The 114,337-nt window shown below is 60.1% G+C and carries 101 protein-coding genes, 1 tRNA gene and 3 pseudogenes (1 of these 105 cut by a window edge); 70 read left to right on the top strand and 35 right to left on the bottom strand.

What is annotated here, in order from left to right; translation table 11 throughout:
• The 5 genes from ACIOTN_RS13440 to ACIOTN_RS13460 form a co-directional block, all read left to right on the top strand.
• On the top strand, positions 1-318 hold a 318-nt coding region (locus tag ACIOTN_RS13440), incomplete at its 5' end, for a hypothetical protein (RefSeq protein ID WP_402735499.1).
• Complete coding sequence (locus ACIOTN_RS13445) at positions 305-1,114, top strand: SdrD B-like domain-containing protein (protein WP_402735500.1); 810 nt, start codon at positions 305-307, stop codon at positions 1,112-1,114. The genes ACIOTN_RS13440 and ACIOTN_RS13445, both read left to right, overlap by 14 nt.
• Before the next feature lie 180 nt (positions 1,115-1,294).
• Positions 1,295-3,622, top strand: a complete 2,328-nt coding sequence (locus tag ACIOTN_RS13450) for a helix-turn-helix transcriptional regulator (protein ID WP_133833059.1) — start codon at positions 1,295-1,297, stop codon at positions 3,620-3,622.
• Positions 3,623-3,894: 272 nt separating this feature from the next.
• Positions 3,895-4,158 carry a type II toxin-antitoxin system Phd/YefM family antitoxin gene (locus ACIOTN_RS13455; protein ID WP_105657093.1) on the top strand — a complete coding sequence of 88 codons (264 nt, stop codon included), beginning with the start codon at positions 3,895-3,897 and terminating at the stop codon, positions 4,156-4,158.
• Positions 4,155-4,403, top strand: a complete 249-nt coding sequence (locus ACIOTN_RS13460) for a type II toxin-antitoxin system RelE/ParE family toxin (protein WP_105657094.1) — start codon at positions 4,155-4,157, stop codon at positions 4,401-4,403. Before ACIOTN_RS13455 ends, ACIOTN_RS13460 begins: the two co-directional genes overlap by 4 nt.
• A gap of 285 nt (positions 4,404-4,688) precedes the next feature.
• Here ACIOTN_RS13460 and ACIOTN_RS13465 read toward each other — a convergent pair whose 3' ends face one another.
• Positions 4,689-5,993, bottom strand: coding sequence for a CocE/NonD family hydrolase (locus ACIOTN_RS13465; protein ID WP_402735501.1), 1,305 nt, complete (start codon positions 5,991-5,993; stop codon positions 4,689-4,691).
• On the opposite strand from ACIOTN_RS13465, the gene ACIOTN_RS13470 reads away from it, so the two are divergent.
• The gene (locus tag ACIOTN_RS13470; RefSeq protein WP_166650658.1) at positions 5,983-6,438 is read left to right on the top strand and encodes a hypothetical protein; all 456 of its coding nucleotides are present in this window, start codon (positions 5,983-5,985) and stop codon (positions 6,436-6,438) included. The two genes, ACIOTN_RS13465 and ACIOTN_RS13470, sit on opposite strands and share 11 nt — an antisense overlap.
• Before the next feature lie 390 nt (positions 6,439-6,828).
• On the opposite strand, the gene ACIOTN_RS13475 is transcribed toward ACIOTN_RS13470, so the two are convergent.
• Positions 6,829-8,619, bottom strand: a complete 1,791-nt coding sequence (locus tag ACIOTN_RS13475; RefSeq protein ID WP_105657291.1) for an ABC-F family ATP-binding cassette domain-containing protein — start codon at positions 8,617-8,619, stop codon at positions 6,829-6,831.
• Positions 8,620-8,816: 197 nt separating this feature from the next.
• Here ACIOTN_RS13475 and ACIOTN_RS13480 point away from each other — a divergent pair.
• The 3 genes from ACIOTN_RS13480 to ACIOTN_RS13490 all read left to right on the top strand — a co-directional run bounded on the left by ACIOTN_RS13480 (position 8,817) and on the right by ACIOTN_RS13490 (position 11,529).
• Positions 8,817-8,891: transfer RNA gene (locus ACIOTN_RS13480), tRNA-Gln, on the top strand.
• A gap of 133 nt (positions 8,892-9,024) precedes the next feature.
• A complete protein-coding gene (gene glmU / locus ACIOTN_RS13485; protein ID WP_402735502.1) occupies positions 9,025-10,476 on the top strand; it encodes a bifunctional UDP-N-acetylglucosamine diphosphorylase/glucosamine-1-phosphate N-acetyltransferase GlmU in 1,452 nt (483 codons plus the stop codon).
• A gap of 72 nt (positions 10,477-10,548) precedes the next feature.
• On the top strand, positions 10,549-11,529 hold the full coding sequence (locus ACIOTN_RS13490; RefSeq protein WP_105657098.1) for a ribose-phosphate diphosphokinase: 981 nt from the start codon (positions 10,549-10,551) through the stop codon (positions 11,527-11,529).
• A 136-nt stretch (positions 11,530-11,665) separates the two neighbouring features.
• Here ACIOTN_RS13490 and ACIOTN_RS13495 read toward each other — a convergent pair whose 3' ends face one another.
• Positions 11,666-12,367: an HpcH/HpaI aldolase/citrate lyase family protein gene (locus tag ACIOTN_RS13495; RefSeq protein ID WP_402735612.1), complete on the bottom strand. Its 702-nt coding sequence runs from the start codon at positions 12,365-12,367 to the stop codon at positions 11,666-11,668.
• A gap of 568 nt (positions 12,368-12,935) precedes the next feature.
• Here ACIOTN_RS13495 and ACIOTN_RS13500 point away from each other — a divergent pair.
• The 5 genes and pseudogenes from ACIOTN_RS13500 (at position 12,936) to sufU (ending at position 16,346) form a co-directional block, all read left to right on the top strand.
• Entirely contained in the window at positions 12,936-13,232 is a 297-nt protein-coding gene (locus tag ACIOTN_RS13500) for a hypothetical protein (RefSeq protein ID WP_146112922.1), read from the top strand.
• Between the two features lie 214 nt (positions 13,233-13,446).
• A pseudogene (locus ACIOTN_RS13505) lies at positions 13,447-13,719 on the top strand (50S ribosomal protein L25); the annotation flags it as partial.
• Between the two features lie 42 nt (positions 13,720-13,761).
• Positions 13,762-14,343: an aminoacyl-tRNA hydrolase gene (gene pth / locus ACIOTN_RS13510; protein ID WP_105657104.1), complete on the top strand. Its 582-nt coding sequence runs from the start codon at positions 13,762-13,764 to the stop codon at positions 14,341-14,343.
• Between the two features lie 257 nt (positions 14,344-14,600).
• The gene (locus ACIOTN_RS13515; protein ID WP_105657292.1) at positions 14,601-15,893 is read left to right on the top strand and encodes a SufS family cysteine desulfurase; all 1,293 of its coding nucleotides are present in this window, start codon (positions 14,601-14,603) and stop codon (positions 15,891-15,893) included.
• On the top strand, positions 15,894-16,346 hold the full coding sequence (sufU, locus tag ACIOTN_RS13520) for a Fe-S cluster assembly sulfur transfer protein SufU (RefSeq protein WP_105657105.1): 453 nt from the start codon (positions 15,894-15,896) through the stop codon (positions 16,344-16,346).
• Positions 16,347-16,426: 80 nt separating this feature from the next.
• Here the strand turns inward: sufU and nhaA are convergent, their stop codons facing one another.
• Positions 16,427-17,776 (bottom strand): Na+/H+ antiporter NhaA, encoded by a 1,350-nt coding sequence (gene nhaA / locus ACIOTN_RS13525; RefSeq protein ID WP_402735503.1) that lies wholly within the window; start codon positions 17,774-17,776, stop codon positions 16,427-16,429.
• A gap of 170 nt (positions 17,777-17,946) precedes the next feature.
• Entirely contained in the window at positions 17,947-18,441 is a 495-nt protein-coding gene (locus tag ACIOTN_RS13530) for a DUF2505 domain-containing protein (RefSeq protein WP_105657107.1), read from the bottom strand.
• 240 nt (positions 18,442-18,681) lie between these two features.
• On the opposite strand from ACIOTN_RS13530, the gene mfd reads away from it, so the two are divergent.
• Entirely contained in the window at positions 18,682-22,296 is a 3,615-nt protein-coding gene (mfd, locus tag ACIOTN_RS13535; protein ID WP_105657108.1) for a transcription-repair coupling factor, read from the top strand.
• 60 nt (positions 22,297-22,356) lie between these two features.
• Here the strand turns inward: mfd and ACIOTN_RS13540 are convergent, their stop codons facing one another.
• From ACIOTN_RS13540 to ACIOTN_RS13560, 5 genes are all read right to left on the bottom strand, one after another.
• Complete coding sequence (locus tag ACIOTN_RS13540; RefSeq protein ID WP_332498369.1) at positions 22,357-22,851, bottom strand: tetratricopeptide repeat protein; 495 nt, start codon at positions 22,849-22,851, stop codon at positions 22,357-22,359.
• A gap of 84 nt (positions 22,852-22,935) precedes the next feature.
• On the bottom strand, positions 22,936-23,193 hold the full coding sequence (locus ACIOTN_RS13545; RefSeq protein ID WP_105657110.1) for a hypothetical protein: 258 nt from the start codon (positions 23,191-23,193) through the stop codon (positions 22,936-22,938).
• A gap of 35 nt (positions 23,194-23,228) precedes the next feature.
• Entirely contained in the window at positions 23,229-23,915 is a 687-nt protein-coding gene (gene deoC, locus ACIOTN_RS13550; RefSeq protein WP_400290567.1) for a deoxyribose-phosphate aldolase, read from the bottom strand.
• A gap of 59 nt (positions 23,916-23,974) precedes the next feature.
• Positions 23,975-25,705 carry a phospho-sugar mutase gene (locus ACIOTN_RS13555; RefSeq protein ID WP_105661907.1) on the bottom strand — a complete coding sequence of 577 codons (1,731 nt, stop codon included), beginning with the start codon at positions 25,703-25,705 and terminating at the stop codon, positions 23,975-23,977.
• A 52-nt stretch (positions 25,706-25,757) separates the two neighbouring features.
• Positions 25,758-26,558, bottom strand: coding sequence for a purine-nucleoside phosphorylase (locus ACIOTN_RS13560; RefSeq protein ID WP_105657112.1), 801 nt, complete (start codon positions 26,556-26,558; stop codon positions 25,758-25,760).
• A 126-nt stretch (positions 26,559-26,684) separates the two neighbouring features.
• On the opposite strand from ACIOTN_RS13560, the gene ACIOTN_RS13565 reads away from it, so the two are divergent.
• The 4 genes from ACIOTN_RS13565 to ACIOTN_RS13580 all read left to right on the top strand — a co-directional run bounded on the left by ACIOTN_RS13565 (position 26,685) and on the right by ACIOTN_RS13580 (position 31,300).
• A complete protein-coding gene (locus tag ACIOTN_RS13565) occupies positions 26,685-28,094 on the top strand; it encodes an NAD(P)H-quinone dehydrogenase (protein ID WP_181148819.1) in 1,410 nt (469 codons plus the stop codon).
• Positions 28,095-28,429: 335 nt separating this feature from the next.
• Positions 28,430-29,818 (top strand): MFS transporter, encoded by a 1,389-nt coding sequence (locus tag ACIOTN_RS13570; RefSeq protein WP_105657113.1) that lies wholly within the window; start codon positions 28,430-28,432, stop codon positions 29,816-29,818.
• A 183-nt stretch (positions 29,819-30,001) separates the two neighbouring features.
• Positions 30,002-30,742 (top strand): SDR family oxidoreductase, encoded by a 741-nt coding sequence (locus ACIOTN_RS13575; protein ID WP_181149032.1) that lies wholly within the window; start codon positions 30,002-30,004, stop codon positions 30,740-30,742.
• Positions 30,743-30,844: 102 nt separating this feature from the next.
• Positions 30,845-31,300 (top strand): DUF6176 family protein, encoded by a 456-nt coding sequence (locus ACIOTN_RS13580; protein WP_286134141.1) that lies wholly within the window; start codon positions 30,845-30,847, stop codon positions 31,298-31,300.
• A 71-nt stretch (positions 31,301-31,371) separates the two neighbouring features.
• Here ACIOTN_RS13580 and ACIOTN_RS13585 read toward each other — a convergent pair whose 3' ends face one another.
• On the bottom strand, positions 31,372-33,153 hold the full coding sequence (locus tag ACIOTN_RS13585) for an acetyl/propionyl/methylcrotonyl-CoA carboxylase subunit alpha (RefSeq protein WP_402735613.1): 1,782 nt from the start codon (positions 33,151-33,153) through the stop codon (positions 31,372-31,374).
• A 303-nt stretch (positions 33,154-33,456) separates the two neighbouring features.
• Between ACIOTN_RS13585 and ACIOTN_RS13590 the strand changes: the two genes are divergently transcribed.
• Complete coding sequence (locus tag ACIOTN_RS13590) at positions 33,457-33,879, top strand: hypothetical protein (RefSeq protein ID WP_146112923.1); 423 nt, start codon at positions 33,457-33,459, stop codon at positions 33,877-33,879.
• A 54-nt stretch (positions 33,880-33,933) separates the two neighbouring features.
• On the opposite strand, the gene ACIOTN_RS13595 is transcribed toward ACIOTN_RS13590, so the two are convergent.
• On the bottom strand, positions 33,934-34,500 hold the full coding sequence (locus ACIOTN_RS13595) for a GNAT family N-acetyltransferase (protein ID WP_388024124.1): 567 nt from the start codon (positions 34,498-34,500) through the stop codon (positions 33,934-33,936).
• A gap of 85 nt (positions 34,501-34,585) precedes the next feature.
• Positions 34,586-35,104, bottom strand: a complete 519-nt coding sequence (locus ACIOTN_RS13600) for a CGNR zinc finger domain-containing protein (RefSeq protein ID WP_105661743.1) — start codon at positions 35,102-35,104, stop codon at positions 34,586-34,588.
• 25 nt (positions 35,105-35,129) lie between these two features.
• Here ACIOTN_RS13600 and ACIOTN_RS13605 point away from each other — a divergent pair, with 25 nt between their 5' ends.
• Positions 35,130-35,333, top strand: coding sequence for a hypothetical protein (locus tag ACIOTN_RS13605; RefSeq protein ID WP_146112924.1), 204 nt, complete (start codon positions 35,130-35,132; stop codon positions 35,331-35,333).
• 54 nt (positions 35,334-35,387) lie between these two features.
• Here ACIOTN_RS13605 and ACIOTN_RS13610 read toward each other — a convergent pair whose 3' ends face one another.
• The 5 genes from ACIOTN_RS13610 to ACIOTN_RS13630 all read right to left on the bottom strand — a co-directional run bounded on the left by ACIOTN_RS13610 (position 35,388) and on the right by ACIOTN_RS13630 (position 42,407).
• On the bottom strand, positions 35,388-36,029 hold the full coding sequence (locus tag ACIOTN_RS13610) for a nucleoside triphosphate pyrophosphatase (RefSeq protein ID WP_105661745.1): 642 nt from the start codon (positions 36,027-36,029) through the stop codon (positions 35,388-35,390).
• Positions 36,026-39,529: an MMPL family transporter gene (locus tag ACIOTN_RS13615; protein ID WP_402735504.1), complete on the bottom strand. Its 3,504-nt coding sequence runs from the start codon at positions 39,527-39,529 to the stop codon at positions 36,026-36,028. The genes ACIOTN_RS13610 and ACIOTN_RS13615 overlap by 4 nt, the downstream gene beginning before the upstream one ends.
• A 4-nt stretch (positions 39,530-39,533) precedes the next feature.
• Positions 39,534-40,316, bottom strand: a complete 783-nt coding sequence (locus ACIOTN_RS13620) for a TetR family transcriptional regulator (RefSeq protein ID WP_105661747.1) — start codon at positions 40,314-40,316, stop codon at positions 39,534-39,536.
• A gap of 3 nt (positions 40,317-40,319) precedes the next feature.
• The gene (locus ACIOTN_RS13625; protein ID WP_402735505.1) at positions 40,320-41,696 is read right to left on the bottom strand and encodes a dicarboxylate/amino acid:cation symporter; all 1,377 of its coding nucleotides are present in this window, start codon (positions 41,694-41,696) and stop codon (positions 40,320-40,322) included.
• Positions 41,697-41,942: 246 nt separating this feature from the next.
• Positions 41,943-42,407, bottom strand: a complete 465-nt coding sequence (locus ACIOTN_RS13630; protein WP_332727266.1) for a DUF2975 domain-containing protein — start codon at positions 42,405-42,407, stop codon at positions 41,943-41,945.
• A 189-nt stretch (positions 42,408-42,596) separates the two neighbouring features.
• On the opposite strand from ACIOTN_RS13630, the gene ACIOTN_RS13635 reads away from it, so the two are divergent.
• Positions 42,597-42,986, top strand: a complete 390-nt coding sequence (locus tag ACIOTN_RS13635) for a VOC family protein (RefSeq protein ID WP_105657125.1) — start codon at positions 42,597-42,599, stop codon at positions 42,984-42,986.
• Positions 42,987-43,039: 53 nt separating this feature from the next.
• Here the strand turns inward: ACIOTN_RS13635 and ACIOTN_RS13640 are convergent, their stop codons facing one another.
• Positions 43,040-44,707, bottom strand: coding sequence for a DUF885 domain-containing protein (locus ACIOTN_RS13640; protein ID WP_402735506.1), 1,668 nt, complete (start codon positions 44,705-44,707; stop codon positions 43,040-43,042).
• A gap of 350 nt (positions 44,708-45,057) precedes the next feature.
• On the opposite strand from ACIOTN_RS13640, the gene ACIOTN_RS13645 reads away from it, so the two are divergent.
• The 9 genes from ACIOTN_RS13645 to ACIOTN_RS13685 are packed head-to-tail and all read left to right on the top strand — an operon-like array spanning position 45,058 to position 61,963.
• Positions 45,058-51,252, top strand: coding sequence for an Ig-like domain-containing protein (locus tag ACIOTN_RS13645; RefSeq protein ID WP_402735507.1), 6,195 nt, complete (start codon positions 45,058-45,060; stop codon positions 51,250-51,252).
• 49 nt (positions 51,253-51,301) lie between these two features.
• Positions 51,302-52,312: an AAA family ATPase gene (locus tag ACIOTN_RS13650; RefSeq protein ID WP_402735508.1), complete on the top strand. Its 1,011-nt coding sequence runs from the start codon at positions 51,302-51,304 to the stop codon at positions 52,310-52,312.
• Complete coding sequence (locus tag ACIOTN_RS13655) at positions 52,312-53,631, top strand: DUF58 domain-containing protein (RefSeq protein WP_402735509.1); 1,320 nt, start codon at positions 52,312-52,314, stop codon at positions 53,629-53,631. The genes ACIOTN_RS13650 and ACIOTN_RS13655 overlap by 1 nt, the downstream gene beginning before the upstream one ends.
• Entirely contained in the window at positions 53,628-55,982 is a 2,355-nt protein-coding gene (locus ACIOTN_RS13660; protein ID WP_402735510.1) for a DUF4129 domain-containing transglutaminase family protein, read from the top strand. Before ACIOTN_RS13655 ends, ACIOTN_RS13660 begins: the two co-directional genes overlap by 4 nt.
• Positions 55,973-57,070 (top strand): RDD family protein, encoded by a 1,098-nt coding sequence (locus tag ACIOTN_RS13665; protein ID WP_402735511.1) that lies wholly within the window; start codon positions 55,973-55,975, stop codon positions 57,068-57,070. Before ACIOTN_RS13660 ends, ACIOTN_RS13665 begins: the two co-directional genes overlap by 10 nt.
• Entirely contained in the window at positions 57,067-57,891 is an 825-nt protein-coding gene (locus tag ACIOTN_RS13670; protein WP_105657132.1) for a PP2C family serine/threonine-protein phosphatase, read from the top strand. The genes ACIOTN_RS13665 and ACIOTN_RS13670 overlap by 4 nt, the downstream gene beginning before the upstream one ends.
• Positions 57,888-59,696 carry an FHA domain-containing protein gene (locus tag ACIOTN_RS13675; protein ID WP_105657133.1) on the top strand — a complete coding sequence of 603 codons (1,809 nt, stop codon included), beginning with the start codon at positions 57,888-57,890 and terminating at the stop codon, positions 59,694-59,696. The genes ACIOTN_RS13670 and ACIOTN_RS13675 overlap by 4 nt, the downstream gene beginning before the upstream one ends.
• Entirely contained in the window at positions 59,693-61,252 is a 1,560-nt protein-coding gene (locus ACIOTN_RS13680; protein WP_332503532.1) for a serine/threonine-protein kinase, read from the top strand. The genes ACIOTN_RS13675 and ACIOTN_RS13680 overlap by 4 nt, the downstream gene beginning before the upstream one ends.
• 9 nt (positions 61,253-61,261) lie before the next feature.
• Entirely contained in the window at positions 61,262-61,963 is a 702-nt protein-coding gene (locus ACIOTN_RS13685; protein ID WP_332503534.1) for a hypothetical protein, read from the top strand.
• Positions 61,964-62,042: 79 nt separating this feature from the next.
• Here the strand turns inward: ACIOTN_RS13685 and ACIOTN_RS13690 are convergent, their stop codons facing one another.
• Positions 62,043-62,261 carry an acyl-CoA carboxylase subunit epsilon gene (locus tag ACIOTN_RS13690; RefSeq protein ID WP_105657136.1) on the bottom strand — a complete coding sequence of 73 codons (219 nt, stop codon included), beginning with the start codon at positions 62,259-62,261 and terminating at the stop codon, positions 62,043-62,045.
• A gap of 52 nt (positions 62,262-62,313) precedes the next feature.
• The gene (locus ACIOTN_RS13695) at positions 62,314-63,924 is read right to left on the bottom strand and encodes an acyl-CoA carboxylase subunit beta (RefSeq protein WP_105657137.1); all 1,611 of its coding nucleotides are present in this window, start codon (positions 63,922-63,924) and stop codon (positions 62,314-62,316) included.
• A 195-nt stretch (positions 63,925-64,119) separates the two neighbouring features.
• Between ACIOTN_RS13695 and ACIOTN_RS13700 the strand changes: the two genes are divergently transcribed.
• From ACIOTN_RS13700 to ACIOTN_RS13730, 7 genes are all read left to right on the top strand, one after another.
• Entirely contained in the window at positions 64,120-64,977 is an 858-nt protein-coding gene (locus ACIOTN_RS13700) for an NAD(P)-dependent oxidoreductase (RefSeq protein ID WP_105657138.1), read from the top strand.
• 57 nt (positions 64,978-65,034) lie between these two features.
• A complete protein-coding gene (locus ACIOTN_RS13705) occupies positions 65,035-65,901 on the top strand; it encodes a biotin--[acetyl-CoA-carboxylase] ligase (RefSeq protein ID WP_105657139.1) in 867 nt (288 codons plus the stop codon).
• 86 nt (positions 65,902-65,987) lie between these two features.
• Positions 65,988-66,536 (top strand): hypothetical protein, encoded by a 549-nt coding sequence (locus ACIOTN_RS13710; protein ID WP_105657140.1) that lies wholly within the window; start codon positions 65,988-65,990, stop codon positions 66,534-66,536.
• The gene (locus tag ACIOTN_RS13715) at positions 66,533-67,744 is read left to right on the top strand and encodes an adenylate/guanylate cyclase domain-containing protein (protein WP_105657141.1); all 1,212 of its coding nucleotides are present in this window, start codon (positions 66,533-66,535) and stop codon (positions 67,742-67,744) included. The genes ACIOTN_RS13710 and ACIOTN_RS13715 overlap by 4 nt, the downstream gene beginning before the upstream one ends.
• A complete protein-coding gene (locus ACIOTN_RS13720) occupies positions 67,744-68,700 on the top strand; it encodes a PP2C family serine/threonine-protein phosphatase (RefSeq protein WP_105657142.1) in 957 nt (318 codons plus the stop codon). Before ACIOTN_RS13715 ends, ACIOTN_RS13720 begins: the two co-directional genes overlap by 1 nt.
• A 47-nt stretch (positions 68,701-68,747) precedes the next feature.
• A complete protein-coding gene (ligA, locus tag ACIOTN_RS13725; RefSeq protein WP_286134146.1) occupies positions 68,748-71,024 on the top strand; it encodes an NAD-dependent DNA ligase LigA in 2,277 nt (758 codons plus the stop codon).
• Positions 71,025-71,026: 2 nt separating this feature from the next.
• Positions 71,027-71,827 carry an inositol monophosphatase family protein gene (locus ACIOTN_RS13730; RefSeq protein ID WP_105657144.1) on the top strand — a complete coding sequence of 267 codons (801 nt, stop codon included), beginning with the start codon at positions 71,027-71,029 and terminating at the stop codon, positions 71,825-71,827.
• Here ACIOTN_RS13730 and ACIOTN_RS13735 read toward each other — a convergent pair.
• The gene (locus tag ACIOTN_RS13735) at positions 71,824-72,369 is read right to left on the bottom strand and encodes a hypothetical protein (RefSeq protein WP_332503373.1); all 546 of its coding nucleotides are present in this window, start codon (positions 72,367-72,369) and stop codon (positions 71,824-71,826) included. The genes ACIOTN_RS13730 and ACIOTN_RS13735 overlap by 4 nt on opposite strands.
• Positions 72,370-72,678: 309 nt before the next feature.
• Here ACIOTN_RS13735 and ACIOTN_RS13740 point away from each other — a divergent pair, with 309 nt between their 5' ends.
• Positions 72,679-72,810, top strand: a complete 132-nt coding sequence (locus ACIOTN_RS13740; protein ID WP_402735512.1) for a hypothetical protein — start codon at positions 72,679-72,681, stop codon at positions 72,808-72,810.
• 9 nt (positions 72,811-72,819) lie between these two features.
• Here ACIOTN_RS13740 and ACIOTN_RS13745 read toward each other — a convergent pair whose 3' ends face one another.
• From ACIOTN_RS13745 to ACIOTN_RS13755, 3 genes are all read right to left on the bottom strand, one after another.
• Positions 72,820-73,269: an SRPBCC family protein gene (locus ACIOTN_RS13745; RefSeq protein ID WP_133833022.1), complete on the bottom strand. Its 450-nt coding sequence runs from the start codon at positions 73,267-73,269 to the stop codon at positions 72,820-72,822.
• Between the two features lie 28 nt (positions 73,270-73,297).
• Entirely contained in the window at positions 73,298-74,104 is an 807-nt protein-coding gene (locus ACIOTN_RS13750) for a glucosamine-6-phosphate deaminase (protein WP_402735614.1), read from the bottom strand.
• A gap of 69 nt (positions 74,105-74,173) precedes the next feature.
• Entirely contained in the window at positions 74,174-75,304 is a 1,131-nt protein-coding gene (locus ACIOTN_RS13755) for an ROK family transcriptional regulator (protein ID WP_166650656.1), read from the bottom strand.
• A 192-nt stretch (positions 75,305-75,496) separates the two neighbouring features.
• On the opposite strand from ACIOTN_RS13755, the gene ACIOTN_RS13760 reads away from it, so the two are divergent.
• Complete coding sequence (locus ACIOTN_RS13760; protein WP_402735513.1) at positions 75,497-76,057, top strand: GNAT family N-acetyltransferase; 561 nt, start codon at positions 75,497-75,499, stop codon at positions 76,055-76,057.
• Positions 76,058-76,120: 63 nt separating this feature from the next.
• Positions 76,121-78,034, top strand: a complete 1,914-nt coding sequence (locus ACIOTN_RS13765) for a penicillin-binding transpeptidase domain-containing protein (RefSeq protein ID WP_402735514.1) — start codon at positions 76,121-76,123, stop codon at positions 78,032-78,034.
• 16 nt (positions 78,035-78,050) lie between these two features.
• Here ACIOTN_RS13765 and ACIOTN_RS13770 read toward each other — a convergent pair whose 3' ends face one another.
• A complete protein-coding gene (locus ACIOTN_RS13770; protein WP_402735515.1) occupies positions 78,051-78,650 on the bottom strand; it encodes a GNAT family N-acetyltransferase in 600 nt (199 codons plus the stop codon).
• An 85-nt stretch (positions 78,651-78,735) separates the two neighbouring features.
• Here ACIOTN_RS13770 and ACIOTN_RS13775 point away from each other — a divergent pair, with 85 nt between their 5' ends.
• The 6 genes from ACIOTN_RS13775 (at position 78,736) to ACIOTN_RS13800 (ending at position 84,409) form a co-directional block, all read left to right on the top strand.
• On the top strand, positions 78,736-79,287 hold the full coding sequence (locus tag ACIOTN_RS13775; protein WP_133833017.1) for a maltokinase N-terminal cap-like domain-containing protein: 552 nt from the start codon (positions 78,736-78,738) through the stop codon (positions 79,285-79,287).
• Between the two features lie 84 nt (positions 79,288-79,371).
• Complete coding sequence (gene gatC, locus ACIOTN_RS13780; RefSeq protein WP_038989805.1) at positions 79,372-79,668, top strand: Asp-tRNA(Asn)/Glu-tRNA(Gln) amidotransferase subunit GatC; 297 nt, start codon at positions 79,372-79,374, stop codon at positions 79,666-79,668.
• 5 nt (positions 79,669-79,673) lie between these two features.
• Entirely contained in the window at positions 79,674-81,212 is a 1,539-nt protein-coding gene (gene gatA / locus ACIOTN_RS13785; protein WP_402735516.1) for an Asp-tRNA(Asn)/Glu-tRNA(Gln) amidotransferase subunit GatA, read from the top strand.
• Between the two features lie 5 nt (positions 81,213-81,217).
• Positions 81,218-82,726, top strand: coding sequence for an Asp-tRNA(Asn)/Glu-tRNA(Gln) amidotransferase subunit GatB (gatB, locus tag ACIOTN_RS13790; protein WP_402735517.1), 1,509 nt, complete (start codon positions 81,218-81,220; stop codon positions 82,724-82,726).
• A 144-nt stretch (positions 82,727-82,870) separates the two neighbouring features.
• Complete coding sequence (locus ACIOTN_RS13795; RefSeq protein WP_402735518.1) at positions 82,871-83,803, top strand: hypothetical protein; 933 nt, start codon at positions 82,871-82,873, stop codon at positions 83,801-83,803.
• A gap of 63 nt (positions 83,804-83,866) precedes the next feature.
• Entirely contained in the window at positions 83,867-84,409 is a 543-nt protein-coding gene (locus ACIOTN_RS13800; RefSeq protein ID WP_402735519.1) for a GrpB family protein, read from the top strand.
• Here ACIOTN_RS13800 and ACIOTN_RS13805 read toward each other — a convergent pair.
• Entirely contained in the window at positions 84,363-85,310 is a 948-nt protein-coding gene (locus ACIOTN_RS13805) for a GlxA family transcriptional regulator (protein WP_402735520.1), read from the bottom strand. The two genes, ACIOTN_RS13800 and ACIOTN_RS13805, sit on opposite strands and share 47 nt — an antisense overlap.
• A gap of 70 nt (positions 85,311-85,380) precedes the next feature.
• Here ACIOTN_RS13805 and ACIOTN_RS13810 point away from each other — a divergent pair, with 70 nt between their 5' ends.
• From ACIOTN_RS13810 to ACIOTN_RS13820, 3 genes are all read left to right on the top strand, one after another.
• Entirely contained in the window at positions 85,381-85,956 is a 576-nt protein-coding gene (locus tag ACIOTN_RS13810) for a cysteine hydrolase family protein (RefSeq protein WP_402735521.1), read from the top strand.
• Between the two features lie 89 nt (positions 85,957-86,045).
• Complete coding sequence (locus ACIOTN_RS13815) at positions 86,046-86,585, top strand: GNAT family N-acetyltransferase (protein WP_402735522.1); 540 nt, start codon at positions 86,046-86,048, stop codon at positions 86,583-86,585.
• A gap of 122 nt (positions 86,586-86,707) precedes the next feature.
• On the top strand, positions 86,708-86,881 hold the full coding sequence (locus ACIOTN_RS13820) for a hypothetical protein (protein ID WP_402735523.1): 174 nt from the start codon (positions 86,708-86,710) through the stop codon (positions 86,879-86,881).
• 26 nt (positions 86,882-86,907) lie between these two features.
• Here ACIOTN_RS13820 and ACIOTN_RS13825 read toward each other — a convergent pair whose 3' ends face one another.
• A complete protein-coding gene (locus ACIOTN_RS13825; RefSeq protein WP_402735524.1) occupies positions 86,908-87,381 on the bottom strand; it encodes a DUF664 domain-containing protein in 474 nt (157 codons plus the stop codon).
• Positions 87,382-87,444: 63 nt separating this feature from the next.
• Here ACIOTN_RS13825 and ACIOTN_RS13830 point away from each other — a divergent pair, with 63 nt between their 5' ends.
• The 3 genes from ACIOTN_RS13830 (at position 87,445) to ACIOTN_RS13840 (ending at position 90,527) form a co-directional block, all read left to right on the top strand.
• Positions 87,445-88,368: an aminoglycoside phosphotransferase family protein gene (locus ACIOTN_RS13830; protein WP_402735525.1), complete on the top strand. Its 924-nt coding sequence runs from the start codon at positions 87,445-87,447 to the stop codon at positions 88,366-88,368.
• A 142-nt stretch (positions 88,369-88,510) separates the two neighbouring features.
• Positions 88,511-89,155, top strand: coding sequence for an isochorismatase family protein (locus ACIOTN_RS13835; protein WP_332727898.1), 645 nt, complete (start codon positions 88,511-88,513; stop codon positions 89,153-89,155).
• A 97-nt stretch (positions 89,156-89,252) separates the two neighbouring features.
• On the top strand, positions 89,253-90,527 hold the full coding sequence (locus ACIOTN_RS13840) for a low temperature requirement protein A (protein WP_332498413.1): 1,275 nt from the start codon (positions 89,253-89,255) through the stop codon (positions 90,525-90,527).
• A 26-nt stretch (positions 90,528-90,553) separates the two neighbouring features.
• On the opposite strand, the gene ACIOTN_RS13845 is transcribed toward ACIOTN_RS13840, so the two are convergent.
• On the bottom strand, positions 90,554-91,231 hold the full coding sequence (locus tag ACIOTN_RS13845; RefSeq protein ID WP_332503595.1) for an HAD family phosphatase: 678 nt from the start codon (positions 91,229-91,231) through the stop codon (positions 90,554-90,556).
• Between the two features lie 31 nt (positions 91,232-91,262).
• Positions 91,263-91,709: a MarR family transcriptional regulator gene (locus tag ACIOTN_RS13850; RefSeq protein ID WP_332503593.1), complete on the bottom strand. Its 447-nt coding sequence runs from the start codon at positions 91,707-91,709 to the stop codon at positions 91,263-91,265.
• A 114-nt stretch (positions 91,710-91,823) separates the two neighbouring features.
• Here ACIOTN_RS13850 and ACIOTN_RS13855 point away from each other — a divergent pair, with 114 nt between their 5' ends.
• Together ACIOTN_RS13855 and ACIOTN_RS13860 are read left to right on the top strand one after the other, a co-directional pair.
• On the top strand, positions 91,824-93,005 hold the full coding sequence (locus ACIOTN_RS13855) for an MFS transporter (RefSeq protein ID WP_402735526.1): 1,182 nt from the start codon (positions 91,824-91,826) through the stop codon (positions 93,003-93,005).
• Positions 93,006-93,049: 44 nt separating this feature from the next.
• Positions 93,050-93,880, top strand: coding sequence for an aldo/keto reductase (locus ACIOTN_RS13860; RefSeq protein WP_402735527.1), 831 nt, complete (start codon positions 93,050-93,052; stop codon positions 93,878-93,880).
• Positions 93,881-94,320: 440 nt separating this feature from the next.
• Here ACIOTN_RS13860 and ACIOTN_RS13865 read toward each other — a convergent pair whose 3' ends face one another.
• Positions 94,321-94,686: a hypothetical protein gene (locus ACIOTN_RS13865; protein ID WP_402696430.1), complete on the bottom strand. Its 366-nt coding sequence runs from the start codon at positions 94,684-94,686 to the stop codon at positions 94,321-94,323.
• Between the two features lie 788 nt (positions 94,687-95,474).
• On the bottom strand, positions 95,475-95,771 hold the full coding sequence (locus ACIOTN_RS13870; protein ID WP_402696428.1) for a hypothetical protein: 297 nt from the start codon (positions 95,769-95,771) through the stop codon (positions 95,475-95,477).
• A gap of 689 nt (positions 95,772-96,460) precedes the next feature.
• Between ACIOTN_RS13870 and ACIOTN_RS13875 the strand changes: the two genes are divergently transcribed.
• A complete protein-coding gene (locus ACIOTN_RS13875) occupies positions 96,461-96,877 on the top strand; it encodes a hypothetical protein (protein ID WP_402696426.1) in 417 nt (138 codons plus the stop codon).
• Between the two features lie 728 nt (positions 96,878-97,605).
• Here the strand turns inward: ACIOTN_RS13875 and ACIOTN_RS13880 are convergent.
• Complete coding sequence (locus tag ACIOTN_RS13880) at positions 97,606-98,670, bottom strand: hypothetical protein (protein ID WP_402735528.1); 1,065 nt, start codon at positions 98,668-98,670, stop codon at positions 97,606-97,608.
• 301 nt (positions 98,671-98,971) lie between these two features.
• On the opposite strand from ACIOTN_RS13880, the gene ACIOTN_RS13885 reads away from it, so the two are divergent.
• The 6 genes and pseudogenes from ACIOTN_RS13885 (at position 98,972) to ACIOTN_RS13910 (ending at position 103,085) form a co-directional block, all read left to right on the top strand.
• The gene (locus ACIOTN_RS13885; RefSeq protein ID WP_402735529.1) at positions 98,972-99,193 is read left to right on the top strand and encodes a hypothetical protein; all 222 of its coding nucleotides are present in this window, start codon (positions 98,972-98,974) and stop codon (positions 99,191-99,193) included.
• Between the two features lie 600 nt (positions 99,194-99,793).
• Positions 99,794-100,621: pseudogene (locus ACIOTN_RS13890) on the top strand (ABC transporter substrate-binding protein); the annotation flags it as partial.
• Positions 100,622-100,683: 62 nt separating this feature from the next.
• Positions 100,684-100,749: pseudogene (locus ACIOTN_RS13895) on the top strand (hypothetical protein); the annotation flags it as partial.
• Positions 100,750-100,842: 93 nt separating this feature from the next.
• Entirely contained in the window at positions 100,843-101,121 is a 279-nt protein-coding gene (locus ACIOTN_RS13900) for a hypothetical protein (RefSeq protein ID WP_402696668.1), read from the top strand.
• 72 nt (positions 101,122-101,193) lie between these two features.
• Positions 101,194-102,126 (top strand): carbohydrate ABC transporter permease, encoded by a 933-nt coding sequence (locus ACIOTN_RS13905; protein WP_402735530.1) that lies wholly within the window; start codon positions 101,194-101,196, stop codon positions 102,124-102,126.
• A complete protein-coding gene (locus tag ACIOTN_RS13910; protein WP_402735531.1) occupies positions 102,123-103,085 on the top strand; it encodes a carbohydrate ABC transporter permease in 963 nt (320 codons plus the stop codon). The genes ACIOTN_RS13905 and ACIOTN_RS13910 overlap by 4 nt, the downstream gene beginning before the upstream one ends.
• A 154-nt stretch (positions 103,086-103,239) precedes the next feature.
• Here the strand turns inward: ACIOTN_RS13910 and ACIOTN_RS13915 are convergent, their stop codons facing one another.
• On the bottom strand, positions 103,240-104,151 hold the full coding sequence (locus ACIOTN_RS13915; RefSeq protein WP_402696416.1) for a LysR family transcriptional regulator: 912 nt from the start codon (positions 104,149-104,151) through the stop codon (positions 103,240-103,242).
• Positions 104,152-104,286: 135 nt separating this feature from the next.
• Here ACIOTN_RS13915 and tdh point away from each other — a divergent pair, with 135 nt between their 5' ends.
• The 7 genes from tdh to hutI all read left to right on the top strand — a co-directional run bounded on the left by tdh (position 104,287) and on the right by hutI (position 112,626).
• Positions 104,287-105,339 (top strand): L-threonine 3-dehydrogenase, encoded by a 1,053-nt coding sequence (gene tdh, locus ACIOTN_RS13920; protein WP_105657175.1) that lies wholly within the window; start codon positions 104,287-104,289, stop codon positions 105,337-105,339.
• Between the two features lie 31 nt (positions 105,340-105,370).
• Complete coding sequence (locus ACIOTN_RS13925; RefSeq protein WP_402735532.1) at positions 105,371-106,570, top strand: glycine C-acetyltransferase; 1,200 nt, start codon at positions 105,371-105,373, stop codon at positions 106,568-106,570.
• 70 nt (positions 106,571-106,640) lie between these two features.
• Positions 106,641-107,657, top strand: a complete 1,017-nt coding sequence (locus ACIOTN_RS13930) for a LacI family DNA-binding transcriptional regulator (protein WP_388024054.1) — start codon at positions 106,641-106,643, stop codon at positions 107,655-107,657.
• 134 nt (positions 107,658-107,791) lie between these two features.
• A complete protein-coding gene (locus ACIOTN_RS13935) occupies positions 107,792-109,150 on the top strand; it encodes an ABC transporter substrate-binding protein (protein ID WP_105661765.1) in 1,359 nt (452 codons plus the stop codon).
• 68 nt (positions 109,151-109,218) lie between these two features.
• Entirely contained in the window at positions 109,219-110,358 is a 1,140-nt protein-coding gene (locus ACIOTN_RS13940; protein ID WP_402696413.1) for a carbohydrate ABC transporter permease, read from the top strand.
• Positions 110,355-111,302 (top strand): carbohydrate ABC transporter permease, encoded by a 948-nt coding sequence (locus ACIOTN_RS13945; protein ID WP_332498752.1) that lies wholly within the window; start codon positions 110,355-110,357, stop codon positions 111,300-111,302. Before ACIOTN_RS13940 ends, ACIOTN_RS13945 begins: the two co-directional genes overlap by 4 nt.
• Before the next feature lie 136 nt (positions 111,303-111,438).
• A complete protein-coding gene (hutI, locus tag ACIOTN_RS13950; RefSeq protein ID WP_402696411.1) occupies positions 111,439-112,626 on the top strand; it encodes an imidazolonepropionase in 1,188 nt (395 codons plus the stop codon).
• Positions 112,627-113,125: 499 nt separating this feature from the next.
• Here hutI and ACIOTN_RS13955 read toward each other — a convergent pair whose 3' ends face one another.
• On the bottom strand, positions 113,126-113,794 hold the full coding sequence (locus ACIOTN_RS13955) for a class I SAM-dependent methyltransferase (RefSeq protein WP_402735533.1): 669 nt from the start codon (positions 113,792-113,794) through the stop codon (positions 113,126-113,128).
• Positions 113,795-113,925: 131 nt separating this feature from the next.
• Between ACIOTN_RS13955 and tpx the strand changes: the two genes are divergently transcribed.
• Positions 113,926-114,337, top strand: partial view of a thiol peroxidase gene (gene tpx / locus ACIOTN_RS13960; protein ID WP_105657183.1) — the 5' portion only. The gene runs 86 nt beyond the window's last position; only the first 412 of its 498 coding nucleotides appear in the window; its start codon is at positions 113,926-113,928; the stop codon falls past the right edge of the window.

The raw sequence follows: 114,337 nt of genomic DNA on the forward strand, positions 1-114,337 counted from the left end.
ACCTACGACTCCGACGGAACCTACGACTCCGACGGAACCGACGGAACCTACGACTCCGACGGAACCTACGACTCCGACGGAACCTACGACTCCGACGGAACCGACGGAACCTACGACTCCGACGGAACCGACGGAACCTACGACTCCGACGGAACCTACGACTCCGACGGAACCGACGGAACCTACGACTCCGACGGAACCGACGGAACCTACGACTCCGACGGAACCTACGACTCCGACGGAACCGACGGAACCTACGACTCCGACGGAACCGACGGAACCTACGACTCCGACGGAACCTATCGTGGAGCCGACTGAGCCGACTGAGGAACCTTCGGTTTCCTTGGGCGATTATGTATGGGTCGATAAGAACCGCGACGGAATTCAGGATAAGGACGAAGACCCAATTGAGGGTGTCGTGCTGAAACTGATCGGCCCGGACGGCAAGGAAGTTGTTGATGTCAACGGGAACCCAGTCGGTCCGGTAACCACTGACGAGAATGGCTACTACAACTTCAAGGATCTTCCGGTCTTGAAGGATGGAGAGTCTTACACGGTGGTCATTGATCGGGAGGAATCCGCTGATGCTTTGGATGGCTACCTGCCAACCAAGGAAAATGGTACCGACCGGGATAAGGACTCTTCGACTTGGGAAGCTAAGTCTGAAGGTCTGACCGAAGATGGGGATCACGACGGGACTCTCGACTTCGGCTTCTATCTAGACGAAGATCCTGAACCGACTCCGACGGATCCAACTGAGCCGAGCCCGACGGATCCAACTGAGCCGAGCCCGACGGATCCAACTGAGCCGAGCCCGACGGATCCAACTGAGCCGAGCCCGACGGATCCAACCGAGGAACCTGCAGAAGATTCAACCGAGTCGCCAGAGAAGAGCAAGGATCCTTCACAGGATCCAACCTCTGCTGAGAAGTCTGATCAGCCTTCAGGCTCGGACTCTGTGGATGGTTCCGAGGAACCGCAGCAGACGCAGAAGCCAAAAGACGATGGACTGGCTAGCACCGGTTTCACTGCCTTGTGGCTACTGGCGCTTGGTTTGGTCTTGACGGCGGCTGGTTTAGTTTTGGCTCGACGCACTCGCGGACGTCACAGCTAGTCAGCTCTTGAAGTAATACAAAAAGCAATGCCCGGATTTCCCATTTAGGAGATCCGGGCATTGCCCTATTCCTAGCAATATTTCTCGACCGTGTGAGCTAAAGTCCGGCGGTGCCCCTGTGTCAAAAAACTACCCGGAACTCCTTCCGAAAGATCCCAAGTCAAAAGATATAATTTGGGCATGGACCCCCAAACGCAGTCAAGGCCTCCCGCTGAAGAACTTGTTGCCGAGATTTTATGGGACCGGATAGCCCCAAGCCTCGATCCGGAGATACGCTTGTTGTTGATCTATGCGCCGCAAGAATCGAATCGGCACCGGGTGGCTCTACGATGGCTCGATGGCCAAGGCGAGCTGATCAACGTGGGTATTCCGCCCGAGGAGATCTTCGATAAAATTGCCGAACAGCAGATGCGTGCACCCAACACACGCATAGCGGTCATTCTTCCTGCTGATTTTCCCGCCGCCAAGATGCTGCGCCATTTCAATGCTCACGTTGTTGATTTCAAGGATCTTTTCTTAACCGCTTCAGATATATCCACGTTGACCGGAGAAGATTTCCCTGATGCAGAAAGATTATGGCAACTGACCGGTGGTTGGCCTGGTTGTGTGCGTAGTCTCTTGGCGGATTCCTCTAATCAAAATGCTGCAGTCAATGCGCTGCGTCGTGCAGCCTTGCCATGGATTGATGCTCTTGATCCTGAAGGCATATTGAGGGAGTGCGCGTTCCTTCCTGAACTTACTGAAGATCTCATGGTAGCTTTCTATGGCGATCGTTATCCAAACCCTCCAAGTATCTCGGCCCTTAGCCGCGCGGCCATGGCACAACGCTCCCTGTCCGGGGACTGGGCTATGCCCCAATTGCTTCGGCAGGTGATTATTGACGACTTGGAGTGGCGGGAGCCCCAGCGTGCACAGTGGCTCCACGAGCACGCCATCGAATCCATGCATGCGGCTGGAAGAACCGGCGAGGCCGTACGTTCAGCACTAGGCAGACATTCGTGGCGGGCTCTTTCCACCGTCCTCGTCGATGGGTGGGTGGACCTTTTTACCACTGAGCCACGTCTCCTATTCGAGGCAGGCACCCGGTTGCCTCGATGGGCTACTCGACGATCGCAAATCTATGGTCCTGCGATGAAGATCGCTGCCGCGGCCGTTAAAGACCGGATGGTTATTCCTTTTCCGACAACGGAGCCTGACTATTTGACGGATCAGACTGCCCAATTGCTACGCGAGCACACCATCGAGCTCTATAGGCAACCGAAATCTGAGGCTATCTTCGCGGGCTTGGTTGAGTTGGGAATACTGAGGTTCCACGGCCACTACGGTTCCGAAGGGGCAGATGCCGCACGCCGTCTACGTCGTGCGGTCCGGCAGGCAACAGCTGCTGGCAATGTCAGACCATCGTTGGCAGCCATGGCTGAATTACATGCCGGAATGTCGATGGATATCGCCAACGAACGCCCTGCGGCGGCAGCCGCTTACGAATCTGCGTGGTCCTTGGCCGAGGTTACGGAAAACCATTTTATTGCCGCGGATGCAGCATCCAAATTGTCGCTGGTTCATGCTCAGGAAGGCAACACCCGTGCTGCTCGTCGCTGGCTCGTAAGCTTCCGCCATCATCATTCCAAGGTTCGTTGGGGTTCGGCAATGGTCGGTCGAGCTGCAGAACTTGCCGAAGCATTCGTGGCTTTCGCCGAGTTGGATATCGGAAAATTGGGTTCAGTACTTGGTCAACTGCCAGATGAGCCTGATAACGATGAGTTTTGGGCGGTGCACGCGCTGCTACTTGCCATCCATGCGGCATCGACTGATCGAGCAGAGGCAGCGCACCGGATTCTGGGGGCACTTGTGCTCTCCCGCCCCTATGCAGCCAATTCACCCATGGCCGGTAGAGCCTTGCATCATGCCGCAGCATTTCTGGGTGTTGAGGGTGGTTTCAATGCGTTGAACCATCAAGGCGCGTCCACAATACCCGCTTCTTCACCTGAACTCATTGCAACCCGTGCGCTGTATCGACTGTATCGGGGGGACCGCAACGGGGCTCTTGCTGTTCTGGCGGCAACGCCGAGCTTAGTGACTGGAGCCCGGCACGATAATCTGATCCGAAATACGCGGCTAGCAGCACGTTACATTGGGGTGCTGCCGGAAGGCGTCCTGGAGGACATTGCAAAACGACATGCATTGGATGGTGAGCTGATTGATTTGGCCCCGTTTTGGATGAGCGGGAGCATGTTGGAATTGGAAGAGTTGCTGCAACTTACTTCCGATCAGCTGGGCAGATTGAAGATTTTTATGCCACCCACCAGTGTCGAAGTCAGGCCTGTTTTGACTGATCGTGAACTCAGTGTGCTCGCAGGCCTGCGTGCGGACCGTTCACGCGGTCAGATCGCAGATGAGCTTTTTGTCTCGCCTAATACTGTTAAATCCCAGATTAGTTCTCTATACCGCAAGTTGGATGTGAATTCAAAAGCAGAAGCACTAAAAATTGCCACACGTTGGGGGTACTAATCAGCGCCTGGTAAGCCCCAAGAGATATCCAATGAGCCTAGATGTATCAATACTCGTGGGAAGAGTGCTTTACGGATAGGCGGTTTATGGAACTGGGTTTAACTACGAAATGACTTGGAAAATCTGTTGATTTTTCAACTGTCGAAAATATCGTCAAGGGAAGTTGATTGATGTGTCGTAAACGACGATTTTGACACGCACCGCCGATGCTTTAGTTTTCAATTGAAACTGTCCATTATGTATATTGTGTACACAAATGATATCGTAGAAGAATGAACTCCATCACCTCCTCTGTCACGATTCGCGCACTTCGCGATGGTCTTGCTGATGCTGTTAGCCGTGCTAGCTATGGGCATGAGCGTGTGCAGATTACGAAGAATGGAAAGCCTGCTGCGGTCCTCATTGGACCTGAAGATTTTGAGCTTTTGGAGCAACTGGAGATGTTCCGGGATGTCGCCGATTATCGAGCCGCCAAGCTGGTCGATGATGGCGAGCGCATTAGCCTCAGCGAACTGCGCGCTGAGCTCGACGCGTGACCTCTTGCCGCGTCGAATTTACCACTTCGGCTGCTAAAGAACTGAAGAAGCTAGACCCTGGTATACGGCGTCGCGTTTTGTTAGGTATTGCTCATCTGGAGAGGGATCCTCGTCCTAGCGGGTGTAAGAAACTAGTAGGTGAAACTAACGCGTGGCGGATTCGTATTGGTGACTACCGGGTACTTTATGAAGCGATGGACGAGGTTCTTGTCGTCACGGTCGCCCGAGTGGCGCATCGTCGCTAGGTTTATAGGTAGTCGTCGCCTGAATTGTCAGCTAGCCGCGTCTGGGGCTCCGTTATCAATGATTTCTAGTCGTTGAGCGATTCATTCGCTTTGGCCTTATTTAGGCGGATCGCGCATGGTTCATGCAGGCATTGCGAGATATCAATGCCGTTGCTCGACCTTCGCCCGCTGCGGGGTGAATGATCCTGAGACTTTCAGCTGTGTGTAATCACTCCACATAACCGGCGTACGAACACAATTCCCCGTGGCGCGCTCAGCGCCACGGGGCAGTTGCCAGTATTCAGCTCAGGTCGTCGCGTGCCCTGAAACCGACATCAGCGCCCGTGCCGTCAAGCCCATGGTCAGGCGCCACTTGAGGGAACCAGGCCAAGGGTTCTTGATCCATTCCCCCTGTGCTTCGACTGAAACGATGGGCAGATTCACCTTGGAACCGGTTACGCCGGACAAGATGTCGTTGTGCGAGACGACCATGTCATCTTCGGTGCACGTATTCAGGTCGATGAAGCTGCCTGGGTTGCGTTCGTAGGTGGGGAACTTGCCGCCCGAGATGGCAATTTCAATCCTTTCTCCGGGTTGGACTTGGACCGAGGTCGGGCGCATCTCGATGGTGTAGGTGACTTCTTCGCCTGGCACCACGGCCTCGGGCTTGTCCCGGCCATTCCGGTACCGTGCGCGGGTGATGCCTTCGCTGTAAAGCCGCGAGGTTCCATATGCTGAAACGACATTCAGCTCAACCAGCCAGTCGACGTCTGTGGAGGAGGTTCGAGCTTTGAGCTCGACGCTTGGCCATCCGGTAATCTCGACCGGGACAGTAAGCACGTCCGATTGGTAGACCAGGACCCCAGGGTGGTCGTGATGTGCTCCGACATCGGGCAGGCCACCAACGACGGACTTGGCATCGTATGGGTTGCGCGGATCGTAGTCGAATGAGCGTTCACCTTCTGGGCCTGGATCTACGCTGAGCCTGTTGTCGGCGCGAAGGTAGTGGGAGGTGACCTTGGTTCCAGCGATGGGCCACTGTTGCTCAGCGCGCCACTTGTTGGCACCCAAAACGTAGATGTACGCCGATGGGCTCGACTCATCTCGCTTGCTGTCTCGATTGCGCGATGCGATCCAATCGAACACGATCTGGTTGGTATCCACCGTGCTGCCAGGAAGTTTGACGCCAGACAATTTTTCGCTGACGAAGTTTCCGTGCTGCCACGGGCCGACGACCAGGAGCTGATCGGTCGATGCCATCTCGCTGGCCAGCTCGAACTGCCGCACCGTATTGCGGGTAAAGAGGTCGAACCAACCGCCAATGTGGGCGATTGGAACTTCGATGCGTGCCGCTTCCTCGCGCTCGACGCAGCTCTCGGAAAAGAACTGCGGATCATCTCGGTGGTTCAGGCGGTCTTCCAGCAACGTCGGGAAATGACGGAAGAATGGGAAATCGGACATTGGAAGCCTACGGTATTTTGCCGCTGGATTTGCATTCAAGGCGTCGAGTTCGTCCTTGATCGCAGCACGCTCCGGCTCGGGCTTGGTCGCGATCATGGCTGGCCCGACGATTGGGTTGGTGGCCCATCCCAAGACGTCCTTGATCGACATCACTCCATTTTGGAAAGTGCGGGTGGTGTATTCATTGTTTGCAGTATATTTTTTTCCAGTCGAAACGTCAGCGCACGATCTTTGGCCCGACGTCTTCGTCTCTATTTCGTCGGTGGTAGCTTCTCTTGCTCGGCCACTGGCCGTCATTTTTCTACTTATGAAGTTCCGCACTGGATTAGAAAGTCTCTTGGAAGCGATAAAAGACCGTTTGCCCAGCATGGAAAGCCTGAAAAGTCCTTGGCTTGAGGCTTCGTGGAGCACCGCTGCAGTCAAAGTCCTGTCCGAAGGAATCAAGAGTTTAGGTCAAGAGCAGACTGTTGGCTCTGAGCCATCGGACGAGCTCTCATCGCAACTCGCGAAGGTGAAACCATCGGCCGGGGTTATTAACGCATTTCTCGAGGTTGAGCGGCAAGTCGGAAAGTATCTTAAGGCTGTTGGTTCCTAGCCCTCACGTGCTGGATCGTCCATCACCGCCTTTCGAAGAGATTCCTCCGCCCCCAGTAATCTGAAAAAATGCTGTGACCGAACTAGCTTCGCTTCGAAATGCCGCCGCTCATGGGGTGGGAGATATAAGCCTTGAATCAGCTCTGGAATACATCCGTGTGGCGTCGCAAGTAGCTGGAGAGCTGGATTCCCTCACCAATGAATCGTCGACGGGACTGTCGCAGGGACCCTTCTAAAGGCGCACGGCAGTGATATTTTAGGAACCGTACACAGCCAGTAACGTGGCAAGCCAGTACCAAATAAACTAACAGTAGCGTCGCCTTAACTCGTCTGCGTGTGTCTCAACAATGACCGTTTCCGGATCCTCCAGCTCAGTCACAGTACGCAGACGCTATCCGAGCAGCTCGGACAGTTCCAGCCACCGTTCTTCCAATTCGTCGATCTGCGCTTGATACTCGTTGATCTCAGCGGTGAACTTGCCCAGCCCTTCATAGTCGCTCTGGTCATGATCGGCCATCTTGGCGTGGACCTTGGCGATCTTTTCCTCTAGCTGGCCGACCTTGCGTTCATTGGCATTCAGTTCCTTCTGCGCGGCACGCAGCTCTGCGCCCGAAGGGCCAGCAGGCTTGGCGGCAGTTTCGGAAGAAGCCTGCGAAGGATTGGACCCGCCAGTGGAACCTTCGGCAGCTCGCAGCAACAGGTACTCGTCCACGCCGCCGGGCACGTGGCGGAAGTTGCCGTTCAGGATCGCGTACTGCTGGTCGGTGACGCGTTCGAGCAGGTAGCGGTCGTGGGAGACCACGATCAAGGTGCCGGGCCAGGAATCCAGCAGGTCTTCCAGGGCCGCCAGCATGTCGGTATCGACATCATTGGTGGGCTCATCGAGGATCATCACGTTGGGCTCATCCATCAGGATCATCAGCAGCTGCAAGCGGCGGCGCTGGCCGCCGGAGAGTTCAGCAACCTTGGTCGACAGGTGTGCCGAGGAGAAGCCCAGGCGCTCCAGCAGCTGGGCCGGGGTCAGGTCCTTGCCATCCACATTGAACGTGGTGCGGTAGCGGGCGAGGATTTCGCGGACCTTGTCCTGGCCGATCTGCTCCAGTTCGCGGAACTGCTGGTCCAGCACGGCCAGCTTCACGGTCTGGCCGCGCTTGATCTTGCCGCCAGTTGGCTCCACGGTCCCGGCGATCAGGCCCAGCAAGGTGGATTTGCCGGCACCGTTGGCACCGAGCAGGCCGGTGCGTTCGCCCGGGCCGATGCGCCAGGTGAAGGGCTTGAGTACTTGCTTGGCGCCGAAGGAGACCTCCGTGTCCAGCAGGTCGATGACGTCCTTGCCCAGCCGGCTGGTGGCCATCTTCTGCAACTCCAGCGGGTTGCGTGCCGGCGGGACATCGGCGATCAGCTGGTTGGCTGCCTCAATGCGGAACTTCGGCTTGGAGGTACGGGCCGGGGCGCCGCGGCGCAGCCAGGCCAGTTCCTTCTTCATCATGTTCTGGCGCTTGTTTTCGGTGACCGCGGCGATGCGGTCGCGTTCCACGCGCTGCAGCACGTAGGCGGCGTAACCGCCCTCGAAGGGCTCGACCAGGCGGTCGTGCACTTCCCAGGTGGTGGTGCAGACCGCGTCGAGGAACCAGCGGTCGTGGGTGACGACCATCAGGCCGCCGGCGTTCTTGGACCAGCGGTTATTGATGTGCTCGGCGAGCCAGGAGATGCCTTCGACATCCAGGTGGTTGGTCGGTTCGTCCAGGATGACGACGTCCCAGTCCTGCACCAGCAGCGCGGCCAGAGCCACGCGGCGGCGCTGGCCGCCGGAGAGGGTGCTGACCTTCGCTTCCCAGTCCAGGTCGGCGACCAGCCCGGAGATGATGTCGCGGATGCGCGCTTCGCCGGCCCACTCGTGGTCGTCCATCTCGCCCACCACGCAGAAGTGCACGGTCGCTTCGGGATCCAGGGTGTCTGACTGGTCCAGCACGCCCACGCGCAGGCCGTTGCGCTTGGTAACACGCCCGGAGTTGGGCTCGATCCTGTCGGAGAGCATGCCGAGCAGCGAGGACTTGCCTTCGCCGTTGCGACCCACCAGGCCGATGCGGTCGCCATCGGAAATGCCGATGGTTACCGAGTCGAAAACGACATGGGTGGGATATTCCAGATGTAGGGCTTCGCCCCCGAGTAAATGAGCCACAATTTCCATTTTACGTTCCGGGAGCAAATCGAGGCCCTGGCAGGACCATCTGAGCGTGTGCCGTGCCAGAGGACTTGGGCAGTTTAAAGCAGAGAATAAAAGTGAGTTTAGCTACGGTGTTTTGCGATTTCGCACATTGGGCTGATCATGGCAGAATAATTAGCGTGCTTGTCGGGCATGACCTGCGCAAGCCATTTTCCGCCCTGGTGTAATGGCAACACGCCAGCCTTTGGAGCTGTGCATTCTAGGTTCGAATCCTAGGGGCGGAACCAATGATGAAGCGTCACGCAAGTGGCGCTTTTATTTTTTAAACAGTTTCAGCGCACCCCGAAGCTCGCGATAGACTTGCTTTGAGGTTTTACTTCTCTGCCCAAAACCTTGAATCCAATTTGCAGGAGAATGCACTTGAGTGATCAGGTCAACGCACCAGTAGCTGTCATCGTCCTAGCCGCCGGCGCTGGCACTCGCATGAAATCGGCGAAGCCGAAGATCATGCATGAAATCGCAGGTCGGTCCATGATTGGCCACGCACTCTACGCGGCTTCCGCGTTGGAGCCGCAGAACCTGGTAGCGGTGGTCCGCCACCAGCGTGATCTGGTCGCAGAGCACATTCTGGGACAGTTCCCTTCCATCACCATTGCCGACCAGGATGAAATCCCGGGTACCGGCCGCGCCGTGCAGTTGGGCTTGGAAGCCGTGGACCCATCGCTTGAAGGCACCGTTGTGGTGACCTATGGCGATGTGCCGTTGCTCACCAGCGAGGTGCTCCAGGAACTGGTTGCTACGCACGAGTCGAACCGCAACTCCGTGACCGTGCTGACCACCGAATTGGATGACCCTAACGGCTACGGCCGCATCCTGCGCGATGAACAGGGCGAGGTTGCAGGAATCCGCGAGCAGAAGGACGCTTCGGCAGAAGAACTGCTGATCAAGGAAATCAACTCCGGCATCTACGCTTTCGATGCCCAGATCCTGCGTTCGGCGCTGACCGAGGTCACCACCGAAAATGCGCAGGGCGAAATGTACCTGACCGATGTGCTCGCCATCGCCCGCGGCCGCGGTGGCCGCGTCGCCTCCTCGCAGATCGCTGACCGCTGGCAGATCGAGGGCGCCAACGACCGCGTCCAGGTTTCCAATCTGGCCCGCATCTACAACGAGCGCAAGACCGAATTCTGGATGCGCCAGGGCGTGACCATCGTTGATCCGGCGACCACGTGGATCGACGCTGACGTCATGATCGGCCAGGACGCCACCCTCAAGCCAGGCACCCAGCTGCACGGCGAGACCATCATCGGCGCCAATGCCACCGTTGGCCCGGACAGCACCCTGACCAACGTGGTTGTTGGCCAGCGCGCTACCGTGAAGCGCACCGACGCCACCGACTCGCGCATCGCTGATGGCGCCTCGGTTGGCCCGTTCGCCTACCTGCGTCCCGGCACCGACCTCGGTGCGGATGGCAAGATCGGCGCCTTCTACGAAACCAAGAACGTCACGATTGGCCGTGGCTCCAAGCTCTCGCACCTCGGCTACGCCGGAGATGCTGAAATCGGTGAATTCACCAATATCGGCTGCGGCAACATCACCGCAAACTACGATGGCGAAAAGAAGCACCGCACCAAGATCGGTTCGCATGTGCGCACCAGCTCCAACACCGTATTCGTTGCCCCGGTTGAAATCGGGGACGGCGCCTACACCGGAGCCGGAGCCATCGTCCGCAAGAACGTCCCGGCCGGTGCCTTGGCACTGTCTGTGGCACCGCAGCGCAACTCCGAGGGGTGGACGCTGGAAAAGCGCCCAGGCACCTCCTCGGCTGACGCAGCGTTCAAGTCCTCGCTGAACTCTTCGGCTTCCGAGTAATTCAGCTACAGACTTCATTTCCTCGACAACAACCTCATACGTGATAGCGAAGCGAGCGAGAAAGCAAACCCCATGAGTGAAATCAGCCATAACGTCGACAAGAAGCTGGTGCTGGCCACCGGTCGTGCGCACCCTGAGCTGGCTGCAGAAGTAGCCAAGGAACTCGACACCGAACTGCTGCCGTTGAACGCCTACGACTTCGCCAATGGCGAGATCTACGTGCGTTCGGATGAGTCGGTTCGCGGCAAGGACGTTTTCCTGCTGCAGTCCTACCCAGCACCAACGAACAACTGGCTGATGGAACAGCTGATCATGATTGACTCGATGAAGCGTGCTTCGGCCCGCCGCATCACTGTCGTGGCGCCGTTCTACCCTTACGCGCGCCAGGACAAGAAGGGCCGCGGCCGCGAGCCGATCTCGGCCCGCCTGGTTGCCGACCTGTTCAAGACCGCCGGTGCTGACCGCGTGATTTCCTGCGATCTGCACACCGCACAGATCCAGGGCTTCTTCGACGGTCCGGTGGACCACCTGTTCGGCTTCCCGCTGCTGGCTGACTACATCAAGTCCAAGGTCGATGTAAATGAAGTCACCGTGGTTTCCCCTGACACCGGCCGCGTGCGCGTTGCCGAGCAGTGGGCAGATCGACTGGGCGGCACCCCGCTGGCCTTCGTCCACAAGTCCCGCGATCTGACGGTGCCTAACCAGGCCGAGTCCAAGACCGTGGTTGGCCAGGTGGAGGGCCGCATCGCGATCCTGATCGACGACATGATCGACACCGGCGGAACCATCGCAGGCGCTGTGCGCGTGCTGAAGGAAGCCGGCGCCAAGGACGTCATCATCGCGGCTACCCACGCGGTCTTCTCGGATCCGGCCGCCCAGCGTTTGGCTGATTGCGGTGCCCGCGAGGTTGTTGTCACCAACACCCTGCCAATCCCTGAAGAGAAGCGTTTCGAGAACCTCACCGTGCTCTCGATTGCCCCGACGATCGCCCGCGCGATCTCGGAAGTATTCCACGACGGTTCGGTCACGAACCTGTTTGACGGCCGCGCCTAGCAGCCCTCGTTTCGCAAAGCCTCTGGCCGGCACCTTAGGGTGCCGGCCAGAGGCGGTTAACCGATCATTGACAGTGCCCGTAAGAGGAACGCTGAGCGGGTCAGGGGAATCGGAATCCTGCCCGTCAACGGCAGAATCAGCCATCGAGGGCTAGTGCGGCACCTGCCTTAAGGAGTCCCATATCCGTATCGGTGGCCACCCAGTCGTAGCCGAGTCCTTCGAAGGCGCTGGCCCTGACCGACGAGCCTGCGAAAGCACCTACTTCAATATGGTGGTCATGGCACGCTTTTGCTATGTATCCAAGCGGAGAGTCCTTGGCGGCGAGCAACGAATCCACGTCCGTTCCAAGGCTCATTGCCAAGTCGACCGGGCCCACGAATATGGAGTCGATGCCCGGTGTGCCAAGGATTGCGTCCAGGTTTTCCAGTCCTTCGGCGGATTCGATCATCAACGACAGGTGAATTCGAGAGTTCGCTTCTTGGGGGTTAAGCACGGGTGCCCCGAACAGCGCACTCATCGGTCCCCAGCTTCTCCCGCCCTGCGGAGCGTACCTTGCCGCGTGGGCTACGTCTTGGGCTTCTTCGGCCGTATTGACCATGGGAACCATGATGTGGGTGGCACCGGCATCGAGGGCAAACCCAATATCTGCGTAGCTTCCGCTGCGAACCCGCACGGCGATGTTTCCACCTGGTGCCTCAGCAAGAGCGGAAATTATTTGGGGTTCACTCCACAGGCCATGCTGCATGTCCAACCCGTGCCAACCGAAACCCATCCTTGAGGTCGTTGCCAGAATTGCCGGTGAATCAAGAAAATGCCACAGCCCACGACCTGAATACATTGCCAAGTTGTCCTCCTAGAATACTGCCAACGAACAGCAGGCAGTCCATAGAAAATTTACAGCTATTCCGTGGGCAAGACGATTCAGTATGTGTTTTGTGCTTCATCCTTTCGTCATGTACGTTGGGCATTTTCAAGAATCCTGCATTGAGTTGAAGTTCAAAGATGTATCGCAGGGAAGTGTTCCGTAAGCCGGTCGTCATACGGGATATACGTGTTCTTGACTCGGCTAATTTTTGAAACACCGAGTTTTCAAACACTTCGGATTCCCATATACCCCGCCCGAGAAAATGCCCGGTGAAGGTGCCTTATACAGACACGGAAAACTATTATTTATGGTGGATCAAGGACCAAGAGGGGCAGCATGGAACTTGGCATACGCCAGGTCGCTGTGGGAGGGCTGGAACGCGCTGAGCTACTGCAACGCATGGTCCAAACAGGGGTTCAGCTTAACGACTACGCCAAAATGCTGTTAGCCCACCGGATTTTCGATGAGGTTGTGTCGGCCCCAAAAGGTGACCGTGGTAAGTCGTAATCTGCGACAGCTTGGTCTGGAGGTCGGAGCAACGTTGACTCAGGTCCTTGAACGCGCAGTCAGCGTCGGATTGAAGTTGTGCCCCGCCATGACCGGCCCGTATATGCGACTGGATTTCCTAGACCAAGCGTCTTCCAACAATTCAGTGCTCAGTGATGGGAAGAAGCCGGCTGATTCGTTGACCGTCGCTTCCGCGGCACCCGGCGATCAGGAATTCCCGCGCGGATTCTATCTGCGGATGGTGGATGGAGTGCCGTGGCTGCGCGGTTATCGCTGCGATGACGCCCACGGCTTTACGCTGGACGATACTTTTATTTTCCAAAGCCGTTGAGCGGAATCCAGGAATAGTGGCGTTCGCTACAGGTTTTCCCGTTGGCGATGGCAGCTGGTAGAATTGTTGACTGTGCCCAGGCGAGGGAAACACCAGCAATGGTGGGACCGTTATCGACAAGGCCGGAAAAGCTCTTTCATCTCCTAGATGTTGGATGCTTCCCGAGTCCACGCAAGGGCCTTAACGAAGCATTCATTTCCTAAGGAGAATTATCATGGCATCTGTCAACCTTGACGCCGTTGTACGTAGCGATTTCGGCAAGGGCGCTGCCCGCCAGGCTCGCCGCGATGGCCAGATCCCAGCAGTTGTCTACGGTGCAGGCTCCGAGCCACAGCACGTACTGCTTCCAGGCCGCGAAACCACCCTGGCCGTTCGCGACCGCGGTGTTGAGCTGGTTCTGAACATCGAAGGCAAGACCGTGAAGACCACCATCAAGGACATCCAGATCCACGCGCTGAACCGCACCGTTGATCACATGGACCTGATCATCGCTGCCTAATTACAGCGACCTAGGTTTTAGCTGAGCATCATGAGTGATGGAACTTGGCTCGTAGCCGGACTCGGGAACCCCGGGTCCGGCTACGCTGGCAATAGACACAATATCGGGCAGATGGTGCTCGATGAACTGGCTCATCGAGTCGGCTCGAAATTCAAGACCCACTCCTCGCGTTCCCAGGTTGTCGAAGGACGCATGGGGGTTGGCGGTCCACGCATCGTGCTGGCCAAGCCCATGGTTTTCATGAATCTTTCGGGCGGGCCGGTAGCTAACGCGGCGAAGTTCTTCGGCATCGATGCCGCCCGGCTGATTGTCGTGCACGACGAGATTGACATTCCCTTCGATACCATCAAGCTCAAGCGCGGTGGCGGTGAAGGCGGGCATAACGGCCTGCGGGATATCTCAAAGGCCATGGGCTCCAAGGACTACCTGCGCGTGCGCGCAGGCGTTGGGCGCCCTCCGGGCCGCATGGATACTGCCAAATGGGTTTTGCAGGACTTCTCCAAGACCGAAAAGGCCGATCTTCCGTTTCTGATCGACAATTGCGCTGACGCAGTGGAATTGCTGATGAACTCGGGATTGGAAGCTGCCCAGGCAAAATTCCATATCAGCTGACCGCTGATCCCTATGGGGCGCGGTGAAGCCAAGCGGGGACCGCTGGGGACTTGAACGGTCCGCAGCGGTCCTCGACTTCATTAAATTAGGAAAGCTATGGACCGAGGCGTTCCTTACTAAGGCCTAACTTAGATGTGCTTCGAGGCCCGGAGTGGAATAATTACCCAATGTACCCCTTGCCTAATAGGCCTGTGACGATTCTTTGCCACGGCCTGTCCGGCATCCATGACAATTATTCGGAGGACCACGTGCACACGATGACCGGTCAGCCAGAAGCCCTTGAGGCGTTGACAGCTGGAGAAGTTGAGCGCATCAAGGCCGACTTTGAAATTCTGGAGCACCAAGTCAACGGCGTTGACGTTGTGTACCTGGACTCCGGCGCCACCAGCCAGAAGCCGCGTTGCGTCTATGAAGCCGAGCAGCACTACTACGAGAACGCCAACGCAGCAGTACACCGCGGTGCGCATTCCTTGGCAGTTGAAGCTACCGAGATCTATGAGGAAGCACGCGAGAAGGTCGCCAAGTTCATCGGTGCACGCACCAACGAACTGGTGTGGACTGCCAATGCCACCGAAGCGCTGAACCTGATCAGCTACTCGATGTCCAATGCCTCCTTGGGGCGCGGGGGAGAGGCCGCGGCCCGATTCCGCTTGGGCCCGGGCGATGAAATCCTCACCACCGAACTTGAACACCACGCGAACCTGATCCCGTGGCAGGAACTGGCTTTCCGCACCGGTGCTACGCTGCGCTATGTGCCCGTCACCGAAGATGGTGCACTGCGCTACGAATTGCTTGATGAGCTGGTTACCGAGAAAACCAAGCTCGTTGCCTTCACCCACGTTTCGAATGTGCTGGGTACCATCACCGATACCCAGAAGTTCGTTGACGCTGCCCGCAAGGTCGGGGCCCTGACCGTGCTGGACGGATGCCAGTCCGTGCCGCACCTGCCGGTCGACGTGAAAGCCCTGGACGTTGACTTCATGGCCTTCTCCGGCCACAAGATGCTCGGCCCAACCGGAATCGGCGCACTCTACGGCCGTGAAGAACTGCTCAACGCAATGCCACCGTTCCTCACGGGTGGATCGATGATCACCGTGGTGGACATGGAGCACGCAGAATACATGCCATCGCCGCAGCGTTTCGAGGCCGGAACCCAGCGCATCGCCCAGACCCACGGCTTGGCTACCGCAGTCAGCTACCTGGATGAAATCGGCATGGGCCGTATCGCGGCCTGGGAAGAGCACCTCGGAGCAATGCTCTATGAGGGCATCTCGAAAATCGAAGGCGTGCGCGTCTTCGGTCCGGCCGACGCGCAGCGTATCGGTACTGTCCCGTTTGAAGTGATCGGGGTGCACCCGCATGATGTCGGCCAATACCTCGACTCGCGCGGCATTGCGGTACGCGTGGGCCACCACTGTGCGCAGCCGCTGCACCGCGCCCTGGGCGTGAATTCCACGACCCGCGCCAGCACCTATCTGTACAACACGGAAGAAGACATCAAGGCCCTGCTTGAGGCCTTGAGCTCCGTGCGCGAATACTTTGGAGTTTAAATGAACGAATTGGATCAGCTATACCAACAGGTCATCTTGGACCACTCGAAGCGCCGCATCGGTTCGCCGCTGGTTGAGACCACCGAAGGATTGCTGCACGGCGAGTCCCACCAGCACAACCCGATCTGCGGCGACCAGATCCGTGTCCGCGTAGAGCTTGATGACCAGGAGCATTTCACGTCGATGAGCTGGGAAGGCGATGGGTGCTCCATCTCCATGGCCTCTGCCTCGGTGCTGGCCGAGATGCTGCCTGAGCTGACCAAGGAAGAATTTCTTGGGAAGAGGGACTATTTCCGCGAGATGATGCGCTCCAAGGGAAACTTCCAGCCGGATGAAGAGGTGCTGGAAGACGCCGCTGCCTTCGTCGGCGTCTCGAAGTTCCCCGCACGCGTCAAGTGCGCAATGCTCGCTTGGGTAGCCGCTGAGGTCGCCATGCACGAGGCCCGCAAATAGTAGCAAAACCAAATAGCTCGGGCGCCGGCTTCCACATGTGGAAGCCGGCGCCCGAGCTATTTCTTCAGGATTCCAGAAGGCTACTTTCCTTCGTCGTCCTGCTGGTACACATCAGGGATGCCATCCTTATCGGCATCGCGGGTCTCGCGCGCGTGGATGACCTTGTATCGGCGGTTACGGGGAATCAGCCACAGGGCACCGAGGATCGCGGCAACGAATGAACCAGCCAGGATTGCTACCTTGGCATGCTCATAGTGCGCCGACTCCAACCCGAAGGACAATTCGGAGACCAGCAGGGATACGGTGAAACCGATACCTGCCAGCAACGTGACACCCAGCAGGTCGCCCCAGCGGGCATCCTTGTCCAGCGAGGCCTTGGTGAACCGGGTCAGCACCCAGGTCGAGCCCATAATGCCGATCGGCTTGCCGAGCACCAGACCCAGCACGATGCCCCAGAACACCGGATCGGTGAGCAGGCCGCCGCTGCCATTGTCAGGGGAAATCACGGTCACGCCGGCGGCGAAGAAGGCGAAGATGGGAATGCATATGCCGGAGGACAGCGGGCGGAAACGGTGCTCGAATCGTTCAGCCAGGCCGATGCCGTCACGGCCATCGGTGCGCTTGACCGGGACACAGAAGCCCAAGACCACACCGGCGATGGTGGCGTGGATGCCGGAGCCGAAGACGAAGATCCAGGTAATGACACCCAGCGGCAGCAGGATTGCCCACGCGGCCCACGCACGCTTGGCGAAGAACTTGCCAAGGAAACGGGCAAGGACCGTGAAGAGAATGATGGGGATCAGCGACAGGCCCAGGTAGGACAGCTTCAGGTCATCGGTGAATACGACGGCGATAATGACAATAGCGATCAGGTCATCGACTACAGCCAGAGTCAGCAGGAAGATGCGCAGCGCTGCGGGAAGCGCCGAACCAATCACCGCGAGCACAGCCACGGCGAACGCAATGTCTGTTGCGGTTGGAATGGCCCAGCCACGCAACAACTCACCGCCACCGGACATGGAAGCGATAGCGACAAAGATCAATGCCGGCACCAGCACGCCGCCAAAAGCGGCCGCTACCGGTACGGCTGCCGTTTTCGCATTGCGCAGATCGCCAATGACGAATTCTTTTTTCAGCTCCAAGCCGGTCAGGAAGAAGAACACCGCCAGCAGAGCATCGGCAGCCCAGTGGCCGATGGACAGATTCAGATCCACACCGAAAAGGGTAGGTCCGAAGTGGAAGTCACGCAGTGCGAAGTAGGACTCGCGCAGCGGGGTGTTAGCCCAGATCAATGCCAGCAAAGCGCCGGCGATGAGTACCATGCCGCCGACGGTTTCCTTGCGCAGGATGTCGCCGATACGGATAGATTCTTTATAGCTGGGGCGCGAAAACAGGTTCTTGCTGGAACCCGAAGACGGAGTTTGGGTCATGCTTTTAACTCGCTTACTTCGTTAAATGAATATTTCTCGCCGACCAGACTTCCCGGCACACCTGTCACCAACCCTAGCGCGAACAGTGCTTCAGAGCACAAATCCCCGGACGCTTTGCGAGAAATCGCACGTCCGGGGACTGAATGTGAAACGTAACTATTCGGAGTGGCTTATTTCGAAAGCCAGGCATTGACCTGAGCAGCCTGCAAATTCAGTGCCTTGCCCAGGTAAGGCTCCGCAGCCGAAGCCAACTTGCCGCCGATGAATGGAATCGACGAGGAAACCTTGGCGTCGATGGAGAATTCGGAAGTTTCGCCCTGGGCCTTGAGCTGTTCGGTGCCGCTGACGGTCACCGGAACACCGGCAACGGAGATCTTTACCGTAGCCGAGCGGTTGCCGGCAGCATCTGGTGCTGTCCACTGGTCTACCTGGGTGATCTCGATGGTCGCGCCAACGAACTTGCGGGCGATATCCGGAACGCGATCGGTGGGGACCGAACGAACGGTGGTCACGGTGAAGGCGCCTGCGGTATCGCCGTTCACGGAGAAATCGGTCAAGGAACCGTTGGCGACCTTGGTCAGGTGCTCGGCAAAGCCACGATCGCTAAGCGTAGCGATGACCTGGTCTGCAGGGTGGGCGATCTGAGTGCTTGCGTTCAATGCCATGAAAGCTAATCCCAATCTGGAAATCTAAGTGGCCGGGCAACGAAATCGCAGGCCCGGCAACGGACAGTATTAACACTATCTGCAAAGCCGCATTGGGTAGGCTAGGACTGCACCCAAAACAGCATATTGACGTTTCCGGCCGTGGAAAAACATTTACGGTCGGCGTTCGTGGTGTCGTTTCGACGTAATACAGTATGAATGCACCCGGCCAAGCGTCTGCATGAGAGGACCCGAACCCCCATGAGCCTAAGCGGACTTCATGATTTCCTGCGCGAGGAACCTTCCTTCAGGCGTATTGGGCAACGCGCAGCTCATGACTACCCGACGCGCAGCGAAGAGCTGGAAATCGCGGCCCCGCAGGGCATGCGACCGATCCTCTCGGCGCATATCAGCCAGGCGCTGCGTGAAAGCAAGCATTCGGGGGTGACGCTCATCGTCACCGCGACCGGCCGTGAAGCCGAAGAAGTCTCCAGCTCACTGGGTGCCTACCTCCCGGCAGGCCAGATCGCCGAGTTCCCTTCTTGGGAAACCTTGCCCCATGAGCGCTTGTCGCCGCGAAGCGATACCGTGGGACGCCGCCTGGAAGTGCTGCGCCGGCTGCACGACCGGGATGAGAGCCTAAACATCATCATTGCTCCAATTCGTGCCGTGCTGCAGCCGTTGGTCGCCGGCCTTGGCGAATTGCGCCCGGTCATCCTGGAACTGGATGCCGAGCCGGGCTTCGATAAAGTCATCAAGGACTTGGCTGCTGCGGCTTATGCCCGAGTGGACATGGTGACGCACCGCGGCGAGTTTGCGGTGCGTGGTGGCATCATCGATGTTTTCCCGCCGACATTGGACCATCCGGTCCGCATTGATTTCTTCGGGGACCAGATCGACTCGATGCGATTCTTCGCCATCGCAGATCAGCGGTCCACTGATGATCCCGGTCCCACCCGGATCATTGCCACGCCCTGCCGTGAAATGCTCATCACCCCGCAGGTGATGAGCCGGGCAGCGAATCTGAAGAACCATTTCCCGGCGGCCCAGGAAATGCTCACCAAGATTGCCGGCGGCATCGCTGTTGAAGGCATGGAATCCTTGGCTCCGCTGCTGGTGGACAAGATGGTTCCGCTGCTGTCCTTGTTGCCGGAATCGTCCATTGCGCTGGTGATGGAGCCAGAGCGCGTGCGCGCCCGCGCGCATGACCTGAACGCCACCAATGCCGAATTCCTGGCTGCCGCGTGGGCTTCGGCTTCGGATGGAGCCAGCGCTCCGTTGGATCTGACCACCGCGGATTCCGAGCGAAAGCTGGCTACCGGTGATTTTGCCTCGCTGGCAGAAACCGTAGAACACGCACAAGCCGCCAAGGTTTCCTGGTGGGCTATTACCTCCCTGGGCGCCGATGACGAGCTGGATTTGGGCGCGGCCACCATCCGTGTCCCGGCCCGTGAACCGCACGGCTACCAGGGCGACATCGAGGCGATGATGGAATTCATCGCCGGACGCGTCAAGGACCAATGGCGTTTCGTCGTGGCTACCGAGGGTCCCGGCCCGGCAGCCCGCCTCTCGGAGCTTTTCGCCGAGTTCAAGATCCCGGCACACAGGGTGGATGACCTGTCCGCGGAACCCACCGCTGGACTGATCGAGATCACCCAGGCCACCGCCGGCCGCGGGTTTGTCTTCGAGGAACTGAAGCTGGGACTGCTCACCGAAGCAGACTTGCTGGGCCGCTCCAGCGCGTACCCGAACCGCAAGGGCCGCAAGCTGACGGTCAAGCGCAAGCGCAATGCCGTTGATCCGCTGAGCCTGCAGGCCGGGGACTACATCGTCCACGAACAGCACGGCATCGGCAAGTTCGTCGAGCTGGTGGCCCGCAAGGTCAATGGCTCGGGCAAGGATGCCAAGCGCGAGTACCTGGTGGCGGAGTACGCCTCTTCCAAGCGCGGAGCCCCGGGGGACCGTCTGTTCGTCCCGATGGACCAGCTGCATATGGTCACCCGGTATGTCGGCGGCGAAGCGCCGACCTTGTCCAAAATGGGCGGTTCGGACTGGGCCAGCACCAAGTCCAAGGCGCGCAAGGCCGTCAAGGAAATTGCTGGCGACCTGATTAAGCTCTACTCGGCACGCATGGCCAGCCGTGGCCACGCCTTCGCATCAGACACCCCGTGGCAGAACGAGCTGGAGGAAGCCTTCGCGTTCATCGAGACTCCGGATCAGCTCACCGCCATCAACGAGGTGAAATCCGATATGGAGAAGGAAATCCCGATGGACCGGTTGATTTCCGGTGACGTGGGCTTTGGCAAAACCGAAATCGCGGTTCGCGCCGCCTTCAAGGCCGTCCAGGACTCCAAGCAGGTTGCCGTGCTGGTTCCTACCACCCTGCTGGCTTCCCAGCACCACCAGACCTTCACCGAACGCTATTCGGGCTTCCCAGTCCGCGTGAAGACCCTCTCGCGTTTCCAGAGCGCCAAGGAATCGAAGGAAATCCTGGCCGGCCTCAAGGACGGCAGCGTGGACATTGTCATCGGCACCCACCGCCTGCTCTCCAAGAACGTGGAGTTCAAGAACCTGGGCCTGGTCATCATTGACGAGGAACAGCGCTTCGGAGTGGAGCACAAGGAAGAGCTCAAGAAGATGCGCACCAACGTGGATGTGCTGGCGATGAGCGCCACCCCGATCCCGCGTACCTTGGAGATGTCGCTGACCGGCATCCGCGAAACCTCCACCTTGGCGACCCCGCCCGAAGAACGCCATCCGGTGCTGACCTACGTGGGTCCACGCAGCGACAAGCAGATTTCCGCGGCCATCAAGCGTGAGCTGATGCGCGATGGCCAGGTGTTCTTCGTGCACAACCGGGTCAGCTCCATTGAGCGGGTAGCTGCCGAATTGCGCGAGCTGGCCCCCGAAGCGCGCGTGGAGGTAGCGCACGGCAAGATGAGCGAATCCCGGCTGGAGCGGATCATCCAGGACTTCTGGGAGAAGAAATTCGACGTGCTGGTCTCCACCACCATCATCGAAACCGGCCTGGATATTTCCAATGCGAACACGCTGATTGTGGACCGCGCGAACAACTACGGCCTGTCCCAGCTGCACCAGCTGCGCGGGCGCGTAGGGCGCGGCCGTGAGCGTGCCTACGCCTACTTCCTGTGGGATGTAGAGAAACCGCTGGGGGAGGTCGCCCTGGAGCGCCTGAAAGCCGTTGCCGCGCACAACGAGCTTGGCTCCGGCTACCAGCTGGCCATGAAGGACCTGGAACTGCGTGGAGCCGGTAATCTGCTGGGTGGCGAGCAGTCCGGGCATATCGCCGGTGTGGGCTTCGACTTGTACCTGCGCCTGGTAGGCGAGGCCGTGGCCGATTACAAGGGCGAAGGCGAGGAAGAAGCCGCCGAGATGAAGATTGACCTGCCGGTCAATGCCCACCTGCCACACGACTATGTACCTGGTGAACGACTGCGTTTGGAAGCCTATCGCAACATTGCCCAGGCCGAGACCGACGAGGCGCTGGGTGAAGTCCGCGATGAGCTGGTGGATCGCTATGGCAAGCTTCCAACTCCGGTGGAGAACCTCATGCGCGTGGCGGCCCTGCGTATTCGCGCGCGTGCTGCGGGGCTGCACGATATCCAGCAGGTCGGCAACCACATCAAGCTGGCTCCGGCCAGAATTGAAGACCTGCCAGCTTCGCGCCAGGTGCGCTTGGAACGCCTGTACCCGGGGGCTGCGAACAAGCCGGCGCTGAATTCGATCTTCATCCCGAAGCCCAAGACCTCGCCCATTGGCGGACGGGACTTGGCCGACGGGGAGATCCTGGAGTGGGCGGAGAAGCTGCTCTACGCTATTTTCGAGCCAACACCTGCACCGGCAGCAAAGGACTGATTCGGTTGAACTCGCGGGCCAGTAGGATGCCTTTTCCGGCAGGCTGCTGGCCGGCGTTTGCTACCGCTGGCCCGAGGCAGCAGGCGAGGCCAGTTCTCCGGCGTAGCCCTTGATCGCCCGGGCGTAGAGCGAGGCATGGCGCGCTAATGCGCTGACCGCCAGCTGGACCGCTTCGGTGGATTGCCCGGCATCGTGCAGGGCCAGAACCAGGAAGGCCTGGGCGTCGGTAAAGATCGGTGAATCGGCAGTGATCTGCTGCAACAGTTCGATGGACTGGGTGTACTGCCCGAGATTGCGCAGCGTGCTGGCTAGCTGGAGCAGCGCTTCATCGTGCCTTGGCGCTTCCAGCCCAGCTTCCAGTGCCGCCCGGTAGGGGCCGACCGCTTGTTCTTCTTCCCCTAGGTAGTCGTGCAGGGACGCGACCTCGAAGAGCACCCGCGGATCCTGCGGAACCTTGCCCTGCACCAGGAGTGCCAGTTCGGTGCGCAACTGTTCAGGGCGTTTGCCATTGGCTGAGTTCCAGAACTCTTCGATGCGCTGATCCCATGATTCCATGGGGCCAGTCTAAGCGAGGCAAGGCAGCTTAAACGCAAGAGAGGGAAACCCGGACACGGGTTTCCCTCTCTTGAAAAGTTCTAATTAATTCTGGTGGGCGTTAGCTGCCGCAACCAGATCCTCAGCCTTTTCCGCGCGACCCATCAGGTGCATCGGGATAGCGAAAGCCAAGAACATCAGAGCGAAGCTGACCAGGGTCGGCCACCAAGCAACCTCAAGGGTCCAGTAGCCCAAGGTGTAGACGCCAGCCGAGAACATCACGAAGAAGATCACGAGGTTGACGATATTGCCGACAAGGCGGCCTTCACCGGAATGGGCAGTGTTCTTGCCGTTCGAGTACACTTTTTCTCCTTGGGAAAACGGATTGGTGCGATTTCCTAGTAGCTGGAACCGCTTTGCTCTCCCTCTAGGATAGCAACTCCTGAGCTAGAACCTAGCCGGGTCGCACCGGCCGCAATCATGGCCCGCGCGGTTTCAACACTGCGAACGCCGCCCGAGGCCTTGACACCCATTTCCGGGCCGACGGTCTTGCGCATCAGCTCGACGTCTTCGACGGTCGCGCCGCCGGTGGAGAAACCGGTGGAAGTCTTGACGAAATCAGCGCCAGCGGCCTTTGCGGCCTCGCAGGCCAGGACCTTGGCTTCCTCGGTGAGCAAGCAGGTTTCGATGATGACCTTCAAGATGGCTCCACCTTCATGCGCGGCCTGCGCAATGGCGAAGATCTCGTTGACCAAGGCATCCCGATCGCCACGCAGGGCGGCAGCAACGTCGATCACCATGTCGATTTCGTTGGCACCGTCTGCAACTGCGTGCTTGGTTTCGAATACCTTGGTATCGGTGGCCGAGGCACCCAGCGGGAAACCGATGACCGAGCAGGTCAGTACGTCCGAGCCTTCCAGCTCGCGCGAAACGGTGGAAACCCACAACGGGTTGACGCAGACCGACTTGAAGCCGTACTTCTTGGCTTCGTCGCAGATCTGCACAACTTGTTCGCGGGAAGCATTCTGAGCCAACAGGGTGTGATCGATGTAGCTTGCGATCTCGCGGGCGCTTAGTTCAGTCATCATTTCCTCTAACAATAAAGATTTCAATCATTTCAAATGAAGGTCTCGAAGGGGTAAGCCTAGTTGGCATTCAGGTAAGCTGCCAATTCATCCTTGATTGCCAAGACCTGCGCGGTAGCGCGTTTGCGGGCTTCAGGGACCTCGGCCAGATCATCGACCGGCTCAATAGTTTCCAAGTAGCACTTGAGTTTCGGTTCCGTTCCCGAGGGCCGAACGATCACTCGGGCACCGGAAAATGTATGCAAGACCATGGCGTTGGTCGCAGGGAGCTTCTCGGTGCCCCTGGACAGGTCGGTCACCTCGGAAACCTCGGAGCCGCCCAGCGAGGCCGGAGCGTTCTTGCGGATCCTTTCCATGAGCACCGGGATCTGCGCCAAGTCGGTGAAGCGCAGGGACAGCTGGTCGGTGACGTGCACGCCATGCTTGGCGGCCAGTTCATCCAGGCGGTCCGGGATGGAGCTGCCCGAGGCCTTCAACTGCGCAGCCAGATCGGCCAGGACGATCCCGGCAGAAATCCCGTCTTTGTCGCGCACCAGTTCCGGGGCTACGCAATAGCCCAGGGCTTCTTCGTAGCCGTAGCCCAGGTCCTCAACGCGTGAGATCCACTTGAATCCGGTCAAGGTTTCTTCGTGCTCGCGTCCGGCGTCCTTGGCGATGGCTGCCAGCATGCGCGAAGACACGATGGAATTGGCCAATTTCTTGCCCTCTGGCAAGGTCTTGGAGACCTGGTCCCCGAGCAGCCAACCTACCTCATCGCCGCGCAGCATCCGCCAGCTGCCGCCGTCGAGGATGGCTGCCGCGCAACGGTCGGCATCGGGGTCATTGGCAATGACCAGATCAGCACCGACCGTGCGGGCCAGTTCCAGCGACAGGTCGATGGCCCCTGGCTCCTCGGGGTTAGGGAACTTCACGGTAGGGAAGAGCGGATCGGGGTGTTCCTGCTCAACGACCATGTGCACGTCGTCGAAACCAGCGTTCAGCAGGGCTTGGCGCATGGTGTGGCCACCCACGCCGTGCATTGCCGAAACCACAATTCGCAGATTCTTGCGCACCAGGCCCTGCGGCTGGTTAGCTTCGATGATCGGGTGGATGGAAGCGAGATAGGCTGCCTCGATATCGCCTTCTTCGCCTGGGGCCGGGAGCACTTCCCAACCGGACTGTGCCAGCGGGATCTGCGCCACTGGCTGGTCATGGTCAATCAAGGAAGCGATCTGCGCATCGATGGGGGAGACGATCTGAGCCCCGCGGCCCGGCGCATCGGTGATCCTGCCGCCCACGTATACCTTGTAGCCGTTGTCCCGCGGAGGGTTGTGGCTGGCCGTGACCATGACGCCGGCTTCCGCGCTGAATTCACGAACGGCCCAAGCCAGCACCGGGGTCGGCAAGGCCGAGGGCATCAGCAGCACCTCAAAACCGGCAGCGGCGAAGACGGCTGCTGAATCCTTGGCGAAGGCATCCGAGTTGAAACGGGCATCGAATCCGATGACGACCTTCGGGACATATCCGCCGTTGGCCTTTTCGCCCAGGAAACGGGCGATGCCCGCAGCGGTGCGCAGGACTACCACACGGTTCATGCGCATCGGGCCGGCGCCCAATTCGGCACGCAGGCCTGCGGTGCCGAATTCCAGGACGCCGCTGAAGCGGTCGGCGATGTCCTCGAAGGCCAGCGCGTCGCCGTCGGTGACGCGCTGGATCAGTAATTGCAGTTCTTCCTGCGTTTGCGGATCGGGATCCTGGGCTGCCCATTGGCCCGCCGCATCAAGCAACTGGATTTTCTGCGTGTGATTCACTGATTTCCCTTCGAAGGACACTGACTGCTTCTTTGCGCCGATAATGCGAGGCTTAGAGCTTCGCGATGATCTGTGCCAGCAACTTGGAGATGCGCGGACCGGCGGCCTGGCCGGCCTCGATGACTTCCTCGTGGCTCAGCGGCACCGGGCTGATGCCGGCGGCCAGGTTGGTCACCAGGGAAATACCGAAGATCTCCATGCCTGCATGGCGGGCGGCTATTGCTTCCAATGCGGTGGACATGCCGACCAGATCAGCACCGATCACCTTGGCGTACTGGACTTCGGCCGGGGTTTCGTAGTGCGGTCCGGTGAACTGCGCGTACACGCCCTGATCCAGGGTCGGATCAACTGCGAGGGCAATCTCGCGCAGGCGCGAGGAGTACAGGTCGGTCAGGTCAACGAAGGTCGCGCCCTCCAAAGGGGAGGCGGCAGTCAAGTTGATGTGGTCCGAGATCATTACCGGGGTGCCTGGGGTCCAGTTCGGATTCAGGCCGCCGCAACCGTTGGTGAGCACCAGCTGCTCGCAGCCGGCAGCTGCCGCGGTGCGGATGGGGTGGACTACCGCGCGCACGCCGCGCCCTTCGTAGTAATGGGTGCGGGCACCCAGAACCAGGACCCGCTTTCCAGTGGACGTCAGGATCGAGGAGATACTGCCCTTGTGCCCGGGTACGGCCGGGGCATGGAAGCCTGGAATGGAGGCGGCATCCAGGGTGTGGGTGGTTTCGCCGATGAGTTCGGCGGCCTGGCCCCAACCGGAGCCCAGGACCACCGCGATGTCGTGTTTTTCGACGCCGGTCTGTTCGGCGATTGCCTGGGCAGCTTGTGCCGCCAGGACCTGTGGGTCATTTTGCATATCAGTCACGGGAAATACGCTACCGGTAGCGGGGCGCTTTGTCAGGTGAAACTAGTGCTTCAGATTCAAAATCACGTTCCGGGATCGTGCTTCGATGTGCGCAATCACCGTGCATGGTGAACAATAGTGAATGTGAGCGCAGATCGTAGGAATGAAGCAACCCGTTTAGTTATTCTCGGCGGAGGACCTGGCGGCTACGAAGCTGCCATGGGTGCAGCCCAGCTGGGCGCCAATGTCACCGTCGTGGAGCGTGCAGGCATGGGCGGTTCAGCGGTGCTGACCGACGTCGTGCCCTCCAAGACCCTGATCGCTACGGCGGACGCAGTGCGCCGGGTGAAGCACGCAGAGACCTTTGGAGTCCACGTTGACGGCCTCGACTCGGCCGTCACCGACTTCTCGGTGGTGAACCACCGCCTGCTGGATCTTGCCAAGGAGCAGTCCTCGGATATCCGCACCACCCTCGAACGCGCTGGCGTGCGCATCGTGATCGGCGAGGGCCGCTTGCTGGACGACCACACGGTTGCCGTATCGCACCCGGATGGTTCCGAGCAGGAAATCGAAGCGGACGCCATGCTGATTGCCGTGGGAGCCCACCCGCGCGAACTGCCTACCGCCAAGCCTGATGGCGAGCGAATCTTCAACTGGACCCAGATCTACAACATGAACGAGGTGCCTGAACACCTGATCGTTGTAGGCTCCGGCGTTACCGGTGCAGAATTCGCTTCGGCGTACAACTTGCTCGGTGCCAAGGTCACGCTGGTTTCCTCGCGCGACCGCGTGCTGCCCGGCGAGGATGCAGACGCAGCTGGCGTGCTGGAAGATGCTTTCAAGGACAACGGCGTTAACGTTGTTTCCCAGGCTCGCGCCGAGGGCGTGGAGCGCCAGGGCGACAGGGTGCTGGTCACCTTGGCGGACGGTCGCGTGCTCGAAGGCAGCCACTGCCTGGTTGCAGTGGGCGGCATCCCCAATACCGCCAACATGGGTCTGGAAGAAGCCGGTGTGCAGCTGACCGACTCGGGCCACATCAAGGTCGATGGCGTTTCGCGCACTACCGCAACCAACATCTACGCTACCGGCGACTGCACGGGCGTCTTCGCCCTGGCTTCGGTAGCAGCCATGCAGGGCCGCATTGCCGTGGCCCACCTGCTCGGCGACTCGGTAAAGCCATTGAACCTGGATCTAGTGGCATCCAACGTCTTCACCTCCCCGGAAATCGCTACCGTGGGTGTGACCCAGCGTGCGGTTGCCGAGGGCAAGTACCAGGCCAACATCATCAAGGTTGACCTGAACACCAACGCTCGTGCCAAGATGATGAACGTGGACCAGGGCTTCGTGAAGATCGTTTCCCGCAAGGGCTCGGGCACTGTTATCGGCGGTGTTGTGGTTGCTCCGCGTGCCAGTGAATTGATCTTCTCGCTGGCACTGGCGGTCCAGAACAGCCTTCATGTTGATGACGTGGCTGAAACCTTCACCGTTTACCCGTCATTGTCCGGTTCGCTGGCCGAAGCGGCACGTCGCCTGCACCGTCATCGGTAGGTTCTGAAGAACTTTTCCAGGGCGGCATTTCCCTTGCATTCAGGGAGATGCCGTCCTTTTGCCATTAATGCCGTAATACAAGCTCTTGTGACGCCATTCACTTTGCCGACCGACTCTGATATAAGTGTAAAAACCGTCTTCTCAGGTCACGTCTCAATATGTGGAAGCGCATATTCCTGCTAGTAGGCCCGTGGATTGCCGTTTGCTGTTCATTTTCATTTCATCTGGTGTCCAAATGCTGGACATCAATATCCGAATACTGGTCACCGAGGTTTACGATTATGGCAACGTAAATGAACATCTGACTCGTACTTTCACTCTAAGGAGCAGCCTCCATGTCGCAGGCTAACCAAGCAGTGGCGCCGAAGGAAAACACCCGCGGTCGCGTGCTGTTTGCCAGCATGATTGGCACCACTGTCGAATTCTTCGACTTCTACGCCTACGCCACCGCGTCGGTTCTCGTTTTCCCGGCGTTGTTCTTCCCTAACGCCTCCACCATCAACGCGATCCTTTCATCGTTCGCGATCTTCGGCGTGGCTTTCGTGGCTCGTCCACTGGGTTCGATCATCTTCGGCCACTACGGCGACAAGCTCGGCCGCAAGGGCACCCTGGTGGCGTCACTGCTGCTGATGGGCATTGCCACCTTCCTAATCGGCTTCCTGCCGCCGGCCGCGGGCAACTGGACCGTTTTGGCTCCGACCGCACTGGTGCTGCTGCGCTTCGCACAGGGCCTGGCGCTGGGCGGCGAATGGTCCGGCGCTGCGCTGCTGGCCACCGAGAATGCGCCGAAGAACAAGCGCGCCATCTACGGCACGTTCCCCCAGCTGGGCGCACCCATCGGCTTCATCATCGCGAACCTGATGTTCGTGGCCCTGCAGACCTTCTGCACTGCAGAGCAGTTCATGGCATGGGGCTGGCGCGTTCCGTTCTACTTCTCGGCAGTCATGGTGATCATCGGCCTGTGGGTACGCCTGAAGCTGGTTGAATCCGCGTCCTTCAAGAAGGTCCTGGACCAGAAGAAGGTAGTGAAGTCGCCGTTTGCGGTGACCATGAAGAAGCACTGGCGCCCAACCCTGGCCGGTACCTTCATCATGCTGGCAACCTATGTGCTGTTCTACCTGATGACCTCCTTCACCCTGACCTACGGCACCCAGCCAGCTACCGTCGAGCAGGCGACTGCTGCAGCTGAAGCCAAGGGCAAGACCTTTGACGCCGCAGGCTTCGTTCCGGGCTTGGGCATTGAACGCCCGACCTTCTTGACAATGCTGATCATCGGTGTCGTCTTCTTCGGTATCTTCACCGTGGTTTCCGGCCCGTTGGCTGAGAAGTTCGGCCGCCGCAAGTTCCTGATCTGGGTTACCGCGGGCATCTTCGTCTTCGGACTGTCGTGGACCCTGTTCTTCGGTCCAGGCCAGGGCGCTGCCATGGCCGGGCTGATCATCGGGTTCACCCTGATGGGTCTGACTTTCGGCCCAATGGCTGCGTATCTGCCTGAGTTGTTCCCGTCCAATGTCCGCTACACCGGCTCGGCTGTTGCCTACAACATGTCCTCGGTGATCGGTGCGGCTCCTGCTTCCTTCGTGGCTGTAGCCCTGTGGAAGGCCGGTGCGGGCAACACCACCGGCGTTGGCCTGTACTTGGCACTTGGCGCGGTACTGACCTTGGTCGCGCTGTTCATGACGCGCGATACCTCTGACATGGACATGGAAGAGTGGGTCGAGTAGTTCGACAGTCTTGCCGAGGGAACGGCTCGGCGAATCATCAAGCCATGATGATTCGCCGGGCCGTTTCCCGTTTCCGTGCAGCCTGGATGAATACGAGCTGAAAAGGGCCATCAACCCCTGACAACTTGATGCGCGGCATGGAAGCATGGGACGCGGAATATCCAATACCGAAGGGGAATGCTCATGCGTATTGCAGTTGCGGGAGGCACCGGCGCTATCGGCACGCTGGTGGTCGAAAAACTCAAGAGTGCTGGCCACGAACCAGTGGTGCTCGCACGGTCCGTGGGATGCGACCTGGTGAACCGCAACGCGGTAAAGCAGTGGCTGGTTGACTGCCAATCGGTCATCGATGTTTCCGGAGTTTCCACCACCAGCTCTGCTGCATCCATGCGGTATTTCACCCACTCGACGGCCAACCTCGTCAGTGTGGGGCGCGAGTCCGGGGTGCAGAACCACGTGGCGCTCTCGATCATCGGAGCGGCCGAAGTGGATTCCAGCTATTACGCGGGCAAAGCCGTGCAAGAGCGGATGCTGCACATGCTTCCCGGTGGCTATACGCTGCTGCGCTCGACCCAGTTCCACGAATTCATTGGCCAGAATATCAAGCGTCTGGGCGCGGGTCCGGTGCAGATGGCGCCGAAAATGCGGATGCAGCCCATCGCGGGCATCGAAGTGGCTGCAGCACTAGTGGATCTTGCCGAGGGGTCGGCGCAGGGCGTGGTGCAAGACCTTGCTGGGCCGCAAGAAGAATACGCTCCCGACCTGTTTGCCAAGTACCTGCAGGCCCAAGGCAGGTCTCCAAAGATGGTTGAAGTGCCTGTTCCTGGCCCCATGGGCAAGGCCATGCGTGATGGGGGACTGCTGCCAGGCGGTTCCGCCCGGTTGGGCCACGAAACCTTCGATGCCTGGCTAGCGCGGCAGTAGCCCGAACCAGCCTCCTTATTCAGTATCCATTGGCTGGCGTGCGGGAACTTCCAGCATCCGAATAGCCGTGACAAAACAAGTGGATTCTGGAAGCATCACGTCATGGACGAAAAAGAACCGCATGTTCCCTACAATCCCACGCCTCGGGACTTTCCCGGCTTTGCGATGCCAGCTTCAGTGCCGCAAGGCATGCGTCTGGAGCTGAGCCGTTCAAGGATCAAGGATGGGCAGGATGAGAACTTTGGCGCCTGGATCGACATGCTCAATGCGCGCTACGAGGAATGCGAAGCATCCTTATCGGCACAACGGGCAGCGCTGGAAGCAACATTCAGGCATGTGGAAGCCGATGGTTCAATATGGATCTACCACCTGAGCCTGGTAGGCGAGAACGGCGGCGGGCTCGATACGCAGCAGGATATCGATGCGGCGCACGAAGCAGCTAGCCGCCAGGCGAAAATGCCTGGCTGGGAAGAACTTGAACCGAAGTTCCTGCTCATGCCCGATCACCTGAAGGCATCCATGGCGCACTGGGCAGAACATGGACAGGTGCCAGAGTAGAAGATTCCAGTTGCAGAACGACGCAGGGCCTGGACATATCTGTCCAGGCCCTGCGTCGTTGCAAACGAGTGCTACTTGGCTTCTTCGATCGAAGCGATGACCGCGCCCGAGGACAGGGTCTCGCCCGGGGCAACTTCCAAGCCGCTGACCACGCCATCACGGTGCGCAGTAATCGGCTGCTCCATCTTCATCGCTTCAAGCACGACAATCAGATCGCCCTGGGCCACGGCCTCGCCATTCTCAACGGCAACCTTCACGATGGTGCCCTGCATCGGCGAACGCAGTTCTGCGCTGTTCGCGCCAGCGGAGCTGGCTGCCTTGCGGCCCGGCTTGCGCTTCTTCTTGCCTGCGGCCTTCTCGGCACCGTTGGAGGATACCGAGCCCAGCGACGAAGGAAGGGTGACTTCCAGGCGTTTGCCGCCCACCTCAACGGTCACGCTGGTGCGCTCGTCCTCGGCTGCGTCCTCGCCGTCCATTGGCATCGGGTGGGGCTCGATGGCGGTATCGAATTCGGTTTCGATCCAGCGGGTGTGGACCTTGAATGGCCCCTGGGTCGGAACGAACGATGGATCGCTCATCACTGCGCGGTGGAATGGCAGTACGGTAGCCATGCCCTCGATCTGGAATTCTTCCAGCGCACGGCGGGCACGAGCCGCAGCCACTTCACGGGTGCTGCCGGTGACGATCAGCTTGGAGATCATCGAGTCGAAGTTCCCTGAAACGCTTTCGCCCTGCTCGATGCCCGAGTCAACGCGAACGCCGGGCCCCGATGGCAGGTTCATCTTGGAGATGGTGCCTGGGGTCGGCATGAAGTTGCGGCCGGCATCTTCGCCGTTGATGCGGAACTCGAAGGAGTGGCCGCGGATCTCCGGGTCGGTGTAGCCCAGTTCTTCGCCGCGGGCGATGCGGAACTGCTCGCGAACCAAGTCCAGGCCGGTGACTTCCTCGGAGACCGGGTGCTCAACCTGCAGACGGGTATTAACCTCGAGGAAGGAAATGACGCCATCCTGGCCTACCAGGAATTCGCAGGTGCCCGCGCCGTTGTACTTTGCTTCGCGCAAGATGGCCTTGGAAGCTTCGTACAGCCGGGTGGTCTGCTCTTCGCTCAGGAACGGGGCCGGCGCTTCTTCAACCAGCTTCTGGTTGCGGCGCTGCAGCGAGCAGTCGCGGGTGGAGACGACAACCACGTTGCCGTGGATATCGGCCAAGCACTGGGTCTCCACGTGGCGCGGTGCGTCCAGGAAGCGTTCGATGAAGCATTCGCCGCGGCCGAAAGCCGCGACAGCTTCACGCACTGCCGAGTCGTACATCTCGCCGATTTCTTCGCGGTTGCGGACCACCTTGATGCCGCGTCCGCCGCCACCGTAGGCAGCCTTGATGGCCAGTGGAAGTCCGTGCTCGTCGGCGAAGGCGTATACCTCGTCGGCCGAGGCCACCGGATCCTTGGTGCCGGGAACCAGCGGAGCGCCCACCTTTTCAGCAATGTGGCGGGCCTTGACCTTGTCGCCGAGCTGGTCGATGGACTCTGGCGAAGGGCCAATCCAGGTCAAGCCCGCGTCAATAACAGCCTGGGCGAACTCGGCGTTCTCCGAGAGGAAGCCATAGCCCGGGTGGATCGCGTCGGCGCCGGAGCGTTCAGCTGCGTCCAGGATCTTCTCAATGCGAAGGTACGATTCAGCGGCGGTGGTACCGCCCAGCGCGTAGGCTTCATCAGCCAGACGCACATGCAGAGCATCGCGATCCGAGTCGGCATAGACCGCAACGGACTCGATTCCTTCATCGCGTGCGGCACGGATAATACGCACTGCAATCTCGCCGCGGTTGGCGATAAGCACCTTCGTCAATGGATTCATCATGAACCTTGTCTTTTAAAAATAGGGTTTCTCAGCTACGAGCCTATCGTTTTTGTGGGAACTATATGTAGTTATCGCCTAGAACGAGGGTGTTAGGGCGAATTTTTTGGAGGAATCCTACAAAGGAGCTTCGTGCTGGCTCTTCGCGGAACCTGCCCCGCGAGGCTTGCAGACCCTGTCGCCCGCGAGGCCTGGAAAGGGGCGCGGCTCTCCGCTGGTGCGCTGGCAGCGCTGGCATCTGCCCTAGTCTTCGCGCACCCGGCGAACTAGGCTATCGCCAAGATGGAAAACAAGGAGGCAGTCGTGGGAAATCAAGGCAAGGCGCTCTGTGCGCTGCTGGCTGCTGGAACGCTCGCCTTGGCCGGTTGCTCCAGTGGGAGCGGCATCCCGGCGCTTGACCGCGATCCGGCTGGAACCGACCAGTGGCCGGGGGATAGGAGCCAGTTGGAGAACCTTGGCATGCAATCCGTGCGTTTTCTGGTCACGCACGGCAACGCCGACTACTTCGCCACCGCATCGGCAGATGCGCAAACGGCTTGCCTGTTCAAATTCGCCCAAGGAGAGGCCTCGGCAGCTGGCGGATGCGGCGGGGCCGGGGACGCGGATGCCATCGTCGAAGTGAGCGCCCCTGGAACGAGGATGATGCTGGTCCGGGCCGGAGCCGACTTCTCGGACTTGGAAGAGGCGGGCTGGACCAGGATCCACGAGAACATTCTAGTGTTCTAGCTGGCCGGGAGCCAAGGGATTCCTGAAGGGCCGCTTGACGCCTGCAGGATTGGGCTATCCAAGGTTGGCGCCCATGGTGTACACCACAGGTCCCTCTGCTATCGCGGTGCGATGCAATACCTCGAAACCGTGCCGCTCGTATAGGCGGACGTTTCTCTCGTTGGATGTTTCCAGCGACACCTCGGGATAGTCCGACGCGGCAATATGGTTCAGGCACCGGCTGATGAGTGCCGAACCAAGACCCCGTCCAACGCTGGATCCAGCAACCCCAAGCGTGGCAAAGTCCCACGCGTTCTCAGGCCGCTGTGGCAGGTCGGCTCCGTAGGTGATCTCCAAGCGATCGCCCATCAGCTGCGAAATCTCTTCCTGCATGCCCAAGCCAGGCTCTGGACAACTTGGTGGCAGGAGCGCAGCGACACCGTCGAGGTCCTCGCTGACCAGGACGACTCCATGCTCCAGAGCGTGGGAAAGGTAGACGGCTTGAAGGCGTTCCAAGCGCTCCAGGTAGCGATCGGCTGGAATGCTCCACCGTGTCCAGGGGTAGAACGCAAACGCCTCGGCCAAAGTAGAGGACGCACTGGGAATATCCGCGCGGCGCGCGGAACGGATAGCTGAAGTCACATCCATATCCTAGCCAAGCCAACCCGGCCTCCCGCCGTGCGCCGCCACGCCATGGTTCCGGCCTGGCATGAATCAGCCCCGGCAGCTACGCCTGCCGTTCGCGGTGCCGCCTGACGGCCGCGCGATTGGCGCAACGCACCGAGCAGAAACGCTGGCGCCCGTTGCGTGTCACGTCCACAACCACGTGGCCGCAGGGTGCGGCCTCGCAGCGCCGCAGCCGGTGCATGCCCCTGGTGGTCAGGTGCAATGCCGTGCCCACGCAGAAGACCGAGCGCAGCACCTGGGGCATGCTTTGGCCGTCATCGCGATAGTGCAGGTGCCAACCCTCCCCATCGTGGTCCACCAGGCGCGGATAGGCCGAAGCTCGAGCCGCCTGCAAATTCAGCAGCAGCGCCCGCTCGGGATCGGACGGCGCGTCAACGATGTCCAGCCAGTCATCCACTACCGCGCGCGTTTGGGCATAGTCCGAGGCGAGCCGCGGAAAAGGCATGGTCATGCCGCTCTGCCGGGTGCGTTGTTCGATGCCGTCGCGGTCCGATGGCCAGTCATTGGCCAGCGACGCAGCGAGGAGCACCGCATATTCTCCGTAAGGGTTGAGTTGCATAAGAGCATTACATCATGCTGGAGCCATGACTATTGCACAGCACAGCCAAGCCGTTGATTCCCGGCAGGAAACCGATGTCCATGAGCACTGCTGGGAGATCGGATCCAGGCATCGGACTTCCGCCGGGATTGTTGAATACTTCCATTGCCGCCGCTGCCGGCGCCACATCATGCTCCAGCGCGGGTTCGGGCACGAACAGATGCTGCTGAGCAGGGAACTGCAGGCATGAAAAAGGTGCCTTCCGCTGTGGGGCGGAAGACACCATTTGCCGGCCGGAACCGGATTATTTCCAGAGATCCACGATGCTGATCCCGGCTTGGGCCAGCAGGCCGCGCAGCACGAAGACATCCAATCCGACGACGTTCTGGAAGTTGCCTTCGATGGACTCGATGAAGGCTGCAGCCAGCCCGTCAATGGTGAATGCCCCGGCGCAGGGCAGCGGTTCCCCGCTGGCGACGTAGGCCTCGATCTCGGCATCATCCACGGTGGAGAAATGCACCACGGTGGAAGATACCTGGCCGCGAGCCTGTTCCGGATTGGCGGGATCAATCAGCCAATGGCCCGAGTGCAGGATTCCGGTAGAACCGCTCAGCTGCAGCCATCGTTCGCGGGCTACCTCTTTGGTGTGCGGCTTGCCGTAGGCCACGCCATCAAGTTCGAAGACCGAATCGCAGCCCAGCACCACGGTGCCTGCCGGATGATCTGCCTGGGTCACGTTCTCGGCCTTGGCACGAGCCAGCAGCAATGCGGTCTGCGCTGGACTCTGCTCGCCGTTGCGGGCCACGGCAGCTGCCAGCACCGCATCTTCATCCACCTCGGAAACCTGGGTGGTGAATTTGATGCCCGCATCGGCCAGGACCTTCTTGCGTCCCCACGAAGCCGAAGCCAGCAGCAACCGGGGTCCTGTCTTCATCTGTTCGCTCATACGGCGGCGTTCTCCTTGGCCTGGTCCTGGCTGGAATTATCAGCGGAAGTGCTTTCCCCGGAATCCAGCATATCGTTGAGTTTCGATCCTTCGACATCAACATCCGGCAGGATCTTGTCCAGCCATTTAGGCAGGTACCAGGCCTTGTCGCCCAGCAGGTGCATCACTGCCGGAATGAAGGTCATGCGGATGATGAACGCATCGAAGAGCACACCGAAAGCCAGCGCGAAACCGAGCGGGCGGATCATTGCCAGGTGCGAGAACACGAAGCCGGCGAAGACCGAGATCATGATCAGCGCAGCGGCGGTGACGACCGGTGCTGCCATCGAGAAGCCGGAACGGACCGCGTCCTTGGCCGGCTCGCCGTGAGCGTAGCGTTCACGCATCGCCGAGACCAGGAAGACCTGGTAGTCCATGGCCAGCCCGAACAGGATGCCGGTGAGCAGGATCGGCAGGAAGCTGAGCAGCGGACCGGGAACGTTCACATCGAAGAGGCCGGAGAACCAGCCGAACTGGTAAACCATGACGCTGGCGCCGAAGGCCGCGGCCAGCGAGAGCAGGAAGCCACCGGTGGCCAGCAATGGAACCACGACCGAACGGAAGACCAGCAGCAGCAGGATCAGCGACAGGCCAACCACGATGCTCAGGTACGGTACCAGGGCGGCGGTGACCTTTTCGGAGACGTCAATCTGCGCGGCAACCTGGCCGGTCACGGCAATGTCAGCACCCGTGGCCTCGGAGAACTCCGAGTAGTCCGCACGCAGCTGGTGCACCAGCGCTTCGGTGGCTTCCGAGGAAGGGCCATCGGTAGGGATCACCTGAATGGCTGCCAAGGTACGGTCTTCGGTCATGGTGACTGGAATTGCGGCCACCACGCCGTTGTATTCGCGCAGTTTCTCGGCCACATCGAGGCTAGTTTCCTCAGCTTCGCGCTCGCTGAGCCCTGCAGGCAGATCAGCTAAGACCAGCAGCGGGCCGTTGTAGCCGGAACCGAACTTGTCGCTGGTTTGCTCGTAGGCCTGGAAGGCCTGCGAATCGGCAGGTTCTGCACTGCCATCAGGCAAAGCGGTTCGCATCTGCGTGGCCGGCAGGGCGATGGCACCCAGGACGACTATCACCAGCAGGGTCACCGGAACAGCGATCTTGGTGACCATGCGCACCCAGCGAATGGAGAATGATTCCTTGATCTGGGGATTCTCGGCATCCGCAGCTGCCTTCTTGCGGGCCCGCTTGGAAACCAGTTTGGTGCCGGCCAGGGACAGCAGTGCTGGCAGCAAAGTGATGTTCAGCAGCACCGAGCAGAACACGGTGAACGCGGCCGACAGGCCCAAGACGGTCAGGAACGGAAGCCCTGGAACAGCCAGTGCGGCCAGTGCGATGATCACGGTCAGACCGGCGAAGACCACCGCGTTGCCGCTGGTTCCGACGGCGCGTGCAATCGACTCTCCGACCTCCATGCCGGACAGCAGCTGCGAACGGTGGCGGTGGATGATGAACAGCGCATAGTCGATGCCCACCGCAAGGCCCAGCATGAGAGCCAGGGCAGGGGTAATCGAGGCCATGTCAATCAGCGAGGAGAACGCCATCGTAGTGCCCACGCCAGCGCCCACACCGAGGATCGCCAGCAACAGCGGCAGGCCGGCGGCGACCAAGGTGCCGAGCATGGCAATCAGGACAATGGCAGCGATGACCACACCAATGATTTCCGAGGCTCCGAAGACCTGGGACATGTCCTGCATGATCTCCTTGGAGAACAGCACCTCCACGCCGTTAGCCTGTGGACCTGCGGCGATAGCCTTGATCTGCTCGCGGTCATCGGGAGTCAAAGCGTCGGTCTGGACCTTGAAGGTCACCTGCGAAACTGCAGTACTGCCGTCTTCGGAAACGAAACGCATATCGGAGCTTGCGCCCACCTGGCGCGAAGCGAATTCCAGTTCAGCGCGGCCGGATTCCAGATCCTTCAGGCCTTGCTCTATGTCCTTCTCGCCCTGCTCAAGCTCGGCGGTCTTTTCCTTGATAGTTTTTTCGCCGTCTTCAAGCTGGTTCTTGGCTTCTGTCAGCTCGGCCTTGCCTGCAAGGAACTGGGCCTTCTTGGCATCGAATTCACGTTGCCCGGCCTCCAGCTTGGCCCTGCCGGCATCGAGCTCGGCCTGGCCTTCGCTCAGCTTCACCTTGTTGCTGGCGATCTCAGTTTTCGCTGCATCCAGCTGCGCCTTGGCGTCGTCCAGCTGGGTTTTGGCGGCGCTAAGCTGGCTGCGGTTCGCGTCCAGTTCCTGATGGCCGGCCTTGGCCTGGGCCTGTCCAGCGTCGAGTTCCTTGCGGGCAGCGTCAAGCTGCTGCAAGCCGGCTTCGGCCTTGGCGATCTGCTCCAGTGCCTCGGTGGCCTGCTGCTTGCCGGCGGTCGCTTGGGCGATAGCTTTCTCGGCTTCGGGTTTCGCGGCTTTCGCCGCAGCCAAGGCGCCTTCGCTGTCCGCTAGTTGCTTAGTGTACGCATCAATGTCGTCTTGGTTTCCGGCCGCCTCTGCCTCCGCCAAGAGCTGCTTGGTACTCTCGATCTGGGCCGGTAGTTCCTCGATGCCCTTTTCAGCCTCGGCCAGTCCTGCCTGTGCGGCGGCCAGGCCATCTTCAGCTGACTTCAGACCCGTGGTGGCTTCTTCCTTGCCGGCCGACAGAGTTGCGTCGAATTCTTCGCGGGAAGAGTCGCCCAGCAGCTGGTCCATGCCAGCCTGGTACTCCTTCTCGCCCGCGGCGAGCTTGGCATCAGCGGCATCGAGCTTCTGCTCGCCAGCGTCGAACTTTGCGCGGCCAGCGTTGTATTCGGCCGTTCCGTCCTTGTACTGGGCTAATCCGGCGTTGTACTTCGCTTCGCCAGCTTCCAGCTGGGCACGACCCGAAGTCAGCTCGCGCTGGCCGGCTTCCAGCTGCGCGCGGCTATCGGCGAGCTGCTTTTCAGCGGCGGCAATTTGCGGCTCGGCAGCCTGGATTTCCTTCTGGCCGTCAAAGTACTGTGCCCAGCCATCGGTGAGTTCCTCGCGGCCTTCCTTGAGCTGCACCTTGCCATCGGCAATCTGCACCTTGGCATCGTCAAGCTTTTCCTGGCCGTCAACGAGTTCCTGCTGCGCTTTCTCCAGCTCTGGCTGCGCCTTATCGAGCTGTTCCTGCAGTTGGAAGGGGCTCATGGCTTCGACTACCTGGGACTGCATGGCCAGCTGTTCCAGGGACTCGGCGACGGCCTGCTTCTGGGTTTCGTTCAGCGGCCGGTTCGAGCTTTCACGGAACACAATCGAGCCAGAGCCGCCGGCGAGATCCGGGAGCTCTTCCTTCATTCGGTCGAGGGTGCGCTGGGTTTCAGTTCCGGGCAGGGTGAAGGTATTCGATAGCTGGCCCATGAACAAGCTGGCGCACAGGCCGATGAAGATGAAGGCCGCCAGCCACATTGAAATGACGCGGTAGCGGTGCAGGTGTGCCCATCGAGCGAGGCGGTAGAGGAGGGAAGCCATGAGCTTAGATGTCCTTCAAGGTGCTAGTGCTGGTCAGCGGCAAGGCGGTAAAACCCTGGTCAAGGGTTTTCATGGCCTGGGTAATCAAGGAATGGAAGACGGAGATGAGCTCGGGGGAAATATCCAGACCGTGAGTTTCGGTAGCTGGCAGACGCTCGATCCACTCATCAAATGCTGCTTGGCCTGCGCCGAGCAGAGCATGGGTAAAGACTCTGATGGAAAAACTGTCGGCCTGCGGATAACGGCGGGCGACTTTTTCGATGACTTCCGTGGTGGCTGTCCGCCATTCGTTCATCGTGGCGGGGAAGCCGCAGTTGGCTTCTTCCGTTCGCAAGAATGCACCAAACTGGGCCACTTGCCCGAGCATCTGCGACACGTCATCAGACTTGAGCGATTCGATGATCGCTTCGACCAGAGGCATGGAGTCGGTTAGGTCGCTAATGGAATCCACCATGGTTCCCAGAACCTGGTGCAGGGGATAGGAGAAGACCGCATCTACTGATGGAAAATAGTTGAAGAGTGTACGGCGCGAAACACCGGCCGCTTCAGCGATCTGCGTAGCGGTAAGCGCCGTGGCAGAGCCTTTGCGAAGCAGGTCCGCGACGGCTTCAACGATGGCTTGTTTCGTTGCTCGTTTGTTTAGTTCGCGGCGGGTGCCGGTACTCGGGGAAGTCACATAACTTACACTACGTGCAAAGTTGCACCCTGTGCAAAGTGAATCCGTGTGACCTTTAACCGGAAATCGGCGCACGAGCAATAGTGCTCGTGCGCCGATTTCCTTCAGCAATGCCTACTTGGTTGCAGTTGCCTCAGCATCTGCCGCTGAGATGCTTTCATCAGCGAAGGGGTTGCCATTGCGTGGTGCGTTGTACATGTCAATGTCCAAGATGCCCTCGCGCTTGGCGACGATGGTTGGAATCAGTGCTTGGCCGGCGACATTTACCGCGGTGCGGCCCATATCAATGATCGGGTCAACGGCCATCAGCAGGCCAACGCCTGCCAGCGGCAGGCCCAGGGTGGAAAGGGTCAGCGTCAGCATGACGATGGCGCCGGTAGTGCCTGCGGTTGCTGCCGAGCCCAATACGGAAACCAGCGCAATCAAGAAGTAATCGGTGAGGGACAGCTCAATACCGAAGAACTGGGCAACGAAGATTGCTGCGATCGCCGGATAGATGGCAGCGCAGCCGTCCATCTTGGTAGTCGCGCCCAGTGGCACTGCGAAGGAAGCGTAGCCCGAAGGCACCCCGAGGTTGCGTTCGGTCACGCGCTGGGTCAATGGCAGGGTGCCAATCGAAGAGCGTGAAACGAAGGCCAGCTGCACTGCAGGCCATACACCCGAGAAGTACTGCTTGATTGACAGGCCATGTGCGCGGACCAGTACCGGGTAGAGCGCGAATAGCACCAGTGCCAAGCCGACGTAGATCGCAACGGTGAACTTGCCCAGTGCGCCAATAGTGTCCCAGCCATAGGTGGCAACAGCGTTGCCGATCAGGCCAACCGTGCCGATCGGCGCGATGCGGATGATCCACCAGAGGACCTTCTGGATGATCGCCAGGATAGAGGCCGAGAACGCGAGGAATGGTTCGGCCGCCTTGCCAACCTTGAGGGCAGCGACGCCCACGGCGATGGCAATGACCAGTATCTGCAGGACGTTGAAGCTGATCGAGGTGGAAGCGGTTGCTTCATCAACCAGCTTGGTGCTCGCGCCCAGACCCAGGAAGTTGGCTGGGACCAGGCCAGTGAGGAAGCCGAGCCAGTCGCCGGTCTTGCCATCGTATTCATCTGGCATGCCCTGGCCGGTATTCGCTCCGGGGCGGAAAACGGTGCCAAGAACCATGCCGATGATTACCGAGATCAAGGCAGTGATGGCAAACCAGAGCAGGGTCTGCCACGCAAGGCGTGCCGCATTGGTGACCTTGGCCAAATTGGCAATTGAGGCGACAACCGCAAAGAAGATCAGTGGGATCACTGCAGTGCGCAGCAACGCAACGTAGCTGGAACCAATGATCGACAGGGCTTCACCCAGCCCGTTGGGTTCCTCGGCGGTGCTGCCGGTGTACTTGGCTAGGAGACCCAGTAGAAGACCAGCAATCAGCGCCGCAATGATCTGCGGGCCGAAATTGGTCATCCAGCGTGGAAGCTTAGATGAAGGTGCGGTAGTAGACATGCGTTCAAGATTAGGGCGCTTTTCTTCGTCGGCGGCAGTTTATGTTACGCAACATGACGGTATTTCGCCGTTTGTGCTTTATTGCACTGAAAAGCGGTGTCTAGGGTCACTGGACCGGCGAAATGACGCACGATTTGTGCGAAGACTTCGGTGCGAGGACACAGATCTTCACATGGGAATTTTTGGCTCTGTGCCATTGTTGCTGGACTAATCGCCGCGACTGTGCTTCAAGAAGCATCGCTCACTTCACGCAGTTTGCTTTCGTATCCTGGACGCGAGCATGCCGCGAAATGCGACCAGCAAGCAAGTGGCAGTTCCTCCCAGTGCCGCCCCGCCGGCAACGGCAAGGACGACACCGGGACCGCCGGCGCCGATAAACCCCAAGAGGTGAATTCCCAGCCCCAGGACCAGCAGGGTTGCTGTAGCGGCGGCGCAAATGGCAATGCTGAACCAATGCAGTGAGCTGGCCTGGCAGAAGGTTCGGCGCCGAAGCTTCAATATGAGGATCCAAAAACAAATCAGGGCAATCTGCAGGAAAACAAGCCCGGCCGTCACTGCGCACCGGTACGGGGTCGCCAGATGGGCCACTTCGGGATGAATGTAGGTGGTCTCTTCGATGAACATCGGCAAAATCAGCACTTGGCCAAGGAGCGCCCCGAGGAAGATTGCGATGAGTGCGATTCGGGCGGGTAAAATAGCGAAACCGGTCATCTAATGATTGTCGACTATTATCTATCGTTAATCAATAGCTTGTTATCGTTTTTCCCTGGAATATAAAGCTGGGCTCTTCAGTGCTGCTTCCGTGATCTTGACCTGTCGGAACCATATGGAAAGGTAGAAGCCAGCAAGGCGTGGGGAATCCGTGGTTGCTGCATGGGCCGGAACTGAAAGAAGGAAATAGTGCGGGTTTATATCACTAGTGTGTGCGTGGATGATCAGGCGAAAGCTAAAGCGTTCTATACCGAGGTGCTGGGCTTCAAGGTCAAGCACGATATACCTGTGGGCGAATACAGCTGGCTGACCCTTGTTGCAGCGGACCAGGAGCAAGGTCCTGAAGTGCTTCTGGAGCCTTCAGCACACCCTGCCGTTGGGCCGTACCGTTCAGCACTGAAAGCAGACGGCATCCCGGCAACTTCCTTTGCCGTTGATGATGTCCAGGTGGAATTCGAGCGTCTTAGCTCACTGGGCGTGAAGTTCACGCAAGAACCGACGGATGCCGGACCCGTCGTGGTTGCGACCTTTGATGACACGTGTGGCAATCTTATCCAGATTTCCAGCTACAAGGGATAAAACGAATGGCGGTCCTGCCAATAAGCAGAACCGCCAAGCCGATTTCCTGGAGGCTACTTCACCAGGGCGCGCTTCAAGGTATCCAGGCCAACTGAACCGAGCTTCAATGCCGCGGTATGGAATTCCTTGAGCGAGAAGTCCTCGCCCTCGGCGGCCGCGAGATCGTCGCGGATCTGCTCCCAGAGCCGTTGGCCGATCTTGTAGGACGGAGCCTGGCCTGGCCATCCCAAATAGCGGTTGTACTCGAAGTCCAGCTGACCCGTGGACATGTCCAGATTCTTCTCCAGGAACTCATAGCCGTTTTCGGCGTTCCAGGTGCCGGTGCCCCACTGTGCAGGAACTTCCAAGCGCAGGTGAACTCCTATATCAAAGACCACTCGCGCGGCTCGAATGCGTTGCGCATCGAGCATGCCCATGTAATCGCCCGGGTCATCGAGGTAGCCCAGCTGGTGCATGAGGCGTTCGGAGTACAGCGCCCAGCCTTCGCCCTGTCCGGAAACCCAGCACATCAATCGGCGCCAGCTGTTGAGCGTGGAGGCCTGCATTTGGGCTGTACCGATCTGCAGGTGATGGCCGGGAACGCCCTCGTGATAGACGGTGGTGAGCTCGGCCCACGTGGTGAATTCATCTTCTCCAGGCGGAACCGACCACCACATCCGTCCCGGGCGGCTGAAGTCTTCTGACGGGCCGGTGTAGTACACGCCGCCATCCTGGGTCGGAGCGATCATGCATTCGATGCGGTCCATTGGCGCCGGGATGTCAAAGTGCTTGCCCGACAAGTCCGCCATGGCCTGGTCAGCCTTGCCCTGCATCCACTCCCGCAAGGCGTCGGTGCCTGAGAGCTTGCGCGCCGGATCCTCGTTGAGGATCTTCTTGGCTTCCTCGATCGTGGAGCCCGGCTTGATCTGCTGGGCGACGCGCCGCTGCTCGGCGATGATGGCATCGAGTTCGCCGACGCCCCAGGCATAGGTCTCTTCCAAATCCACTGCGGCGCCCAGGAAGCGGCGGGACATCAGCGAGTAGTACTCTCGGCCCACCGCGTCTTCGGCCGGTGCCTGTGCCAGGAGTTCATCTTGCAAGTACGCGGTGAGTTTGCGGTAGGCCTTCTTCGCGGCTTCGGCTCCGGCTTCCAGCTGTGCTTGCAAAGCGGTATCCACTGCGGTGCCGGAGGTGGCCAACTGGTCGAAGAATCCGCCATCCTTGGCGTAATCGGTGGTTTGCGTGATCACTATGGACACTTGGCGCTGCGCCGCAACCAGATCATTTGAAGCGGAATCACGCAAAGATGCGATGTAGCCGTCAATCGCAGCCGGAATGTTGGACATTCGCTGGGCGATGAAAGCGTAGTCCTCGGAGGACTCCTGCGGCATCAAATCGATGATTGAGCGGATTTCCTGTGCCGCGCTGGCGATATTGTTCAGCTCGGTGCGCCCGGTGAACAGGATTTCCAGTTCGAGGCTCAATCGCTCGGTCATCGCGTCAAGCGAGACTTCGTCAATTGCGTCGACCGCAGTGGCGTTGGCCAATGCGCCCAAAGTCTCCCGCAGCAAACTGATCTGCTGGGTGGTGCCAGCAGGGGAGTAGTCGCCATAGGTGGTCTCGTAGCCTGGCAAGCCAAGGGAAACTCCCCATTCCGGGGTCAGTTCAAGGGACTTGGCGAAGAAGGCTTCGGCGATCTGGTCGATTGCCGAAGGCTCGCGGTGCGGTGCAGAGGATGTCATGTAACTAACAGTAGTTGATATGAAAGATTTGTTGAAGACTTTTGCGCAGGTTCGTTCTGAACTGCTTCCGCGGTCGTCTAGCAGGTGCTTCCAGGCGCGGGTTATGCCGCTGGACCTGCCGAAAAGGAATCAAAGGGCATCTGCGGTCGCATAGGCGGTTCCCGCTGATGGAGATGAAGCACGCGAATTGTATTGCGTTGATGAATCGCCCAGTCAGTGCCCATGGGGAGAACTCTCCATGGCGGAGGTTTTGTCAGTTCGTTAGAATTGGAGGGCGTTGAGTCTGGCTATGGGGAATAGGCCGGATTCTGGCGCACATTCGTACCAGCAAACCAAGGACTGACCTCTAGATGGCCAAAGCCGCTTCGACCGGATGGACTGGACTGCTTAAAAGCACCGGGTTCAAGGTGACTGCGATCCCAGTCGTGGCGGCCCTTGCCGTCACCGGCGCCATTATCTATCCGGGCTTCGAAACTGCTGACGTGGAACTCAACGACGGTGGTGTCTGGGTAGTCAATCAGTCCGAAGGCAAGATCGGGCATGTCAACTACCAGTCGCGCACCATCGACGGTGGCGTTGCCACCCCGCTGGCCAACTATGACCTGGTGCAGCATGAAGAAAGCGTGCTGGTACGCAACCTGGAACAGGCCTCGCTGACCACTATTGACCCCGCGATGGTGCAATTTGCTGGCGATAACAACCTGCCAGCCAACTCATCCTTCTCCTTCGGTGCGTCCGTTGTCGCCGTCACCGACGCGGAACACGGAACTGTCCAGGCCAGCAACCTCGAACAGATTGCCGATTTCAAGGGCGAAGGCGCCGAACCGCTGATCGAGTCCAAGGGCGAAGTCGCCGCCGTGGTTGGCGCCGACGACACCATCTGGGCCGCAGACCTCGGCGCAGGAACCCTTTCCAGCTTCACCCTGGACGACGACGGGAAAGCCGAACTCGCCCAGGAATTCGAAATTCCGGAACTGGCCGAGATGAAGGAGCCGCAGCTTTCGGCCGTCGGCAAGATCGGCGTGGTCTTCGATGAAGCCACCGGCGAACTGGTCACCTCGGAGGGCAACTCCGCAATTCTCGAGAATCCTGCCAACGCCCGGATCCAGTCTCCGGGCCCGGAAGCCGAGAACATTGCTGTGGCCCTGGACCAGTCGCTGGCAACGGTGAGCCTGTCCGGCAAAGCCACCAACTATGAGCAGCTGGAAACCGCTGGCACCCCTATCCAGCCGGTGCGCGTGGGAACGTGCACCTACGCGGCCTGGCAGACCAGTGGCGAGTATCTGCGCTTCTGCGATGACCCGGCACATAACCAGAGCACCACAATTCCGGAAATGCCAGAAGGCGCTGAACTGGCGTTCCGCGTCAACCGGGACGTGGTCGTGCTCAACGACGTGCATTCGGGGCAAGTCTGGTTGGCCAATGAAGGCATGGAAATCGTCAGCAACTGGAGTGATCTGGAACCGCCTGCTGGCAAGGGCGAAGCCAAGGAAGAAGAAACCAAGGAAATCACCGACGCCATCGAGCTGCCTAACCGCACCGAGGAAAACAAGAAACCGATCGCCGAGGACGACAGCTATTCGGTACGCCCCGGCCGCACCACCTTGCTGCCGGTGCTCTATAACGACGTGGATCCGGACGGCGATTTGCTGACCGCGAACCTGGAAGGCGCTGCGCCCTCGGTAGGTGCCGTGCAGCCGGTCCATGACGGCACCGGATTCCAGATTGTGGTTCCCGAAGATGCCAGGGGCGGCGCAAGTTTTTCCTACACCACCAAAGATGGCCGCGGGGGACAGGACACCGCGACCGTCAAGCTGAACGTGGTGGACGATGAAACCAATAAGGCTCCGGAACAAAAGCGCACCACCGTGCTGCGCGTGCAGCAGGGCGAGTCAGTCAGCCACAACGTGCTCGCTGACTGGACCGACGCGGAAGGCGATGACCTCCGCTTGCTCGGTGGAACTTCCGATGGCGATGATGTGATCCGCGTCCAGCCCGATGGCACCTTGACGTTCCAGGATGACGGAAAGAAGCTGGGGCAAAAGGAATTGGCCATCCAGGTTTCCGACGGGCAGGAGGGCACCAAGGGCCGGGTCCTGATCGAGGTCTTGGCCGACGCCACCGTCAAACCGGTGACCGCAACCGATCATGTGGTGGCCAATATCAATGAATCCGCCAGTTTCTCCCCGCTGGAAAATGACACTGATCCCAGCGGGGACGGTCTGCGGCTGGCCGGCGTGGATGATGTTCCCGGGTTGGAAATCAAAACCAACGCACAGACCGGAACCGTGACCGCACGTGCCGAACGTGCCGGAACCTACTACGTTGAATACATGGCCACCAACGGCCCGGCCAGCGCTCCGGGCCTGGCCCGCATCGATATCAAGAAGCCGGAAGAAAATGCCGAGGATCCGATCGCGGTACGCGATGTCGCCTTGCTGCCTGCCGGCCAGGATGTACTGGTCAACGTGCTGGGCAACGACACCGACCCGGCCGGTGGCGTACTGGTGGTAACCGGCGTGCAGACCGCCAGCGACAAGCCGTTCTCCACCTCCGTAGAACGCAATACCTTTGTCCGCATCACCGACGTGCGCGGCCTCACCGACCCGACCACCATTAGCTACACCGTGTCCAATGGCTCTCGTGAAGCGACCGGTTCCATCCGCGTGATTCCGATTCCGGCACCACCACGCATGGATCCGCCGCAGGCCAACCCGGACACCGTCACCGTCCGCGAGAACGACGTGGCCACCGTCAAGGTTCTGGAAAACGACATCCACCCGAACGGCGGAGAGCTGCTCTTGCGTCCCGAGCTGGAAGAAGCTGATGATCTGGGAGAAGGGTCCCTGATCTCGGTTGCCGACGAAACGATTCGATTCCGCGCCGGCGACTTTGGCGGCAAGGCCAAGCAGGTTTCCGCGGTCTACACCGTGGCAGGACCTGATGGCCAGGAAACCAGCGCCAGCGTCACCTTCAACGTCCTGCCCGAGGCAGAAGCCAATGACCTGGAAAAGAACACCCCGCCGAACCCGGAACCAGTCACCGGGCGGGTCTTCGCCGGCTCCAGCACCAACGTGCTGATCCCGATTGACGCTATCGACCCCGATGGCGACTCGGTCTCCCTCGTGCAATTCGGCGATTCCCCGCGCATGGGCACCGCGAAGATCCGCGGGGCCTCCGTCGACTACACGGCTAACCCCGATGCCTCGGGCACCGATGAATTCAGCTACGTGGTGGAAGACCGTTTGGGTGCCCGCGCCACCGGCACGATCAAGATCGGCGTGGCACCGCTTGCCGAATCGAATAATTCCCCGGTTGCCGTCAACGACTTCTTGACCGTGCGCCCCAACCGCCCGGTGGCGGTGGACGTGATGGACAACGACACCGACCCGGATGGCGACCCGATCGCCTTGATGAGCGAAGTCTCCACCGAAGCCAGCACGGAGGTGGAAGTCATTGACGGCCGCGTCACCCTGACCTCGCCCCCGGAAGACGGCAACGTTTCGGTGCGCTACATGATTTCCGACGGCCGCGGCGGCACCGCGGCGGGCACGCTGAGCATCAAGTCCGATCCAGAGGCCCAGCTGCTGGCGCCCATTGCCCGCGATGACCGGGTTTCCTTGGAAGAAGTCATCGGCGATGAACAAGTGACCGTAGATATCTTGCGCAATGACGAGGACCCGGATGGCAGCTCCAGCGAATTGGAGATCAGCTTGCCGGATAACCCGTCTACTGCCCAAGTCACCGAAGATGGCCTGGTCGTCACCGCCACCGAGGACGCGCAGATCATTGCCTACACCCTGACCGACCCCGACGAACTGGCTTCTACTGCCTTCGTCCATGTGCCAGGCACCGCCGGAGCACGGCCAATCCTGCGCAGCGGGCTGAATCTGCAGGTCGAGGCGGGACAGGTCCTGCCACTGAACCTGGATGACCTGGTCCTCGTCCGCGAGGGACGCACCCCGCGCTTGACCACCGAAGAGTCGGTGGCCTCGATGCCGCAAAACGACGGCGAGCTGGTCAAGTCCGCCACCGAGCTTTCCTTCCGTGCACCGGTCGATTTCGACGGCTCGGCTACCGTCAGCTTCGAAGTCACCGACGGCACCGGCCCCGACGATGAAATGGGCCTGAAGTCCAAGCTGACCCTGCCAATCAATGTCACCCCGGCTCCGCGCCAGAACGATTCCGAGGAACGCCAGAACCAGAACGAGGAAGGCCAACCGGAGGAAGAAGAGCCAGAGGAAGAGGAAGAAGAGCAGCCGCAGGAGGAGAACTTCGCTCCGACCCTGCAGGCCAATGCCTTGGCCGTGGGCCAGGGCGAGGAGCCAGCCTTCCTGGACCTGCGCATGGCCGCCAACGATGCCAATGAAGACGACGTTCCGAAGTTGAAGTTCGCCATCTCTTCGGTGGATATCCAAGGTGTCCAGGCCGAACTGGTCGAAGAGCATAACCTGAAGGTCAGCGCCGGAGCTTCGACCCCGAAGGGCACCACCGGTACCGTCACCGTCACGGTCAGCGACGGTGTGAACCCGCCGGTTCCGGCCGCCATGAACATCACCGTGACCGGCTCGGTCCGCGAGCTGCCGGTAGCTGTGGCCGATAACGTGGCCGATGCGGCCCAGGGCAAGACCGAAGTGGTCGATGTGCTGGCCAACGACCACAACCCGTACGCGGATGAAGGCCCGCTGCGCCTGATCAACGCCCGCGCCCTGGAAGACACCGGGGAAGTGGAAACGAGCGGCGACAAGGTATCCATCACCCCGAAGGACAACTTCGTGGGCACCATGCGGGTGGAATACACCATTGGCGATGTCACCGAAGACGTGGCACGCAACGTCATCGGTACCGTGACGCTGAACGTCAAGGGCGCCCCGGAAGCCCCGGGCCTGCCACGCGTCCAGTCCACCGGGGATGAGAAGGCTGTACTGCAGTGGGATCCACCGGCCAACAACGGCTCGCAGATCACCCACTACACCGTGACCGGCGGCGGGCACACCCAGCGGTGCGCCACCACCACCTGCACCATCACCCCGCTGGCCAACGACACCGTATACAACTTCACGGTGACCGCCGCCAACGAGATCGGCCAGTCCCCGGCCTCGGCGCCGTCAGCCGATGCCCGACCGGACGTGGAACCCGAACAGCCTGCCGCCCCGACCGGCACCGACGGCGACCAGCAGGCGGCCTTCAAGTGGACTGCCCCCGCCAGCCGGGGTTCGGCCATCCAGAGCTACACCTTGGAGATCTCCCCGGCACCGGCCAACGGCGTCACCCAGGTCACCGGCATTACCGGCACTTCCTATACCTGGAAGGGCCTGAAGAACGGCACCGATTACCAGGTCCGCGTGCGTGCGGTGAACAAGGCGTCCAAGCCATCGGCCTTCAGCGCCTACTCGGCAGCCGTGACCCCGGCTGGCAAGCCGTTCAAGCCGTCCGCCCCCACCGCGGCCCGCAAGGAATCCGCGGTGGATGGCGGCGTGGTCAACGTCGCCTGGAACGCACCGGGCACCAATGGCGCACCGATCACCGGCTATGCCCTGCGCGTCTACAAGTCCGGAACCCTGGAGAAGACCATTGGCTCCATTGCGGCCAACCAGACCAGCCAGTCGGTCACCGGCCTGAGCACCTCGGGTTCCTACACCTTCACCATCGCGGCAACCAACCGCAAGGGCAGCTCGGAACAGAGCTCGAATTCGGTGGCGGTGACCCCGTACGGGCGTCCAAAGGCCGTGTCCAGCGTGAGCGCCAAGGCCACCGGCGCCAATCGCATGGTGCAACTGGGCTTCCAGGCTCCTGCGGCCAACGGCTCGAAGATCACCGGATACCAGTACTCCGCCGATGGCGGAGGGTGGCAGTCCTTCGGCGGCCCCGGCTCGGTGATCGACACCGGTTCCAACGGCACCGCGCATACCTGGCGCGTGCGTGCCTTGAATGCTGCCGGCCCGGGAGACCCCAGCCCGGCCAGCAACCAGACCAGCGCCTACGGTCCGCTGCGCGATAACGCGAAGATTTCCTCGTCGCATGGCGATAACTGGATTTCCTTCAGTTGGAATACAGCCGCCGGCGAATCCAACGGACGCAAGGTCACCCAGACGGTAGCCATTGACGGGTCTAACACGGCTAACGACGGTACGGAGAAGGTCAGCAACCTGGGCTACTCCACCAGCCGCACCCTTAAGATCGTGGCCACGGATACCGAAGGCCAGAGCAAGTCCTGGTCCAAAACGGATCAGACCAATCCTAAGCCGGCCCGTTCGGTGAAGCTGTCCGAAGGACCGTTGTACAACGGCTACGCGAACTCCACCTGCCCGCCGAACTGCTACAAGTACCACGTGGAGCTCTACGACTTCGACCCGGGCACCCACACCTACCTGGCGCAGTGCTACCACTCCAAGGGAATGTTCTCGGATAATTACGTGACCTTCAACGTCGACGGCAATGGCCGGGCCTCCAAGGACTTGCCATGCGTGATCGAATCGGGATATGCCCAGCCGTACTTCGCGAAAATCGACGGCACGGAATCCGACCGGGTTAATTTCAGATAAGCGCGGCATCGGCCGAGCATCAAGACGTACAGAAAGAACAAACACTGCCATGACCATGAGCACCGAGCAGGCCAACTGGTTCTGCGATACCTTCGCCAAATTGGTGTCCAATGTCGGACTGTCCGTGCTGGGCAAGGACCAGGCCATCAAGCTGGTGCTAACTGCCATGCTCACCGAAGGGCACGTGCTGCTCGAAGACGCACCGGGCACCGGCAAGACCATGCTGGCCCGCTCGCTGGCCGCCACGGTGCGGGGCAGCAACTCGCGCATCCAATTCACCCCGGACCTGTTGCCCTCGGACGTCACCGGCATCACCATCTACGACCAGCGCAGCGGGCAGTTCGACTTCCACCATGGACCGATCTTCGCCAACCTCGTGCTGGCCGATGAGATCAACCGCGCGTCTCCAAAGACCCAGTCGGCGTTGCTGGAAGTCATGGAAGAAGGGCGGGTCACCGTCGATGGCACCACCTACCCGCAGGCTCGCCCGTTCATGGTGATTGCCACCCAGAACCCGATCGAGCAGGCCGGTACCTACCGGCTGCCCGAAGCCCAGCTGGACCGTTTCCTGATCAAGACCTCCATCGGGTATCCGGACCGGGAAGCCACCGTGGCGCTGCTTTCGGGCAGCACCCAGCGTGACCGCTCGACCGCGCTGAGCGCCATCATCACTACCGAAGCAGTGGTGGAAATGGCCGAGCTGGCAACCACCGTGCATGTGGACACCGCCGTGCTGGAGTACGTCGCGGCGCTGTGCGAAGCGACCCGCGAAGTTCCGGAAACCCGTTTGGGAGTTTCGGTCCGCGGAGCCCTGGCGATGGTGCGCGCGGCCAAGGTGTGGGCTGCCAGCCAGGGACGGAACTACGTGCTGCCGGATGACATCAAGGAATTGGCGCCCTATATCTTCACCCATCGCCTGGTGCTGGACCCGGAAGCGGAATTCACCGGCACCACCTCCGCCCAGGTCATCACCTCGGTGCTGCGCAAGGTCCCGGCCCCAACCCGTCGTGGCAATGAAGACTCCGCTCTGGCCGCCGGCAAGGACCAGGACGATCATTAATGAGCAGACGAGCTAAGCGTTCTGCACGGAGCACCAGGCTGAATCGCAGGGCCGAAATGTCGCTGACCATGGCCAGCGAAGCAATGCAGGTGCTGCGCGAATACCTGCGCCCTGCAACATCGCGGGTCAAGGAATTCAGCACCCGTTTCCTCGCACCGGTCACCACGGTCATCTCGCCGCTGGGCTTCGTGCTGCTGGGTACAGCGATTCTCCTGTGGATCCTGGGCGCCAGTTTCGGCTGGCAGGAGGCCCTGCTCGGCGCCTTCATGGCCACCTTGCTGCTGCTGGCTTCCGTGGGATTCATCCTGGGCCGCAATGATTTCAGCGTGGACCTGGACCTGCACCGCACCCGTGTCGCTGTGGGGGACCGCGCCGTTGGCGCCCTGCAGGTGGCCAACCAGGCCTCGCGCAGCGCAGCGCCGGTGATGATGGAACTTCCGGTAGGCCATGGTGCCGCCCAGTTCCGGATCCCGCGCCTGGAGCCGCAAGGAACGCACGAAGACCTGTTCACCATCCCGACCCAGCGCCGCCAGGTGCTGGAGGTGGGGCCGGTCCGCTCGGTCCGCCAGGACCCCTTCGCCATTCTGCGCCGGCAGGTGAAATGGACCGACCGCTACGAGCTGTTCATCCATCCGCGCACCACCGCGCTCGATGGCTCCTCTGCTGGTTTCATCCGCGACCTCGAAGGCATGCCCACTTCGGATCTCTCGAACTCCGATGTGTCCTTCCACGCCCTGCGCGAATACCAGGCAGGAGACGACCGCCGCCATATCCACTGGAAGTCAACGGCGCGTACCGGTGAATTGATGGTCCGCCAGTTCGAAGAGACCCGGCGTTCGCACCTGGCACTGAGCCTGAGCACCAATCTGGACGAGTACTGCGAGGCGCACGCAGAGGAAGATTTCGAACTGGCTATTTCGGTCGCTGCCTCCATCGGGCAGCAGGCAGTGGCGGAACAGCGCAAGCTGGCCATCGTGACCCAGCAAGGTCCGGTGCGCACCGACAGCGGCCGCATGATGATGGACTCGCTGACCCGCATCGAAGCAGCCGCTGGCCAGCGCGAGAACCTGGTGCAGGTGGTTCGCCACACCGCCGATATCGTGCCCGGAGCGTCGGTGCTTTTCTTCCTCACCGGCACCAGGACCAGTGCAAAGTCGCTGCGTGAAGCCTGGATGCATGTGCCTGCCGGAGTGCGCGCCATCGCTATCAGGTGCGAGACCGGCATGGAGCCGACGCGCTCGAACATTGGCGAGCTGACGGTACTGAGCCTGGGCAAGCTGGAAGAACTCGGCTTGATGCTGCGAAAGGCCGTGGCATGAAACAGTCTTTGCCCCTCTGGCGCTTCGGCGTTGACGCGATCTGTCTGGGATTGGCCCTGGTCCTTGGTGCTCTGGGTCTCCTGGACGCCTACGGCGCGAGCTTGAACTTCATCCTGGCTGCCGTCGGCGGAATTGTTGCCGGTCTTGCATTGGCCTGGGCCAATGTGCACTTCAAGCTGGGCACTTGGCGGACCATGGCCCTGTTCGCACTGCTGTACCTCGTGCTGGGCACGCCGTTGGCCACTCCACGCGAGGCTGCCTTCGGAATCTTGCCCACCGGGCAATCCCTGCGCACCTTACTGACCGGCCTGGTCTTCAGCTGGAAAGACATGCTCACCGTGGCGCCACCGGTAGGCTCCTACGGCGGCGTACTGATCGTGGCCTTCCTTTCCGCGCTGCTCACTGCACTGCTGGCCGGATTGGCGGCTTGGCATTTGCGCTCGCCGTATTGGACTTTGCTGCCGCTGCTGGCGATGTTCGTGCTGGGTATTGTTTTCGGCACCCGCGACGTGCCGATGCCGATCGCCCGTGGCGTCGCCTTGATTGCGGTATTGGTCGGTTGGCTTGCCTGGCGGCGCTTCATGGACACGCGCATTTCCGGCGGATTCAGCTCGCTGAACCACGAGCAGCTTGACTCCCATGGCGGCCAGCAGATGTTGCTGCGCCGCATCATTGCCGGAGCCCTGGTGCTGGCCGGAGCCGGCGTAGCGACCGCCGCGGCCACTCCGCTGCTGGCCCCCGAAACCCCGCGCCAGGTGTGGCGCGATGCGTTGGAACCGCCTGTGGATCTCTACGATTATCCAAGCCCGCTGACGAGTTTCCGCAAGTATGTGAAGACAATGGCTGACGACACCCTGCTGACCGTCAAGGGCTTGCCAAAGGACGAGCGCATCCGCTTGGCCGCATTGGATTCCTACAACGGCATGGTCATCAACGTGGATCCTTCCGCTGGTGGCAGTTTTGCCCCCGTGGGTGATGCCAGCGATATTCGTTCTGCCCAGACGCTGGAAGGCCGCGAAGCGGCTGAACTTGAAATCTCGATCCAGGACTATGAAGGGGTGTGGGTTCCTTCCGGAGGCAAGCTCATGGGCTTGGATCTGGCCGGCGGTCGTGAAGATGAACTGGCCCGTTCCCTGTTCTACAGCGATACCTCTGAAAGCGCGCTGAGCTCCATTGGCCTGGAGAAGGGCGATGCCTACACGGCTAAGGTGCTCTTCCCCGCCAAGCCGAGCGATGACCAGCTCAATGAACTGGATTTGGCGCAGTTCCGCATGCCAGAGCTGGCCAATGTGCCAGCCACGGCGGGAGCCAAGGCCGCCGAATTCACCGGTACGGCACGCGGCGACCTGCAGCGCGTGCGGAGCATTGAAGCCATGCTTTCCGGAACCGGATTCTTCTCCAACGGCACCGAGGGCCAGGTTCCCTCGCTCTCCGGGCACGGAGCGGGACGTATCACCAGCCTGCTCGATGCCGAGCAGATGATCGGCGATGACGAGCAGTATGCTGTCGCGATGGCGCTGATGGCCCGCGAGCAAGGGATCCCTGCGCGCGTAGTCATGGGTTTCTACCCGGAGGAATACGCGCCGGGGAAGGCCGTTGAAATCAAGGGGTCCGATGTTCATGCCTGGGTGGAGATCGCTTTCGAGGAAATAGGCTGGGTTGCTTTCAACCCGACGCCGAATGAAGACGAGCAGCCCACTCCTCCGGAACAGGAACCCAAGGCTGTGCCGCAGCCGCAGGTGCTGCAACCGCCACCACCGGCGCAGGAAGAAGCGGATTTGCCTCCGCAAACTGCACCGGAGCCGCAGGAAGTCGAAGAGGAACCGAAAACCTTCTGGGAACGCTGGGGCCAGGTCATCATTGTCGCCGGCATTTCGCTGGGTTCGGTGCTGCTTGTGCTCTCGCCGCTGCTGCTGGTTGCCTTGCTGAAGCTGCGCCGCAGGCAGAAGCGTTCTCAAACCGGCAGCGCCGGTGACCGCGTGAGCGGTGGCTGGCAGGAATTGCTCAGCCATGCCACTGACCACCGAATCGCGACTGCCAGCGGTGCGACCCGGCGGGAAAGTGCCGGCGTGCTGGCCGACGGTTTCCCGGCGCTGTCCAGCCCGGTGCAGTCGCTGGCGCAGCGTGCGGATGCGGCGAACTTCGCGCATGAAGAACCGACCGAAGAGCAAGTGCGGAAGTACTGGGAGGATGTCATTGCGCAGACCCAGAAGATGCAAGAGCCGCTGGGCTTCTTCGGCAAGATGCGGGTGAAATACTCTCCACGCTCTCTGATACACGAGTTGGCGGCTAAAACGGTCACCACGGCACGAACATTGCAACGGAAAAACAGGAGCAAGCCATGGCGGTAAAAATGGACCTGGTAGATGCCCGAACTGCGCAGCGGCTGCTTTCGTGGCTCGTCGACTTCCTGCCAGTACTGGTCCTCTCGGCTATTTTCCTGCCGATGATCGGATCCAGGATGGTGAACTCGCTGGATGCGCCGCAGATCATGGGCGAGATCGCCGGAACGTACATCCTGTACGGCGTCCTGGCTCTGGCCTACACGGTGTTCTTGTGGTGGTGGGAAGCTGCTGCAGGCAAGAGTCTTGGCAATGTGCTCCTCGGGTTACGCACCGCTACTGTGTCAGGCGAGCGCCCGGGCTGGGGTAAAACCATTATTCGCCGTTTGCTGATAGCCGTCGCGGGTATCGTTCCGATCCTGGGACCGGTGCTGATGGTGATCTCCAACCAATTCGACGCGAACGGCAAGAAGCAGGGATGGCACGATAAGGCGGCCGGGACGCTGGTACTGGATATCAAGGCTGGACGGGATCCGCTGACTACCGGTGGTACCGGGGGACCGGGGTCTTTCGCGCCTGAGCAGCAGTATGCTCCGGGCCGTCGCTTCGTGGGCGAACCAGAAGAAGAGCCCGGCAAGTCCTCGGGAGTCATCGATTCGGTGCCAGGCGCCGTGCGCGCCAATGCGCCTGAGGCGCAGAAAGCAGCTCGTCCCCGTCCTGCCTCGCAGCCTAAGCCGGAGGCGAAGATCGTTGAATTCCCTTCGTCCAAGTCCGGTGGTGACCCGGATGCAGATCTCGGTCACACGCAGATTCGTTCGCAATCGCCTGATGCCTTGCATCTGCTCTTTGACGATAGCCGGTGCCTTGACCTTGCTGGCAGCATCTTGATCGGACGCAACCCTTCCTACGCAGAGGGCGATGCAGGTGTTCACCTGGTCGCGGTGGATGATCCGGAACGCACCGTCTCCAAAACGCATCTGCTGATCGAGCCGGGCGTAGGCAGTGTCTGGGTTACGGACCGGGATTCGGGCAACGGTTCTTCCATTGTCGATGAAGACGGAAATGTGCGCGAACTTGTCCCGGGCAAGCCGGAGCAGGCAATGATTGGCCATACGGTGTACTTCGGTGACCGCTACTTCCAGGTGGAACGTCCGTGACAGATACTAGCCCGGCAGCCAGCCTCAGATTCAGCCACGGCCAGGCAACGGACCGTGGACTGCGCCGCGCCTTGAACGAGGACAGCTTGCTGGCCTCGGAACGGTTGCTGGCCATTGCCGATGGCATGGGCGGACATGAAGCCGGTGAAATAGCTAGCGCCCTGTGCCTCAAGATCCTGGGTGCGGGATTCCAAGACGCCGGCACCAATCTCGATCCGGAAACCCTGGACGCGCTGCTGCTTGAAGCTGACCGCAGCATTGTGGAGGCAGGCTCCGGCCGAGCCGGAACCACACTCACTGGGGCCGTGCTGATTGATGCAAGGACCTCCAGCGGGCAGGAAGAACAACCCGAACTGCTGGTGTTCAATGTGGGCGACTCGCGCACCTACCTGTGGGCCCAAGGATTGCTGCAACAGGTCAGCATCGATCACTCCGAAGTGCAGGAGCTGATGGATATCGGCCAGCTGGACGCCGCGCAAGCGGCCACCCATCCGCGCCGGCACGTCATCACCCGCGCATTGGGGATCAACGCCAACAGCCAACCCGATTACTGGCTGGTGCCACTAGCAGGGCACGAACGCATTCTGGTCTGCTCAGATGGGCTGAGCAGCGAAGTCGGCGACGCCGCAATCCAGGAGATCCTCACGCGTTTCCCGGATCCGCAGCAGGCGTCCGAGGAACTGGTCCAAGCGGCCATCGACGCCGGAGGACGCGATAATATCAGCGTGATCGTCGCCGACGTGCAGTATGGGCACCCCGATGATGTTGGCATTACAATCCCACGCATATCGACCACGAGCCACCAAGAGGAGAAATCATGAACGGCCTGAGTTACATTCCCGGAGACTGGTACGCCCTGGTGAATAACCAGCACATCGTCCTGCTTCCTGCCAGCGCCAGCGCCGAACAGGTCAACGTTTTGTGGTCCAACCTCGTTGGGAAGACGACGGTGGAAGCACTGCTCTCAGAGCTGTTGCCGCTTTACCAGATGAACATTGCCGAGCTGCCGAACTTCGCTTTGGTTTCCCGGGACAGGGCACCGCATCTGGTCTTGCGGGGAGCCCCAGAATTTACCGCACGGACAGCTGCCGGTGACGAGCTGGTCAGCGGTGCCGGCATTGCGACCTGGACCGAACGCAAACTTGGCGAGTCGAAGTCATGGACTTTGAGCACCGGTTCGGCGAATCCTGAAGCTGCGTTCGCGCTGCCAATTAGCGAAGGCATTGTTCGAGTATCAAGCCTTGAGTGGGGCACCGAAGGGGACGCCGCTGCTGGTGCGCCCGCCGGTGCCGCATCCAAATCACCTGCCACCCCTTCTGCTCCGGCCAAAGCAGCTCCAAGCGTGATGGCGCCTGCCGCCGCTGCGGCCAAGCCTGCTGCGGCTCCGGCAAAGGCGCCAGCGCCAACTGCGGCTAAGCCTGCTGCTGCGCCCGCGCAGGCAAAGGCCCCCGCAGCAACGGCGGCTAAGCCTGCGGCGGCCCCCGCTGTTGCCAAGCCGGCGGCTGCTCCGGCAAAAGCTCCAGCGGCAGCGAAAGAACCAGTGCCAGCTGCGGCTAAGCCTGCGGCGGCGCCCGCGCAGGCAAAGACCCCCGCAGCAACCGCGGCCAAGCCTGCGGCGGTGCCCGCGCAGGCAAAGGCCCCAGCGGCAGCGAAAGAACCAGCGCCAACTGCCGCCAAGCCGGCATCCGACCCGGGCGCCGCCGCGCCGTCCAAAGAAGCAGGAGATCCCAAGGGCCCCGCAGCTGTGTTGGCACGAGCAGCCAAGGCAGCCGACGCGGCCAAGGTATCTGCACAGGGTGCCGGGGATGAGCAGACAGATGGCACGGCAACGAGTTATGCGCTGCCGCCGACCGAAGTCTCGGAAGAAACTCAGGATCCAGCACAATACGAGCAGGAAGCCTACTCGGAGGAACTATCGCTGGGCGGACAGCTGCTGGGCGCCAGAGGTGCAGCAGAGACCGTCTACGATACCGGCCAGGGCGATGATCTGGACACGATTATCAAACCGCGCCCGGGAAGTCCTGCCTCTTCGGCGCGGCCGGTTGAACCAGCCGACGACGAGCACACGATCATCCGCGGCTCCAGTGTTCCGAAATCCAGCGCCGCTTCAGGTTTGGACGCCAAGGACGGCACCGAAAATTCGGTGTCGCTGAATGAATTCATCTTGGCCCGCTCTTGCTCCAAGCGGCATCCCAACCCTCCAACTGCCTCGACCTGCCGGGAATGCGGCGAGCGCCTCACCGGCCAAGCGCAGCAAGTTCGCAAACCGGCCATGGGGCGCATGATTGTCAGCGATCACGGTGGCGCCCGCGAATACGCCCATGAACTGAACCGCTCGGTGATCCTGGGGCGCCAGCCAAGCGCAGCAGCCATCAAATCCGACACCGAACCCCGCCTGCTGAAGGTGGAAAGCCCAAGCGGTGACATCTCCCGCTCGCACCTGCATGTGCGAGTGGAAGGATGGCATGTGCAGCTGGTTGACCTGGGTGCGACTAATGGCACCGTGCTCCTGCGCGAAGGGCAGCGGCCACGGCGCCTGTCCCGGCACCAGGAGATCATGCTGATCAACGGCGATGTTGCTGATCTGGGCGATGGCGTGAGCATACGCTTCGAGGATCTGCCGTGAGCCTGCGGCGCGCGCCAGCTCCGGCACCGCAGATCCCGGGATTCACCTACGTCAAGCCGCTGGGCACGGGCGGATTTTCCGATGTCTACCTGTACGAGCAGCACCGGCCCAACCGCAAGGTGGCGGTGAAGGTGCTGCTGGCGGATGTCAGCGATGAGGAAGCCCGCCAGCGATTCGAGGCGGAAGCCAACTTGATGGCCCAGCTGTCCACCCATCCGTATATTGTCACGATCTACCAAGCGGAGATCACCGAAGACGGACGTTCCTATTTGGCCATGGAGTATTGTTCCCGGCCTTCTTTGGACGTCCGATACCGTCGTGGCGTCCTGAGCATTGATGAAACGCTGTCCCTGGCGATCCAGTTGTGTTCAGCGGTGCATACTGCGCATCTTGCTGGCATTGTGCATCGCGATATCAAGCCGGGAAACGTGCTGACCACCGACTACAACAGGCCGGCGCTGACCGACTTCGGCATCTCGGGAACTATCGGTTCACACACCGCTGGGCTTTCGGTGCCATGGTCCGCACCGGAAGCCTTCGGCGATGGCATGCCTCCGGGTGTGCGCATGGATGTGTACTCGCTCGGTGCCACGATCTATACGATCTTGGCCGGGCATTCGCCATTCGTCCGTCCTGGACAGGATAATTCGCAGGCAGTACTCATTGAGCGGATTTGCAATACGCCGTTGGTGCCGTTGGAACGGCTTGATGTTCCTGAATCATTGAGCCAGGCGCTGGCGGTAGCCATGGCGAAGAACCCGGCGTCGCGATTCGGCTCGGCTGCCGAACTGGCCCGCTCGATGCAACGAATCCAGATCGAGCTGGGCTTCTCGGTCACGCCCTTTGAAGTACTTGAAGAACCTGCAGAAGCGGTTGACGAAGATCACGGCGAGAGCACTCGCGTTCGCAATGTTACTTCGATTAGCGATGCGCAGCGTCCGCTGCCTGCCCCACCGATGATTTCCTCCGTTCCCGGGCAACGGCTGCGGCAGGCAGGACCGTCAGTTCCAATACCGCGGCTGGAAATGCCGAAGGATTCCATTTCGGCTCCGGGCCAGCAGAGCGCAGCTCCAGGCGAATCAGGAACGCCGGTGGACGCGCCGGCAGAACCGAAGCCGCGCCAGGGCCTGCCGAAGGTCTTCATCGCAGTGGGCCTTGTGCTATTTCTCCTGGTTGGCGGCGCTGTCATTGCCAACATGTACTTGCCGGACCAAAATGCTGCACAGCGTTCTGGCCCCCCTATTACAGCGACGGACGGGCCCAAGGATGCATTGGTTGGCGGCACTGTGCCGAAGGTGGATAATTTTGCGTACTCCACGGTCGGAGAAACTGTAACTTTCCGTTGGTCCAACCCAGAACCGAATAAGGCAGACCATTACCGGTGGGCTCCAATTACCGCCACGGAAACGGGAGAATACAAGCAGACGATGTCCCCAAGCGCCACTACCGAGATCGGGAAAGGCGGACAAACCTGTATCGAGGTCAAGCTCGTGCGCGATGATGGACGTATCTCGGATGGAGCACGGTTCTGCACCGCCGCAGGTTCAGGAAAGTAGGCAAGAGAGATGAGTGAAGTAACTATCGAGTACTGCGGACAGTACTATCCTGTCCACGACGCCAAGCCCTTCACCATCGGCCGAGAAGGCGATCTGGCCATCGACGACAATCCCTACTTGCACCGGCACTTCTTGACGATTACCAAGCAAAGCGGGCTGTGGTGGCTTAATAACGTCGGTAGCCGGCTGACCGCGACGATTGCTGACCGTACCGGCGGACTGCAGGCCTGGCTCTCGCCGGAATCGAGCCTGCCCCTGGTGCTGAACCGGGTGGGCGTGGTTTTCACCGCCGGTCCCACCACCTACGAGCTATCGATTCATGTTGCGCAGCCGGCATTCCGGCAGGCCTACATGGACTACGACGCTTCGGGCGAGACCACCATTGGCCCGGTGCTGCTGACCAGTGCCCAGCGGGCCTTGGTCGTTGTCCTGGCTGAGCCGATGCTGCGCCGTGAAGGCACTGGCTTGAGTTCAATTCCCACAAGTGCCGCTGCCGCCGCCCGGCTGGGGTGGGGAATTACGAAGTTCAATCGCAAACTCGATAACGTCTGCGACAAATTGGACAAGGCCGGCGTGGCCGGGCTGCGCGGGGGGCCTGGAAAATTGGCCACCAACCGCAGGGCGCGACTGGTGGAACACGCTGTGAGTTCGCATCTGGTGACTCGTGCAGACCTAGCCATCTTGGACTTCGAAGTTCCCGACGAAGACTAGGATGCCAGCGGCGCTGCACAGAGCAATGGCCCGGAAAATTCCGCTAGGGAACGTTCCGGGCCATCGCTTTCAGCAGGCCTTAGCGCCGGCCAATAGTCCAGCCCAAACGCGGGGCCAGCGCCCGGCGCCTGCGGATCCGGGCTACACGCTTCTTGGGCTCTGCGGCTTCTGGTGCAGGAGCCGGAGTATTGCCCATGGCAGCGAGCAACGCGGTAACTACCGCCACTTCCTCGTCACTGGGGTTTCCCTTGGTGACGCGGATCTGCGGGGCAACAGGCAACGCAGCGTTCTGTTCCATGGGAGTGCTCCTTATTGGTTTTAGCTGGTACTAGGCGGGCAGGCACTGCTGCTTACAGCGGGATGTTGCCGTGCTTCTTCGGAGGCAGGCTAACGTGCTTCTCGCGCAGCGCGCGCAGGCCGCGAACCAGCTGGAAGCGGGTCTCGCTCGGGGCGATGACCGCATCCACGTAGCCCAGCTCCGCCGCCTGATAGGGGTTGAGCAGTTCGGCCTCGTAGTCGTCGATAATCTGCTTGCGGCGGGCCTCGACGTCTCCGCCTTCGGCTTCCACTGCGGCCAGATCGCGGCGGTAGAGGATGTTCACTGCGCCCTGGGCACCCATCACGCCGATTTGCGCGGTAGGCCAAGCCAGGTTCAGGTCCGCGCCCAGCTTCTTCGAACCCATCACGATGTACGCTCCGCCGTAGGCCTTGCGGGTGATCACGGTCAGCTTCGGCACCGTGGCCTCGGCGTAGGCGTAGAGCAGCTTCGCACCGCGGCGGATGATGCCCTGGAATTCCTGGTCCTTGCCCGGCAGGAAGCCTGGCACGTCCACGAAGGTGAGGATCGGGATGTTGAAGGCGTCGCAGTTGCGCACGAAGCGGGCAGCTTTTTCCGAGGCGGCGATATCCAAGGTGCCAGCGAACTGCATTGGCTGGTTGGCGACGATGCCCACGGTGCGCCCTTCGATGCGGGCGTAGCCAATCATCACGTTCGGTGCGTACAGCGACTGCATTTCAAAGAAATGCTCGTCGTCGACAACCGACTCGATGACCGTGCGCATGTCATAAGGCTGGTTGGCGGAGTCCGGGATGAGCGTATCGAGCTCCAGGTCCTCGGCAGTGATATCCAGCTCTTCATCGAATTCGGCAATCAGCGGATCCGAGAGGTTGGACGACGGGAGGAAATCGAGCAGTTCCTTGCAGAACTCCACGGCGTCTTCTTCATCGGACGCAAGATAGGTGGCGGTACCGGTATTGGCGTTGTGCTGGCGGGCGCCGCCCAGGGTTTCCATGTCGATTTCCTCGCCGGTAACCGTCTTGATGACGTCCGGACCGGTGATGAACATGTGGCTGGTCTTGTCGACCATGATCACGTAGTCGGTCAGTGCAGGGGAGTACGCTGCACCACCGGCCGATGGGCCCATGATCAGCGAGATCTGCGGGACAACGCCCGAGGCATGGACATTGTTGCGGAAGATGTCGGCGAACATGGCCAGGGAAGCGACGCCTTCTTGGATGCGGGCACCTCCGCCATCCAGGATGCCGACAACTGGGCAGCCGTTGCGCAGCGCAAATTCCTGGACCTTGACGATTTTCTCGCCATTGACCTGGGACAGGGAGCCGCCGTAGACGGTGAAGTCCTGGGAGTAGACAGCCACCAGGCGGCCATCGACGGTGCCGTAGCCGGAGACCAGCCCATCGCCTAATGGCTTCTTCTTCTCCATGCCGAAGGCGGTGGAGCGGTGGACTGCGAGGGCGTCGAACTCAACGAAGGAATCCTCGTCCATGAGCATTTCAATGCGTTCGCGGGCAGTGTGCTTGCCGCGGGAGTGCTGCTTTTCAATCGCTGCTTCGCCACTTGGCGCTTTAGAGAGCTTCTGGCGGCGGCGGAACTCAGCAAGCTTTCCGGCGGTGGTGGACAGGTCGATTGACTCGGCTGCCTCGGTTCTGCCCTGCGTCATGCCTTCGACTCCCTCGAGTTGTCTTCAATGTGTAGGAATGGCACAAGAAAAATGCCAACTAAGCCAGTCTAGCTGGGCAAACAGCTCATTTGTTTGTAGGAATCTTACAAAATGGCCCGATATCTGGTGCGTGGCACGCCAGAATAAGTTACTGAACAGTAGCTTAGTGGGGGATCATCGCGTAATCTATATCACATGACTAGTGAATCGCGCACTCTTATCGCACCTGTTCCCGGGAACCTGGAAAACCGCACCATCCTGATGAGCGGCGGTAGCCGCGGCATCGGCCTGGCTATCGCCCTGGCCGCAGCCAGGCTGGGGGCCAACGTGGTCCTGCTGTCCAAGACCGATACGCCGCATCCGGCACTGGAAGGGACCATCCATACCGCCGTTGCGCAAATCGAAGAAGCAGGTGGCAAGGGCCTGGCCGTAGTTGGCGATGTCCGCGTGGACGCCGATGTGCAGCGCGCGGTGGAAGAGGCGGTTGCAAAGTTCGGCGGCATCGACATTGTGGTCAACAACGCCTCGGCCATCAACCTGGCCAAGACCGATCAGCTTGATATGAAGCGCTACGACCTGATGCAGGACATCAACGTCCGCGGCACTTTCCTGCTCTCAAAGTCCGCGCTCCCGTACCTGCGCGCCTCCGAGCATGCCCATGTACTCACCCTCTCCCCGCCATTGAACCTGGAACCGAAGTGGGCTGGACGGCATTTGGCCTACACCATGGCCAAATACGGCATGTCGCTGACCACCCTTGGCCTGGCCGAAGAGCTGAAGGACGATGGCGTCGGCGTGAACTCGCTCTGGCCCGAAACCCTGATCGATACCGCAGCCATCCGGAACCTGCCAGGCGGACAGGAAATGGTTCAGGGAGCGCGCGACGCTTCGGTCGTGGCAGATGCCGCCATGGCCATTCTTGCCAGCCCGCCGGCCGGAGTCAGCGGAAACTTCTTCACGGATGGACAGGTGCTGACGCTGGCTGGGGAGACGGACCTGGAGAAGTACACCTTGAACCCCGAAGTCCCGCTGGTTGAAGACATCTTCCTCTAGGCAGATGACGAGGCAGGACTAAGCGTAATCATCGGCCGGTGCCATAGGGTTGGAGGTATGGAAAACCCGCATGGCACCGACCGCGCAATTCTCGATTCCCGGCTCTTCACCGAGCTCACCGCCCAGCTGGAATTGGGGCTGGTTAATATCAAGCCAACCTCCGGTTCAACCAATACCGAGTTGGCGCAACTGGCTGGCAATGGGGATGCCGGCCACCTCAGCGTGTACTTCACGGAGCACCAGCAGGCAGGCAAAGGGCGTTTGGGCCGTGAATGGGTAACTCCGGCAGGATCCTCCCTGACCGTCAGTGTCTTGGCGGTGCCGGGTCCCAGCTTCCCTGCCGAATCCCTGTCTTGGTACACCATGCTTGCGGCCTTGGCCTGGAGCCGAGCCGCCGAGAATATCGGCGGCGTTCCCTTGGGCATCAAATGGCCCAACGATTTGTTGGCCGGAGAGCAGAAAGTCTGCGGCATACTGGCGCAAATGGTTCCAACTGGCAACGGCTACGGGGTAGTGGTTGGCACCGGAATCAACGTGAACCAGAACCGGGACGAGCTTCCGGTGCCCACCGCGACGTCCCTGCGTTTGGCTGGCGCCCAGAACTTGGACCGCACCGAACTGCTGGCTGAGTACCTGAAGCAATTCGCAGCACTGGATCAGGGTTTCCGCCGGGTCGGCGGCTTTGCGCAGATGCCGTTGCCGGGAAATAATGGAAAATCTTTGCGCCAGCTCGTCAGCGACAAGCTGGCCACACTGGGACATGAAGTGCGTGTGGAATTCCCCGATGGATCCACGCTAGTTGGCAACGCGGTCGAGTTGGGCGCAGACGGCTCACTGGTTCTGGAATATGGAACCGGGCAGCGGAAGCACGTGATGGCAGGGGACGTGCACCACGTACGGCGCGCCGACGGAAAGTATGCCTAACCAGACTTGGGTCTTGGCCCGGGACTATTATTGGAGATGATGACCGAAACACGGAGTCGAGAACAGGAGGGGCGAGGAACAACACGATGAAGTTGCCGCTGCATGAAAGGGAACGAGTGATTATCAAAACTCGTGAACATTCGCGAGTGCTGCGCCAGCCCGTGGGAGCCTTCCTCGTATTGACTGCCGTGTGCACCTTCTCGTTGGGCTATCTCTCCCGGGACGATCTCTCGGACTGGCTAGCTGGCAACGCGAATGTGTGGATGGTCGTTTCGGTGGTTCTCTGGGCCGCACTGGTGCTGATCTGGAGCGTGATTCCCTGGGCCCGGTGGCTACGCAGCCAAATCGTCTTGACCACCGAGCGGATCATGTTCCGGCCCACATACAACGATGGCAAGCTGCAATCTGTAGGATTATTTACAGTTCGCGACCTCGTCGCGCACAGCAAGGCGAAGAACACCATGACGCGTGCGGGAACCTTGGATATCGTGCTGAACCAGGGATACGTGAGACTCTCACATGTCCCCTCGGTACCGTATTTCCGTTCCCTGGCAATGGAGGCGATGGCGAACCTGCGCAGCAACCAGAATGCGGTGCATACCGAAACGACGAACAGTGAGGGCATGGGGGCATGAGCACCGAGCACACCAACACACCCCGAGCAGACTCTCCGCAGTCCGCCGCCGAGGCTGTCCGCGGCGCCCGCCAGCACCCCCCTGTGGCCACACCGGCCGAGTCGGATCCAATTTTCGAACTTGCGCAGGCCATGGAAGGCCCCTTGCGCATTCCGGCCCACACCCCCGACGCTGTCCGCGACACCGTCGCTTCGCTGGAAAGGCGGCTCATCGGCGGCCAACGCGAATTCCGTCGCCGCGAGGTCGCTTCCGAGGCCGGTGTTTCCCTGCACTCCGCGCGCAAGCTCTGGCGCGCCATCGGCTTCCCTGAACTCAGCGATGATGAAGTGTTCTTCACCCAGGCCGACAAGGAAGCCCTGGGCACCATGGTGGGGATGGTCCGCGAAGGCAAGCTGACCGAAGAAACCGCCATTTCCCTGATGCGTTCGGTTGGCCAGATGACTGACCGCATGGTGGTGTGGCAGATCGAAGCACTGGTTGAGGACATGATCGCCAACCAGAACATGTCGGACCGCCAGGCGCGCCGCCAGCTTTTCGGCCTGCTGCCCGAAATCATTCCAGCGATTGAAGACCTGCTGCTCTACTCATGGCGCCGCCAGCTGAACTCTGCCGTGCACCGCATGGCATTGCGGGTGGAAACCGGAGTGGCTGCCTACAACCAAGACCGTGGCGACGAAGATGGCGGCACCCCGCTGCCGCTGGCCCGTGCGGTGGGCTTTGCCGACCTGGTCTCCTACACTTCGCTGTCGCGCCGCATGAACGAGCGCACCCTGGCCCAGCTGGTGCAGCGCTTCGAAGCCAAATGCGCCGAGGTCATTTCCGTGGGCGGTGGCCGCCTGGTCAAGACCATTGGCGATGAAGTGCTCTACGTGGCCGAAACCCCGCAGGCTGGCGCCGAGATTGCGCTGTCCCTGTCGCGCGAGCTGGCCAAGGACGAGCTCTTCCCGCAAACCCGCGGCGCGGTGGTCTGGGGCCGGCTGCTCTCACGCCTGGGTGATATCTATGGTCCTACGGTGAACATGGCGGCTCGGCTGACCTCGCTGGCGGAACCGGGCACCGTGCTGACCGACGCGATTACCGCAAACACGTTGCGCAATGACGCACGCTTTGTGCTCACCGCCCAGGAAATCACCGCGGTGCGCGGCTTTGGAGACATTCAACCCTATGAGCTCTCCGCAGGCGAGGGAGCAGGACTGGTGATCGACTAATGGCTAAAGAACCAGCACCGGTACCGTTCATCCTCGCCGCGGCAGGGCTGACGGACGTGGGCCGGAAACGAACGCAAAACCAGGACCGCATCCTGATGCATGACATCGTGTATGCGGTAGCCGACGGCATGGGCGGTCACGAAGCTGGCGAGGTGGCCAGCCAGCTTGCGGTGGAAACGATGCAGGAAATCTGCACCTTCGCCAATAAGACGTCGGTTCGGAAACTGCCATCCGTGCCGGATGTCCAGCGCCAGGTGCAACTGGCTGATGACCGCATTCGCGAAGCGCTTGAATCACGTGGCGGCACTACCTTGTGCGCATTGGTGCAGATCAAGACCCCCGGCAAAGGCCGGGACAATGTGACCGCTCCACTGGCCGCGGTGCCGCCCTGGACCTCAAGTTTCGCGATGACGCAGAACACTGATGTCATCTCCAAGATCACTCCGCAAATGCTGGAGAACCACCGCGCCAGTTTGGCTCCAGCTACCGAGCCGATCCCGGTGGTCGCCGATGAAATCCCGAGCTTGTTGCTGGTCAACGTGGGGGACTCGCGCGGATACCGGTTGCGTGATGGCGCCCTGCAGCAGCTGACCCGTGACCACTCGGCCGTGCAGGAAATGGTGGATGCCGGGCAGATCACCGAGTTGGAAGCCCGCAATCATCCGCACCGGAATCTGATTACCCGTGCGCTTGGCGCCGGCGCCGAAAGCCAGCCGGATCTCACCGTCTTGCAGCCACGCATCGGCGACCGCTACATGCTGTGCAGCGACGGGCTCTCGGGCGAACTGACCGAAGACATCTTGCAGACCTTGCTGGTGAACTACAAGGACCGCACCGAAGCGGCCCGGATTCTCACCGGGGCCGCACTGGAAGCTGGCGGCCGGGACAACATCGCGGTGATTGTCCTTGATGTGCTGGCAGCCGAGTCCGCGCAAATTGACGCACCTGGGAACTAGGGCTCCAAGCCAGCTAAACTGTCCGCCGGTGGGGCACAATTGAATACGTGAGTGAAAAAGACGTAACACCAGTTGAGGCCACCAACGTTCCGCCAGAAGCTGACAAGTCCCGCTATGAACAGCTGGTCGAGCAGATCCGTGCCCACCGCGAGGCGTACTACCAAAACGATGCTCCTCTGGTCTCCGACGCGCAATACGATGCGTTGTTCCATGAGCTCCAGCTGCTCGAGGCAACCTATCCCATCCTGGCTGGACAGGATTCGCCCACGCAGGAAGTCGGCGGCGAAGTTTCCGCCGCCTTCGCATCGGTCACCCACGCAAGCCGCATGTACTCGCTGGAAGACGTTTTCTCACTTGATGAACTCGAAGCGTGGCTCGAACGTGCCCAGGTCAATGCCGAACGCCTGCACCCGCAAACCCCGGTCAAGTGGCTGTGCGAAGTCAAAATCGATGGCCTGGCACTGAACCTGACCTACCGCCAGGGCAAGCTGGTGCGTGCAGCTACCCGCGGCGACGGCACCACCGGTGAAGACGTTACCCACAATGCGCTGACCATCGGCGACATCCCGCAGGAGTTGTCCGGCACCGGCTGGCCCGAAGAATTCGAAGTCCGCGGCGAAGTTTTCATTGCCACCGATGACTTCAACAAGTTCAACGAAGCGTTGATTGCCCAGGGCAAGGCGCCCCTGGCCAACCCGCGCAACGCGGCCGCCGGGTCCTTGCGCCAGAAAGACCCGGAACAGACTGCTAAGCGCCCGCTGCGCATGTTCGTGCACGGACTGGGCCGCAGCCGCGATTTCAACCTTGCTGAACAGTCCCAGGCTTACGAGCTGATGCGCAACTGGGGTCTTCCGGTTTCGCCCTACGGCCGCGTTGTCGGCAGCCGCCAGGAAGCCAAGGACTACATTGCCGAGCACGGCGAGAAGCGCCACGACTTGATCCATGACATCGATGGCATCGTCATCAAGGTCGATGACCTGGCCACCCAGGAACAGCTGGGCTACACCTCGCGTGTTCCACGCTGGGCTGTCGCCTACAAGTACCCGCCAGAAGAAGTGCACACCAAGCTGCTGGACATCCAGGTCCAGGTGGGGCGCACCGGCCGCGTGACGCCTTTCGGCGTGATGGAACCGGTCCTCGTCGCTGGCTCCACCGTTGCCCGCGCGACCCTGCACAACCAGGAAGTCGTCAAGGCGAAGAACGTCAAGATTGGCGACACCATTATCCTGCGCAAGGCGGGAGACGTCATCCCTGAAATTGTTGGCCCGGTGCTGCCACTGCGTGACGGCAACGAAGACCTGCGTGATTTCGTCATGCCTGTCGAATGCCCATCCTGCGGGCAGCCACTGGCGCCGGCCAAGGAAGGCGATGTGGACATTCGTTGCCTCAACGCTGAATCCTGCCCGGCCCAGCTCACCGAACGCGTGGCCTACCTCGGCGGACGCAGCGCCCTTGATATCGAGGCACTGGGCTACGAAGCAGCTGCGGCCCTGACCAGCGGTCCGGGCGAGGACCCTGCCACCCAGGGCGGCATCATTCTGCCTGCTGGCCCCGGCCCGCTGAAAAACGAAGCCGAACTGTTCAACCTCAAGGACATGCTCGACGAGCTTGGCGAGGTGAAGGTATGGCGGGAAAAGCGTTCCAAGGGGGAAGGCACCGGCATTTTCGAGCTCGTCCCGTACTTCTACTCCAAGGCCACCGCCAAGAAGCCGTCAGAACCAACCAAGAGCACCATGAAGCTGCTCGATGAGCTGGAAAAGGCCAAGGGCAACCCGCTGTGGCGCGTGCTGGTGGCACTGTCCATCCGCCACGTTGGCCCGAACGCTTCGCGGGCCATTGCCACCCGCTACGGCTCCATGGATGCCCTGCTCGAGGTCCTTGACTCGGGCAACGCCGAGGCTGAACTGAGCGAAATCGATTCCGTCGGATCAATCATTGCCGACGCGCTGGTGGACTGGTTCAAGGTGGATTGGCACCGTGAAATTGTCTCCTCCTGGCAGGCCGCTGGGGTGAAGATGGAAGACGAGCAAGATGCGAACATCACCAAGAACCTCGAAGGCTTGGCCATTGTGGTGACCGGTACCTTGGAACACTATTCCCGCGATACCGCCAAGGAAGCGATCATTGTCCGTGGCGGCAAGGCCACAGGCAGCGTTTCGAAGAAGACGGACTTCCTGGTGGCCGGCGAAGCCGCAGGGTCAAAGCTGGACAAAGCCCAGTCCCTGGGTGTTCCGGTACTGGACGAAACCGGATTCGGCGTCCTGCTTGAACAGGGCCCAGACGCAGCGCGCGAGGTAGCCCTCGCCGCACTAACGGAAGGCTAGAAATGGACCGCGCAGTGACTCATGATCCGCTGGTAATGGTTGCCCGCCGGGCCGCCGCCGCCGGCGCCGAAGTACTCAACCGCCGCGATGAATCGCAGTTCAACCTCACCGACAAATCGGCGGCCGGGGACTGGGTGACCGACTTCGACCGTGCCGCCGAGGAAGCAATTCGCGCGGCCATCCTGACCTCCCGGCCCAACGACGAACTGACCGGCGAGGAATATCCAAGTGCCAAGCCTGCGAACCCGAGCGGCTTGCGCTGGAGCATTGATCCGCTGGATGGCACCACGAACTTCGTGCGCAACATCGCCTATTACTGCTCCTCGGTGGGCGTCTGCCAACGCAACGAGGATGGCAGCGAGACCTGGGTAGCCGCGGCCATCGTCGCCCCTGCATTGCAGGTGGAATACTTCGCCGGAAAGGGATTGGGTGCATGGAAGCTTGATCTGCGATCCGGGAAGCTCACACAGCTCACCGGGCCGGCCGAATCCGAGACCAGGATCCTGGCAACTGGCTTCGGCTATGATTCCCAGCGCCGCCAGTTCCAAGCCCAAGTGCTCGGGCAGATGCTCCAGGACTACGTCAATGTGCGCCGACTCGGCTCGGCCGCGCTGGACCTGTGCCTGGTGGCCGAGGGGTCTTTGGACGCCTACGCCGAATATGGCACCCAGGAGTATGACTGGGCTGCCGGCGCGCTGATTGCAGAGGAAGCCGGATGCCAGGTAGGCAGGCCCAGCAGCAACCCGGGCTGGCAGTACGCCGGATTGGTGGATCCAGCCAAGCTCGCGGAGCCTAGCGCCTAGGGAAGCAAAGCTGCTATCCACTGATGCGCGTAATGGATGGCGATGCCCACAGCTACACCGCCGCACACCTGTGTGGCGGTGTGCTGGTAGCTGCGGATCCGGGCCCAGGAAAGCACCGCAAGGAAGAACACCACTAGCGGCATCAGCTCGGCCTGCTGTCCCGCCACCTGCAAAACAACGTAGGTGCCCACAGCCAGGTGCACCGAGACCTTCCACCACAAATTGATCACGGCAACAAGCGCCAATCCAAGCAGGATGCTGAGCACTTCGAGGAAGATCCCGGAACCGGCATCCATGACCCGCAGCACGAGCAGGCCGCACAGGATCAATCCTGCGGTATAGGCATAGATCCCATGCCGCTGACGCCGTACGGTCACGTGCATATCGGTGACCTTGCCGCGCAGTTTCGCCCCGGCCAGGATCAGCCACGGAATAATCGTGGTGAACAAGGCGGCAACAATCGACTCGGTCCAGCGCACTGAGGAATCCCGCCATGGCGTTGCCAACAGCAACACGGTGGCCAGGATAATGGGGGAGAGCACGTGCGAAACCACTAAGGCGATTTTTCGCACCGCAAGAGGTGAGCTGGCTGTCGAGGTCTGCTGCATCGGGGTCATTGGCCTTGATAGGGGTAGCGGTTTACTGCCGTCGTGGCGACTAATCCACTGTACACGTGGAGCCGTCAATAATTCCCCTCGCAGGCCGACGGCGATGAGCCCTCGGATCCAACTTCCAATCCGCACTGCAACCGTGTACTCCGTCATCTTGGAGCGGGCGAGGCCATATCGGATCAAGGCCCGGATCTGAAAATCCCGGTTAACGCCGACGGTTCGTTCACCCACGTGCTTCCGGTGGATGCCAGTGAATTGCCCAGCCCGATGGCCGTCATCGTCCAGGCGCAGCCGCAGACCGGAGAATGCGGGGAATACGACTCCTGCGCGGTGCGCCAGTGGGCTGTGGTCATCGAGCCACAGGACCGCTAGCGAGCAGGATTAGCCTTGCGCGTTGACCAGGTAGTCGTTGCGGATCCGGATGAGCTTGGGCAGGTACCAGCCAAGCACGAGCCGCTCGGCTAACCAGCCCAAGGGACCCAATGGAGCGCTGAAGCGGATCTTGTCCACCATCAACGTCCCCTGGTCCGACTCGTAGAATTCATGGACGTGGTGGAAGGACTTGAAAGGCCCTCGCTCCTGCTGGTCGGTGAACGTGTGCGGGGCATCCAGGTCGGAAATCCTCGAGGTCATCCGGAAGGGGATGCCGAAATGCTTGGCACGCCAGGTGACCTGCTCGCCTAATCCGATAGTGCCGCTGGTAACCCCCGCCACGGCCTTTTCCTGCGAATCGGCCATTGAACCGGCGTGCGCGTCGATGCTGAGCGATTTCTCGAAGAGGTCGGCACGTGAAGCACCGCAAAGCGTAACGCATTCAAAGTAGACGGCCATGGCTTCAGTATGCCATTGGCTGGGCGGTTTAGCTGACCACGAGGTCTACGACGGTCAGTTCCTCAGCCGCGTCATCGTAGTATTCACGCAGTTTCAGCCCCTTGGCTGCCGCTTCATCAACTACTACCACTGCATCCTGGTGCAGCTGCAGGACGGATGCCGGGCAGGAAGCTGACAGCGGCCCTTCTACGGCAGCGGCAATGGCTCGGGCCTTGCCCGCGCCTACAGCCACCAGGACCAAGCGGCCGGCGTCAAGAATAGTACCTAGTCCCTGGGTGACGCAGTGGGTGGGAACGTGCTCGATGCCGTCGAAGAACCGGGCGTTGTCTTCACGGGTATTGGCCGCGAGGCGCTTGATGCGGGTGCGGCTTCGCAGCGCGCTGCCTGGTTCGTTGAAGCCCAGATGCCCATTGGATCCGATACCCAGAATCTGTACGTGGATGCCACCGGCCTGGGCGATGGAGGCATCGTACGCCCGGGCCGCCGTCTCGATGGCTTCCACGGATGCGGCCATGCCCTGCGGTACATGCAGGCAGCGGGCAGGCAAGCCGATGACATTGCAGACCTCGTTGATCAGCGTCTGGCGGTAGGACTGTTCGTGGGTGTCCGGGATCCCGATGTACTCATCCAAGGCGAAACCCTGGGTATCGGTGAAATCGGCACGGCCTTCCTGGACCGCACGGGAAAGTTCACGGTACAGGCCCAACGGAGACGAACCTGTGGCAAGCCCCAAATTCGAGGGGGCTCCAGCGCTGTGGTGGGCCAGGCCGGCCAACACTTTGTCGGCAGCGATGCGTGCAACTTCTTCAGGGGATGAACCAATGAGCACTCGCATGGTGGGCACTCTCCGATCTTGGCAGTGATGATTAGTGGAATACAGGTATGGAGAAACCGGGCGGCCCCGCTAGGTGATCCCCAGTTCATGGAATAGCACGTTGACCGCGCAACCTCGGAGCACCAGATGCTCTGGATCTTCGCTCAGCGAAAGCCGGAAGTTCTCGGCGCGTGCCGTATGCGAGCGCAGGGCCAGTGCTTCGCGTAGCGCTTGCGCGAGAGGCTGATCCACGACTTCCGGGGTCCCGGTGAAAATGACATCGCGAATGTCGAGTACCGAAAGAAGCGGGGCAAGTGCGCCAGCAAGATACGCGGCGATCCGCTGATCCAGCTGTTCCTTTGGTTCCCCCTCGGCCAGGGACTTCCAGATTGCAGGAACGGAAGCATAGGCTTCCAGGCAGCCGATTTGCCCGCAGCTGCATAAGACAGTGTCCTGCGCACGCTGGCGGACATGGCCCAGCTCGCCGGCGGCGAAATCCGAGCCGCGCACCAGGGTGTTGTGGGTGATGACGCCGCAGCCTACACCGCGCCCCAGGCGCAGCAAGATCATGTGGTCGCTGCCTTGGCCGAAAGTGTGCTCGGAAAGGATGGCGCAGTCGGCGTCATTGAGGACATGAGCGGCCAGGCCGGTAGCCTGCTCGACCGCAGATCGCAGGTCGTAGTCGCGCCAACCGAACTTTTCGGCTGCGAGGACAATTCCCCGATCGGTCACTACGCCGGGCGAGCCAATGCCCACGCCCAGAACCGGTGCGTCGCATTCGGCTAGGGCGGTGTCGAGCAGCTCCAGGAGCTGGACCGTCGCGGCCTCACCGGTTGCTTCACGTGCCTGGGCAGAAAAACTCTTGAGGATGGCGCCATCCAGATCCATGATGGCCGCCCGGAACGGGACAACGCCGGATAAGTCCACGCCGATGATCCTGAGCCCCGGGCGATTCAAATCGACGAGGGTGGAGGGCTTGCCGGGGCGTTTTTGCTCTTGCTGCCCGGTCTCAATGACGTGCGAGCGGTTGATCAATTCCGCGACCAGTTCCGAGACGGTGACACGTGTCAGGCCGGTAGCGCGTGCCAGATCGGCACGGCTCGAAGCGCCTTGGTCCGAAAGTGTTTGCAGAACCAGAGAGAGGTTGTGCTCCCTTCCATGGGACGGCAAAATAGCGCTGCCGTGCGACAGCACATTCCAGTCCTTGCGTGGGGAAGTCACAGGGTTAGTTAACTCCATTAACAAACTTGCGGGCAAGTTTTTCTCCCAGTTATTCGCAAGGCACTATTTCCCACCGCGAATCACTGCAGATCAGAGAAGAATTGCTCAGCAAAAATTTCAGCCAGAGCATCATTTGCCTTGGGCTCGGTGACGTGCAGAAACCCCCTGAGCTCGTGGCACACTTGGAGCATCATGACTGACACGCAAACTTTTTCAACCAGCATTGGCGACTTGTCGATTGAACTGGCTGCTCCCGAGCACTACCAGCGTGTGGGGGAGCTGACCGCAGAGTCCTATTTTGCCGCTGGGCATTTCGACAGCCCGGATAACGAGTACCTGGACTTCGTGCGCAAGGTGGCCGAGCGTGCAGCCCAGACCGAAATCTACGTGGTGCGCCGGGAAGAAGAGATCATCGGTTCCATGACCTTGATCCGGGCGGGCAGCGACTATGCGGACATTGCCAGAGCGGACGAGCTGGAAATCCGCATGCTCAGCGTTGATCCGGCCGCGCAGCGCAGGGGTGTTGGCCGGAGCATGGTGCAGGCCGCCATCGAGCGCGCCCGGCTCATTCCCGGAATCAATGCCGTCTCCCTGACTACCGGCAGCAGCTGGGATTCTGCCCGGGGACTGTATGAATCCCTCGGATTCGTCCACTATCCCGAACGCGACTGGTTTGTGCCGAACACCGATATCGAATTGGTTGTCTACGCCTATAGTCTGCAGCCAAGAAGGATTCAGCCTGGATCCAGGTGAACCGCCCATGACTTCGGCGGACACACGTTGTGGTCTGTCCGAGCGCGTGAATAGAATGGCGCCATGAGTGCTATTCGCCGAAGTGTTGCCGCCCTGTCCGTTGCGTCCCTGGCCATGGGCGCACTAAGTGCCTGCAGCGCTGGCGCGCCAGACCCGGCGCCTTCGGCTGATGCACTGGTATCCGCCATGAATAGCGGCGATTTCGGCTCAGTGCAATTCGCTGGGACCAGCCCGAAAGATGCAGCGAAAGCCCAGGAAACTGCCTTTGGCACCATGGGCGAAATCAAGCACATGAGCACCGTTCGTTCGGTGGCCGAAGACGAAGAAGAGCAAGATGGGGTCAAGACAGCTACCGCGAGCATCACCACGGTATGGGATATCGACAAGTCGGACAAGGATCTGAGCTACGACACCCAGGCTGTGTGGGAATTCGACAAGGAATCCGATTCCTGGAAACTGCGCTTTGACCCGTCAATACTTGCCCCTGAGTTCGAAACCGGCGACTACCTCAAAGCGGCCTTCGACCCTGCAGCACGAGGCAGCATCACCGATGCTGAAGGCGAAAGCATTGTCTCCAATCGGCCGGTGATTCGTGTTGGCATGGATAAGACCCACACCGGAAAAGAAAACTGGGAAAGCTCGGCGAAGAAACTGGCCAAGCTCGTGGACATCGATGAACAGGCCTATGCGCAACGAGTGATGGCCGCTGGCGACAAAGCCTGGGTGGAAGCTATTGTCTTGCGCGATGACGCAACGCGGGAAGTCACCGACGAGGAAATCAAGGGCATTCCGGGTGCCGGCTTCCACAACGACGAGCTGCCCTTGGCACCCACTCGCTCCTTCGCCCGCCCGCTGCTAGGCAGCGTTGGCAAGGCCACCGCCGAGAATATCGAGAAGTCTGAAGGCAAGGTCAAGGCCGGTGACCAGGTAGGCCAATCAGGATTGCAAGCCGCCTACAATGACACCCTCGCGGGAACTGCAGGAGTCTCGGTATCGCAGTACAACGCTGAAGATGAAGCGGTAGCGGAACTGATCACCACAGCCCCGGTAGCAGGCAAGGACCTGAAGACCACTTTGGACACCGGACTGCAGGAAACCGCGGATGAACTGTTGGCCGAAGCCGAATCGAACTCTGCCATCGTGGTCATTCGGCCCTCTGACGGCAGCGTCCTCGCGGCCTCCTCGGGCCCGGTTTCTTCCGGGCTGAACACCTCCTTGCAAGCTTCCTATGCACCGGGTTCTTCCTTCAAGGTCGTGAGCGCCTTGGCGATGCTGCGTGACGGAGCGACACCGGGTACCGAGGTCAAGTGCCCGGCAACCACGGTGGTGGATGGCAAGAGCTTCAAGAACTATGACGGCTATCCTGCTGCCGCCGTAGGCACCATCCCGCTATCCGAAGCAATCGCGCAGTCCTGCAACACGGTCTTTGTGAATCAGGGAACGGAAATTGGCGGCAAGAACCTGGCTGAAGCCGCGGCTGCTCTCGGCTTGCTGGCAGAGGACGGAACCGGTGCCGGCGCAGTGTTCGGTTCGGTGCCCGAAGATTCTGAAGGCACCACCCAGGCCGCGAACATGATTGGCCAGGGCGTGGTGGAAGCATCGCCACTGGGCATGGCCACCGTGATGGCATCGATCCAGGCGAAGTCCACGGTGCAGCCCAAGCTGATCCTGGCGCCAGAACCCCAGGCACCTGCCAAGCCGGCTTCCACGCTGAGCGAAGAGGAAGCAGGGCAGCTGTCCACCATGATGGCCGAGGTCGTGGACCACGGAACCCTGGAGGACCTGAAGGCAGTAGGCAGCGGAAAGATCATCGGCAAGAGCGGCACCGCCGAATACGACGGCGAAAAGAACGCGCATGCCTGGGCCATCGCCGCCCAAGGCGATCTGGCGGTTGCCGCGTTCGTCGAGGATGGAGACGGCGGAGCCCAGACGGCGGGACCGCTGGTGAAGTCCATGCTGGAGGAAGCGGCCAAATAGTAGCGCGGGGTGCTGCTCAGCCCCGCTGGGCGAAGTATTCGCCGGCGAGCAGGCTCAGCTGCACCTGGTCGTGGAATACGCCATTGTGGAAGTACACCTCGCGTTGGCGCCCCTCCTGGGTATACCCGGCTTTCTCATAAGCCCGGATGGCCCGCTGGTTGAAGGCGGCAACGCACAGGCTAATCCGGTGCAGTCCCAACTCGCGGAAACCATAGCCGGACATCAATGCGGTGGCACGGGTGCCGAAACCCTGGCCGACGAAGTCCGGGCCGATCATCACCGCCATTTCAGCGGCGCGATGGGGCAACTGGCCGCCATGCAGCGTGATGTGCCCGATGAAGGTTCCGCTGCCGCGCTCGAAGATGCTGAAGCCGGCATCGCCGGAATAGGGCTTGTTCTCGCTCCACTGTGCGAACATTTCCACGAGCGGAGTCCCGGGACGCGGTTTGATGGTTCGTTGCTGGAGCACCGCCCAGGCCGGATCGTTCCACCACCCGGCCATGACCGAGAAGTCCTCGTGCTCGGACTCGCGCAGTTCAATGGCGGCATCCCGCAGCAGGTTCTGCCCGTACTGCTGCGCCTGCTGAACTTCATCCCATGGCTCATGTGTGTGCATGAAACCATCGTAGGAGCTATCGGCTGGCCAAAGAACCGTTGCGCTAACACTTGTGCCTAATACCAGCAATTGACAGACTAAGCTCATGGGAATCGTCTACAACACCACCATGTCTCCAACCAAGACCGAGTTGGTGGCAGCCTGGCTGGCCAAGCAGGAGTTCTACACCGGCCAGGGCGCGCCGAAACTTGAAAGTGTTGGCGGATTCCGTCTGGAAGACCCGCAGGGTGAAGTTGGTATCGAGTTGAGCTTCTACGCTGACCACAGCGATACCTCTGACGTGATTTACCACGTTCCGCTGACCTATCGGGATGCCCCGGTTGACGGTGCGGAACGCTACCTACTGGGAACGAGCGAGCACGCGATTCTGGGCACCCGCTTTGTCTATGACGCCGCCGGCGACCCCATTTTCATCGCCCAGGCACGTGAACTGCTGGCCGGAAATGCCACGCCGCAGCACCGGTCCGAGTCCTTTACCGCGGATCCGCGGATCCTGGTCCGCGGCGAGAGTCGGGGCAAAGACGCGGTGATCATCCGCAAACCGGTAGCCGGCGATCCCGCCGAAGCCGGTGTTATCGGGATCTGGGAGAACGCCCTCGGCCAGGACCTGAGCGGTTTGGTATTGCGCACAGCATAACTAATGCCCCGCATATAGGCATTGGGGCAGGCGCGTAAGGGATAGACTTGTCTATGAAACCCAACCGCCATTCTAGGGAGATACATGTCTGCCATCAGCCGTGAGGACGTTGTGCATCTGGCACACCTTGCCCACATCGAGATGAGCGACGCAGAGCTGGACAAAATGACCGGTGAACTCGACGCTATCGTCGGTGCCATCGCGTCCGTCAGCGAAGTCGCCGCCTCCGACGTCCCAGCCACCAGCCACCCGATCCCGCTGACCAACGTGTTGCGCGAAGATACGGTGGGGCAGACGCTGAGCATTGAAGAAGTTCTGCTCAACGCGCCTGATTCGGACTCGGACCGCTTCAAGGTCCCGGCTATTCTGGATGGTGAATAATCCAAGTGAATGAACTGATTAAGCTTTCCGCCACCGAGCTGGCCGCCAAGCTGCGCGCCGGCAAAGCCACCTCCGTTCAAGCAGTCCAGGCCCACCTGGACCGCATCGCCGAGGTTGACGGCGCACTGAATGCCTTCCTGCATGTGAACGCCGAAGAAGCGCTCGCCGTCGCAGCCGAAGTTGACGCCATCCGTGCCGCCGGCGGCGCGCAGGCCGAAGCCCTGCACCCGCTGGCCGGCGTGCCCATCGCGATCAAGGACCTGATCGTCACCAAGGGCCAGCCGACCACCGCGGCATCGAAGATGCTCGAAGGCTGGATGAGCCCCTACGATGCGACCGTGATCGAGAAGATCCGCGCTGCCAAGCTGCCAATGCTGGGCAAGACCAACCTGGATGAATTCGCCATGGGTTCCTCCACCGAGCACTCCGCCTACGGCGTGACCCGCAACCCGTGGAACCTGAACCGCATTCCGGGCGGGTCCGGCGGCGGCTCGGCCGCAGCCGTGGCCTCCTTCGAAGCTCCGCTGGCACTGGGCACCGACACCGGCGGCTCCATCCGCCAGCCAGGCGCCGTCACCGGTACCGTCGGCGTGAAACCGACCTACGGTGCCGTCTCACGCTACGGCGCGATCGCCATGGCCTCCTCGCTGGACCAGATCGGCCCGGTCTCCCGTACCGTGCTGGACTCGGCCTACCTGCAGGAACTGATCGGCGGGCACGATCCCAAGGATTCCACCTCGCTGCCCAACCCGCTCGAAGGCCTGGTTGCCGCCGCTGAATCCGGCGCCACCGGGGACATCAAGGGCCTGCGCATTGGCGTCATCAAGGAACTGACCGGCGAAGGCTACCAGGAGGGTGTCCAAGCACGCTTCAACGAGTCGCTGGAACTGCTCAAGGCCGCCGGTGCAGAAATCGTCGAGGTTTCCTGCCCGAACTTCAAGTACGCGCTGGGCGCCTACTACCTGATCATGCCGTCGGAAGTTTCCTCCAACCTGGCCAAGTTCGATGGTGTGCGCTACGGCCACCGCGTGCTTCCGGAAGAGGGCCCGATGACCATCGAGCGCGTCATGGGCTCCACCCGTGCCGCCGGCTTCGGCGACGAGGTCAAGCGCCGCATCATCCTGGGCACCTACGCCCTGTCCGCCGGCTACTACGACGCCTACTACGGCTCGGCGCAGAAGGTCCGCACGCTGATCCAGCGCGACTTCGAGGCCGCTTTCGAGCAGGCCGACGTGCTGGTTTCCCCCACCGCGCCGACCGTCGCCTTCGAGCTGGGCGCGAACGACAACGACCCGCTGGCCATGTACCTCAACGACGTGGCCACCATCCCGGCCAACCTCGCTGGCGTTCCGGGCATCACCGTCCCGGGCGGCCTGTCCGAGAACCTGCCGGTAGGCATCCAGTTCCTGGCCCCGGCCTACGAGGATGCCCGCTTGTACCGTGCCGGCGCGGCACTGGAAACCCTGCTCGAGAAGCAGTGGGGCCACTCGCTGATCTCGCAGGCACCAGCCATTGACACCGCTTCGATCGCGCAGGAGGCCTAGGCACCATGAGCAACTACACCGATGAACTGGTCGACTTCGACGAGGCACTGGATCGCTACGACCCGGTCCTGGGCTTCGAGGTCCACGTCGAGCTAAACACCAAGACCAAGATGTTCTCCGACGCGCCGAACGCTTTTGGCGATGCCCCGAACACCAACGTCACCCCGGTAGACCTGGGCCTGCCCGGCGTGCTGCCGGTGGTCAACAAGACCGCCGTGGAGTACTCCATCCTGATCGGCCTGGCACTGAACTGCCAGATCGCGCAGAAGTGCGGCTTCGCCCGCAAGAACTACTTCTACCCGGATACCCCGAAGAACTTCCAGACCTCCCAGTACGATGATCCGATTGCCTTCGACGGCTACCTGGACATCGAGCTGGAAGACGGCGAAGTCTTCCGCGTCGAGATCGAACGCGCCCACATGGAAGAAGATGCCGGCAAGCTGACCCACATGGGTGGCGCTGCCGGGCGCATCCAGGGTGCGGACTACTCGCTGGTTGACTACAACCGTGCTGGTGTTCCGCTGGTGGAGATCGTGACCAAGCCAATCGTAGGCGCCGGCAAGCGCGCTCCCGAGCTGGCCAAGGCCTACGTGGCCGCCGTGCGCGAAATCGTGAAGAACCTGGGCGTTTCGGATGCCAAGATGGAACGCGGCAACGTGCGTTGCGATGCCAACGTCTCGCTGATGCCCAAGGGCGCGGAGAAGTTCGGCACCCGTACCGAAACCAAGAACGTGAACTCCCTGCGCGCGGTGGAGCACGCCGTGCACTTCGAGATCGAGCGGCACGCAGCGGTGCTGGATTCCGGGGCGAAGATCGTCCAGGAAACCCGCCACTGGCATGAGGACACCCGTTCGACCACCTCGGGCCGCCCGAAGTCGGATGCCGATGACTACCGCTACTTCCCGGAGCCGGATCTGGTGCCTATCGTCACCACCGCCGAATGGGTCGAAGAGCTGCGCGGCCGCCTGCCGGAACCGCCAGCCGAGCGCCGCAAGCGCCTGAAGGCCGAGTGGGGCTACGCGGACAAGGAATTCCGCGACGTGGTCAACGCCGGTGTGCTCGACGAGATCGAGCAGACCATTGCCGCTGGCGCCAGCGCCGCTGTGGCCCGCAAGTGGTGGATGGGCGAGATCGCCCGCCTGGCCAAGGCCGCGGACAAGGACATCGCCGATCTGGGCGTGAGCGCTGCGACCATCGTTGAGCTGAACTCGCTGATCGAGGCGAAGAAGATCAACGACAAGATCGCCCGCCAGGTGCTGGAATTCGCCATCGCCGGCGAAGGCACCCCAAGCGAAATCGTCGAGAGGCGCAGCTTGGCTGTGGTGAATGACGATGATGCCTTGGGCAAGGCCGTGGATGATGCCATGGCTGCCATGCCTGATGTGGTCGAGAAGATCAAGGGCGGCAAGATGCAGGCCATCGGTGCGCTGATGGGCCCTGTCATGAAGGCCACCCGCGGACAGGCCGACGCCGGCCGCGTGCGCGAAATCGTGATGGAGAAGCTGGGACTCTAGTCCCCGGACTCCAGCCCTGGCGCCAGCCTCGGACTTCCAAGCGTGAAGTCCGAGGCTGGCGTTTTTTTAACAAGCATTACGCGCAAGCGGTCTTGATGGCACAAGTTTTTATGAGTCGTTTTTATATTCAGTTATCATCTGAACATGATCAATGCATCTCGTGGAGCAAGAATTTTCAGCACGGTGGCCGCGGTTGGGCTGCTGCTCACTGGGTGCAGCGAACCAGAGCCGGACCTGGAATCCTCAACGCCAACGGTAGTTCCTTCGCCGAGCAAGGAAGAACCTGGGATCGAATCCCTGCGAGATGCGGATCTTGGAAACGCAACCTGGATGGATCCGATGGCGCTCGATGGCAAACCCTCGAAGATTCGTCTTGAGAATTCGAAAGCCAGCGATGAATTCAACAGCTATGAGCTGGGCAAGATCGTCTACGCGGATCTGGATGGCGACGGCGTAGACGATGCCGTCGCATCGTTCATCAGCACGTCCGGCAATGCCTATTGGGAGCACTTCGTTGCCTGGGTTGCGACGGAGGAGGGGCCAGTCCAAGTTCCCGGCGAGATCGCTTATTCGCATAATTGCGGATCCACCGTTGCGAGCGTGGTGCCAGCCACGCAGGGCGTCAAGGTCACTGAGTACCTGCGCAGCGATTTCCAGAATACTGCCTGCGCGGAAAATGGCCCGCTGGAACAGGTTCGAACGGTAGGCGTAAAACAGTATTCCGGCGATGACCAGTACTACCTCGTGCGCACGGACGGTCTTGGAGGCGACGGTGGATACTGCCACCCGGAGGCAAATGGCGACACCATTTCCGTGTCGATCCCCGTCTATTCTGCCCCGAACGCCAAGAGCGAGATGCCTCTGGACGATCAAGAAATGATGGGCTACCTGGCCGGACCGGAAGCCATGGAGGAAGTCACCGACGACGGGCAGTGGATGCTGGGCACGGTGCTGATCAGGGATGGGCAAGCGGTGTCGGGCATGCAGACGCGCTGCGCGTGGATGCCGACGATGAAAAACCCGCTGCATACCGACGGGGACGCGGTGCTGGGTGAAAACGGCCAGCCGGCTGGATAGGGCGAAGTGGAACCTGCCTGGAATTGCACCTTCCGGCTTCCAGCATCGAGGCATACTGGATAGATGAATAGCGAATGGTTCGATAGGCCCGGTGGTGAACCTGTCCATCTTGTCGAGCATGATCCGTCGTGGGCCGTCCAGGCCGCTGATTGGATGCTGCGCATCAAGGCCGCCATTGGTCCTGACGCGGCATCTGCAGAGCATATCGGGTCGACAGCAGTTCCGGGCCTCATCGCCAAACCAGTTCTCGACCTCCAACTAGCTGTTCCGGATATTTCAGAAGAGTCCGCGTACCGCAGCGGCCTCGAAACGCTGGGGCTTGTGCTGCGGCAACGGGAGACCGGCCATCTCTTCTTTCGTCCGCCCGCGGGAGAGCCCCGAACAGTGCATGTTCACGTGTGCCAACTCGGTTCGGTCTGGGAACGCGAGCATCTGGTGTTCCGCGATCGACTGAGGGAAGACGCCAATGTTGCTACCGCATATGCCGAGCTGAAACAGGACTTGGCCACGAGGGTCGGGGATGACAGGATCGCTTATGCGCGAGGCAAGGCGCAATTCATCAAGGACGTTGTCGACGGAAAGCCGCTGCATGGCCGGTCGGCGTGATCCCCAATCGCGACGAGAAATGCTTGCGCAGCAGATCATCAGAAGCAAAGCCAACCTGACGGGCAACGGCGCCAACCGACAGGTCGCTTTGTTCCAGTAGGCGTTGGGCCTCGCTGACTCGAAGATCATTGAGCCATGCAATAGGTGTTGTCCCGACCGCGTCTGAGAACCACCGGTGAAAAGTTCGTGGTGACATTGCGCAGACCGCTGCTAGTTCTTGGACGTTCCAATGCCGTTGAAGATCTTGGCTGACTGCCAGATGCAGTTGTTCAACTGACGGCGATGAATTCCCAGGGATGCTGGTATCCGCGTATTGCGCTTGGGTTCCCGGTCTGAAAACAGGGGTGACCATGGCCTTCGCGATAGTTTCTGCAGCGCTGGTTCCCCAGTCCAGACGTACTAGATGGAGTAATAGATCAACTCCTGCGGTGACTCCAGCCGAAGTCCATACTTTGTCCTCGCCACAATACAAATCCCTCGACTTGACGTTGACCTCTGGATAACGCCTTGCAAGTTCATTGGCAAAACGCCAGTGGGTCGTCGCGCTTCGCCCATCGAGCAGTCCTGCAGCGGCGAGTGTGAATGCGCCGGTACACAACGAGGCGACAAGGACCCCGGAGGAAGCAGCTCGTGCAACTGCTGCCACTTCCTGCGGGTGAGGTTCTGCGAGCGGATTCTCGCTTCCTGGAACCACCATCATGTCGAGTTCCTCCACCGAAGCAAGCGGATGTGTGCGCCGTATTGAGCGAACCGGGTCAAGAGCGGTGACCGTGGTTGCTGCGAGGATTCGAACTGCGGGCCGGGGGAGACCACAGTCGGTTCGGTCGTCGTACACCTCACGTGCAACTTCGATATCAAATGCTCGACGGCCCGGCCCAACTAGAATCCCCACAATGGTCATGGCGCAATCTTATCGAACCATGTCATTTATGCCACTGGTTGGGTTCCTCGATCCCTGATGAAGTAGAAGCATGATGACAAGTACAAAGACCGCATTGATCGTGGTTGACATGCAACAGGGTTTCTACGACACCTCATGGGGCCCGACAACCAACTACCCGCAATGCGAGAACAACGTTGATCGGCTTCTCTTGGAGTGGTCCCAAAAGAACATGCCGATAGTGATCGTCAGGCACGATAGCCGAAATTCGGACTCGCCCTTGTTCGTGGAAGGTCCCGGCAATAATCTTCACGAATCGGTGCAAGCGGTCACCCCTGATCTGTTCGTAACCAAGTCAGTGAACTCATCATTTTATGGCTCCCCGGATTTGGGCCAGTGGCTGAGGTCCAATCAGATCAAAAAGATCGTGGTTTGCGGAATCCAAACCAACTTGTGTGTAGAAACCACCGCCCGGATGGGCGGAAATCTGGGATTTGACGTCATTGTGCCTCTCGATGCCACACGAACTTTTGATCTGGCAGGACCTGACGGCACGGTAATACCGGCAGCCACTCTGATGCAGGTTACGGCGACCAATCTTCACGGAGACGGCTTTGCGCTGGTGGTTTCGACGCGAGAGATTCTGGATTCATTGAAAGCGGCCTGACACGGAAGCAGGTATTCGGCCGGGTGCTGTCGCCGCCGGATTCATGTTTACGCTGACTGGATCCGGCATGTCTTCTATAGGCTGGCCCCATGAATATCTTGTTCACAGCAATGGCACCGGAAGACAGCCGTGCCATCGCCTCGTTTCTATCAAGCAACAGCTTTCCATTCCATGTCCGTCGGGACTGGACAGAGCCGGAGCTGAGACGACTAGTCGATAGCGGAAGATATTGGAACAGCGAGAGCCAAGGATTCTGGATTATTGGCGACGGAGAATGCTTGGGAATGGCAGTACTCGAAGATCTGGAAGACGACACCCCAATGCTTGACCTGCGCTTGGCGGAAAAGCACCGGGGATCAGGCCTGGGTATCCTCGTACTGAGGGAATTGACCGCCAAGGTGTTCACTGACTTCCCCGGCACCTTGCGCTTCGAAGGCCAAACCAGGGAAGACAACTTCGCGATGCGCAAGACTTTTCTTCGCGCCGGTTTCCTCAAGGAGGCGCATTACCGGATGGCGTGGCCCACCGGCGACGGGCGCCATCTCGCCTCGGTTGCCTACGCGATCCTGCGCCAGGATTGGGAATCCGGGACCACTACCCGCTTCGATTGGGAAGATCTGGACCTGTGAGCGGCTCGCGGTCCTGCGGCATTTGATTTGGCGCCTCTGGCAACTGCGCACTGATCCTGCTAGGGTTTCATCACACCAAATCAACTACCGCTGAGCGGTAGAAGGCTTCTAGGAGGGTAGCCATGGCTGCATGGCCCAGAATCGCGGCGCTGGCCATGCTGCTGGCCGCCATGGTGGCATTGGTAGCATTCCAGTGGCTTCCAGCTCTCATGTTCTTGCCTGTTGCAGGAGCCTTGCTCGTTTGGGACGGCTCTGCGCGCGGACGCTCTTCAGGCCCCGGGAAAGGCCATGGGTAGGCTAGCTGTGACCTGCCGGATGCCTTTCACGACGCGTCCTTGGCCAAGTGATCCCGGGTGATTTCCAGATGCCCCAAGTGCTGGCAGAGCTCTTCGAGCACATGCAGCAGCACGCCCTGGCAGGTGGCCATCCAGTATTCACCCTCCCTGCCTGGCGGGGCCGCAACGGGAGCATCATGCATGGCAGTGAGCGCCAGGTCGTTGGCGAACGCCTTCCTGGCCTCATGCGCCAGTTGCAGGGCAGTCTCCTTGTCCATCACCGCGGTGAACTCGGCGGCCCGATCGCGGGGGACCTCGATGCCGAGATTGACCGTGGAAGACCAGCGGCGCATCATCCCGCAGCAATGCAGCACCAGCTGCACCGGCGAATTGCTGCCGTGAACGGGCAGGACGCTATTGGCCTGTTCCTGCGGAATGCTCGCCAAGGTTTCGGTAAGCTGGTCGAATTTCTCCAGCAGGAGCGTGGCGAGGATCTGCTCGCCGGGTGCAGGGGAGTCCATGCACCGATTCTAGAACGATTCGCGCGGCAGGGTGAGCCATGCGGGGTGCACTAGCATTGAGCAATGACTTCTTCTGTCTCCACGGATAAGGGAATGCCGCCAGCCGAAGTTGAAATTGACGCGGAGCTGGTCAGGCACCTGCTGGTTAGCCAGGCGCCGAACTGGGCGAACCAGGACATTGCCTATCTGGCTACCGGGTGGGATAACGAGGTGTACCGGCTGGGTGCTGAGCTGGTGGTGCGCCTGCCGCGCCGGGAACTAGGAGAGGCCATTGGACTCAAGGAACGGCGTTGGCTGCCGCAATTGGCCGCCGAGACCGGCCTGCCCATCGCCATGCCGGTCTTCGTTGGACGGCCCGCACCGCAGTACCCCTTCACGTTCTCCATCTGCCCCTATGTCCCGGGCCGCAGCGCCGCGACGGTGGACCGCCGCAGGCGCGATGGCTACGCCGGAGAATTCGCGCAGTACTTGTACCGGCTGCACCAGCCTGCCGGAGCCGCGGCGCCAAGCAGCGAATTCCGGGGCGTGGGGCTGGCCGCACTCGATGCGAAAACCTGCGGCCAGATTGCGGCGCTGGACTCCCCGCTGCGAGGTCCGGCGCAGGACCTCTGGTCCCAAGCGCTGTCCGCCGCGCCGCATGATAAGGCACCGCTGTGGTTGCACGGTGATCCGCATCCGCACAATACGGTCATCACCGAGCAGCACGGCCGCTGCCAGCTAGCGGCGCTGATCGATTTCGGGGATTTGTGTGCCGGGGACCCGGCCTCGGATCTGGGCATGCTGTGGATGCACTTCAGCGCCGAAGCCACCGCCTCGGCTTTCGAAGGCTACGGCGCCCAACCGGGCAGCGACCTGTGGCAGCGGTCCAGGGGATGGGCGCTGCGCTACGCCATGCTTACCGCAACCCTGGCCGAGGAGGATCCGCTGGGCCGCATCGGGCGCCAGACACTGCAACTGCTGCTCGCCGGCGGCCAGTGCCGGAAATGAGCAGCAACCGGCCGGCGCGGATCGGGATTCTTGGAAGTCCCCGGGGACTTGCTCCGGGCACTGGCCGGGCCCGGTTGCCGGCGATAGCCTGAAGCCACGCACGAAGTTTCTTGCAACTTCATCGATCCATGAGGAGCTGGACATGCCCAAGAAAACCTCGCCGGAACCGGTTCGCGATCAGCGCGCAGACCACTTGCTCACGCCGGAGAATTGCGTGCTGGCGTTGATCGACTTCCAGCCCGAGCAGTATGGCACGGTCACTTCCACCACTCGGGAGCGGATCGATCTGAATGTCGTGGCGCTGTGCCGGCTGGCTACTGAGTACGGGATTCCGGTGGTGCTCTCGACCGTGGGCGTGGACATGGGAGTCAACCAAGGCACCGCGCAGGTGATCAAGGACGAGCTGCCCGGGGTCAAGGAAATCGACCGCAGCGGAGTCAACGCCTGGGAGGATGCCGAGTTCAGGGAGGCCATCGAAAGCAGCGGCCGGCGCAAGGTGGTCATGGCCGGGTTGTGGACCGAGGTCTGCCTCGCCTTTCCCACCCTGGATATGCTTTCCGAAGGCTACGAGGTCTATCCGGTAGCCGACGCGGTGGGCGGCATATCCCAGGCGGCGCACGACTTCGCCTTCGAACGGATGATCGCCGCCGGCGCCCAGCCGGTCACGGCCATTTCCTTCGGAGGCGAGCTCATGCGCAACTGGGCCCGCGATGATTCGGACAAATTGCGCAAGATCATGCGCTGGTACTTCCCGCTGAAGCATGAACTGGATTCGGCTGGGAAGTAGGCCCCGCGGATTTGCCGAGGCGTCAATGCGATAATTCCAGCTGGCGGTTACCTATTCTTGTGAATGTCCTCCGTTGAGTTTTCGAGAAAGCCGCACGATGTCCGCCAGCACGGGTCTTGATTTCTATCAGCACGGCCTGCGCCGCATGCGCGGACGCGATCCGCAGGAGCAGAACCGGACCGCCACCACCCTGGAACTGTTCTTCGACCTGACATTTGTCACCGCCTTCGGAGTTGCCGGCAGCGAGCTGGCCCACGGCATCGAGGTGGGGCACTATGCGCCGGCCATCATCTCCTTTGCCATCGCGTGCTTGTCGATCATCTGGGCCTGGGCCAATTACGCGTGGCTGGCCTCGGCCTTCGACAACGACGACTGGCTGTTCCGGAGCCTGACCTTGGTGCAGATGGCGGGCGTCATCGTGCTGGCGGTCGGCATCCCGATGATGTTCGCCTCCATCGATCAGGGGGCGGTGCTTGATGCCAATGTGATGGTCGCCGGCTACATCGTCATGCGCGTGGCGCTGATCGGACAGTGGCTGCGGGTGGCCCGGCACGATCCGCAGCACCGGATGGCAGCGCGCGGCAATGCTATCGGGGTGGGCATTGCCCAGCTGGGCTGGACCTCATTCCTCTTCCTTCCGCTCTCGCTGGTTCCGGCGTTGTGCTGCCTGGCGGTCTTCTGGATCATCGATTTCAGCGCACCGCTGATTGCGGAGCGGGTGGCCCGTTCCCATGGCGAATCGGGTATTCCCTGGCACGCCCACCATCTGGCGGAACGCTATTCGCTCATGTCGATCATTGCCCTGGGCGAATGCATCGTGGGAACCTTGGCAGCTGCCCGGACGATCTCCCAAGGGGCGAACTGGAATTTCGAGAGCATCGTGGTGGTCGCCGCGGGCGTGCTGATTTCTTTCTCGCTGTGGTGGGCGTACTTCCAGCTGCCCTCCGGGCCGGTGCTCCACCTGCGGCGGGACAAGGCCGCAGCGTGGATCTTCGGGCATATTGCGCTTTTCACGTCCATTGCCGCGATCGGCGCCGGGCTGCATACCATCGGCTACGCTTATGATCCCGAAGCCGCTACCGACCCAGTGGTGGTCATTGTGGCTCTGGCGATTCCGGTTTTCGCCTTCATGGTCATCATTACCCTGCTGCTGACCTGGTTGCTCGGTGCCCCGATGTTCACCTGGGCGCATTTGCCCACGTTCCTGATGCCGCTGGCCGCGGCCGGGCTCAGCCAGCTGGGCGTTCCGGTGTGGGCCTGCTTGCTGGTGCTGCTGTGCTCGCCGCTGACCGTGATCATCGTCTACGAGCTGGGGTATTGGCGCAAGCTGGCAGTATCCCTGGACAGGGTCCTGGTCCGGCCGGCGGGGTAGCGGTACTCGATCAGCCCAGCCGTCAATTATGCTCCGGAAGCCATGCCGGGCAGTGCGTCCATGCTGCTGAACACATGGGTTGCTCCGGCCGCGCGCAGCAGCTCGGGCGAAGTGCTCGTGGGTCCGCCGTTGGAATAGCCGTACACCGTCGCGCCGGCCGCGATCCCGGCAGCCACCCCGGTGGCAGTGTCCTCGATAACCAGTGCGCCAGCTGGGTCAATGCCCAGTGACGCGGCTGCGGCCAGGTAGACATCCGGTGCCGGTTTGCTGCGTGGGCATTCCATGCCGCTGAAGACCCGGTCTCCGAAGTACTCGGTGAACCCGGCCAGGGCCAGCTGCATTTCGACCTTGGCCCGGTCTGCGCCGGTGGCGCAGGCAATGTTCTGGCCGTAGACCGAGGAAATCTGCTTGACTGCTTCCAGCGCTCCGGGGATCGGCTGCAACTCCGAGCGCAGCGCTTCGTCGCGGCGTGCGCGGAACTGGCTAATCCACTGGTCGTCGATGCGGAATCCGGTCTGGTCGAGAATGGGTTGCCACTGGTCTTTCAACGCCTTGCCGATGAAGATCTCGATGCATTGCTCGGGGCTGATCTCCCAGCCCAGCTCTATGAGCATCTGGCGGAGCACGGAATTGGTGATGGACTCGGAATCCACCAGGACGCCATCGCAATCGAAAAGCACGGCGGAAAATTTCGGATGCAGCAAGGACGGTCCCTTCCAAGGATTCAGCAATTGGCTACGCGGCAGAGAACTCGTGGAGAATGCGGGCCAGCGGCGCCAGCTCAGGCTGCTCTTCTGCCTGCTTCAACACGCGTTCCAGCGTGGCATCGTGAATGGGCTTGGCCTTCTGGTACAGCTCGTGGCCAGTGGCAGTGAGCTCGGTGTAAATGCCGCGGCGGTCATCGGCGCACAGCACCCGCGAGAGCAGATTGCGGTCTTCGAGCCTGGTAACCAGTCGCGTCGTTGCGCTGGGGCTCAGGGCCGTGGCGCGGGCCAGCTGCGCCATGCGCATATGCCAGCCATCCTGACGATTCAGGGCATCCAGAAGTGTGTACTCGACCACAGAGAGCCCCACCTGCGCCGTCAGGTCCTTTTCAAGTGCAGTATCGATTAATCCGTGCAACGACGCCAAAGTGCGCCACCCTCGGGCACGGATTTCGACAGCATCATCTGCGATTCCCATGGGTTCCTCCAAAAGTACTTGCTTGCGCTGGTTAGTTGCGTGTGCAACGATAGTGTTCATCGCGCAATAACAAGCGTGTGCAACTAATTTATCTAGTCTATCAGGAGTAACGCTATGCCGCTCGGTCTTATTGCGTTGGCCATCGGTGCCTTCGGCATCGGGCTTACCGAATTTGTCATCATGGGCTTGTTGCCGGATGTGGCAGCCGACTTCGGCGTCAGCGAGGCCGCAGCTGGCTGGCTCATTTCCGGATACGCATTGAGCGTCGTGGTCGGCGCGCTCGGCCTGACCGCAGCCACCGTCCGCTTGCCGCGCAAGCCGGTGCTCGTCGGGTTGCTGGTGCTTTTCATCATTGGCAACTCGCTTACCGCGATGGCCGCAACGTACGAAGTGGCCATGATCGGCCGCGTCATCGCCGCCCTGTGCCACGGTGCCTTCTTCGGTATCGGCGCGGTCGTGGCAGCTGACCTGGTCCCGGCCAACAAGAAGGCTGGCGCCATTGCCATCATGTTCACCGGGCTGACCGCCGCCAACGTACTGGGTGTTCCCTTCGGTACCCTGCTGGGGCAGCATTCCGGCTGGCGCTCGACTTTCTGGGCCATCTCCGGCATTGGCATTATCGCCCTGATCGGCATCCTCGTGCTGGTGCCAGCCATCAAGCACGCAGCCGAAGGCATCTCCGTGCGCAGAGAACTCGGGGCCTTCACCTCGCTGCAGGTCTGGCTGTCCCTAAGTGTCACGGTCCTTGGCTACGGTGGCATGTTCGGCGCCTTCACATACATCGCCTACACCCTGACCGAGGTCACCGGATTCAATGAGACCAGCGTTCCATGGCTGCTGATGCTCTTCGGCGTGGGTCTGTTCGTCGGCAACTGGATCGGTGGCCGCATGGCTGACAAGAGCATCGACCGCACTCTGCTCATCTTCGTCTCGGCACTGCTGGTGGTCCTTGTCCTCTTCGGATTCTTCGCAAGCAACCAGATCGCCACCGTTATCGCTTTGCTGCTGATGGGCGGCTTCGGCTTCGGAACCGTTCCCGGTCTGCAAAGCCGCATCATGCAGTACGCCGGCAATGCGCCGACCCTGGCATCCGGCGCCAATATCGGTGCGTTCAATGTCGGCAACGCGCTGGGCGCATGGGCCGGCGGCTTGGGCATTGCGGCAGGCCTGGGCTACACCTCGCCGATCTGGGTCGGCGCACTGATTACCCTCGTCGCACTGGTCGTTATTCTCCTGGCCATGGGCTTGGCCAAGAAGTCTTCGGCAGCATCACCCCAGCTGGTTACAGCTGGCTAATCCACAGTTTTGTTCAGTCCCCAACCAATTTCTAGGAGTTAGATATGACTACCGCAATCCCAACCGTCACCCTGAACAATGGCGTTGAAATGCCCCAGGTAGGTTTTGGAGTCTTCCAGGTTCCCAACGAAGAGACCACTGTCGCAGTGAGTTCAGCGCTCAAGGCCGGCTACCGCAGCATCGATACCGCCGCGATCTACGGCAATGAGGAAGGCGTGGGCGCTGCACTGGCCCAGTCCGGTATTGCCCGCGAAGACCTGTTCATCACCTCCAAGATCTGGATCGCAGACATGGGTTACGAGCAGACGCTGGAAGCCTTTGATGCCAGTCTTGAGCGCTTGGGCCTGGACTACCTGGACCTGTACTTGATTCACTGGCCAGCCCCGGTAAAGAATCTCTACGTTGAGACGTGGAAGGCGCTGGAAAAGCTGTATGCAGAGAAGAAGATCCGCGCCATCGGGGTTTCCAACTTCCAGCCCGAGCACCTGGAGCAGCTGGCCGCCGAAGGAACCATCGTTCCGGCCGCGAACCAGGTGGAACTCCACCCAGCTTTGCAGAACCGCGAAGTCGTTGCAGCTAACGCGCAGCACGGTATCGTCACCGAAGCATGGAGCCCGCTGGCTCAGGGCGCAATGCTCAGCGATGAAACCATCGTGGGCATCGCTCAGGCACATGAGGTGTCCGCGGCTCAGGTCATCCTGCGCTGGCATCTGCAGCAGGGCCGGGTGATCATCCCGAAGTCTGTGACTGAATCACGCATCATCGCCAACTTGGACCTGTTCGGCTTCGAATTGACCAGCGGCGAACTGGCAAGCATTGATGCCCTTGATCGCGATGGACGCACCGGCCCAAACCCGGACACCTTCAACGGCTGATTTGATGACAACAACCAAGATGCTGCCTGTGCTCTCATCGGGCCACGGGCAGCATCTATGGCTTGGATAGTCCGAGGATTTGTTCGGATGTGGACTTTCTGCACTGGCGCCGGCTGGCCACAAGCATTATGGAGTGACGGACGACTATGCGTCTGATACAGCTATACGGCGGATCGTACAGTTTCCATTGATCAATGCTCTGCGGAAAAATGTAGGTAGAAATCATGTTTCGCCCGTCGGCCAGCTATACAGTCAAATGGAGACAGATCGGCGACGCGTGCTGTCTCCGGTTCGGCATCCTGCTGGTACGGCAAATTTTTTTCTGCCGCAGTCACGGTTGGAGAACGCAACGGCGCGTACTTGCTTGAGAATCATGCCTATCAGCGCCGTAAGTTCGCCTTTGGAGATTTCGAATGCCGAACTTGCAACTGCAGCGGGCGTTAGTTCGCCACCCCGGAGATAGCCACGGCGAGGACTCCACCCGTTCCCTCACCGAGGATGCCGTTGAATTGCACCGCATCGACCTGTGCCGTAGACAGGATCTCTGAAACCGATACGTTGTTCTCCTCGCCATTGCAGATGACTTCGACAGTATCGTTGCCGCTCCAATTGGACCCAGTCTGGGTAGCGAATCCGAGTCGAAGCGTTCCCTCTCCGAAGCAACTGACGCGGATCCCCGTGATCCGGGCGCCGGAGTCATAGTTGAGAACGATGCCCGAATCAGTATCTCCCGGAGTACCTTGGCCAACGCGCAGGGTGCCCCCACCGAGGGATCCCTTTGCAGACGTGGCTGCCTCCAGGAACATACTTGCCTCGTTTTGTGACTGATTCCAATCGACCTCAGGCATCGACGAGCAAGAGGCCAACCCGATAATAAGGACAGTTGGCATGATGACCGGAGAAAGACGTTTAACCATTTGAAGCCATACTATCAAGGTGACTGAAGAATGAAACTTTGGTGTAACCGGACTGTCAGAGCTACGGCACGGCTGGTGTTTGAACGTGTTTGGTTTTAGGCGCACAATGTAGAAAGTTCAAAGGCCGTGAATCTGGGCGCGCTTTGTCTCAAAGAGGTGACGTACGCTGGGAGAGGTTGGATCCGCTCAGCCTTTACCCTACCTGGCGACGGAGCGCCCGCAAGGGAAGCCTCGTATTCATCCACCACATATGCATCAACTAGAGGCTGGACATTACTGTCGCGTCCATCAGTACAGTCTCGTTTCGCACGGAAACCCAATGCTTGTAGCTAGTCTTTAAATCGACGAAATTGGCGTCAAAGATTCCCGATAGTTTGCAAAGAGAAAGATCGTGGAAGTGGGCTATCCTCCACGACTTTGAGCAACCGACGCGGCTAATCCATGCAGGTCCGCGATCGGCGTCATATCCGGTCTTAAATTGAATGCACACAATGTGCTCACCCATGAAGCCGACAATATCGGCAGGTTTGCAGTTAAGGTTGGTTTGTCGCCCGCACATGTGCGGATAGTTCGCATTCGGCAGAGTGCCTTTTAGCGAACGATTTCAAGGTTGGACGGTAGGGGGATCTTCGTCTGGGACACTTGCATCGGGGCAGGGAATACAGAACGGCTAACTGTCAGGACTGCCTTAGGTCTCCATCTATTTCGAATACATAGAAGCCGTTGTTGAAAAACCAGGCGAGAGATGTTGCCGGACTATCCAATTTTCCCTGCCATCCCGGAAGACCGATAAGAGTTGGTTCCATGCCCAAAGCTTGAACGCGTGTTATTGCTTCATCGAGGATGATGGAATTTCTCACCTCCGGCATGCTGTCCGTAATCTCCCACACGTGGCGTACGACTATGTACGTCCCTGTGGAGCTATTTATGACGTCGGAGTAATCCACAAGGTCGAAATAGAATCCATCTTTCATGCTGTTCATTCTCCATGAATATGGAGGAATCCGGTGCCGTGCACTGTAGTGGAACTTATCGGACAATTGATCGACGAGCCTTGGCCACGACGCGATGAAGAACGTGAGAATCTCTTCGCTCGCCTTGGACTCTAATCTGGTGTTCGGGTCGAGCCAGGGAGTGATGAATCGCCTCACCAGATCACTAGACTGGATACGGGCTTAGGCAGACGACCCTTTAGTTCATGGGACACGTACGACGGTCAGTTCCTGGGAGTAACTGTCCATCTCTACAGCACCCCAGAATCCTGTGACCCAGCTACTCGAAGTGGTTTCAGCGAACTACGGATCCAACTCACTGAGCTCTTCGGAAAGCCAGAGCATCCCTGGGACGACGTTGAAACGCTTCCCTGCATTTGGAATTCCAACGGCCGGACGATCACTATGCACCTCTTTGATCGCCGGGACAGCAGCGTGATGTTGAGCGTGGCTGATTCGGCCCTTGCTGCCATTGCAGAGCATGAGGCAATATCCCGATAAGCAATCACTGGCATTCTGCAAGGGGTGCCTGGCTTGGAAATTCCCGGTCCCGCAATCCGGGCCATAAAGGGAACCTTGACTGGGACACCAAATACGATCAGTTCTGGAAATTATTGATTCCGATTTTTGCAAGGTAAGGAATCCTACGTATTGCGTGAGAGGCTTTGAGCGTGACCCTTGACATCCAAACCATGCTCTACCGAATTACTGCTCAAACCTTTGATCAGAATTTCATCGTAAAACCCGAGGATTCTCTAGGCAACGGTTATCTGCACGTTATCCAAGTGAAATCCACGTTAGGAACTGAACGCGCAGCTATTTTCCGTGCCACTTATGAGTGGGTGGATGTCTGGATTCCCGAGTTGCGGGTAGGTGCAACTATGTTCGACTACGGGGACGTGCAAGAGGACAAAGAAGATGATCTTCGAAGACTGTGCATTGCTACCCGCGTCTATCTTGAAGGAGGAGCTCATATCGAACATCGCAAACGCTTGTTTCGAAGGGATCTGATTCCTCTCGTCATAATCGATGTGGATGGCCTGGAATGGCGCCTAGGTAGAAACCACTGTGTAGTTCCCTATCTGTAGAAAAATATCCGTAGTCCACGGCAACTAGAGTGACAGGATTCCCCAATAACGTACTGGAGTATGCTTGTATATTGGTCCCATGCGCGCCATAGAAACAGTTCACCCGGAACCACACGACTCGGTTGATTCACCCTGTTATCGAGTCAATTTTTGGGAACGAGCTCGTCCTGGGTACGGCTGGAACCTAGATGCTTTTGTACTGATTGAGGTGCAGGACGTATCAGAGGCGCTCCGTTGGGTAGAGGAGCACGCGAATGGGCGACCCTTCGAACTGTTCGCAGAAACGGACTCAGAGCCCGAGAAACCGTTCGGGGCGCCGCGAAAAGCAGCTCTTGTACGTTTACTCGGAAGCAATCCCAATGCCGGTCCAGCCCGCCAGGGTTACTAACAATAAACGTTCGGATCGCAACGCTAAACACCGCAACTTGCGCTCCCAACAGAGGAATGCTTAGCGGCCACCTTAATGGCATGTAACGCGTTTTGTCCGCCGCATCCCGCAGTCCGTGCCTGATTACTGCCGAAAATAAGGGTCACTGGCAGAAGGCGAGCCCGCCCCTGTTGGTTCCCACCCGTGAAGCCGAAGTCTGGCCGAAACCACCATCGACGGCCTAACTTCCACCACTTACATCAGGTGAATGTATCTTTCATCAGGTGAACTTGCGACCAGTAGTAGTAACGGGGACAAAATGAGCGCCAAGCCCAGGACGAGGGCGACAGCACTTTGAGCGCTACAGGTGTCGAGGGGGCACTAGCGCATTGAGGCGTCGAGCCCGTCTTACACCGTGGGCCACATAATCTGGAGTCAAACCGCCGCCCTCGAGGGCGCACGGTATGCGCCAGCTATCGAGATCGAAACCGGGGGAGCACCAGTCTTCACGGGCTTCGACCTGAGCGCTTCTTGTTGTCCAGGTTGCAAGGTCCTCACTGCTCCTGTAGACCCGCCCCTGACGCGCATCGACATGCTCACCGCTTACGTCGAACACATTCGCAGCCAGGTTGCCTTCGAGGTAAGGGAATCCAATCGCAATATCCTTGTTGATTTGCATGGCAGTCTCGACGAATGGCGCGAACGACAGGCGGCCCACGAACGTGTAGCCAAAGAAGTACGGCACCTCGTCGATCGTGACCTGACCGCAGATCACTCGAGCATCACCGCCTGGCCCGCGGATGTCCATCCAAACCCTCGCTTGCGCAATATCCCAGCGTGGCTCCTCAGGGTGTATAGGGTCTAAAATCCCTGGCTGACTCATAAGCGGGAATCCTGTCCATTCACCGTGTTCGTCGCGGTGAACGAGGCTCGGAGCGACGTCAGCGTAGAAACGCAACACTTCCATCATGGTGCCCAGTAGTTCCTTGCCACTAAGATTGGCCTCGTAGGTAGGCCTGAGTGCCTGCGTTCCTTTGCGTAACTTGGCATGCACTTCTTCGGGAATTGCTTCCCACTGGAAATAGCCCCTTAATCCGAACTGCCCTCCGACCAGTACTGCCGTGTCGCTAGGCTTGACTACATGGAGTACATGCTGTGAGACGTTTCGGACGTACTTCATGGCGTCGATGACGTCTGCGCCAGTACGTCGTGGCTGGTCAAAGAGAGCCTTGTAAGATGCAGCATCGTCGATCGCGTTTACAAACCAGTCGTTGAGGACCTGACAGTTCGCCATAAATGACCGAACCGTCGAACCAAGTTCACCGCCCGAAGCTGTCTGCGCATAGTACCAAGCGGCACCAGTTTGCAGGTCCCTCATGACCGCGCGAAACGGCTCCAACTCGTGCGGTTCAATCGTCACAGCCATATGTAGAGCCTCTCATCGATGTCTCCCCTGTTTTCATGCCCACAGTATGACATCCTGCGCAGGTCGGGCATGCCAGCCTGTTTGATCGAGTTGGAACGTTTCTCTCAAAAGTCCTATGCCGAGGACGTGAACCAACTCATGCATACTACAAAGCTGTAGCTATCAGTGAACGTACCAGCCAACGCACTTGAGAATACTTTTCAAACATCAGTTTTGACACCTGATGCATCCCACACACGTGGTGCGAATCCTGATATCCGTGGGGTAAGTCTGAATCGTTCAGACAGTAGAACAGGAGTAGATGATGGACGAAGGAAGCTTTGAATTCGATGCACGCAACACTGGTGGCACATTGTTCCTCGATCAGGATGGGGACAAAGTTGGACGGCTCAAGGCTGATGTGTTCCCGCCCGTGGGAACACAGGTCAATCTGCCAAGCGGAAAGCACGGTGAGGTTAAAGCTCATACCTTAGACTTCGACGCGTCAGGCCTTGCTCAAGTAATGGTCAGTCTTCACATCTAGTTAGGCATCCAAGAAGATGAAACACAGCTTTTGGAAGGGTGAACCACTTAATTGGGTTCAGCCCTTCTAAATGCTGGCCGAGATTTGGGGGTGAATTCCTCAAATATCCGACGCTAACGATTCGATGTCCGGTAATGGTCGTTTATGACATACCGGACCACTAGCATTGCCTAAAACTCCAGACAGTTGAAAAATCAACAGATTTTCAAGCAGGTTTCATCGCAAAACTCTGTGCCACAAACTATGATTCGAAACAGTCACCGTTCCGCGAGTATTGATACATTTAGGCTTATGGGACGTCTTCTCGGGTACGCCAGAGTCTCCACCGGCAGCTAATGCACACGGGTCCCACACGATGCACCGGCCGAATCCAGTTACTATCGCATCTTCACCAACACCACATCCGGCCCTTTCGAATCTCCCCCCCAACGCGATTAGCTCCAGAACCAGCTCTGGATTCTACGCTAGCTGTTGCGCGATTCACATCGGATTCCATTTGAGGAAGTAACGGTCATCCAAATCGCCAAGATCACTTTGGCAGCAGCTTCATAAACGTTCGTCCAGGTTGATATTTCAGTCGGTGGTAGCAGTGGAGGAAAAATGAAAAACTTCAAGCGTTGGGGAATTGCCACTGCTGGCTCCCTGATAGCCGCACTCGCTTTGAGCTCCTGCGGAGGTGGCAACGCAAGCTCTGCGGATTCTGTGTCAGAAACAAACGACAATTCCGCATCTTCACCAGTTGAGCTAACCTTCTGGGGATGGGCCCCAGGGTATGCCGACAGCGCGAAAGCCTTTAACGCATCGCAATCTGACATCAAGGTGAAGTTTGGGGAGATCCAGCCTGGGTCGCGAGGCGGCTACGAGAAAATGCTCAACGCAGTCCAGGCCGGAAACTCTGCGTGTTTGGGACAAGTCGGATATGAAACCCTGACAAGCTTCGCAGCTCAGGGTGCTCTTGAAGATGTGACGGCTTTTGCGTCTAAGAATCAAGACGAATATGTTGACTTCGCATGGAACAGCGTCCGAATCGGTGACGCAGTGTACGGCGCACCTGTGGACACCGGACCCATGGCCCTGTTCTACAACAAAGAGCTGTTCGAAAAGCACGATATTGCAATTCCAACAACCTGGGATGAATACAGAAAAGCGGCCCTCGAACTGAAGGATGCAGATCCCAAGGTCAAGATCAGCTCGCCTTATGCGAACTACGACTTTGCAGGGCTATCCTGGCAAGCAGGCGCACCATGGTTCTCCATCGAAGGCGACAGCTGGAAGATTGATGTTGATTCCGATATGAACCGAGAAGTCACCTCCTATTGGCAGTCGCTCGTTGATGCGGAGGTCATTGCAACCGCACCGATGTATGACCCGGCTTGGTTCAAGGGCTTGGGCGATGGAAGCATCGCCACTGTCGTGGGGGCCGTATGGCAAGAGCCGGCGTTATCAAGGGCGATGCTGCGGCCGGTGAAGGTAAATGGGCTGTTGCTCCCATGCCCCAGTGGGACACTGAGAGCCCATCTGTCGGAAATGTTGGCGGATCGGCAACCGCAGTGCTCAAGGGTTGCAAATACCCAGAGGAGGCGTGGCAGTTTGCCAACTTCCTTTCCACCGATGCAGACAGCTATGGAAATCTCATTGAAAAGGGTGCCTTGTATCCTGCTGCCAAGGAACTTCTGGATCTTCCCCAGCTGACAAAGGAAGATTCATATTTCTCGAATCAGAAGATTTTTGAGGTATTCAACGTCGAGGCGCTGAAAGTCAACCCTGAATGGACTTGGGGACCTAATATGCCTCTGACCACAACGAAACTTGACGATGAGCTTAACAAGGCATGGTCCGGAAATGGCCAACTCGTCGATGCGCTTGGTGTTGCCGAGCAAGCAACCATCGAGGACATGACTGGCCAAGGCATCAGCGTTACTGATTGATCCGATTCCCGTGGCGACTCGCCCGAGCGCCACGGGATTCATTTTTAACCTTACCTTTCGGAAGGCAGCGGCATGACGAGTGCGGTTACGCGAAACATCTCCTCACCGAGAAAACCAAAATTCAAGAGTCGCTCGGCACGAACGGCAGCATTGCTCTTGGCGCCATTCGTGGTGTTCTTTGTTGCCATGTATCTGGCACCTTTGTGTTTTGCGGTCTATCGCAGCCTATTTGTTCTCAAGCGAGATGGTCTGGGCCTGAGTGCTCCAACCATGGTTTTCGACCCGCTGGCGAATTACCTCAAGGCATCCACTGACCCATTGTTTATCGAATCCTTAGGACGCGTGCTGCTATTTGGCGTCGTCCAGGTTCCTGCGATGTTGGGGTTGGCTACCGGCTTAGCGCTTTTGATTGATACTCGTTCGGCCCGAGCCAAAGGGTTCTTCAGGCTAACGAGCTTTCTCCCGTATGCGATTCCGGGTGTCATCGCCGCGTTAATGTGGTCATTTTTATACTCGAAAAGTTCCAGTCCGATCAATGCCTTGCTGGAGCCACTGGGGGTTGCGCTTCCGTTTCTCAGCGAAGACATGGTGTTGTGGTCCGTAGCCAATATCGTAACTTGGGGCTGGGCTGGCTACAACATGATCATTATTTACTCCGCTTTGCAGTCAATTCCTGAGGAGATTTTGCAAGCAGCGAAGATTGATGGAGCGTCTGCGTGGAAGATCGCGTGGCATATTAAGATCCCGATGGTTCGACCAGCATTGATTCTGACGACAGTATTTTCCATCATCGGAACTGCCCAGCTTTACAACGAGCCCAAAGTGCTTCAAAGCATTTCCGGCGGATCCATCGACTCATCATTCACGCCAATCATGGCTGCTCAAGCCGCAACGGCCGCGCAGAACTACCCGTATGCAGCCGCAACCTCGGTGGTATTGGCAGTCCTGGTGGGTGCCTTATCCATAACATTCTTTAAAATTACGAGTCGAGGATCCGATTCATGAGCGTCCATGTAGATTCGAAAATAAGTACTTCTACCGCGCAGGACCGCAATCAGTCTGAGACGGGCTCGACGATTGCTAAATCCAGACTGGGAAAGCTCGTATCCGTGAAACCGGTTCAATCAAATCGTGAAACTACGTTGTTGAGTCGGCTGATTGTCACCATCGTGTTGGGATGCTTTGCGATTTATTTCCTAGCACCAATATGGTGGTTACTGGTGTCGGCTTCAAAACCGATGGGCGAGCAGTTTGCTGCTCCAGGTTTTTGGTTCAACGGAACGCACCTGGGGAACAACATCGCCGAGTTGTTGGCGGCACGCGACGGAATTTTCCTGCGGTGGATTATGAATTCCGTATTTTATGCCGGGATCGGCGCCCTGGTTGGGACGTTACTGGCATCGATGGCTGGCTATGCCATGGCCAAATACCGCTTTCGTGGACGCGAAGTAGTTTTCAGTGTGGTGCTAGCAGCGGTACTAATTCCCAAGATTCTTTTCACTTTGCCCCTGTACCTCATGTTTTCAGAGCTGGGATTGATCAATAATCCATTGGCTGTCCTGCTGCCCAGTATCGTCAGCCCCTTCGGTGTATACCTTTCGCGAGTCTTCGCCGCGCAGTCCGTACCTGACGAAGTAATTGAAGCAGCGCGTCTTGACGGGGTAAGTGAAGTTGGGATCTTCTTCCGCGTGGGTGTGCGCATGATGACGCCCGCGCTGGTGACCATCTTCTTGTTCAATTTTGTAGAAATCTGGAATAACTATCTGTTGCCTGCAATGGTCATCCATGACTCCTCATTGCAGCCCGTGACAGTGGGTTTGGTGGCTTGGTTTGCTTCCAATGGCAAGGTGCCGATGTCGCTGGTAGTCGTTGGAGCACTGGTTTCCGTGATTCCGTTGCTGTTGCTATTCCTGTTCCTGCAACGCTTCTGGAAAGCAGGCCTGACAGCTGGCGCCATCAAATAAGCGGAATGCCCAAGGCTCGGTATTTTTACATCATTGGTCAGCAAAGCGGCCAGCTCAACGCTCTAGGTTGAGCTGGCCGCCTTGCTGTTCGGAGCTGTCCGGGAAAGTGGAAAAGCCTCCCAGGAAATGGCCTCCAACGCGAACTAACCCGGCGCTAGAGATTTTCGGCCACCAACTTCCGCGCCGTCTCTCTGAGGGCATCGATAACTCGAATAACTGTCGGTCTGTGAAGGTGTTCGGCGCGTACCAGGATGTCGATTTGTCGACCTGATTCCAAGCCTGAAACTGGTCGTAAAGTCACATCCTTGCCCAGCATGGACCGCGAAGTGAAGCGAGGCAAAATTCCCAGGCAATGACTGGCTCGTACCAGTGCGGCTGCCGTGCCGTAGTCGTTGACCCGATGCTCAATTCGAGGAGCCGACCCCGACAACGCGGCGATGGTATCGAGCACATCAGCCGGCGAGAATCCGGGGCGGGAGACCACCCAAGGCTCTTCGATAACTTGAGCTGGCGAGAGACTTTCAAACCGTGCCAGTGGATGATCTTGATGCACGGCAATATCTAGGGGTTCGAAGGCCAATGGGATTATGGAAACTCTGTCGGCAGGCCAGGCCTCGGTATGCGGCATTCGGTGAGCGAGGACCAGATCATATGTAGAAGTTAGGGCCGGAAAATCTTGTTGTGAAACGTCTTCATCAAAGAAACGCAAGGGCGGCAGGTCATCATCACCGGAATTCAGTAACGGCGCGAAGATCGTTTGGCCAATGGAATGAAATCCAGCGATGAGTACCGGTTGGGCAAAGCTGCCTTCATAGTTCCTGATCTTGGAGTCTGCCTCGGCGAGAGTTGAAGCAACCTGGGCGCTGGCTTGTGCCAAGATCCTTCCTTGGCTGGTGAGTACTAGCCGCCGTCCCTCTTTCTGTGTCAGTGGCACAGGGAAATTGCGCTGCAGTTGGGCCAAATGCTGCGAGACCGCCGAGGGCGAGACAAAAAGGGCCTTCGCCACGGCGTTGACGCTGCCCAAATCCGCGAGTTCACGCAGAATCCTCAACTGATGCAATTCCATGAAGTAAATTCTAAATCGTTGGATCAGTAAATCAGTGATCTTCTAAGGTGTTGTACCGTGCTGTCGGGTGCGACACTTGAAGCGACCCCATGTCTGTGTTGCGCGCACCCAGGTGCCCAATCCAAAGGAACCCGCATGAAAGCACTGTACAAGTCCGGCCCGCACGCGGGGCTGGAACTCGTTGATCGCCCAGAACCAGAGACCGGCGCCCACGAGGTCAAGATCCGCGTCATGACCGCCGGAATCTGCGGCACCGACCTGCACATCGAAGCCTACGACGATGCAGCCAAGGCCATGATCAACACCCCGCTGGTTCCGGGCCACGAGTTCTACGGCGAGGTCGTGGAAATCGGCGACTTCGTGCACGGGGTCAAGATCGGCGACCGCGTCTCGGGTGAAGGCCACGTCGTGTGCGGCCTATGCCGCAACTGCCGCGCCGGCCGCAAGCAGATGTGCATCAACGTCGATTCGGTAGGCGTGCAGCGCGACGGCGCATTCGCCGAATACGTGGTGATCCCCGAAAGCAATGTCTACATCCACCGCGATGAGCGCATCACCCCACTGCTCGGCGCCATCTTCGACCCGTTCGGCAATGCCGTGCACACCGCACTGCAGTTCCCGATGGTGGGCGAGGACGTGCTGATCACCGGTGCCGGACCCATCGGCCTGATGGCCGCGGCAGTGGCTCGCCACGTCGGCGCCCGCAACATCGCCATCACCGATGTCTCCGAGCAGCGCCTGGAACTGGCCCAGTCCATGGGCATCGATCTGGCCGTGAATGTCGCGACCACCCGCATCAAGGAAGCGCAGCAGAAGCTGGGCATGGTCGAAGGCTTCGACTACGGCATGGAAATGTCCGGGCACAAGACTGCCCTGCCGGAAATGATCGAGAACATGAACCATGGCGGCAAGATCGCCATGCTCGGCTTGCCCAGCACCTCGATCGACATCAACTGGGGCAAGGTTGTCACCCACATGCTGACCCTGCGCGGCATCTACGGCCGCGAAATGTTCGAGACCTGGTACGCCATGAGCGCCATGCTCACCTCCTCGGAGGTGATGCGCGAGCGCATCGCCTCGGTGGTTACCGACTTCCTGCCGGCCACCGAATGGCAGCAGGGCTTCGAAGCTGCTCGCAGCGGGCACGGCGGCAAGGTCGTGCTCGACTGGACCGTTTTCTCAGGCTAAGAATTTCCCGCATCAACAAGGAGCATTTGCAATGTACACGGATCTCAAAGACCAGCTTGCCGCCGAATTGGACGAGCTGAAGTCCTCCGGCCTGTTCAAGGCAGAACGCCACATCGACTCGGCCCAGTCCGCTTCCATCATGGCCGGCTCGCTGGGCGACGATGCACGGAAGGTGCTGAATTTCTGCGCCAACAACTACCTGGGCCTGGCCGATAACCAGCAGATCATCGACGCGGCCAAGACCGCCATGGATGAGCGCGGCTTCGGCATGGCCTCGGTCCGCTTCATCTGCGGCACCCAGGACCTGCACCTGGACCTGGAAGCCAAGCTCTCTAAATTCCTGGGCACCGAGGACACCATCTTGTTCTCCAGCTGCTTCGATGCCAACGGCGGCGTGTTCGAATCGCTGTTCGGCAAGGAAGACGCCATCATCTCCGATGCGCTGAACCACGCCTCGATCATCGATGGCATCCGCTTGTCCAAGGCCGCGCGCTTCCGCTACGCCAACCAGGACATGGCCGACCTGGAAACCCAGCTGCAGGCTGCCGCGCAGCTCAACGGCGGGGCGGGCGCCCGCCGCACCATCATCGTCACCGATGGCGTCTTCTCCATGGACGGCTACCTTGCTCCCTTGGAGGCCATCTGCGATCTGGCTGACAAGTACAACGCGCTGGTCATGGTCGATGACTCCCACGCTGTGGGCTTCATGGGCGCCACCGGGGCAGGCACTCCGGAGCATGCAGGAGTCTCGGACCGCGTGGACATCTACACCGGCACCTTCGGCAAGGCATTAGGCGGCGCCTCGGGCGGCTACGTGTCCGGCCGCGGCGAGGTTGTCGCGATGCTGCGCCAGAAGGCCCGCCCGTACCTGTTCTCCAACTCGCTGGCTCCATCGATTGTCGCTGCCACGTTGAAGGCGCTGGACCTGGTGGTGGACTCCGGGGACCTGCGCGAGAAGCTCTTCGAGAACGCTGCGCACTTCCGCCGCCGCATGACCGAAGAGGGCTTCGAATTGCTCGACGGCGAGCACGCCATCATTCCGGTGATGTTCGGCGACGCGGTCAAGGCCGCAGAGGTCGCAGGCAAGATGCTCGAGCAGGGCGTCTTCGTCACGGCCTTCAGCTTCCCGGTAGTGCCCAAGGGGGCCGCGCGCATCCGCGTCCAGCTTTCTGCCGCGCATTCGGCTGAGGATATCGAGGCCTGCGTGCAGGCATTCGTCGCCAGCCGCTGACCCAGGGGGATTGCCCGGCGCCGTGTTTCAATAGGGATGACGAGTTGGAATAACCAAAGGCGGTGGGCTCATGGCTACCAGGAACGACGTGGCGCGCTTGGCCGGCGTATCTCCTAGTACCGTGTCCTACGTGATCAGCGGCCGGCGCACCATTTCCGAGGCGACCAAGGCCAGGGTCTTGGCGGCCATGCGGGAGTTGAACTACACCCCGGATGCCTTTGCCCAGGGCCTGGCCGGATCGCGCCGGGGCATCCTTGCCCTGCACTTTCCCACCAGCCTGGACGGCTATTCTTCCACCGAGTTCGAGTACGTCACCGCCGCCATGGAGCGTGCCCGCGCGCTGGGCTACCACATGCTGTTGTGGTCCAACCCGATGACCGATGCCATGGGATTGGAAAGCCTGGTCGGACAGAAGCTGGTGGCCGGGGTGCTCTTGATGGAAGTGTCGATCAATGACCCGCGCTTTGATGTCCTGCGGCGCGCGGGCATTGCCTTTGCCTCCATTGGCCGTCCCGATGACAGCGCGGACCTGTCCTATGTCGATAATGACTTTGCCCAGGCCGGGCGCATCGCGGTGGACTATTTGGCGAGCCTCGGCCACCAATCCATCATGTACATCAACGTATCGGTGGAAGACCAGGAAGCCGGCAACGGCCCGGCCATCCGCACGGCCCGGGCCATCTGCGATGCCGTGCGCGATCGGGGCATGGCGATGCAGGAAGTGCCGGTGGAAAACAACGCCCGCGGCGGCCGCGCGGCGCTGAATGCCTACCTGGAACTGCACCCGCGACCTACTGCGGTGCTGGCGCTCAAGGAGTTCGCCACCGCGGGATTTGTCAACGCCGCTGGCATGGCTGCGTTGCGGATCCCCGATGACCTCTCGGTGATCGCACTGGGGGTCGGGGACCGTTCGGCCGAGATGGTTGCCCCGGCGCTGACCACGGTGGCCCCGCCGGGGGAGGCCATTTCCCATGCCGCGGTGGACGCCCTGGTGCAGCAGATCGAGGGGCGCTCCCAAGCGCCGGTGCAGCAACTGGTCGCGCCGCTGATGGTGGTCCGGGACAGCTCGGGCCCGGCACCGCAATGACCTGCCCGCGCCAATTTCTCCACGGTGTTCTCCCATAACTGTTGACGCGCGTCGATGACCTGCGTCACTATTGAGGGGATCACTCGTGCCAGGCCGCCTCATCCGGCAGGGCATTACCCAACGTGGAGGGCATCATGACTAAAGCAAAACGCGGGCTGAAGTTCGCGCCGGTTATCTCGGTGGCAGCAATCGGCCTGCTCCTGGCCGGTTGCTCGGGCGGAGCAGACCCCAATGACCCCAACGCCTCCGGCGGTGGCGAAGCGCAAGTGGGCCAAGCCGACGGAGTCGTCGACATCTACGGTCCGGTCACCGGCATTGAAGCGGAACTGCTGGAAGAATCCTGGGCCAAGTGGTCCGAGGAGAACGGCATCAAGATCCGCTACACCGGCGACAAGAACTTCGAATCCCAAATCGGAATCAAGGTCCAGGGCGGCGACACCCCGGACCTGGCCGTCTTCCCGCAACCGGGCTTGCTGCAGGCCACCGTGGCCCAGGGCAAGGTGCAGCAACTTCCCGAGGCAGTGCAGTCCCAGCTGCAGAGCAACTGGTCCGAAGACTGGCAGAACTACGGCAAGGTCGATGGGGTGCAGTACGGGGTGCCGCTGATGGCCAGCGTGAAAGGCTACATCTGGTACTCGCCCAAGCAGTTCGAGCAGTGGGGCTTGAGCGTCCCGGAAACCTGGGATGAAATGACCACCCTGGGCACCGAAATCTCGAAGCAGACCAATGAACCGGCCTGGTGTGCCGGATTCGCTTCGGGCGAGGCATCGGGATGGCCGGGCACCGACTGGATTGAAGACGCGGTCCTGCGCCAGTCCGGAACCGAAGCCTACGACAAGTGGGTTTCGGGAGATCTGGAATTCACTTCGCCAGAAATCACCAGCGCCTTCGACTCCGTTGGAAAGATCCTGCTGGACCCGGAGCAAGTCAACGCCGGATATGGCGACGTGAAGTCGATCAACGCCACCGCCTTCGGCGATGTTGGCACGGCCGTGGCCAAGGGAACCTGCCCGCTGACCCACCAGGCATCCTTCCTGGAAGGATACGTCCTGGATTCCAAGAACGCCGATGGCGAGAAGGCTACCGTGGCGCCTGACGGGGATGTCTGGGCTTTCGTTGCCCCGCCAGCCAAAGCCGATGACCCCGTATCTGTTGTAGGCGGCGGTGAATTCGTTGCCGCCTTCTCCAATGATGAGGATACCGCCAAGGTCCAGGAATACCTGGCCAGCGCGGATTGGGCCAATAGCCGCGTTGGACTCGGCGGCGTGATCTCGGCGAACTCCGGGCTTGATCCGAAGAACGCCAGCAGCGATCTGCTGCGCTCCGCTGTTGAATTGCTGCAGGATCCGAACACCACCTTCCGCTTCGACGGGTCTGATCTGATGCCCAAGAGCGTCGGCTCCGACTCCTTCTGGAAGGGCCTGGTGGACTGGATCGATGGCAAGCCGACCAAGGAAGTGCTTGAAAATATCCAGTCCGGCTATGACTCCTAATCGCCATCTGGCCCATCGCCAACGGCCGGGAGTCCCGGCCGTTGGCGGGATTGTAGGAGCCTGAGCGCATGTCTGAATTCTTCCAGTGGCTGGCTGGCGTTCCGCCGCTAGCCCAAGTGCCGATCATCCTGGTCGCCTTCGCGGTCCTGATCGCAGCGATCCTCGCCTTTGTCGAGATAGCGACCAAGGGCGGACGGGTTTTCGCCGTCGTGCGCTTTGCCGCCGCGGTCTTGGTCCCGGTGGCGATCCTGCTGGTCCTGGGCCTGTACAACTCCGTGATGTGGGTGGCCGCGCTGGCCGCGGTGCTCGGCGCGGTGCTGTTTTTCCTGGACCGGCGCTCGCGATCCGGCGCCGGCTCGCTGCTGCAGCTCTCCGGTTTCCTGGCTCCGGCCATGCTGCTGCTCGCTATCGGCTTGATCTACCCCACGGTCCGCACCGCGCTCAGCGCCTTCATGGCCAACGACGGATCCGGCTTCGTCGGCCTGGGGAATTTTCGCTGGGTGTTCACCAGCCCCGATGGCCTGACCGCCCTGCTCAATACCCTGGTGTGGGTTCTGGTGGCGCCCGTGGTCTCCACTATTATCGGATTGGCCTACGCGGTATTCATCGACAAGAGCCGTGGCGAGAAGTTCTTCAAGCTGCTGGTGTTCATGCCCATGGCGATTTCCTTCGTTGGCGCATCGATCATCTTCAAGTTCTTCTACGACATCCGCCAGGGCGAGCAAATAGGCGTGCTCAACGCGATCATCACGGCATTCGGGGCCACCCCGGTCGACTGGCTCGGGTTCGAACCGTGGAACACGTTGTTCCTGGTGGTCATCCTGATCTGGACACAGGCGGGATTCGCCATGGTCATCCTGTCCGCGGCCATCAAGGGCGTGCCCGCAGAGCAAATCGAAGCAGCCTCCCTGGACGGGGCCAGCCCATGGCAGCGTTTCGCCAATGTCACTCTGCCGGGGATCCGCTCCACGGTCATCGTCGTATTGACCACCATTTCCATTGCCTCGCTCAAGGTCTTCGACATCGTCTCTTCGATGACCGGCGGACGCTCGGATACAACGGTGCTGGCATTCGAAATGGTGCGCCAGTTCCAGCTCGGGGCACGCACCGGCTACAGCTCGGCCCTGGCCGTCATCCTGTTCATCCTGGTACTGCCGATCATCATCTACAACGTCCGCCAGCATAAGAAGCAAAGGGGAATCCGATGAGCACCGTCAGCGAGTCCTCTCGACGCCTCTTGGCAGCTACCGAGAAAACCAGCGGGAAACTGCGCAAAGCCACCACCTCCCGCGCAGCCACCATTGCGGCGTTCATCATTGCCGCGGTGTGGACCATCCCCACCTTCGGCCTGTTTGTCTCCTCCTTCAGGCAGGCTGATGACATCAAGACCTCGGGGTGGTGGACGGCCCTGTCCAACCCTTCATTCACGCTCGATAACTATGCGCAGGCCTTTGCCTCCGGCGACAGCCTTCCGCTGTCCAAGGCGTTCCTGAATTCGCTGGTCATCACCATTCCAGCGGCAATTGTGCCGATCCTTGTCGCCAGCTTGGCTGCCTACGCTTTCGCGTGGATCAACTTCAAGGGGCGCAATACGCTCTTCGTTCTCATTTTCGCCCTGCAGATCGTTCCGATCCAGATGGCGCTGGTTCCGCTGCTCCAGCTGTTCTCGGACGGAGTGAAGATCGGTGGGCTGTATATCCTGCCGGGCTTGGGAGTCAACGGGCTGGATGGCGCCTACGCCAAGGTCTGGATTGCCCACACGATCTTCGCCTTGCCGTTGGCGATCTTCATGCTGCACAACTTCATTTCGGAAATCCCCGATGAGGTCATCGAGGCTGCGCGTGTTGACGGAGCCGGGCACGGGAAGATCTTCTCGAAGATCGTCCTGCCCCTGTCGATGCCGGCTATTGCGTCCTTCGGAATCTTCCAGTTCCTCTGGGTGTGGAATGACCTCTTGGTGGCGACGGTCTTCACCTCGGGTGGAGGCTTGCCGATCACGAAAGCGCTCCAAGACCTCTCGGGTACCTACGGGCAATCCTGGGAGCTGCTCACCGCAGGCGCTTTCATCTCGATGATCATTCCGCTGGCGGTCTTCTTCGCCCTGCAACGGTTCTTCGTGCGGGGATTGCTGGCAGGTGCCACCAAGGGGTAACCCTGGCCTGAAGTGGGAACAAAAGGGTGCCAGTCTGAAATCCCAGACGGGCACCCTGTTGTTCTGCCCCACAGGCAACAAGCCATGGGTAGGCTCTTGGCTAAAGGATTGGAAATACCACGAAGGCGGAGCGCTCATGGCAACCTTGTTGCTTACCAACATTGGACAGCTGACTACGGTTGACGCGAAGGGCCGCGTGTTGGAAGACGCGGCGGTGCTGATCGAGGACGGACTGGTTGCATGGATCGGCAAAATGGCGCATGCACCTGCTGCAGGACACGAGATCGATTTGGGCGGCCGTGCGGTGCTGCCCGGTTGGGTTGATTCCCACAGCCACTTGATTTTCGGCGGCGACCGCGCCGAGGAGTTCGTAGCCCGCATGGCAGGCCAGTCCTATGCCGCTGGAGGCATCGCGGTCACCACATCGGCCACCGGGCAGCTCTCGGACAAGGCGCTGGCCGACCTCGTGGCTGATCGCCGCCGTGAAGCTCTTGCGATGGGCACCACCTGGATGGAAACCAAGACCGGCTACGGACTGGCACTGGAAGAAGAGACCCGGCATTCGGTGCTGGGCAAGCCGCTGGTCGATTCCCTGACTTTCCTGGGCGCTCACCTGGTACCGGCAGGATGGGATGCCGATGACTACACCGATTTGGTCACCGGACCGATGCTGGATGCCGTGGCGGCCTACGTCGACTTCGTGGATGTCTTCTGCGAACGCGGCGCATTCACCGAAGAACAGTCGCGCCGGGTCCTGGACGCCGCAAGGAACAAGGGACTGGCAACCAAGGTCCACGGAAACCAGCTGGGTCCAGGGCCGGGCGTGAAGCTGGCCGTAGAGTTCGGCAGCCACTCGGTAGACCACGTGAATTACCTGGACGAACAGGACCTTCAGGCGCTCGCCGGAAGCTGGGCTGGCTGGGACACGGCAACAAGAACAGGGACTGCGGGCACCGTCGCCACCTGCTTGCCCGCCTGCGACCTGTCGACACGGCAACCGTTGGCACCGGGCCGTGCACTGCTCGATGCAGGCGTGCGAATCGCACTGGCAAGCAACTGCAATCCGGGTACCAGCTACACGAGCAACATGAACTTCTGCGTGGCTACTGCTGTGCTCCAAATGGACCTGACCCTGGCTGAAGCCATCGAGGCGGCAACCTACGGCGGGGCGCTCGCGCTGGGGGTTGCCGACCAAGTGGGATCCATTGAGATCGGCAAGCGCGCGGATCTGCATGTTCTTGACGCTCCAGTTGCTGCGCATCTGGCGTACCGTCCCGGGATGAACCTGACCCACAGCGTGTATCGGGCCGGCAAAGCGATCTAGATCTTTGCAGGAGCCCATTTAAAATCTGTCTGGATCGCGCGCGCCCAGGGAAGGGGATAGGGACGGCAGGAATCCGGCCGCAAGGATTCTTCGGCCCCGAGCCGTGCTGCGGATTGAAGCAGTCCAAGCCGTAAGCAAAACTAGGACGCTGCATTCTGTCCGACTGCTCGATGGAAGCGATGAGAAGCCTTCAATGCCTGCCCCTGCTGGCCACGCAGGTCAGCTACTCCCAATTCCCGACGATTGTTGGCGGCTTCTGGCGAGATCGAGGCAAGCCTCCGTGCCTTCCCGGACCGGTAGCTTCCTAGCGCTGGGGAATTAGCGTCTTGTGCCCGGAGCCATGGGCAATTCTCCCCGCTTGGCTCAGCACAGTTCTGCTTCGGGATGCCCACTGTCCCAATGTCACTGAGAATAAAAGAGGCTTGCCGGCGGCTCGTGGAAACCGATGAAACGGCAGCTTCCCTTGCGAAGTCAGTTGGCTACGAAACAGCGGTCGCATTTAGGCAGCGATTCCAGGCCTTGAAAAGCTTGCCGACTGTTGAATACCTGGCGGCGTTTCGCAAATAGCCACGAGGCTAGGGGGCAGAATGAATATTCCATCTGGGCTCTGGAATCCTGAACGCTGACCGGTGCGTGCGTACACGCTCACCGACCATTGGGAGCCAGAACGGTAGGGAGCCAAATGGCAATCGGCGAATCGCTGCACGAGCTGCAGCGAGGTTCCTTCGCGGAGTTCGTCCTGGTCTTCCGGTCCGCCGTTGGCATGGCGGGTGGTTCCGACAACGAGTACGCCCGTGACGCTGAGCACCTGATCGGCTAAGTTGAATATGCCTCGCAGTTCATCGCGAGAAATGAAAGCAGGCACATTACCGGTCAACAATATGGCGTCGTACGTCCTTGGCAGGTCATGCTCGTCCAATGAGCCCAGGGCCAGCTGGTTCGCCAATAGCTGCCGGAACCAGCTCCCGTCGAATAGCTCTGCAGCTACATCCAGCACTTGGGGTGTGGGATCTATGCCGTAGCCACGGTGTCCCAAGCGGCGCAAGGCGTTGACGGTGTTGCCTACCCCGCAACCGATATCGAGAATTCGTGAATTGCGGCGGCAGAGCATGTCGGTGAAACGGGCGACTACTTCCAAATCAGTGCCGTCAAGGGTCTGAGCACGCATCTTCGCTGCGTATGAATCGTAGTCGGGGCCCATGTCCACAGTTTTGCATAGGAACGAGAGGTGAGCGACTTGTTTGCGCTAGTAGGCAGAAAATATAGCTCCGGATTAGGCATTCATGATAAACAAGACCTATGGCTAATACTGCTTTCAAGGGAACCCCTGTACAGACTATTGGTGATCTGCCGGCCGTTGGCTCGCAGGCTCCAGCTTTCACTCTCACCGACACCGGCCTTGCAGATGTCACCAGCGAATCGCTGGCTGGCCGTCGCGTTGTCCTGAACATCTTCCCGTCGGTTGATACCGGCGTTTGCGCTGCCAGCGTGCGTCGCTTCAACGAATTGGCTGCCGGCCTGGAGAACACGACCGTGGTGTGCGTTTCTGCTGACTTGCCATTCGCACTGGGACGCTTCTGCGGTGCCGAAGACATCGAGAACGTTACCGCTGCTTCGGTCTTTCGTTCCGACTTCGGTTCGGACTATGGCGTGACCCAGGTTGACGGTCCACTGGCTGGCTTGCTGGCCCGTTCGGTTGTTGTCCTGGATG

The organism is Glutamicibacter sp. NPDC087661 (assembly GCF_044743275.1).
Lineage (GTDB): Bacteria > Actinomycetota > Actinomycetes > Actinomycetales > Micrococcaceae > Glutamicibacter.

Bases quoted from the DNA above. Each gene is read 5' to 3' on its own strand.
- ACIOTN_RS13450 (WP_133833059.1), top strand. From the start codon at position 1,295: ATGGACCCCCAAACGCAGTCAAGGCCTCCCGCTGAAGAACTTGTTGCC.
- ACIOTN_RS13455 (WP_105657093.1), top strand. From the start codon at position 3,895: ATGAACTCCATCACCTCCTCTGTCACGATTCGCGCACTTCGCGATGGT.
- ACIOTN_RS13465 (WP_402735501.1), bottom strand. From the start codon at position 5,993: ATGTCGATCAAGGACGTCTTGGGATGGGCCACCAACCCAATCGTCGGG.
- ACIOTN_RS13490 (WP_105657098.1), top strand. From the start codon at position 10,549: ATGAGTGAAATCAGCCATAACGTCGACAAGAAGCTGGTGCTGGCCACC.
- ACIOTN_RS13495 (WP_402735612.1), bottom strand. From the start codon at position 12,367: ATGTATTCAGGTCGTGGGCTGTGGCATTTTCTTGATTCACCGGCAATT.
- pth (WP_105657104.1), top strand. From the start codon at position 13,762: ATGAGTGATGGAACTTGGCTCGTAGCCGGACTCGGGAACCCCGGGTCC.
- ACIOTN_RS13515 (WP_105657292.1), top strand. From the start codon at position 14,601: ATGACCGGTCAGCCAGAAGCCCTTGAGGCGTTGACAGCTGGAGAAGTT.
- sufU (WP_105657105.1), top strand. From the start codon at position 15,894: ATGAACGAATTGGATCAGCTATACCAACAGGTCATCTTGGACCACTCG.
- nhaA (WP_402735503.1), bottom strand. From the start codon at position 17,776: ATGACCCAAACTCCGTCTTCGGGTTCCAGCAAGAACCTGTTTTCGCGC.
- ACIOTN_RS13530 (WP_105657107.1), bottom strand. From the start codon at position 18,441: ATGGCATTGAACGCAAGCACTCAGATCGCCCACCCTGCAGACCAGGTC.
- mfd (WP_105657108.1), top strand. From the start codon at position 18,682: ATGAGCCTAAGCGGACTTCATGATTTCCTGCGCGAGGAACCTTCCTTC.
- ACIOTN_RS13540 (WP_332498369.1), bottom strand. From the start codon at position 22,851: ATGGAATCATGGGATCAGCGCATCGAAGAGTTCTGGAACTCAGCCAAT.
- deoC (WP_400290567.1), bottom strand. From the start codon at position 23,915: ATGACTGAACTAAGCGCCCGCGAGATCGCAAGCTACATCGATCACACC.
- ACIOTN_RS13560 (WP_105657112.1), bottom strand. From the start codon at position 26,558: ATGCAAAATGACCCACAGGTCCTGGCGGCACAAGCTGCCCAGGCAATC.
- ACIOTN_RS13570 (WP_105657113.1), top strand. From the start codon at position 28,430: ATGTCGCAGGCTAACCAAGCAGTGGCGCCGAAGGAAAACACCCGCGGT.
- ACIOTN_RS13575 (WP_181149032.1), top strand. From the start codon at position 30,002: ATGCGTATTGCAGTTGCGGGAGGCACCGGCGCTATCGGCACGCTGGTG.
- ACIOTN_RS13580 (WP_286134141.1), top strand. From the start codon at position 30,845: ATGGACGAAAAAGAACCGCATGTTCCCTACAATCCCACGCCTCGGGAC.
- ACIOTN_RS13585 (WP_402735613.1), bottom strand. From the start codon at position 33,153: ATGAATCCATTGACGAAGGTGCTTATCGCCAACCGCGGCGAGATTGCA.
- ACIOTN_RS13600 (WP_105661743.1), bottom strand. From the start codon at position 35,104: ATGCAACTCAACCCTTACGGAGAATATGCGGTGCTCCTCGCTGCGTCG.
- ACIOTN_RS13605 (WP_146112924.1), top strand. From the start codon at position 35,130: ATGACTATTGCACAGCACAGCCAAGCCGTTGATTCCCGGCAGGAAACC.
- ACIOTN_RS13610 (WP_105661745.1), bottom strand. From the start codon at position 36,029: ATGAGCGAACAGATGAAGACAGGACCCCGGTTGCTGCTGGCTTCGGCT.
- ACIOTN_RS13615 (WP_402735504.1), bottom strand. From the start codon at position 39,529: ATGGCTTCCCTCCTCTACCGCCTCGCTCGATGGGCACACCTGCACCGC.
- ACIOTN_RS13625 (WP_402735505.1), bottom strand. From the start codon at position 41,696: ATGTCTACTACCGCACCTTCATCTAAGCTTCCACGCTGGATGACCAAT.
- ACIOTN_RS13630 (WP_332727266.1), bottom strand. From the start codon at position 42,407: ATGACCGGTTTCGCTATTTTACCCGCCCGAATCGCACTCATCGCAATC.
- ACIOTN_RS13640 (WP_402735506.1), bottom strand. From the start codon at position 44,707: ATGACATCCTCTGCACCGCACCGCGAGCCTTCGGCAATCGACCAGATC.
- ACIOTN_RS13645 (WP_402735507.1), top strand. From the start codon at position 45,058: ATGGCCAAAGCCGCTTCGACCGGATGGACTGGACTGCTTAAAAGCACC.
- ACIOTN_RS13650 (WP_402735508.1), top strand. From the start codon at position 51,302: ATGACCATGAGCACCGAGCAGGCCAACTGGTTCTGCGATACCTTCGCC.
- ACIOTN_RS13655 (WP_402735509.1), top strand. From the start codon at position 52,312: ATGAGCAGACGAGCTAAGCGTTCTGCACGGAGCACCAGGCTGAATCGC.
- ACIOTN_RS13660 (WP_402735510.1), top strand. From the start codon at position 53,628: ATGAAACAGTCTTTGCCCCTCTGGCGCTTCGGCGTTGACGCGATCTGT.
- ACIOTN_RS13665 (WP_402735511.1), top strand. From the start codon at position 55,973: ATGGCGGTAAAAATGGACCTGGTAGATGCCCGAACTGCGCAGCGGCTG.
- ACIOTN_RS13675 (WP_105657133.1), top strand. From the start codon at position 57,888: ATGAACGGCCTGAGTTACATTCCCGGAGACTGGTACGCCCTGGTGAAT.
- ACIOTN_RS13685 (WP_332503534.1), top strand. From the start codon at position 61,262: ATGAGTGAAGTAACTATCGAGTACTGCGGACAGTACTATCCTGTCCAC.
- ACIOTN_RS13690 (WP_105657136.1), bottom strand. From the start codon at position 62,261: ATGGAACAGAACGCTGCGTTGCCTGTTGCCCCGCAGATCCGCGTCACC.
- ACIOTN_RS13695 (WP_105657137.1), bottom strand. From the start codon at position 63,924: ATGACGCAGGGCAGAACCGAGGCAGCCGAGTCAATCGACCTGTCCACC.
- ACIOTN_RS13700 (WP_105657138.1), top strand. From the start codon at position 64,120: ATGACTAGTGAATCGCGCACTCTTATCGCACCTGTTCCCGGGAACCTG.
- ACIOTN_RS13705 (WP_105657139.1), top strand. From the start codon at position 65,035: ATGGAAAACCCGCATGGCACCGACCGCGCAATTCTCGATTCCCGGCTC.
- ACIOTN_RS13710 (WP_105657140.1), top strand. From the start codon at position 65,988: ATGAAGTTGCCGCTGCATGAAAGGGAACGAGTGATTATCAAAACTCGT.
- ACIOTN_RS13715 (WP_105657141.1), top strand. From the start codon at position 66,533: ATGAGCACCGAGCACACCAACACACCCCGAGCAGACTCTCCGCAGTCC.
- ACIOTN_RS13720 (WP_105657142.1), top strand. From the start codon at position 67,744: ATGGCTAAAGAACCAGCACCGGTACCGTTCATCCTCGCCGCGGCAGGG.
- ACIOTN_RS13730 (WP_105657144.1), top strand. From the start codon at position 71,027: ATGGACCGCGCAGTGACTCATGATCCGCTGGTAATGGTTGCCCGCCGG.
- ACIOTN_RS13745 (WP_133833022.1), bottom strand. From the start codon at position 73,269: ATGGCCGTCTACTTTGAATGCGTTACGCTTTGCGGTGCTTCACGTGCC.
- ACIOTN_RS13750 (WP_402735614.1), bottom strand. From the start codon at position 74,104: ATGCGAGTGCTCATTGGTTCATCCCCTGAAGAAGTTGCACGCATCGCT.
- ACIOTN_RS13760 (WP_402735513.1), top strand. From the start codon at position 75,497: ATGACTGACACGCAAACTTTTTCAACCAGCATTGGCGACTTGTCGATT.
- ACIOTN_RS13765 (WP_402735514.1), top strand. From the start codon at position 76,121: ATGAGTGCTATTCGCCGAAGTGTTGCCGCCCTGTCCGTTGCGTCCCTG.
- ACIOTN_RS13770 (WP_402735515.1), bottom strand. From the start codon at position 78,650: ATGCACACACATGAGCCATGGGATGAAGTTCAGCAGGCGCAGCAGTAC.
- ACIOTN_RS13775 (WP_133833017.1), top strand. From the start codon at position 78,736: ATGGGAATCGTCTACAACACCACCATGTCTCCAACCAAGACCGAGTTG.
- gatC (WP_038989805.1), top strand. From the start codon at position 79,372: ATGTCTGCCATCAGCCGTGAGGACGTTGTGCATCTGGCACACCTTGCC.
- gatB (WP_402735517.1), top strand. From the start codon at position 81,218: ATGAGCAACTACACCGATGAACTGGTCGACTTCGACGAGGCACTGGAT.
- ACIOTN_RS13795 (WP_402735518.1), top strand. From the start codon at position 82,871: ATGATCAATGCATCTCGTGGAGCAAGAATTTTCAGCACGGTGGCCGCG.
- ACIOTN_RS13800 (WP_402735519.1), top strand. From the start codon at position 83,867: ATGAATAGCGAATGGTTCGATAGGCCCGGTGGTGAACCTGTCCATCTT.
- ACIOTN_RS13805 (WP_402735520.1), bottom strand. From the start codon at position 85,310: ATGACCATTGTGGGGATTCTAGTTGGGCCGGGCCGTCGAGCATTTGAT.
- ACIOTN_RS13810 (WP_402735521.1), top strand. From the start codon at position 85,381: ATGATGACAAGTACAAAGACCGCATTGATCGTGGTTGACATGCAACAG.
- ACIOTN_RS13815 (WP_402735522.1), top strand. From the start codon at position 86,046: ATGAATATCTTGTTCACAGCAATGGCACCGGAAGACAGCCGTGCCATC.
- ACIOTN_RS13820 (WP_402735523.1), top strand. From the start codon at position 86,708: ATGGCTGCATGGCCCAGAATCGCGGCGCTGGCCATGCTGCTGGCCGCC.
- ACIOTN_RS13825 (WP_402735524.1), bottom strand. From the start codon at position 87,381: ATGGACTCCCCTGCACCCGGCGAGCAGATCCTCGCCACGCTCCTGCTG.
- ACIOTN_RS13830 (WP_402735525.1), top strand. From the start codon at position 87,445: ATGACTTCTTCTGTCTCCACGGATAAGGGAATGCCGCCAGCCGAAGTT.
- ACIOTN_RS13835 (WP_332727898.1), top strand. From the start codon at position 88,511: ATGCCCAAGAAAACCTCGCCGGAACCGGTTCGCGATCAGCGCGCAGAC.
- ACIOTN_RS13840 (WP_332498413.1), top strand. From the start codon at position 89,253: ATGTCCGCCAGCACGGGTCTTGATTTCTATCAGCACGGCCTGCGCCGC.
- ACIOTN_RS13850 (WP_332503593.1), bottom strand. From the start codon at position 91,709: ATGGGAATCGCAGATGATGCTGTCGAAATCCGTGCCCGAGGGTGGCGC.
- ACIOTN_RS13855 (WP_402735526.1), top strand. From the start codon at position 91,824: ATGCCGCTCGGTCTTATTGCGTTGGCCATCGGTGCCTTCGGCATCGGG.
- ACIOTN_RS13860 (WP_402735527.1), top strand. From the start codon at position 93,050: ATGACTACCGCAATCCCAACCGTCACCCTGAACAATGGCGTTGAAATG.
- ACIOTN_RS13865 (WP_402696430.1), bottom strand. From the start codon at position 94,686: ATGTTCCTGGAGGCAGCCACGTCTGCAAAGGGATCCCTCGGTGGGGGC.
- ACIOTN_RS13870 (WP_402696428.1), bottom strand. From the start codon at position 95,771: ATGAAAGATGGATTCTATTTCGACCTTGTGGATTACTCCGACGTCATA.
- ACIOTN_RS13880 (WP_402735528.1), bottom strand. From the start codon at position 98,670: ATGGCTGTGACGATTGAACCGCACGAGTTGGAGCCGTTTCGCGCGGTC.
- ACIOTN_RS13885 (WP_402735529.1), top strand. From the start codon at position 98,972: ATGATGGACGAAGGAAGCTTTGAATTCGATGCACGCAACACTGGTGGC.
- ACIOTN_RS13905 (WP_402735530.1), top strand. From the start codon at position 101,194: ATGACGAGTGCGGTTACGCGAAACATCTCCTCACCGAGAAAACCAAAA.
- ACIOTN_RS13910 (WP_402735531.1), top strand. From the start codon at position 102,123: ATGAGCGTCCATGTAGATTCGAAAATAAGTACTTCTACCGCGCAGGAC.
- ACIOTN_RS13915 (WP_402696416.1), bottom strand. From the start codon at position 104,151: ATGGAATTGCATCAGTTGAGGATTCTGCGTGAACTCGCGGATTTGGGC.
- tdh (WP_105657175.1), top strand. From the start codon at position 104,287: ATGAAAGCACTGTACAAGTCCGGCCCGCACGCGGGGCTGGAACTCGTT.
- ACIOTN_RS13925 (WP_402735532.1), top strand. From the start codon at position 105,371: ATGTACACGGATCTCAAAGACCAGCTTGCCGCCGAATTGGACGAGCTG.
- ACIOTN_RS13930 (WP_388024054.1), top strand. From the start codon at position 106,641: ATGGCTACCAGGAACGACGTGGCGCGCTTGGCCGGCGTATCTCCTAGT.
- ACIOTN_RS13935 (WP_105661765.1), top strand. From the start codon at position 107,792: ATGACTAAAGCAAAACGCGGGCTGAAGTTCGCGCCGGTTATCTCGGTG.
- ACIOTN_RS13940 (WP_402696413.1), top strand. From the start codon at position 109,219: ATGTCTGAATTCTTCCAGTGGCTGGCTGGCGTTCCGCCGCTAGCCCAA.
- ACIOTN_RS13945 (WP_332498752.1), top strand. From the start codon at position 110,355: ATGAGCACCGTCAGCGAGTCCTCTCGACGCCTCTTGGCAGCTACCGAG.
- hutI (WP_402696411.1), top strand. From the start codon at position 111,439: ATGGCAACCTTGTTGCTTACCAACATTGGACAGCTGACTACGGTTGAC.
- ACIOTN_RS13955 (WP_402735533.1), bottom strand. From the start codon at position 113,794: ATGCGTGCTCAGACCCTTGACGGCACTGATTTGGAAGTAGTCGCCCGT.